Annotated in this window: 94 protein-coding genes and 4 pseudogenes; 52 read left to right on the top strand and 46 right to left on the bottom strand. The window is 73.5% G+C overall.

The window, feature by feature from the left end; translation table 11 throughout:
* The first annotated feature begins 216 nt into the window (after positions 1 to 216).
* Positions 217 to 681, top strand: a complete 465-nt coding sequence (locus ACIA8F_RS21965; RefSeq protein ID WP_399381007.1) for a MarR family winged helix-turn-helix transcriptional regulator — start codon at positions 217 to 219, stop codon at positions 679 to 681.
* Positions 681 to 977, top strand: coding sequence for a YkvA family protein (locus ACIA8F_RS21960; RefSeq protein ID WP_399381005.1), 297 nt, complete (start codon positions 681 to 683; stop codon positions 975 to 977). The genes ACIA8F_RS21965 and ACIA8F_RS21960 overlap by 1 nt, the downstream gene beginning before the upstream one ends.
* A 17-nt stretch (positions 978 to 994) precedes the next feature.
* Here the strand turns inward: ACIA8F_RS21960 and ACIA8F_RS21955 are convergent, their stop codons facing one another.
* Complete coding sequence (locus ACIA8F_RS21955) at positions 995 to 1,621, bottom strand: alpha-ketoglutarate-dependent dioxygenase AlkB (protein ID WP_399381004.1); 627 nt, start codon at positions 1,619 to 1,621, stop codon at positions 995 to 997.
* 237 nt (positions 1,622 to 1,858) lie between these two features.
* Between ACIA8F_RS21955 and ACIA8F_RS21950 the strand changes: the two genes are divergently transcribed.
* The 7 genes and pseudogenes from ACIA8F_RS21950 to ACIA8F_RS21920 all read left to right on the top strand — a co-directional run bounded on the left by ACIA8F_RS21950 (position 1,859) and on the right by ACIA8F_RS21920 (position 6,785).
* A complete protein-coding gene (locus ACIA8F_RS21950) occupies positions 1,859 to 2,191 on the top strand; it encodes a hypothetical protein (protein ID WP_399381002.1) in 333 nt (110 codons plus the stop codon).
* Positions 2,192 to 2,197: 6 nt separating this feature from the next.
* Positions 2,198 to 2,434, top strand: a pseudogene (locus ACIA8F_RS21945) (cation-transporting P-type ATPase); the annotation flags it as partial.
* A 132-nt stretch (positions 2,435 to 2,566) separates the two neighbouring features.
* A pseudogene (locus ACIA8F_RS21940) lies at positions 2,567 to 3,250 on the top strand (HAD-IC family P-type ATPase); the annotation flags it as partial.
* A 325-nt stretch (positions 3,251 to 3,575) separates the two neighbouring features.
* On the top strand, positions 3,576 to 4,742 hold the full coding sequence (locus ACIA8F_RS21935; RefSeq protein WP_399381001.1) for an HAD-IC family P-type ATPase: 1,167 nt from the start codon (positions 3,576 to 3,578) through the stop codon (positions 4,740 to 4,742).
* Between the two features lie 166 nt (positions 4,743 to 4,908).
* Positions 4,909 to 5,145: a hypothetical protein gene (locus ACIA8F_RS21930; protein ID WP_399380999.1), complete on the top strand. Its 237-nt coding sequence runs from the start codon at positions 4,909 to 4,911 to the stop codon at positions 5,143 to 5,145.
* A gap of 30 nt (positions 5,146 to 5,175) precedes the next feature.
* The gene (locus ACIA8F_RS21925) at positions 5,176 to 6,117 is read left to right on the top strand and encodes a sensor histidine kinase (protein WP_399380997.1); all 942 of its coding nucleotides are present in this window, start codon (positions 5,176 to 5,178) and stop codon (positions 6,115 to 6,117) included.
* Positions 6,114 to 6,785, top strand: a complete 672-nt coding sequence (locus tag ACIA8F_RS21920; protein ID WP_399380996.1) for a response regulator — start codon at positions 6,114 to 6,116, stop codon at positions 6,783 to 6,785. Before ACIA8F_RS21925 ends, ACIA8F_RS21920 begins: the two co-directional genes overlap by 4 nt.
* A gap of 13 nt (positions 6,786 to 6,798) precedes the next feature.
* On the opposite strand, the gene ACIA8F_RS21915 is transcribed toward ACIA8F_RS21920, so the two are convergent.
* Positions 6,799 to 9,819: a carbohydrate binding domain-containing protein gene (locus tag ACIA8F_RS21915; protein WP_399380995.1), complete on the bottom strand. Its 3,021-nt coding sequence runs from the start codon at positions 9,817 to 9,819 to the stop codon at positions 6,799 to 6,801.
* A 423-nt stretch (positions 9,820 to 10,242) separates the two neighbouring features.
* Complete coding sequence (locus ACIA8F_RS21910; RefSeq protein WP_399380993.1) at positions 10,243 to 10,644, bottom strand: RNA-binding S4 domain-containing protein; 402 nt, start codon at positions 10,642 to 10,644, stop codon at positions 10,243 to 10,245.
* Between the two features lie 181 nt (positions 10,645 to 10,825).
* Here ACIA8F_RS21910 and ACIA8F_RS21905 point away from each other — a divergent pair, with 181 nt between their 5' ends.
* From ACIA8F_RS21905 to ACIA8F_RS21895, 3 genes are all read left to right on the top strand, one after another.
* On the top strand, positions 10,826 to 11,221 hold the full coding sequence (locus tag ACIA8F_RS21905) for a molybdopterin-binding protein (protein ID WP_274547382.1): 396 nt from the start codon (positions 10,826 to 10,828) through the stop codon (positions 11,219 to 11,221).
* A 211-nt stretch (positions 11,222 to 11,432) separates the two neighbouring features.
* A complete protein-coding gene (gene modA, locus ACIA8F_RS21900) occupies positions 11,433 to 12,248 on the top strand; it encodes a molybdate ABC transporter substrate-binding protein (protein WP_399380991.1) in 816 nt (271 codons plus the stop codon).
* A 152-nt stretch (positions 12,249 to 12,400) separates the two neighbouring features.
* Positions 12,401 to 14,404, top strand: coding sequence for an ABC transporter permease (locus ACIA8F_RS21895; RefSeq protein ID WP_399380989.1), 2,004 nt, complete (start codon positions 12,401 to 12,403; stop codon positions 14,402 to 14,404).
* 31 nt (positions 14,405 to 14,435) lie between these two features.
* Here ACIA8F_RS21895 and ACIA8F_RS21890 read toward each other — a convergent pair whose 3' ends face one another.
* Both ACIA8F_RS21890 and ACIA8F_RS21885 read right to left on the bottom strand, forming a co-directional pair.
* Entirely contained in the window at positions 14,436 to 16,826 is a 2,391-nt protein-coding gene (locus ACIA8F_RS21890; protein WP_399380987.1) for an ATP-binding cassette domain-containing protein, read from the bottom strand.
* A gap of 280 nt (positions 16,827 to 17,106) precedes the next feature.
* Positions 17,107 to 19,941 carry a phosphodiester glycosidase family protein gene (locus tag ACIA8F_RS21885; protein WP_399380986.1) on the bottom strand — a complete coding sequence of 945 codons (2,835 nt, stop codon included), beginning with the start codon at positions 19,939 to 19,941 and terminating at the stop codon, positions 17,107 to 17,109.
* Between the two features lie 435 nt (positions 19,942 to 20,376).
* Here ACIA8F_RS21885 and ACIA8F_RS21880 point away from each other — a divergent pair, with 435 nt between their 5' ends.
* Positions 20,377 to 20,667, top strand: coding sequence for a DUF4328 domain-containing protein (locus tag ACIA8F_RS21880; RefSeq protein ID WP_399381019.1), 291 nt, complete (start codon positions 20,377 to 20,379; stop codon positions 20,665 to 20,667).
* 264 nt (positions 20,668 to 20,931) lie between these two features.
* Here the strand turns inward: ACIA8F_RS21880 and ACIA8F_RS21875 are convergent.
* Positions 20,932 to 22,955 (bottom strand): annotated as a pseudogene (locus ACIA8F_RS21875) (SpoIIE family protein phosphatase); the annotation flags it as partial.
* A gap of 467 nt (positions 22,956 to 23,422) precedes the next feature.
* Between ACIA8F_RS21875 and ACIA8F_RS21870 the strand changes: the two are divergent.
* Positions 23,423 to 24,793: an SPFH domain-containing protein gene (locus ACIA8F_RS21870; RefSeq protein ID WP_399380984.1), complete on the top strand. Its 1,371-nt coding sequence runs from the start codon at positions 23,423 to 23,425 to the stop codon at positions 24,791 to 24,793.
* 29 nt (positions 24,794 to 24,822) lie between these two features.
* Positions 24,823 to 25,761: a C40 family peptidase gene (locus ACIA8F_RS21865; RefSeq protein WP_399380983.1), complete on the top strand. Its 939-nt coding sequence runs from the start codon at positions 24,823 to 24,825 to the stop codon at positions 25,759 to 25,761.
* A 447-nt stretch (positions 25,762 to 26,208) separates the two neighbouring features.
* On the opposite strand, the pseudogene ACIA8F_RS21860 reads toward ACIA8F_RS21865, so the two are convergent.
* Positions 26,209 to 27,624, bottom strand: a pseudogene (locus ACIA8F_RS21860) (DUF6777 domain-containing protein); the annotation flags it as partial.
* A gap of 280 nt (positions 27,625 to 27,904) precedes the next feature.
* On the opposite strand from ACIA8F_RS21860, the gene ACIA8F_RS21855 reads away from it, so the two are divergent.
* Complete coding sequence (locus tag ACIA8F_RS21855; protein ID WP_399380981.1) at positions 27,905 to 29,188, top strand: streptophobe family protein; 1,284 nt, start codon at positions 27,905 to 27,907, stop codon at positions 29,186 to 29,188.
* A gap of 54 nt (positions 29,189 to 29,242) precedes the next feature.
* Positions 29,243 to 29,632 (top strand): hypothetical protein, encoded by a 390-nt coding sequence (locus ACIA8F_RS21850; protein ID WP_399380979.1) that lies wholly within the window; start codon positions 29,243 to 29,245, stop codon positions 29,630 to 29,632.
* Between the two features lie 24 nt (positions 29,633 to 29,656).
* Here the strand turns inward: ACIA8F_RS21850 and ACIA8F_RS21845 are convergent, their stop codons facing one another.
* The 3 genes from ACIA8F_RS21845 to ACIA8F_RS21835 are packed head-to-tail and all read right to left on the bottom strand — an operon-like array spanning position 29,657 to position 33,629.
* On the bottom strand, positions 29,657 to 30,640 hold the full coding sequence (locus ACIA8F_RS21845; protein WP_399380977.1) for a serine/threonine-protein kinase: 984 nt from the start codon (positions 30,638 to 30,640) through the stop codon (positions 29,657 to 29,659).
* On the bottom strand, positions 30,640 to 31,275 hold the full coding sequence (locus ACIA8F_RS21840) for a hypothetical protein (RefSeq protein ID WP_399380975.1): 636 nt from the start codon (positions 31,273 to 31,275) through the stop codon (positions 30,640 to 30,642). Before ACIA8F_RS21840 ends, ACIA8F_RS21845 begins: the two co-directional genes overlap by 1 nt.
* Before the next feature lie 5 nt (positions 31,276 to 31,280).
* The gene (locus ACIA8F_RS21835) at positions 31,281 to 33,629 is read right to left on the bottom strand and encodes an FHA domain-containing protein (RefSeq protein WP_399380973.1); all 2,349 of its coding nucleotides are present in this window, start codon (positions 33,627 to 33,629) and stop codon (positions 31,281 to 31,283) included.
* A gap of 169 nt (positions 33,630 to 33,798) precedes the next feature.
* Here ACIA8F_RS21835 and ACIA8F_RS21830 point away from each other — a divergent pair, with 169 nt between their 5' ends.
* From ACIA8F_RS21830 to ACIA8F_RS21810, 5 genes are all read left to right on the top strand, one after another.
* Positions 33,799 to 34,881, top strand: coding sequence for a cation diffusion facilitator family transporter (locus tag ACIA8F_RS21830; protein WP_399380971.1), 1,083 nt, complete (start codon positions 33,799 to 33,801; stop codon positions 34,879 to 34,881).
* Positions 34,882 to 34,938: 57 nt separating this feature from the next.
* Positions 34,939 to 35,433, top strand: a complete 495-nt coding sequence (locus ACIA8F_RS21825) for an NUDIX domain-containing protein (protein ID WP_399380969.1) — start codon at positions 34,939 to 34,941, stop codon at positions 35,431 to 35,433.
* A gap of 48 nt (positions 35,434 to 35,481) precedes the next feature.
* Positions 35,482 to 36,738, top strand: a complete 1,257-nt coding sequence (locus tag ACIA8F_RS21820; protein WP_399380968.1) for a Tm-1-like ATP-binding domain-containing protein — start codon at positions 35,482 to 35,484, stop codon at positions 36,736 to 36,738.
* 113 nt (positions 36,739 to 36,851) lie between these two features.
* Positions 36,852 to 38,459 carry a serine/threonine-protein kinase gene (locus ACIA8F_RS21815; protein WP_399380966.1) on the top strand — a complete coding sequence of 536 codons (1,608 nt, stop codon included), beginning with the start codon at positions 36,852 to 36,854 and terminating at the stop codon, positions 38,457 to 38,459.
* Positions 38,456 to 39,133 carry a hypothetical protein gene (locus ACIA8F_RS21810; protein ID WP_399380965.1) on the top strand — a complete coding sequence of 226 codons (678 nt, stop codon included), beginning with the start codon at positions 38,456 to 38,458 and terminating at the stop codon, positions 39,131 to 39,133. Before ACIA8F_RS21815 ends, ACIA8F_RS21810 begins: the two co-directional genes overlap by 4 nt.
* A gap of 49 nt (positions 39,134 to 39,182) precedes the next feature.
* On the opposite strand, the gene ACIA8F_RS21805 is transcribed toward ACIA8F_RS21810, so the two are convergent.
* Together ACIA8F_RS21805 and ACIA8F_RS21800 are read right to left on the bottom strand one after the other, a co-directional pair.
* Positions 39,183 to 39,503 (bottom strand): DUF6191 domain-containing protein, encoded by a 321-nt coding sequence (locus ACIA8F_RS21805; RefSeq protein ID WP_399380963.1) that lies wholly within the window; start codon positions 39,501 to 39,503, stop codon positions 39,183 to 39,185.
* A gap of 325 nt (positions 39,504 to 39,828) precedes the next feature.
* Positions 39,829 to 41,118 (bottom strand): ATP-binding protein, encoded by a 1,290-nt coding sequence (locus ACIA8F_RS21800; RefSeq protein ID WP_399380961.1) that lies wholly within the window; start codon positions 41,116 to 41,118, stop codon positions 39,829 to 39,831.
* 183 nt (positions 41,119 to 41,301) lie between these two features.
* On the opposite strand from ACIA8F_RS21800, the gene ACIA8F_RS21795 reads away from it, so the two are divergent.
* Positions 41,302 to 42,807 (top strand): hypothetical protein, encoded by a 1,506-nt coding sequence (locus ACIA8F_RS21795; protein ID WP_399380959.1) that lies wholly within the window; start codon positions 41,302 to 41,304, stop codon positions 42,805 to 42,807.
* Positions 42,808 to 42,857: 50 nt separating this feature from the next.
* Here ACIA8F_RS21795 and ACIA8F_RS21790 read toward each other — a convergent pair whose 3' ends face one another.
* Positions 42,858 to 43,943 (bottom strand): hypothetical protein, encoded by a 1,086-nt coding sequence (locus tag ACIA8F_RS21790; RefSeq protein WP_399380957.1) that lies wholly within the window; start codon positions 43,941 to 43,943, stop codon positions 42,858 to 42,860.
* A 338-nt stretch (positions 43,944 to 44,281) separates the two neighbouring features.
* On the opposite strand from ACIA8F_RS21790, the gene ACIA8F_RS21785 reads away from it, so the two are divergent.
* Complete coding sequence (locus ACIA8F_RS21785) at positions 44,282 to 45,061, top strand: trypsin-like serine peptidase (RefSeq protein ID WP_399380956.1); 780 nt, start codon at positions 44,282 to 44,284, stop codon at positions 45,059 to 45,061.
* Between the two features lie 27 nt (positions 45,062 to 45,088).
* Here the strand turns inward: ACIA8F_RS21785 and ACIA8F_RS21780 are convergent, their stop codons facing one another.
* The 3 genes from ACIA8F_RS21780 to ACIA8F_RS21770 are packed head-to-tail and all read right to left on the bottom strand — an operon-like array spanning position 45,089 to position 47,848.
* The gene (locus ACIA8F_RS21780; protein ID WP_399380954.1) at positions 45,089 to 45,601 is read right to left on the bottom strand and encodes an NUDIX hydrolase; all 513 of its coding nucleotides are present in this window, start codon (positions 45,599 to 45,601) and stop codon (positions 45,089 to 45,091) included.
* 47 nt (positions 45,602 to 45,648) lie between these two features.
* Positions 45,649 to 47,292, bottom strand: a complete 1,644-nt coding sequence (gene lnt / locus ACIA8F_RS21775; protein ID WP_399380952.1) for an apolipoprotein N-acyltransferase — start codon at positions 47,290 to 47,292, stop codon at positions 45,649 to 45,651.
* 40 nt (positions 47,293 to 47,332) lie between these two features.
* Entirely contained in the window at positions 47,333 to 47,848 is a 516-nt protein-coding gene (locus ACIA8F_RS21770; protein ID WP_399380950.1) for a hypothetical protein, read from the bottom strand.
* 263 nt (positions 47,849 to 48,111) lie between these two features.
* Here ACIA8F_RS21770 and ACIA8F_RS21765 point away from each other — a divergent pair, with 263 nt between their 5' ends.
* Positions 48,112 to 49,062 carry an ADP-ribosylglycohydrolase family protein gene (locus tag ACIA8F_RS21765; protein WP_399380948.1) on the top strand — a complete coding sequence of 317 codons (951 nt, stop codon included), beginning with the start codon at positions 48,112 to 48,114 and terminating at the stop codon, positions 49,060 to 49,062.
* Between the two features lie 206 nt (positions 49,063 to 49,268).
* On the opposite strand, the gene ACIA8F_RS21760 is transcribed toward ACIA8F_RS21765, so the two are convergent.
* The 3 genes from ACIA8F_RS21760 to ACIA8F_RS21750 all read right to left on the bottom strand — a co-directional run bounded on the left by ACIA8F_RS21760 (position 49,269) and on the right by ACIA8F_RS21750 (position 50,922).
* Positions 49,269 to 49,832, bottom strand: coding sequence for a hypothetical protein (locus ACIA8F_RS21760; RefSeq protein ID WP_399380946.1), 564 nt, complete (start codon positions 49,830 to 49,832; stop codon positions 49,269 to 49,271).
* Positions 49,829 to 50,161, bottom strand: coding sequence for a hypothetical protein (locus ACIA8F_RS21755; protein WP_399380945.1), 333 nt, complete (start codon positions 50,159 to 50,161; stop codon positions 49,829 to 49,831). The genes ACIA8F_RS21760 and ACIA8F_RS21755 overlap by 4 nt, the downstream gene beginning before the upstream one ends.
* 71 nt (positions 50,162 to 50,232) lie before the next feature.
* The gene (locus tag ACIA8F_RS21750; protein ID WP_399380943.1) at positions 50,233 to 50,922 is read right to left on the bottom strand and encodes a DJ-1/PfpI family protein; all 690 of its coding nucleotides are present in this window, start codon (positions 50,920 to 50,922) and stop codon (positions 50,233 to 50,235) included.
* Between the two features lie 209 nt (positions 50,923 to 51,131).
* On the opposite strand from ACIA8F_RS21750, the gene ACIA8F_RS21745 reads away from it, so the two are divergent.
* Entirely contained in the window at positions 51,132 to 52,070 is a 939-nt protein-coding gene (locus tag ACIA8F_RS21745) for a GlxA family transcriptional regulator (RefSeq protein WP_399380941.1), read from the top strand.
* Positions 52,071 to 52,377: 307 nt separating this feature from the next.
* On the opposite strand, the gene ACIA8F_RS21740 is transcribed toward ACIA8F_RS21745, so the two are convergent.
* A complete protein-coding gene (locus ACIA8F_RS21740) occupies positions 52,378 to 53,196 on the bottom strand; it encodes a glutamate racemase (RefSeq protein ID WP_399380939.1) in 819 nt (272 codons plus the stop codon).
* A 1,355-nt stretch (positions 53,197 to 54,551) separates the two neighbouring features.
* On the opposite strand from ACIA8F_RS21740, the gene ACIA8F_RS21735 reads away from it, so the two are divergent.
* From ACIA8F_RS21735 to ACIA8F_RS21715, 5 genes are all read left to right on the top strand, one after another.
* On the top strand, positions 54,552 to 56,042 hold the full coding sequence (locus tag ACIA8F_RS21735; RefSeq protein WP_399380937.1) for a glycosyltransferase: 1,491 nt from the start codon (positions 54,552 to 54,554) through the stop codon (positions 56,040 to 56,042).
* 257 nt (positions 56,043 to 56,299) lie between these two features.
* Positions 56,300 to 56,896: a DUF6643 family protein gene (locus tag ACIA8F_RS21730; RefSeq protein WP_399380936.1), complete on the top strand. Its 597-nt coding sequence runs from the start codon at positions 56,300 to 56,302 to the stop codon at positions 56,894 to 56,896.
* 72 nt (positions 56,897 to 56,968) lie between these two features.
* Positions 56,969 to 57,793: an MOSC domain-containing protein gene (locus ACIA8F_RS21725; RefSeq protein ID WP_399380934.1), complete on the top strand. Its 825-nt coding sequence runs from the start codon at positions 56,969 to 56,971 to the stop codon at positions 57,791 to 57,793.
* Positions 57,794 to 58,078: 285 nt separating this feature from the next.
* A complete protein-coding gene (locus ACIA8F_RS21720) occupies positions 58,079 to 58,690 on the top strand; it encodes a hypothetical protein (RefSeq protein WP_399380933.1) in 612 nt (203 codons plus the stop codon).
* Positions 58,691 to 58,795: 105 nt separating this feature from the next.
* A complete protein-coding gene (locus ACIA8F_RS21715; protein ID WP_399380931.1) occupies positions 58,796 to 61,267 on the top strand; it encodes a right-handed parallel beta-helix repeat-containing protein in 2,472 nt (823 codons plus the stop codon).
* Positions 61,268 to 61,301: 34 nt separating this feature from the next.
* On the opposite strand, the gene ACIA8F_RS21710 is transcribed toward ACIA8F_RS21715, so the two are convergent.
* The gene (locus ACIA8F_RS21710; protein WP_399380929.1) at positions 61,302 to 61,892 is read right to left on the bottom strand and encodes a GNAT family N-acetyltransferase; all 591 of its coding nucleotides are present in this window, start codon (positions 61,890 to 61,892) and stop codon (positions 61,302 to 61,304) included.
* 136 nt (positions 61,893 to 62,028) lie between these two features.
* Between ACIA8F_RS21710 and ACIA8F_RS21705 the strand changes: the two genes are divergently transcribed.
* Positions 62,029 to 62,520 carry an SRPBCC family protein gene (locus ACIA8F_RS21705; protein WP_399380927.1) on the top strand — a complete coding sequence of 164 codons (492 nt, stop codon included), beginning with the start codon at positions 62,029 to 62,031 and terminating at the stop codon, positions 62,518 to 62,520.
* Positions 62,521 to 62,603: 83 nt separating this feature from the next.
* On the opposite strand, the gene ACIA8F_RS21700 is transcribed toward ACIA8F_RS21705, so the two are convergent.
* Positions 62,604 to 63,287 (bottom strand): hypothetical protein, encoded by a 684-nt coding sequence (locus tag ACIA8F_RS21700; protein WP_399380926.1) that lies wholly within the window; start codon positions 63,285 to 63,287, stop codon positions 62,604 to 62,606.
* 97 nt (positions 63,288 to 63,384) lie between these two features.
* Positions 63,385 to 64,512: a PLP-dependent cysteine synthase family protein gene (locus tag ACIA8F_RS21695; RefSeq protein ID WP_399380924.1), complete on the bottom strand. Its 1,128-nt coding sequence runs from the start codon at positions 64,510 to 64,512 to the stop codon at positions 63,385 to 63,387.
* Between the two features lie 238 nt (positions 64,513 to 64,750).
* On the opposite strand from ACIA8F_RS21695, the gene ACIA8F_RS21690 reads away from it, so the two are divergent.
* Positions 64,751 to 65,428, top strand: a complete 678-nt coding sequence (locus ACIA8F_RS21690) for an ATP-binding protein (protein ID WP_399380923.1) — start codon at positions 64,751 to 64,753, stop codon at positions 65,426 to 65,428.
* Between the two features lie 40 nt (positions 65,429 to 65,468).
* On the opposite strand, the gene ACIA8F_RS21685 is transcribed toward ACIA8F_RS21690, so the two are convergent.
* Positions 65,469 to 66,911, bottom strand: coding sequence for an ROK family protein (locus ACIA8F_RS21685; protein WP_399380921.1), 1,443 nt, complete (start codon positions 66,909 to 66,911; stop codon positions 65,469 to 65,471).
* Between the two features lie 43 nt (positions 66,912 to 66,954).
* Positions 66,955 to 67,704 carry an alpha-ketoglutarate-dependent dioxygenase AlkB family protein gene (locus ACIA8F_RS21680; protein WP_399380919.1) on the bottom strand — a complete coding sequence of 250 codons (750 nt, stop codon included), beginning with the start codon at positions 67,702 to 67,704 and terminating at the stop codon, positions 66,955 to 66,957.
* A 97-nt stretch (positions 67,705 to 67,801) separates the two neighbouring features.
* On the opposite strand from ACIA8F_RS21680, the gene ACIA8F_RS21675 reads away from it, so the two are divergent.
* From ACIA8F_RS21675 to ACIA8F_RS21665, 3 genes are all read left to right on the top strand, one after another.
* Positions 67,802 to 68,566 carry a maleylpyruvate isomerase family mycothiol-dependent enzyme gene (locus ACIA8F_RS21675; protein WP_399380918.1) on the top strand — a complete coding sequence of 255 codons (765 nt, stop codon included), beginning with the start codon at positions 67,802 to 67,804 and terminating at the stop codon, positions 68,564 to 68,566.
* A gap of 61 nt (positions 68,567 to 68,627) precedes the next feature.
* Positions 68,628 to 68,909, top strand: a complete 282-nt coding sequence (locus ACIA8F_RS21670) for a DUF6332 family protein (protein WP_399380916.1) — start codon at positions 68,628 to 68,630, stop codon at positions 68,907 to 68,909.
* 27 nt (positions 68,910 to 68,936) lie between these two features.
* Entirely contained in the window at positions 68,937 to 69,305 is a 369-nt protein-coding gene (locus ACIA8F_RS21665) for a glyoxalase/bleomycin resistance/dioxygenase family protein (protein WP_399380914.1), read from the top strand.
* Here the strand turns inward: ACIA8F_RS21665 and ACIA8F_RS21660 are convergent.
* Positions 69,291 to 70,268, bottom strand: a complete 978-nt coding sequence (locus ACIA8F_RS21660; protein WP_399380912.1) for a spherulation-specific family 4 protein — start codon at positions 70,266 to 70,268, stop codon at positions 69,291 to 69,293. The two genes, ACIA8F_RS21665 and ACIA8F_RS21660, sit on opposite strands and share 15 nt — an antisense overlap.
* A 263-nt stretch (positions 70,269 to 70,531) precedes the next feature.
* Positions 70,532 to 71,230, bottom strand: a complete 699-nt coding sequence (locus tag ACIA8F_RS21655; RefSeq protein WP_399380911.1) for a TetR/AcrR family transcriptional regulator — start codon at positions 71,228 to 71,230, stop codon at positions 70,532 to 70,534.
* Between the two features lie 147 nt (positions 71,231 to 71,377).
* Here ACIA8F_RS21655 and ACIA8F_RS21650 point away from each other — a divergent pair, with 147 nt between their 5' ends.
* Complete coding sequence (locus ACIA8F_RS21650; protein ID WP_399380909.1) at positions 71,378 to 71,836, top strand: nitroreductase/quinone reductase family protein; 459 nt, start codon at positions 71,378 to 71,380, stop codon at positions 71,834 to 71,836.
* A 279-nt stretch (positions 71,837 to 72,115) separates the two neighbouring features.
* On the opposite strand, the gene ACIA8F_RS21645 is transcribed toward ACIA8F_RS21650, so the two are convergent.
* Positions 72,116 to 73,405: a geranylgeranyl reductase family protein gene (locus ACIA8F_RS21645; protein WP_399381017.1), complete on the bottom strand. Its 1,290-nt coding sequence runs from the start codon at positions 73,403 to 73,405 to the stop codon at positions 72,116 to 72,118.
* A 317-nt stretch (positions 73,406 to 73,722) separates the two neighbouring features.
* Here ACIA8F_RS21645 and ACIA8F_RS21640 point away from each other — a divergent pair, with 317 nt between their 5' ends.
* Positions 73,723 to 75,087, top strand: coding sequence for a dipeptidase (locus ACIA8F_RS21640; RefSeq protein ID WP_399380907.1), 1,365 nt, complete (start codon positions 73,723 to 73,725; stop codon positions 75,085 to 75,087).
* Between the two features lie 131 nt (positions 75,088 to 75,218).
* Entirely contained in the window at positions 75,219 to 75,923 is a 705-nt protein-coding gene (locus tag ACIA8F_RS21635; protein ID WP_399380905.1) for an MBL fold metallo-hydrolase, read from the top strand.
* Between the two features lie 43 nt (positions 75,924 to 75,966).
* Here the strand turns inward: ACIA8F_RS21635 and ACIA8F_RS21630 are convergent, their stop codons facing one another.
* Positions 75,967 to 77,007 (bottom strand): NUDIX domain-containing protein, encoded by a 1,041-nt coding sequence (locus ACIA8F_RS21630; protein ID WP_399380903.1) that lies wholly within the window; start codon positions 77,005 to 77,007, stop codon positions 75,967 to 75,969.
* 206 nt (positions 77,008 to 77,213) lie between these two features.
* Here ACIA8F_RS21630 and ACIA8F_RS21625 point away from each other — a divergent pair, with 206 nt between their 5' ends.
* Positions 77,214 to 78,200: a LacI family DNA-binding transcriptional regulator gene (locus tag ACIA8F_RS21625; RefSeq protein WP_399381015.1), complete on the top strand. Its 987-nt coding sequence runs from the start codon at positions 77,214 to 77,216 to the stop codon at positions 78,198 to 78,200.
* A 91-nt stretch (positions 78,201 to 78,291) separates the two neighbouring features.
* On the opposite strand, the gene ACIA8F_RS21620 is transcribed toward ACIA8F_RS21625, so the two are convergent.
* The 5 genes from ACIA8F_RS21620 to ACIA8F_RS21600 all read right to left on the bottom strand — a co-directional run bounded on the left by ACIA8F_RS21620 (position 78,292) and on the right by ACIA8F_RS21600 (position 82,891).
* Positions 78,292 to 79,590 (bottom strand): DUF6986 family protein, encoded by a 1,299-nt coding sequence (locus tag ACIA8F_RS21620; protein WP_250738901.1) that lies wholly within the window; start codon positions 79,588 to 79,590, stop codon positions 78,292 to 78,294.
* Between the two features lie 183 nt (positions 79,591 to 79,773).
* On the bottom strand, positions 79,774 to 80,736 hold the full coding sequence (locus ACIA8F_RS21615; RefSeq protein WP_250738899.1) for an electron transfer flavoprotein subunit alpha/FixB family protein: 963 nt from the start codon (positions 80,734 to 80,736) through the stop codon (positions 79,774 to 79,776).
* A 56-nt stretch (positions 80,737 to 80,792) separates the two neighbouring features.
* Entirely contained in the window at positions 80,793 to 81,587 is a 795-nt protein-coding gene (locus ACIA8F_RS21610; protein ID WP_399380901.1) for an electron transfer flavoprotein subunit beta/FixA family protein, read from the bottom strand.
* Between the two features lie 200 nt (positions 81,588 to 81,787).
* Positions 81,788 to 82,333 (bottom strand): flavin reductase family protein, encoded by a 546-nt coding sequence (locus tag ACIA8F_RS21605; protein ID WP_399380899.1) that lies wholly within the window; start codon positions 82,331 to 82,333, stop codon positions 81,788 to 81,790.
* Positions 82,334 to 82,531: 198 nt separating this feature from the next.
* The gene (locus ACIA8F_RS21600; protein ID WP_399380897.1) at positions 82,532 to 82,891 is read right to left on the bottom strand and encodes a TlpA family protein disulfide reductase; all 360 of its coding nucleotides are present in this window, start codon (positions 82,889 to 82,891) and stop codon (positions 82,532 to 82,534) included.
* Between the two features lie 248 nt (positions 82,892 to 83,139).
* Here ACIA8F_RS21600 and ACIA8F_RS21595 point away from each other — a divergent pair, with 248 nt between their 5' ends.
* Both ACIA8F_RS21595 and ACIA8F_RS21590 read left to right on the top strand, forming a co-directional pair.
* Positions 83,140 to 83,862: a lysophospholipid acyltransferase family protein gene (locus tag ACIA8F_RS21595; RefSeq protein ID WP_382968335.1), complete on the top strand. Its 723-nt coding sequence runs from the start codon at positions 83,140 to 83,142 to the stop codon at positions 83,860 to 83,862.
* A 115-nt stretch (positions 83,863 to 83,977) separates the two neighbouring features.
* Positions 83,978 to 85,234: an MFS transporter gene (locus ACIA8F_RS21590; RefSeq protein ID WP_399380895.1), complete on the top strand. Its 1,257-nt coding sequence runs from the start codon at positions 83,978 to 83,980 to the stop codon at positions 85,232 to 85,234.
* Here ACIA8F_RS21590 and ACIA8F_RS21585 read toward each other — a convergent pair.
* From ACIA8F_RS21585 to ACIA8F_RS21560, 6 genes are all read right to left on the bottom strand, one after another.
* A complete protein-coding gene (locus tag ACIA8F_RS21585) occupies positions 85,170 to 85,769 on the bottom strand; it encodes a transglutaminase family protein (RefSeq protein WP_399380893.1) in 600 nt (199 codons plus the stop codon). The genes ACIA8F_RS21590 and ACIA8F_RS21585 overlap by 65 nt on opposite strands.
* A 64-nt stretch (positions 85,770 to 85,833) precedes the next feature.
* Complete coding sequence (locus ACIA8F_RS21580) at positions 85,834 to 86,910, bottom strand: threonine aldolase family protein (RefSeq protein WP_399381014.1); 1,077 nt, start codon at positions 86,908 to 86,910, stop codon at positions 85,834 to 85,836.
* 38 nt (positions 86,911 to 86,948) lie between these two features.
* Positions 86,949 to 87,710 (bottom strand): SDR family oxidoreductase, encoded by a 762-nt coding sequence (locus ACIA8F_RS21575; protein ID WP_399380892.1) that lies wholly within the window; start codon positions 87,708 to 87,710, stop codon positions 86,949 to 86,951.
* Between the two features lie 26 nt (positions 87,711 to 87,736).
* A complete protein-coding gene (locus ACIA8F_RS21570) occupies positions 87,737 to 89,152 on the bottom strand; it encodes a DUF6421 family protein (RefSeq protein WP_399380890.1) in 1,416 nt (471 codons plus the stop codon).
* Positions 89,153 to 89,233: 81 nt separating this feature from the next.
* Positions 89,234 to 90,307, bottom strand: coding sequence for an alpha/beta hydrolase fold domain-containing protein (locus tag ACIA8F_RS21565; protein WP_399380888.1), 1,074 nt, complete (start codon positions 90,305 to 90,307; stop codon positions 89,234 to 89,236).
* A gap of 10 nt (positions 90,308 to 90,317) precedes the next feature.
* The gene (locus tag ACIA8F_RS21560) at positions 90,318 to 91,445 is read right to left on the bottom strand and encodes an LLM class flavin-dependent oxidoreductase (RefSeq protein ID WP_399380887.1); all 1,128 of its coding nucleotides are present in this window, start codon (positions 91,443 to 91,445) and stop codon (positions 90,318 to 90,320) included.
* 50 nt (positions 91,446 to 91,495) lie between these two features.
* On the opposite strand from ACIA8F_RS21560, the gene ACIA8F_RS21555 reads away from it, so the two are divergent.
* The gene (locus ACIA8F_RS21555; RefSeq protein WP_399380885.1) at positions 91,496 to 92,119 is read left to right on the top strand and encodes a helix-turn-helix transcriptional regulator; all 624 of its coding nucleotides are present in this window, start codon (positions 91,496 to 91,498) and stop codon (positions 92,117 to 92,119) included.
* A gap of 193 nt (positions 92,120 to 92,312) precedes the next feature.
* Positions 92,313 to 93,005: a glycerophosphodiester phosphodiesterase gene (locus ACIA8F_RS21550; RefSeq protein WP_399380883.1), complete on the top strand. Its 693-nt coding sequence runs from the start codon at positions 92,313 to 92,315 to the stop codon at positions 93,003 to 93,005.
* Between the two features lie 63 nt (positions 93,006 to 93,068).
* On the opposite strand, the gene ACIA8F_RS21545 is transcribed toward ACIA8F_RS21550, so the two are convergent.
* Complete coding sequence (locus ACIA8F_RS21545) at positions 93,069 to 93,608, bottom strand: GNAT family N-acetyltransferase (protein WP_399380881.1); 540 nt, start codon at positions 93,606 to 93,608, stop codon at positions 93,069 to 93,071.
* Positions 93,609 to 93,742: 134 nt separating this feature from the next.
* Here ACIA8F_RS21545 and ACIA8F_RS21540 point away from each other — a divergent pair, with 134 nt between their 5' ends.
* Together ACIA8F_RS21540 and ACIA8F_RS21535 are read left to right on the top strand one after the other, a co-directional pair.
* The gene (locus tag ACIA8F_RS21540; protein ID WP_399380880.1) at positions 93,743 to 94,351 is read left to right on the top strand and encodes a DUF5134 domain-containing protein; all 609 of its coding nucleotides are present in this window, start codon (positions 93,743 to 93,745) and stop codon (positions 94,349 to 94,351) included.
* 89 nt (positions 94,352 to 94,440) lie between these two features.
* Positions 94,441 to 95,379, top strand: a complete 939-nt coding sequence (locus ACIA8F_RS21535; RefSeq protein ID WP_399380878.1) for a M56 family metallopeptidase — start codon at positions 94,441 to 94,443, stop codon at positions 95,377 to 95,379.
* A gap of 68 nt (positions 95,380 to 95,447) precedes the next feature.
* Here the strand turns inward: ACIA8F_RS21535 and ACIA8F_RS21530 are convergent, their stop codons facing one another.
* Positions 95,448 to 95,978, bottom strand: coding sequence for a hypothetical protein (locus tag ACIA8F_RS21530; RefSeq protein ID WP_399380877.1), 531 nt, complete (start codon positions 95,976 to 95,978; stop codon positions 95,448 to 95,450).
* A gap of 198 nt (positions 95,979 to 96,176) precedes the next feature.
* Between ACIA8F_RS21530 and ACIA8F_RS21525 the strand changes: the two genes are divergently transcribed.
* On the top strand, positions 96,177 to 96,914 hold the full coding sequence (locus tag ACIA8F_RS21525; RefSeq protein ID WP_399380876.1) for a phosphatase PAP2 family protein: 738 nt from the start codon (positions 96,177 to 96,179) through the stop codon (positions 96,912 to 96,914).
* 37 nt (positions 96,915 to 96,951) lie between these two features.
* Positions 96,952 to 97,590 (top strand): TetR/AcrR family transcriptional regulator, encoded by a 639-nt coding sequence (locus tag ACIA8F_RS21520; protein ID WP_399380874.1) that lies wholly within the window; start codon positions 96,952 to 96,954, stop codon positions 97,588 to 97,590.
* Between the two features lie 54 nt (positions 97,591 to 97,644).
* Here the strand turns inward: ACIA8F_RS21520 and ACIA8F_RS21515 are convergent, their stop codons facing one another.
* Positions 97,645 to 99,126, bottom strand: a complete 1,482-nt coding sequence (locus ACIA8F_RS21515; protein ID WP_399380872.1) for an LVIVD repeat-containing protein — start codon at positions 99,124 to 99,126, stop codon at positions 97,645 to 97,647.
* 85 nt (positions 99,127 to 99,211) lie between these two features.
* On the opposite strand from ACIA8F_RS21515, the gene ACIA8F_RS21510 reads away from it, so the two are divergent.
* Both ACIA8F_RS21510 and ACIA8F_RS21505 read left to right on the top strand, forming a co-directional pair.
* Positions 99,212 to 99,865 (top strand): DUF305 domain-containing protein, encoded by a 654-nt coding sequence (locus tag ACIA8F_RS21510; RefSeq protein WP_399380871.1) that lies wholly within the window; start codon positions 99,212 to 99,214, stop codon positions 99,863 to 99,865.
* 52 nt (positions 99,866 to 99,917) lie between these two features.
* Positions 99,918 to 101,273 carry an FAD-dependent oxidoreductase gene (locus ACIA8F_RS21505; RefSeq protein WP_399380869.1) on the top strand — a complete coding sequence of 452 codons (1,356 nt, stop codon included), beginning with the start codon at positions 99,918 to 99,920 and terminating at the stop codon, positions 101,271 to 101,273.
* Between the two features lie 28 nt (positions 101,274 to 101,301).
* On the opposite strand, the gene ACIA8F_RS21500 is transcribed toward ACIA8F_RS21505, so the two are convergent.
* A complete protein-coding gene (locus ACIA8F_RS21500; RefSeq protein ID WP_399380867.1) occupies positions 101,302 to 101,649 on the bottom strand; it encodes an ArsR/SmtB family transcription factor in 348 nt (115 codons plus the stop codon).
* Between the two features lie 118 nt (positions 101,650 to 101,767).
* Entirely contained in the window at positions 101,768 to 102,868 is a 1,101-nt protein-coding gene (locus ACIA8F_RS21495) for an NADH:flavin oxidoreductase/NADH oxidase (RefSeq protein ID WP_399380866.1), read from the bottom strand.
* Between the two features lie 214 nt (positions 102,869 to 103,082).
* Here ACIA8F_RS21495 and ACIA8F_RS21490 point away from each other — a divergent pair, with 214 nt between their 5' ends.
* On the top strand, positions 103,083 to 104,174 hold the full coding sequence (locus ACIA8F_RS21490; protein WP_399380864.1) for a WD40/YVTN/BNR-like repeat-containing protein: 1,092 nt from the start codon (positions 103,083 to 103,085) through the stop codon (positions 104,172 to 104,174).
* A gap of 40 nt (positions 104,175 to 104,214) precedes the next feature.
* Here the strand turns inward: ACIA8F_RS21490 and ACIA8F_RS21485 are convergent, their stop codons facing one another.
* Positions 104,215 to 105,876, bottom strand: a complete 1,662-nt coding sequence (locus ACIA8F_RS21485) for a von Willebrand factor type A domain-containing protein (RefSeq protein ID WP_399380862.1) — start codon at positions 105,874 to 105,876, stop codon at positions 104,215 to 104,217.
* A gap of 182 nt (positions 105,877 to 106,058) precedes the next feature.
* On the opposite strand from ACIA8F_RS21485, the gene ACIA8F_RS21480 reads away from it, so the two are divergent.
* Positions 106,059 to 106,745, top strand: coding sequence for a uracil-DNA glycosylase (locus ACIA8F_RS21480; protein ID WP_399380861.1), 687 nt, complete (start codon positions 106,059 to 106,061; stop codon positions 106,743 to 106,745).
* Positions 106,746 to 106,913: the final 168 nt, after the last annotated feature.

Genomic DNA, 106,913 nt, shown 5'->3' with positions numbered 1-106,913 from the left:
GATCGACGTGCTCTGGGCGATGCTGCGTGACAAAAGGCTCTTCACCTCCGCCCCACCAGTCACGCAGGCGGCTTGACACGATCATTGAGATTCCTTCCGGTCGGGCGTCCCGAGGGGGCGGGTGGCGCGTGTTGTTCAAATTCGAATTACTCCCCCGGACCCTAGCCCGGCATCCGCCGCTGATTCAAATTGGAACTCTCCGTGTAGCCTGGATCCATGGCTGAAACGAAATGGCTGGACGACCGCGAAATGCGCGCCTGGCAGGGGTTCCTGGCCGCTTCCGCGCTGGTCAACCGCCGCCTCGATCAGCAGCTCAAGGACGACTCCGGACTCTCCCACCCGCAGTACGAGATCCTCGTGCGACTCGCCAGGGCGCCGGAGGGCGAGCTGCGCATGACGGAGCTCGCCAACGGGCTCGTCAACTCCAAGAGCGGCCTGACCTACCAGGTCACACAGATGGAGAAGGCGGGCCTCGTCCGCCGCCGCACCTGCCCCTCCGACGTCCGGGGGGTCTACGCCGTCCTCACCGATGCGGGCCGCGCCCGGCTCGCGGAGGCGGCGCCCGGGCACGTGACCACGGTGCGGGAGGTCCTGGTGGACGTCCTCACCCCCGAGCAGCTCGACATGCTCGCGGACGGGCTCGGCGAGGTCAGCCGCCGCCTGCGGACCCAGGGAGCCTGATGGACTCGACGACCGCGTGGCTCATCGTGGCGGCGGTGGTGGCGGCCGGTCTGGCCGTCACCGCGGCCGTGCTCCTCGTACGGGTCTTCGCGGCTCGCAGACTCCTGCGCGACGCGGGCATCCCGCTGCGCGACAAGGCCCTGTTCTGGGCCGCCGTGATCTACACGGTCTCCCCGGTGGACCTGATCCCGGACCCGGTCTACCTCGACGACATCGGCATCCTCCTGCTGGCCCTGCGCTCCTTGCACGCGGCGGCCTCGGCAGCCCGCCCGCCGAAGGAACTCGACGCGGCCTAGGGAGTGCCCCCGCCGGGTCAGCTGACCCCGCGCGGGCGGAACTGGACGCTGATGCGGGGGCCGACCGGGCGGGCCGTCTTGGGGACGGCGTGTTCCATCGTGCGCTGGCAGGAGCCGCCCATCACCACCAGGTCGCCGTGTCCCAGGGGCAGGCGGAGCAGGGTGGGGCCGCCGCCGCGGGGTCGCAGGACCAGGTCGCGGGGGTCGCCCACCGAGAGGATGGCGACCATCGTGTCCTCGGTGGCGGAGCGGCCGTTGCGGTCGCCGTGCCAGGCGACGCTGTCGCGGCCGTCGCGGTAGAGGCACAGCCCGGCCGTGGTGAAGGGTTCGCCCAGCTCACGGGCGTAGTGGCCGCTCAGTGCGGCCCGGGCCCCGGCGAGGGCGGGGTGCGGCAGCGGGTCGGCCGCGCCGTAGTGGGCCAGCAGGCGCGGCACCGCCACCTCCCGCTCGTACATCCGCCTGCGCTCGGCATGCCACGGGACGTCCGCCACGAGCCGTTCGAACAGCGCGCCGGCGCCCGTCAGCCAGCCCGGCAGGTGATCCACCCAGGCACCGGAGCCCAGCTCGGTGCGCCGGACGCCCGCCAGCGGACCGAGCCGGATCTCGTCGGCCTGGTCGAAGAGCGAGCCCTGGAGTGCGTGCATGAGTCCAGGGTAACGCGACATTCGAACACCTGCACGAGTAGCGCCGCCTCCTTCACTTCCGCTTACGAAATGTCCCGAGACCCCAGGCGCAAAGCCATAAAGATGAGGTCATTCACCGCTCCCATCGATCATTCGATGGTCGTTTCCTGGAAGAGGTCGGAGTGAGACCGGGCACCGACCCCGTGGCGCCGCAGCAACTGCGGCCGAGAAGTCCACCACCGGTCGGAGGAACACGCGATGAGCGCAATCGACGACTTCACCCCCCACACGGCCCCGGAGGCCGTCCACGAGTCCTACGCCTTCACCTGCCTCGACTGCGGGCACGGCTGGGAGACCCAGTACGACGTCCACCACTACATCGACGGCACCGGCGTCCAGCGCACGCTCTGCACGGTGGACGGCGACCGGGTCCCCTCGCCCCTGACCCGCTGCGCGTGCACAGAGTGCGGCAGCTCCGTCATCCGCATCCTGCGGGCCGGCACGGTGTCGCACGCGCACATGGCGATGACGAGCGGCGCCCGCCCGATGGAGATCCCCTCCTTCCTCTCCCTGCTGCACGGAAGCAAGTGACCGGCCGTGAGCACCGAGACCTTCCCCACCGTCCCCGCCACCCCCACTCCCAACGTTCCCGCCACCCCCGCCGCCCTCACCCACGCCGCCGGAGCAGCCGGTACGGCCGCACCCGAGGAGCCCGAGGAGGTCGGCCTCCCGGCCTCCTGGCCGGACGGCCTGACCACCGCCCAGGCACACCGGCTGCTCGCGGAACACGGCCCGAACGAGATCACCGAGGAACACAAGAACCCCCTGCGGGAGTTCCTCGGCTACTTCTGGGCCCCCATCCCCTGGATGATCGAGACCGCCCTGGTCCTCTCGATCGCCGTGCAGCACTGGGTGGACGTGGCCATCATCGGCGTCCTGCTCGTCGTCAACGGCGTGGTCGCCTTCATGGAGGAGCACGAGGCGGCCAACGCCATCGCCGCCCTCAAGCAGCGCCTCGCCACCGAGGCCCGCGTCCTGCGCGACGGGGTCTGGCGCACGGAGGCCGTCCGCGAACTGGTTCCGGGCGACATCGTCCGGGTCCGGCTCGGGGACGTCGTCCCCGCCGATGTGCGGGCGCTCGGCGCCGGCACCCTCGAAGTCGACCAGGCCGCCCTGACCGGCGAGTCCCTGCCCGTCGAGCGCGGCCGCGGCGAAACCCTGTACTCCGGCTCGGTGATCGTGCGCGGCGAGACCGACGCCGTCGTCGAGGGCACCGGCGTCCACAGCTTCTTCGGCAAGACCACCGCCCTGGTGAGCGAGGCCGGTTCGGCCAGCCACCTCCAGCAGGCGGTGCTGAAGATCGGCAACTACCTGATCCTGCTGGCCGTCGCCCTCGTCACCCTCACCATCGTCGTCTCGGTGGCCCGCGGCAATCCGGTGCTCTCCGTCCTGGAGTTCGCGCTCGTCGTCGTCATCGCCTCCGTTCCGGTCGCCCTGCCGGCCGTCATGTCCGTGACCCTCGCCGTCGGCGCCCGCAACCTCGCCAAGCGCGGAGCGGTCGTCTCGAACCTGCCCGCCGTCGAGGAGCTGGGCAGCATCGACATCCTGTGCTCCGACAAGACGGGCACCCTGACCGAGAACCGCCTCGCGATCCTGGACCCCTGGATCCCGGAGGGCGTCGACCAGGACGACCTGCTCGGCTCCGCCGCCCTGGCCTCCCGCGCCGAGAACGGCGACCCGATCGACCGGATCGTCATCTCCACCGCCACCGACCGGCTGGCCGGCTCCGACACCGGCTGGGCGCACGGCCTGCCGGTCACCGACTTCGTCCCCTTCGACCCGGTCAGCAAGCGCACCGAAGCCACCGTCGGCTTCGGCCCCGGTCCCGGCCCCGCGCCGGACTCGTACCACGTGAGCAAGGGAGCCCCCCCAGGTCATCGCCCGGCTCTGCGACGGGGACCCGGCCGCGGCGCAGGTGGCGCGCATCGCCGACGAGTTCGCCGCCCGCGGTTTCCGGTCCCTGGGCGTGGCCCGTACCGACGAGTCGGGCGCCTGGCGCCTGCTCGGCATCCTGCCGCTGGCCGACCCGCCGCGCGAGGACACCGCGGACACCGTGGCCGCCGCGAACGGCCTGGGCGTCTCGGTGAAGATGGTCACCGGCGACCAGGTCGCCATCAGCCGGGAGCTGGCCCGTCAGATCGGGATGGGCGACAACATCCTGAACACCCACGCGCTGGACGACAGCCGTCCGGAGGCGGAGCTCGCCGAACTCGTGGAGATCTCGGACGGCTTCGCGCAGGTCTTCCCGGAGCACAAGTACCGCATCGTCAAGATGCTCCAGGAGCGCGGCCACATCGTCGGCATGACCGGCGACGGGGTCAACGACGCCCCGGCGCTCAAGCAGGCCGACGCCGGCATCGCCGTGGCCGACGCCACGGACGCCGCGCGGGCCGCCGCCGACGTGGTGCTCCTGACGCCCGGACTGTCGGTCATCTCCCACGCGATCAGCCAGGCCCGGGAGATCATCCAGCGGATGGTCAACTACGCCACCTACCGCATCACGGAGACCATCCGGGTGCTCGGCCTGATCACCCTGACGATCGTCGCGTACAACTTCTTCCCGGTCACCGCGATGATGATCGTCCTGCTGGCCCTGCTGAACGACGGGGCGATCCTGACCATCGCCTACGACAAGGTCCGCGGCTCCCACAAGCCCGTGACCTGGGACATGCGCAGCGTCCTGACGGTGGCCACGGTGCTGGGAGTGGTGGGCGTCGCCGAGACCTTCCTGCTCTTCGTCCTCGGCCGGGAGGTCTTCCACCTCGGCGACGGCCTGATCCACTCCCTCGTCTACCTCAGCCTGTCGGTCTCCGGTCAGCTGACCATCTTCGTGACCCGCACCCGGGGCCGGTTCTGGACCTCGCCGGCCCCGGCCAGGCCTCTGGTCGTCGCGGTCGCCGTCGCGCAGGCGATCGCCACCCTCGTCACCGTGTTCGGCGTCGGAATGACCCCGCTCGGCTGGGGCTGGGCGGCCGCCGTATGGGGCTACGCGATCTGCTGCTTCCTCCTGGAGGACCAGCTCAAGCTCGCCGCCCACTGGTTCCTGGACCGCCGCCCCGGCGTCCGGTCCGGCGCCCACTGACCAGGCCGCGACCTCGTGCGCGTCCCGCCCGGACCGGTTCCGGGCGGGACGCGCACCGTGTCGCACGCCGGGCCGGGCTCCCCGCCGATGGCAGGGTGCTCGTACACGCATGCACCCGCGCACCCGCGCACCGGGGTATCAGCAGGTGAGGAGGGAGAGGACCACGATGTGGAACGCGCTCGTCCGGGCGGCGCCGCACCGGCTGGACCCCGCCGGCGGAGGACCTGCCTCCCGGGGACCTGCCTCCTGGGGGCCCGTCGCCTGGGACCGCGCCGCCGCTGCGACCTGCCTGCTGATCACCGTCCCCTTCGAGGTCTACGCCGAGGTCGCGCACCAGTCCTGGGCCAGCCACCCCCTGCTGCGCTGGCTGGGGATCCTCGTGTCCTGCGCCGCACTGCTGTGACGCCGGACCCGTTTCCCGCTCGCCGCCCTCGTGATTCTTGCCGCGACCGCGCTCAGTGCGAAGTTCATCGCCCTCTTCTTCCTCGCCTACGCCGCCGGCCGCCACCAACGCACCTCCTACGCCTACGGGTTCGCGGTTGCCGCCACGGCCGAGCTCATCACGCTCAACGCACTGGGCTCCGGCCCGCCGCTGGTCCACGAGAACTCCCCCTCCAGTCTGGCCCTGCTGGCTTCCGCCGTGGCCCTGACGAGCGTGGTGGGAGTGACCCGGAGCCGGCACCTGGCGGAGCGGGCGCATCTCCAGGAGGTGGCCCGGGAGCGGGCGGCCGAGGCAGTCAACGCCGAACGGCGCAGGCTCGTAAGGGAGTTCCACGATCTGCTCGGCCATGACGTGGCGCTGCTGAACATCCTGGTCGAATCGCTGCGGAATTCCCTGGGCGGCCGGGATCCGGCGGCCGACGGGCTCCTCGACGCCGCGCAGCGGCAGTGCGCGACCGCATCCGACCATCTCCGGGGCATGACCGCCGTGCTGCGGCTGCGCGAGCTGGACACGAAGGCGCCGGACGGTGCCGGACTCGACGCCCTGGGCCGCTCGCTCGACAGCGTCAGGGCGGCGGGGGTCGACGTACGGCTCGCGGACGGGTTCGCCGAGGGGTTCGGGCGGCTGCCCGCGGCCCACCGCGAGGCCGCCCGCCGGGTGGTCACCGAGGGACTGACCAACATCCTGCGGTACGCGCCCGGTTCGGCGGTCCGGCTGTCGCTGCGAGCGGACCCCGCAGGCTGGACGCTCGACGTCCGCAACGGGCCGCCGGGCGCGCCCGTACGGTCGCTCGCTCCGGGCACCCGCCTCGGCCAGGCCGGGCTCCGCGGCCGGCTGGAATCACTGGGCGGCGGACTCGAAGCCGGTCCGGTCACCGACGGCTATCTGCTGCGCGCCCACGCCCCCTACGCACCCGAAGGAGCAGAGCAGTGATCCGCATCGTGATCACCGATGACGAGGACGTCATCCGCGCAGGATTGCGCACCATCCTCGCCGTCCCGGACGAGATCGAGGTGGTGGGCGAGGCGGGCACGGGATCCGAGGCCCTGCGGGCCGTCGCGGAGCACTCCCCCGACGTCGTCGTCCTGGACCTGGCCATGCCCGACGGCCCGGACGGCGCCGAGACCGCCCGGCTGCTCCGCGCGGAGCACCCGGGCCTCGGCATCCTGATCCTGACGACCATCGCGGACGAGGAACAGGTGGCCCGGGTCTGGCGGGCGGGCGCCGACGGGTACCTGCTGAAGACCGCCTCGGCGGCGGAGATGCGCGAGGCGGTGCGCAGCGCGGCCGGACACCGCGCCGTGCTCAGCCCCGACGTGATCTCCACCGTCATGAGCCGCTTCGCCACGCACCACCATCCGGCGCCGACCCCCGAGGTCATGGCCCGCATCCGCAGCCTCTCGCAGGGCGAGCTGCGCTGCGTGGTCGCGCTGGCCGACGGGCTGGGCAACCGGGAGATCGCCGAACGGCTCGGCCTCGCGGAGGGCACGGTCAAGACCCATCTCTCCCGCGCCCTGCACAAGTCCGGCCTTGCGAACCGCACGCAGCTCGCCCTCCTCGCGAACGACCAGCGCGAGCTGCTGGCCGGCCTCCTGCGGTGACCGGCCCGCTCCGCTACTTCAGGTAGGGCCCGGCCGCGCCCACCTTGCCGGGGGCGGCGTTGCCGCCGCCCAGGTCGAGCACGTAGACCCGCAGGTTGCCCTTTCCGGGGGCCGGGACGGACAGGGTGCCTCCGGTGACGGTCCGCACGTCGCCGGTGACCGCGTCCTTGTACGTGCCGTTGGGTACGCCCGTGTACGTGGCGGCCCCGGTGACGGCCACGAGGGCGAAGCTGTCGACCCCGGTGGCGGTGTCGGTGTAGCGGCGCTTGAAGGCCATGCCTCCCGAGACTCCCTCGGTGGAGTACTGGCCCATCTGGAGCGCGGGCACGGCGCGGCGGATCTCGTTCAGCCGCTGGAGGTGCTTGACGAGGGGGGACTCCAGGGTGGCGGCCACGGGTCCGGTGGCCGTGGCGACCTTCGAGAAGCCGGCCGCGGTGACCGATCCCGCGATCTTGTCCCCGTAGTAGGCGCGTCCGGTGCCGGCGAGCGGGCAGGTCGGGCCGCAGTCGATCTGCTTGCCGGCCTGGAACTCGGTCTCGGAGCCGTAGTACAGGGTCGGGATGCCGCGGAAGGTCCACATCAGGGACATGTTCTCGGCCCAGGCGTCGGTGCCCCCGGCGTACCGGGTGGAGGACTTTCCGGGGCCGAAGTCGTGGCTGTCGACGTAGACGACGTTGTAGGTGGCGTCGTTGTAGCTGTCGTCGGAGTCCTTGCCGTTCTGGAAGGCGTTGTTCGCGTCCCCGAAGTTCATGTGCATCCGCATGTCGATGACGTTCATGCCGGAGAACCTGCTGTGGTCGGGGGCGTGGTAGAGGTTGCCGTTGAGGAAGGCGTTGGTGCTGGTCGGCTGCTTCGCCGGGTCGTTGTCGGTCGTGTACTGCTGGACGGCGGCGGTGGCGTCGTCCGCGCTGTACGTCGCCGACTCCTTCCAGGTGTAGTACTGGGCGGACTGGTTGGCCGAGCCGCGGTTCCACTTGTCGTTGACGAAGGAGCCGACCTCGCCGAACACGTAGAAGTCCTGGGCCTTCTGAGCGCCGAACTGCTGGGCCACGCGCTGCTGGATGGCGGGCAGGAAGCGCCGGTTCCAGGTGACGCGGGGGATGTGGACGGCCGTGTCCACGCGGAAGCCGTCCACTCCCATGTCGATGTACTTGTCGTAGGCGCCGATGAGGTAGTTCTGGACGGTCGGGTTCTCGGTGTTGAAGTCGGCGAGGTCCTCGTGGATCCAGCAGGAACGGGCGTCCTCACCCTCCCAGTTGCCGATCCAGCACTGGTGGAACAGGGCCTTGGGGAACATGCCCGAGGTCGGGTTCGGCCACTGGCAGTTGTAGATCGTGTAGCCCTCGGCGCTCTTGTACGGGGTGGCTGCGCCCCAGTTGACGCAGGTGTTCCCGGCCGGTTCGGCGGTCGACCACAAGTCGCCGTTGTAGTACGACTTTCCGCTCTTGGGGTCGACGGTGAGGCCGTCGTACTCGAAGCCGGCCTGCTTCTCGTCGTAGTACCAGGACCACTGCGCGTCGCGCACGCCGTAGACGGTGGGGGTGAACAGGCCCTTGGCCCCCCAGCGGGAGCTGTGGTTGTAGACCACGTCCTGGTAGATCTTGACGCCCTTGGCGTGGGCGGCGTTGATGAGGTCCTGGTAGGAGGCGCCGGCCGATTCGAGGCGGGGGTCGACCTTGTAGAAGTCGTAGCCGTGATAGCCGTGGTACTCGTAGTCGGAGCGGTTCAGGACGACCGGGGTGATCCAGATCGCGGAGAAGCCGAGGGCTTTGACGTAGTCCAGCTTCTCGACCAGCCCCTTGAAGTCCCCGCGGAACATCGGGTCGTCGTTGGCGGCGTTCCCGGACTTCACGTGCTGGCTGCCGCCCCGGTTGTTCGTGGTGTCGCCGTCGTTGAAGCGCGCGGTGAGCACGAAGTAGATCGGGTCCTTGCGCGGGTCTCCGCCCAGCGGCGCCGATCCCGCCGGGGCCGGGGGCCGGGTGCCCGTGGTGGCGACGGCCGGGGCGGAGGCGGCGGAGAGGTTCCCCGCGGCGTCCACCGCCCTGACCGTGTAGGTGTAGGCGGTGCGCTCCTCCAGGGCCGATTCGGTGAGGACCGTGGAGGTGACGGAGGTGACGACGGCGCCCTTGGTGCCGCCCGAGCGGGTGACCTGGTAGCCGGTCACGCCCCGGTCGTCCGTGGCGGGGTCCCAGGTGACGACGGTGGACACGTCTGTGGCGGCGGCGCGCAGGCCGGCGGGCACGGTGGGCGCGGTGGTGTCGGGGACGGCAGCGGCGCACGGGTCGGCGGCGTTCGCGGTGACGGTGGTGTCCTTGACCGTGGACAGGCCCGCGCCGAGGGCGTAGTTCCTGCCGTTGTTGTTGTCCCAGGTGCCGTTGCCGTTGTTGAAGGTGGCGGCGAGTCCGGCGGCCGGGCCGAGCGGGACCGTCTTCTTCACCCAGCCCGTGCAGGCCGGGTCCATGCCGATGCCGGGGATCGTGGTCCAGGAACCGCCGGTCGGGGCCCAGTGCAGGTTGACGGTGGGCCAGCCGACCGTCGTCGTCGCGTAGTAGACGGTGGCGCTCGCACCGGTTCCCGTTCCGGTGCCGGGGTCCGCCGCGCAGGGGTCGCTGTGCGCCACGACCCCGTCCTTGACCGTGATGACCCCGGTGCCCAGGGCGTAGTTCTTGCCCCCGTTGTTGTCCCAGGTCCCCTGGCCGTTGTTGAAGGTCGCCTGGAGGCCGGCTGCCGCGCCGAGGCTGACGGTCTTCTTCACCCAGTCGGTACAGGCGGCTTCCATCCCGGTGCCGGGCACGGTCGTCCAGCTGCCGCCGTCGGGTGCCCAGTGCAGGTTGTAGGCAGCCCAGTTGCGGGTCTTGGTGTAGTAGAAGACCGTCGCCGTGGCATCACCCGACGCCGCCGCGGCGACCGGAGCCGCGGCCGCCTCGGCGGGGGAGGCTCCGGCGGCCGGCAGTGCGGCCGCCAGACATCCCGCGACGGCCAGGGCCAGGGCCGTGGCCCGCCCTCCGGGGTGTGATCGCGTACGTGATCTCAAGGTCTGCTCCTCGAAGCGGGGCCCAACAGCCCTGCGGCTCCGCGGCATTGAAAACTTGCCGCAAGGTTTTGCGGGGAGGTTATCCGTGTGTCACCAGCGCGTGAACCCCTCGTGAAGCGGAAATCTCGGCACCGGGCGCTTACGGTCAGCCCTCGATGGCCCTTTGCGGGGAGAACTGCCGCAATGGCTTGCAGAAATTTTCCCTCCGGGAGCGCGGGCCGGGCCGGAGGGCGGCATGCGGGAGGGGTCGACAAGTCGACACTGGCGATACGCGGGACCACTGCGGCATGACACGCAACGGCACGGCGGCAGGGCGGCAGGGCGCACGGCGGCACCGAGAGTCGCCGAAAAACGGCGGAGTCCCAGGAGGTCTCCCCCTGGGACTCCGCCGCTCCTACCGGGACCCGCCGCCCCCGGCGGCCCCTACCGGCCGCCGCGCAGGTTTTCGATCTCGCGGCGTTCGCGCTTGGTCGGGCGGCCCGCGCCGCGGTCGCGGATGCCGACCACCGCCGCCTCCACCGGGGTCGGCGGCGGCGGGCTGTTGTCGGTCAGGCATTCCGCGGCGGCCGGAGCGCCGACCCGCTTGGACACCGGACGCCGGACCACCACGATGCGCTCGCGCCCCGCATGGAAGAGGCGCACCTCGTCCCCGGCCCGCACCGCCTGCGCCGGCTTGGCCCGCTCTCCGTTGACCCGTACATGCCCCGCCCGGCAGGCCGTGGCGGCGATGGCCCGCGTCTTCGTCAGCCGGACGGACCAGATCCACACGTCGACCCGCGCCGACCCCGACCCCGTCCCCACACCTGCGGTTCCTTCTTCAGCCATGCCCCGACTTTAGCGAGCCGCGCCGGGCCGGGGCGGGCCGAGCGGTCGCACGGAACCGGCTGAGCCGGGCCGGTGGAAACGGAATGGTTTTTGGTGGTTACGACAAGTGCGGTGGTATCTGCCATGGATATCATCCCAATGGAATTGCAAATGCCGCACACGTGCCCCTACCTTGTCGCACATGCAGTCCTACACCATCGGCCAGGCGGCCCGCCTCCTGGGCGTCAGCCCGGACACCGCGCGCCGCTGGGCCGACGCCGGCCGCGTCGCGACCCATCGCGACGAGGGCGGCCGACGGCTGATCGACGGCCGCGCCCTGGCCGCCTTCTCCATCGAGGTGGCACAGGGAGCCCACACCGAGGACGGCGAGACCTACACCTCCGCGCGCAACGCCTTCCCGGGCATCGTCACCGCCGTCAAGCTCGGCGACGTGGCGGCCCAGGTCGAGATCCAGGCCGGTCCCCACCGCCTGGTCTCCCTGCTCACCCGGGAGGCCGTGGACGAGCTCGGACTGCAGGTCGGCATGCGGGCCACCGCCCGCGTGAAGTCGACCAGCGTGCACATCGACCGCGCCTGAACCACCCGGCGCCACGCGGCATCACCCGGTCCAGCAGCGCCCCAGCACCTCCCAGCACCGCTCAGTACCGCTCAGTACAGCCCAGCACCGCCGAGTACCACTCCGTACGACGCGTCCCCACCCCACCCGCTCCGCCCGTCACCGGCGCGGGTCACCACCGCGCGGATCCGGCACCACGCCGGCCGCCGACCCGACCGAGGAGCACCAGCTCATGTCCCGGATCATGCCCATGAACCGCCGCACCGCCGCGCTCACCCTCTCCGCCGCCCTGCTCGTGCCGGCGCTCGCCGCCTGCGGCAGCAGCGACGACAAGAAGGACACGGCCGCCTCCCCGAGCGCCTCGGCGTCCGCCGAGGTCAAGCCCGCGAACCTGACGGTGCTCGCCGCCTCCTCCCTGACCGACGTCTTCAAGACCGCGGGCGCGGCGTACGAGAAGGCACACCCGGGCACCAAGATCACCTTCTCCTTCGCGGGTTCGCAGGAGCTCGCCGCACAGGTCAAGCAGGGCGCCCCGGCCGACGCACTGGTCACCGCCGACACCAAGACCATGACGGGCCTGCTGTCCGAGACCAACGACCCGGCGATCATCGCGAAGAACCGCCTGGTCATCGCGACCGGCAAGGGCAACCCGTTCAAGATCGCCGGCCTCAAGGACCTCGCCGACACCAAGATCAAGGTGGTGCTGGCCGCGCCCGAGGTCCCGGTGGGCCGCTACAGCAAGCAGATCCTCGACGCCCAGAAGATCGAGGTGAAGCCGGTCTCGCAGGAGCCCAACGTCCGCGCCGTGCTGAGCAAGGTCGAGCTGGGCGAGGCCGACGCCGGTCTCGTCTACAAGACCGACACCCTCAAGTCCGGTGACAAGGTCGCCGTCGTGGACATCCCGGACGCCGAGAACGCCGTGGCCACGTACCCGGCCGCCTCGCTCAAGGGCTCCAAGAACGCCGAGGCCTCGGCCGCGTTCGTGGCGTGGCTGACCACCCCGGAGGCCCAGAAGATCCTCCAGGACGCCGGTTTCCAGAAGCCGTAACCGGTTGACGGTCCGCTGACGGAGAGGGACCGCCCGGTCCGGGGGGACGGGCCGTCCCTCTCCGTCCGGCGTCCGCCGCACTACGCTGCCCACGCCGCCCGGGGATCCCGATGCCCCCGGCGGCGTCCCGACGTCTCCGGCCAGGAACCCACATGAGCAGACTCCGTACCCGTCGCGCCCGGCCCCCCGTTGCCCTGGCGCTCCCCGCGCTGCTCGCCGTGGCGTTCCTGCTGATGCCGCTCGTGGGCATCCTCTCCCGCACCCAGTGGCGCGATCTCGGCGCGCACCTCACCAGCCCCGGTGTGGTCGAGGCGCTCCGGCTCTCGCTGGTCGTCTCCCTGTGGGCCCTCGGCCTCTCCCTGCTTCTCGGGGTGCCGCTCGCCTGGCTGCTGGCCCGCGTCGAGTTCCGGGGCAAGGCGCTGGTGCGCTCGCTGGTCCTGCTCCCCATGGTGCTGCCGCCCACGGTCGGCGGTGTGGCCCTGCTGCTCGGATTCGGCCGGCGCGGGCTGCTCGGCCCCTGGCTGGAAGGCACCTTCGGCATCACGCTGCCCTTCCACACCTCCGGCGCGGTCATAGCGGCCACCTTCGTGGCCATGCCCTTCCTCGTGATCAGCCTGGAGGGCGCGCTCGGCGGGCTCAAGCCGAGCTACGAGGAGACCGCCGCCTCCCTGGGTTCCACGCCGCTGCGCGTGTTCTTCACCGTGACGCTGCCGATGGTGGCCCCGGGCCTGGTCGCCGGAGCCGCGCTGACCTGGGCGCGTGCGCTCGGCGAGTTCGGCGCCACCATCACCTTCGCGGGCAACCTGCCGGGCACCACCCAGACCCTGCCGCTCCAGGTCTACCTGCTGCTCCAGGACCAGCCCGAGGCCGCCACCTCCGTATCCCTGCTGCTGCTCGCGATCGCCATGGCGGTGCTGGTCGCCCTGCGCGGCAGGTGGACCGGAACTCCGGTCGCCCGCAAGGACTCCGGTGCTCCGGTGGCCTCCGAGGAGCCCGCCGGGCCCGAGCCCGTGGGACCCGTACCGCCCGGGGCTCCGCTCTCCCCCGGGGCTCCCGTTTCCCCCGGCTCACCGGCCACGAGGCCCGCGCCGCCGTCGCCCGGGGCTCCGGCCGACGGCGGGCACTGGCCGCTGCACGCCACCGTCACCGGTTTCAACGAGCTCACCCTCGACGCCGAACCCGGCACCACCATCGCCGTCGTCGGCGAGAACGGCGCCGGCAAGACCACCCTGCTGCGCGCCCTGCTCGGCCTGACCCCGCGCGCCCACGCCGAGCTCCGGCTCGGCGACGCCGACGTGACCGGCCTGCCCCCGCACCGGCGCCAGGTCGCCTGGGTACCGCAGGACGGGGCGCTGTTCCCGCACCTGAGCGCGCTCGCCAACACCTCCTACGGGCTGCGTGCCCGCCGGGTGCCCCGGGCCGCCGCCCGGGCCGAGGCCCAGGCCTGGCTGGACCGGCTCGGCGTCGGGCACCTGGCCCACCGCAAGCCCGCCCAGCTCTCCGGCGGGCAGGCCCAGCGGGTGGCGCTGGCCCGCGCGCTGGCCGCCCGGCCCCGGCTGCTGCTGCTCGACGAGCCGCTCGCCGCCCTGGACCAGACGACCCGCGCCCATGTCCGGCACACCCTGCGCACCCATCTGGCCGGCTTCGGCGGGGTCTGCCTCATCGTCACGCACGATCCCGTCGAGGCGGTGTCCCTGGCCGACCGGGTCCTCGTACTCGCCGACGGCCGGACCCTGCAGGACGCGCCGCCCTCCGAGGTGACCCGGCAGCCGCGCTCCCCGTGGGTGGCCCGGATGCTCGGGCGCAACGCCTGGCCCGGCACGGCCACCGCCGACGGGCTGGAACTCGCCGCCGGGGGCCGCCTGGTGGTGGCCGAGGCGCTGCCCGAGGGGGCGCAGGCGCTCGCGATCATCGCCCCCGAGGCGGTGTCCGTGCACCGGGACCGCCCGAGCGGCAGTCCTCGTAACGTATGGCCCGGCACGGTACGGGAGATCACCTCGGCCGGCAGCCGGCTGCGCGTGCTCGTCGCCTCGGACCGGGCGCCCGACCTCGTCGCGGAGATCACCCCCGAGGCCGCCGCCGAACTGGGAATCGTCGACGGCGCCGCGGTGTGGACCAGTGTGAAGGCGACCGAGGTCACCCTCGTACGGCTCTGAGGCGGTCCGTGAGGATCCTGCCGGGGCTTCCTCAGGCGCCCACGTAGGTCGCCAGGTGCTCGCCGGTGAGGGTGGCGCGGCCCTCGACCAGGGCCGCGGGGGTGCCCTCGAAGACGATCCGGCCGCCGTCGTGACCGGCGCCGGGGCCGAGGTCGATGATCCAGTCGGCATGGGCCATGACCGCCTGGTGGTGTTCGACCACGATCACCGATTTGCCCGAGTCGACGAGCCGGTCGAGGAGGCCGAGGAGCTGCTCCACGTCCGCCAGGTGCAGCCCGGCGGTCGGCTCGTCGAGGACGTAGACCCCGCCCTTCTCCCCCATGTGCGTCGCCAGCTTGAGCCGCTGCCGCTCGCCCCCGGAGAGCGTGGTGAGCGGCTGTCCGAGGCTGACGTAGCCCAGCCCGACGTCCGCCAGCCGCTCCAGGATCCGGTGCGCGGCCGGGGTGCGGGCCTCCCCGGCGCCGAAGAACTCGGTGGCTTCGGTGACCGGCATCGCGAGGACCTCGCTGATGTCGCGGCCCCCGAGGTGGTGTTCGAGCACCGAGGCATGGAAGCGCTTGCCCTCGCACTCCTCACAGGTGGTGGAGACCCCGGCCATCATCGCCAGGTCGGTGTAGACGACCCCGGCGCCGTTGCACCCCGGGCAGGCGCCCTCGGAGTTGGCGCTGAACAGGGCCGGCTTGACGCCGTTGGCCTTGGCGAAGGCCTTGCGGATCGGGTCGAGCAGGCCCGTGTACGTCGCCGGGTTGCTCCGCCGGGAACCGCGGATCGCACCCTGGTCCACCGAGATCACGCCCTCGCTCGCCGGGATCGAGCCGTGGACGAGCGAGCTCTTGCCGGAGCCGGCGACGCCGGTGACCACGACGAGCACCCCGAGCGGCACGTCGACGTCGACGCCCCGCAGGTTGTGCGTCTTCGCGCCGCGGATCTCCAGCGTCCCGTGGGGCTCGCGCACCTTCTCCTTGAGGCGCGCGCGGTCGCCGAAGTGCCGGCCCGTGATGGTGTCCCCCGCCCGCAGCCCCTCGACGGTGCCCTCGAAGCAGATGGTGCCGCCGCCCTGGCCCGCGCCGGGACCGAGGTCGACGACGTGGTCGGCGATCGCGATCGTCTCCGGCTTGTGCTCCACGACGAGCACCGTGTTGCCCTTGTCGCGCAGGCGCAGCAGGAGGCGGTTCATCTGCTGGATGTCGTGGGGGTGCAGGCCGACGGTGGGCTCGTCGAAGACGTAGGTGACGTCGGTGAGCGAGGAACCGAGGTGGCGGATCATCTTGACGCGCTGGGCCTCCCCGCCCGAGAGGGTGCCCGAGGGGCGGTCCAGGGAGAGGTAGCCGAGCCCGATCTCCACGAACGAGTCGAGGGTCTGGCGGAGCGTGGCCAGCAGCGGGGCCACCGAGGGCTCGTCGAGGTCGCGGACCCACTCGGCCAGGTCGCTGATCTGCATCGCGCAGGCGTCGGCGATGCTGATCTTCTTGATCTTCGAGGACCGGGCGCCCGCGCTGAGCCGGGTGCCCTCGCAGTCGGGACAGACGGTGAAGGTCACCGCACGCTTCACGAACGCCCGGACGTGCGGCTGCAGCGCCTCGACGTCCTTGGACAGCATCGACTTCTGGAGCTTCGGGATGATCCCCTCGTAGGTGAGGTTGATCCCCTCGACCTTGATCTTCGTCGGCTCCTTGTGGAGCAGGTCGCTCAGTTCGCGCTTGGTGTACTTGCGGATCGGCTTGTCCATGTCGAAGAAGCCGGAGCCGCTGAAGATGCGGCCGTACCAGCCGTCCATCGTGTAGCCGGGGATGGTGAGGGCGCCCTCGCCGAGCGACTTGGTGTCGTCGTAGAGCGCGGTGAGGTCGATGTCGTTGACCGAGCCGCGGCCCTCGCAGCGCGGGCACATGCCGCCGGTGATGCTGAAGGTGCGCTTCTCCTGCACGGTCTGGCCGCCGCGCTCCATGGTGACCGCGCCGGCCCCGCTGATCGAGGCCACGTTGAAGGAGAAGGCCTTGGGCGAGCCGATGTGCGGCTTGCCGAGCCGGCTGAAGAGGATGCGCAGCATCGCGTTCGCGTCGGTGGCGGTGCCCACCGTCGAGCGCGGGTCGGAGCCCATCCGCTGCTGGTCGACGGTGATCACGGTGGTCAGCCCGTCGAGGACGTCGACCTCGGGGCGCGCCAGGGTCGGCATGAAGCCCTGGACGAAGGCGCTGTAGGTCTCGTTGATCAGCCGCTGCGACTCAGCGGCGATGGTGTCGAACACCAGGGAGCTCTTGCCCGAACCGGACACCCCGGTGAAGACCGTGAGCCGGCGCTTGGGGATCTCGACGCTGACGTCCTTGAGGTTGTTCACCCGCGCGCCGTGAACGCGGATCAGGTCGTGGACGTCGGCGGCGTGCGGCTCGGGTGACTGCGTGCCCGTCCTCGTGACCTTGCTCATCGTGTCTCCATACTGTGGGTCCGGCGCGCTGCGGCCGCGCTCCTGGGCCGCGGCCGCCTACGCGGTCGCGGCAACGTCCTCCTGTCTACCCGATCGGCGGTGTCTTCCGGGAGCGGCGCCAGGTAGGCGGGTCGGTGGATCTCGGCGCGTGCGGGGCTGGTGGAAGCGGAACGCCGTGTCGTGGTCGTCGACGGCGATGAAGCACCGCGAAAGGTTGATGTCGAGGGGTTTCACGCTACGGGTGGGGGCGCGGCCGGGGCTTCTCCGTTCCTGACCGGCTTCACCGGCCGCCTGCCGGCCGGACCGGCCCGGCCGGCAGTACGGACAGCCAGTCGCCCGCGGCGAAGGCGTCGGCGCCGATCACGGTGCGGCCGGCGCGCGGGGCGGCGACGGTGAGCACGCCCTCGGTGCGGCCGGCCGCGAAGCGGGGGGCGCCGACCGTGAGGACGAGGACCCGCTTGCCGGTGGCCCGGCGGAACTCCGCCAGGAGCCGCAGCCGCAGGGCGGCCTCCTTGCGGTCGACGGCCTGCGGCGCGTACGGCTCTACGACGGCCAGCGCGCCCGTGCCCGGCTCCCGGGCGGCCGTCGCGAGGGCCGCCCGCAGGGCCGTGATCCGCTCCAGCCCGCCGCCGGCGAGGGTGGGGCGCGTGGAGCCGAGCGGCAGGAACCGTACGCCCCGGTGCACGAAGGCCGGCCGCCCGGCGCCGGTCAGCGCGAAGTCGACGGCCGCGGTCCGGCCGGCTCCGGCGGCCGAAGCCGGCCGGGCCCCGGCGGCCTCGACCGCGAACCGCCAGGGCCGGGAGTTCACCCGCCCCTCCGTGGCCACGACCGGATCGCGCCCGTCGCCCGTACGAACCACCCCGGTCGGCGGCGTCCGCGCCACGAGCCCGTCGACCAGCACCCGCCCCACCCCGCTCCCCGCGGGCCCCGGGGCGGCGGCCTGGATGTGGGGCTTGGGTGGGGGCGTGGTGTGGTGCTTGGTGCGGGTGGGGGACGGGGTGGTGGCCGTCAGGCGGGTCACCGTGAACGGGGGGTCCGCCTGGGGTGGGAGGGGGAGGTCGATCCGGCGCCAGCCGGTCCAGTCCACGGCGGGGCCGCGCAGGGTGGCGGTGGTTCCCTCGGCGTCGGTCAGGTCCACGGCGGGCCGGGTGCCCGAGGCGTCGCCGTTCACCCAGAGGCGCAGCGAGCGGGCCAGGTCGGGGACCCGGAGCGGGCGGGGCGGGGCCGCGGTGGCGGTGCCGCCCCCGGCCGGCGGGGTCAGGGCGAGTCCCCGGCCGGGGCGGCCCTCGCCGGGCGCGGCGCCGGTGCCGGTCCAGCGGGCGGCGTCCTCCATGTCCGCGAGCGGGCGGTCCGACAGGCCCACCCCGAGCGCCACTTCGGCCGCGGCCACGGTGGAACCCCGCACCGTGGCCCGGACCCTTCCGGCCGCGCCCGGGACCCGGGCAGTCACCGTGAACCCGCCGCTCCCGTCGTCGGCGACGCTCCACCGGGAGCGGTCGTAGTCGAGTGCGACGTCCCGGGGTTCGATGACGGCGGCGGCCCCCTGCGCGTCGTGGCCGGTCAGTACGAACCGTGCCCTCTCCCCCTCCTCCGCGAGCCCGATCCGGTCCGGAACGGCCCGGACCCGGGTCACCGCGCCGAGGACCTCGACGCGCAGCGCACCGCGCGCCGTTCCTCCCTGGGCCCGGGCCTCCACCGGGCCGGGCGCGGCCGCCCGCAATCCGCCGGCGGAGTCGATCCGGCCGCCGCCCCCGGGGAGGGACCACGACGGGGCCGTCTCCGGCGCGGGTACCGGGCCGAGCAGGGCGTCGTAGGGGGTGGCCCTGAGGGTCCGGGTCAGGCCGGGGAAGGCGCGCGGCGCGCCGCCGACGGGCTCGATCCGGTAGCCCGTGGCGCGGCCGGTGCCGGACGGGGCCGTGAGGACCAGGCCGTTGGGGACCGGGCGTTGGCGGCCGTCCGACGGGGAGTTCTCCACGGTCAGGGCCGCCTCCCCGGTCAGGGCCGCGAGGAGGGTCGAGGAGCCGCCGCCGTCCAGGTTGAGGGCCTCGTGGGCGCCGAGGCGGTGCATCAGCCGGCCGAGCGCCGTCAGGGTCATGCCGCCGCTGTCGGGCTGGCGGCCGTCGACCGTGACCAGGCGGGCCCGCCGGCCGTCGCGGGAGAAGCCGACGGCGGTGCGCGGCGCGGCCGCGTTGTTCGGCTCGCCGTCGTGGTCCTGCGGGACCCCGGCCACGACCAGCGCCTCCCGGCCCCCGACCGCGCTCACCGGGAGCGGCCCGCCCCCGGCCGCCACGGGACGCGCCGCCACGGCGACCGCGTCCCCGGGGCGCAGGGCGGCAAGTTCCGGCGCCGCCGTGCCCGCCGCGATCAGCAGGGTGGTTCCGGGTGCGGGACGGTCCCGGCGCGCGGGCCGGCGTACGGCCGCGCGCACGGCCGCGACCCGGCCGTCGCGCAGTTCCACCGCCGGTCCGGAGACGGGGAGTCCGGCCGCCGGCCAGTCGGCGGTGTAGGCGGCGAAGCCCTCCGCGGGCGGCCGCGCGGTGTTGAAACCGGCGAGCGGGCGGACCGCGCCCCCGGGCAGGGTGACGCTCCCGTCGAGGGCCAGGCGCAGGACCCGGCCCAGCCCGTCGGCGTCGAATCCCACGGCCTGTCCGGCGCCGGACGAGGCCGTGTGCAGCAGCCGTCCGGCGCCGATGCCGGGACCGAGCGGGGCGCCCGTACCGCGGATGTCGAAGAAGTCACCGTTCACGGCGGCGACCACGCGGCGGCCCGGCCCGGCGGGGTGGCGGGCGGCGGAGTCGGCGAGGGCGGCGAGCCCCCGGCCGCCGAGGTACTCCGCACGCACACCTGAGTCGGCACCCGCACCGCCAGCCCCAGCGGCGCCCGCACCCGCCAGCCGTACGTCGAGTTCGTCGATGCGCAGCCACCGGTCGGCTTCGAGCCGGTCGTACGACTCCAGCCGGACCCCGGGTGCGATCTGCCGGGCGGTGCGGGCCGTTTCGATCCCCTCGGCCCCGTCACGCCCGGAGGCGTGGGCCGACGGGGGCGCCGGGGCCACGAGCAGCACGGTGAGCAGGGCCGGCAGCATGACGGGCAAGAGCGGGCGCAGGGGGGACATCCAGGCAGGATCTGCCAGCTCCGGGCATATGAGCAGATGAACACAGCGCGAGTCGGGAGGATCAGCCATTCGCCCGCCCCGGCCGCACGGCCCGAACGGCCCGCACGGCCCGCACGGCCCGAACGGCCCGAACGGCCCGAACGGCCCCGACGGATCCGGCCGGCCCGGGAAGCCGTTGGCCCGGCCAAGCCGTCCCGCGACCCGACCAAGCCGTCCAAAGGTGCGCTCTGACATCTCGGCCCGGCCCAGTCCACTTGTTCCCGTTGTTCCCGGGGGTCCCCCCCCCTTCGCCATGCCGTACGGGATGCGGAGTAAGGCGAAGGGAACGAACCAGCCCTTCATGTCTTTCAGCACGACCGGCTCGCCGCAGCCCGTCGACCCCGACCAGCAGACGCCGCCGCAGGAGTTCGCCCCGGAACCCCTCTCCCTGCTGAGATCTGGGCGGCCGGCCTCCTGCGCGGGCCGGACGGCGCCCGGCGGCCCGTCTCGACGGCGCCCGTCACCACGTGGTGGCTGGTGTGGATCTCCGCGCTGTTCGCCGGCCGCGTCTTCGGCATCCTCCACGACCGCGCCGAGGACGCGGACGGGCTCGCGACGGCCGCCACCGCCGCAGCCGTGTACGGGGCGCTGCTGCTCGCGGCCTCCGTCCTCGCGATCCGCTTCGTGCGCGCACTGACGGCGATGCAGACCGCCCGGGGCGCGCAGGGCCCGTACGCGGCCCGGTAAGTCCGGAAACCCGGGTACCGCGGGCAACCCGCCCCTTCCGGCCCCCGCTCAGCCCCCCGCACCCGGCAGCCCGGCGGGCCCGCGCGCCTGCTCGGTGCCCCCGGGCTCCCCGGACGGACGGGCGGGATCCGGCGGACCGGCCTCCGGGAGAACGGGACCCGCGTGGCCGGCCTGCGGGAGCCCGGTGCCGGGAAGGCCGGCCTCCGGGAGGGCGCCCGGGAGGCCGGCTCCCGAGTGACCGGCTTCCGGGACGCCGGGAGAGTGGACGGCGAACTCGCACCACACGCACTTCCCGCCGCCCCGCGGCTCCACGCCCCAGGCGTCCGCGAGCCGGTCCACCAGCATCAGGCCGCGTCCCGACACCGCCCAGTCGTCGGCCTCCCGGCGCCGGGGCAGCGCGCTGCTGGTGTCCTCCACCTCGATCCGGATCCGGCCCTCCGGGGTCAGCCGCATGCTGACCCCGCCGACGCCGTCCGTGTGGACCAGCGCGTTGGTCATCAGCTCGTCCGCCGCCAGCTCGATCTCGTCCGCCTGGTCCCACGCACCCCATGCCGCCGCGGCGGCCCGGATCAGGTGGCGGGCCATCGCCGGGGCGTCCGGGTCCCCGGGGGTGAGGCGGTGGCTCAGCGGGCCGCCGCCGCGCGGGAGCGGGGTGCCGCGCCGGCGCAGCAGGAGCAGCGCCATGTCGTCCCCGCCGCCCGAGTCCCCGACCAGGTCGCACAGCACGTCGGCGAGTTCCTCCACGTCCGCGGGCCCGTCCCGGACCGCGTCCATGAGCTCGCGCATCCCGGTGTCGGGGTCCCCGCCGGGCCGTTCGGTCAGACCGTCCGTGCACAGCAGCAGGGTGTCCCCGGGATGCAGTTCGAGGCTGGTGACGGGATATCCCGTACCGGCCCCGCCGGAAGCGCCGGACCCGCCCGGGCCGCCCGGACTCTCCGCACCGGGCTCCCCCGGTTCGCGCGCGGGCAGGCCCAGCGGCAGCCCGCCCGCGACCTGCACCCGGTGGCAACTGCCGTCGCCGCGCCGCACCACGGGGTCGATGTGCCCGGCCCGGACCAGCCGGGCCATGCCGCTGGTGAGGTCGATGTCGGCGTACATGCACGTGGCGAAGCGTTCCGTCTCCAGGTCCCGCAGGAAGGCCGAGGCCCGGGCCATGGCCGCGCCGGGCGTGTGGCCCTCGGCGATGTACGCGCGCAGCGCGATCCGCAGCTGGCCCATGACAGCGGCGGCGTCCGTGTCGTGGCCCTCTACGTCGCCGATCATCACGCCGACCCGGCCCCCGCCGAGCGGGACCACGTCGTACCAGTCCCCGCCGATGTCCCGCCCCATCCGGGCGGCCCGGTACCGCACGGCGATCAGCGCCCCCGCCACCTCCGGGATCCGGCGCGGCAGCATGGCCTCTGCAGGCCTTCGGCGAGGTCGTGCTCCTGCTCGAAGAGGATGGCCCGCTGGAGGCTCTGCGCGATGCCGCTGCCCAGCGCCATCAGCACGTTGCGTTCCTCGGCGTCGAAGTCGCCCTCCCGGGTGTAGAGCAGTCCGAGCGCGCCGACGGGCCGGCCCTGGGCGATCAGCGGCAGGTAGACCCCGCTGCGGACGGCCAGCGGCTCGATGTACGGCCACAGCTCCGGGTAGCGGCGCTGGAACTCCTCGCGGGAGCCCAGGTACACCGGCAGCAGCGTCCGTACCGCCTCGCTCATCGGGAGCGGCGCGTCGATCCGCGTGTACTCGGTCTCCGGTACGTACGCGCCGAGCTGCCCCTCCGCGACCAGGTGGATCCGGCCGCCGTCCACCACGCCGAGCATGACGCTGACCGCGCCGAGGTGACCGAGGGCCTCGGGGTCCTTCAGGACGTCGGTGACGTCGTTGACGGTGCGGGCGTGCGCCAGGATCGCCGTGGTCCGCTCGATGACCCCGGTCATCCGGCGACGGCCCTCGTCCCGTTCCCCGGCCGCGCCGGGCTCGCCCGGGTCGTGGACGGCATCGCGGAGGATCCCGATGACACGGTACGGACGCCCGTGCGGGTCCCGCAGGATGCGGCCCTGGACATGGGTCCAGCCGGGGGCCCCGTCCCGGTCGCGGCTGCGCACGTAGGCCCCGTAGTGGGTGCGGCCGGCCTTCAGGGCCTGGGCGACCCGGGCGTCGAGCCGGGCCTCCTCGCCGGGTGCCAGGCGGACCCGCAGTCCGGCGGGCGTGCCCGTGAACTCCCCGGGGCGCAGGTCGAGGACCTCGAGGGCGGTGGTGTCCAGGAACATCCGCCCGCTGTCGAGGTCCCAGTCGAAGGTGCCCATGTGGTTGAGCGCGAGGCTCGTGTCCGTCCGGGCAGGCCACTCGACCTGCGGGGTCACTCCCCTTTCGGCCACACCTTCAGGGTCTCACTCTTCCCCGGCCCGCGCCGGTCCGCGGCGGTCCGCACGGAGCCCCGGGATCTTGCGCGGACGGTACGGGAAAGGGCGCGGGTTCGCGGTGCGCGGAGGGTCGGTCCGGCGTGTCGAACGGGGCCAGCCCCGCCCGTGCGCTAGCGCCGCCCCTCGACACCGCGTTCCGGGACGGAAAAGGACCAAAGTCCCGGCCTGTCGTGACTTTCGCCGTATGGGTGACTTGTACGATTTCGCGAAGATCGATCCGTTCATGATCATCTTTGCTGGCGTCAGGAACCCCCGGGCACGGGGTCGTTGACGCCCACGGCTGTGTGGGGTGTGGCTTGTCGCAAGCGCCGAAGACGACCGGAGAACCGGCCGGCATACCGGGGGGAGGGGTGGACGCAGGCACCGAAGCTGCGCACGAAGGGGCCCGGACCCCCGGACCGGCATCCACCCCGCTCACGGGCTCCGCCGATCCCGACGGCGACACCTCCGAGGCCACGGAGGCCCCCGAGGCCACCGGGGCTCCCGAGGCCACCGGGGCTCCCGAGGCCCCGGCCGACGGATCCGGGGCAGGTACCCGGACCGGGCGCGGGAGTCTGGTCGTCCGTCCGTACCGCGATCCGCTCGTGCTCGGCCCCCTCTTCCGTGACGAGGAGCCGGCCGGCGCCCGCACCCGGGGCGCCACCGGCACTGCGGCTTCCGGCGGCCCCGCCGGAGCCCGCCGGCCCGGTCCCGCACCGGCCGACCCGGACACCCTGCGGCATGCCCCCGTCCACGCGGCGATACCCCGGCCCGCTGCGGCCACCCCACCCACCGCGTCCACCGCGGCGGGCGCGGACCGGCCCCGGGCCCTGCCGGCCGTGCTCGACCCCGAGCTCACCGAACGTCCCGCGCGGACCTGTTCCGGCTGGTGGGCGCTGCTCACCGCCCTGTCGGCCACGGGCGGCGCCGTCCTCCTCGCACGGTTCGAGGAGCTCCGCCCCGCCACCTCCCCCGCCGAGGTCTGGCCCCTGGCCGTCGTCGTGTGCTGCGCGCTCCTCACGCTCGCCGCGCTCGGCGGACTGCGGCGCGGCCGCGCCGGCCAGGCCTGGTCGCTGACCCTCTTCGGCCGCTACCGCGGCACGATCCGCCGTACCGGCCTCATCTGGTCCAGCCCGGTCCCGCGGCACACCCGCGTCGACGTCCGGCTGCGCCACTGGCGCAGCGAACCGCTCAGCGTCGTCGACTCCGAGGGCACCGCGCTGCGGTCCGTCGTCCTGGTCGTCTGGCGGGTCAGGGACACCGCCCGCGCGCTGCTGGCGGTCGACGACTACACCGCCTACCTGCGCGGACAGGTCGAGTCCGCGACCGCCCGGGTGCTCTCCCGGATGCCCGCCGACTCCTTCGGCCCGGAACCGTACGGACGCGACCGACCCCACGGACCGGAAACCCTGCGCGACACCGAGGCCGTCGGCGACGAGCTGACGCGGCTGCTCGCCGCCGAGTGCAAGGCCGTCGGCGTCGAGGTCTTCTCCGCCCGCCCGCTGCACGTCGAGTACGCCCCCGAGGTCGCCGCCGCGATGCAGCGCCGCCGGATCGCCTCGATCGACGCCCGGCACCGGGACTCCGTCCTCACCTCCGTGCTCGACGCCGTCGACGACACCGTTCACCGGATGTCGGACCGCGGGCTCGTGAGCCTGGACGACTACGAACGCAAGGCCCTGGTCAAGGACTTGACCGTGGCCTTCTACACGGCGCGCGGCCCTGCCGCCGACGCGCGTTGACCCCACCCCCGAGGGAAAAGGAATCATGCATGCGCACGCCCGAGTTCACCGAGGAAATACCCGACAGCTGTGACTGCACCGGCTGCGCGCGCGGTACGACGGCCATGACGGCCGCCTCGGCCCGCCGCCGTCGCTGCACCCTGCGCGGCGCCGTGGTCGCGGCCGTCGGTGCCACTGTGATGATGGGCAGCGGCGTGGGCGCCGCGTCCGCCGAGCCGGCGCCGGCGCACGCCGGCTGGGACGGCTCGAAGTACTGGTACAAGGACGCGACCGGCTGGTGGCGCTGGACGCAGCACTACAGCAAGTACGTGGCGAACAGCGGCGGCTCCCCGGCCCCGCACTCTGCTTCCTCGCCCTCGTCGTCGTCCTCGCGCTCCTCCTCCGTACGCACCTCCGAGCCGACGTTCCGCGGCCGCGCGGGCTGGGACGCCGCGGACCGGGTGTACTGGTACAAGGACGGCACCGGCTGGTGGCGCTGGACCCAGCACAAGGACAAGTACGAGCGCTTCGCGGGCGGCTCCGGGGCCGGATCCGGTTCCTCCTCCGGCTCGTCCGGCTCCTCGGGCTCCTCGGGCTCCTCCGGCTCCTCCGGAACGCCCATCCGCCAGGGCACCGAAGGCGCCATCTCCTTCGCCGGCAGTCACCTCGGCGACCCCTACGTCTGGGGCGGCAACGGACCCCACGGCTGGGACTGCTCGGGTCTGGTCCAGGCCGCGTACCGCTCCGCGGGCATCACCCTGCCCCGCGTGGCCTCCGACCAGTACCGGGCCACCACCCCGATCTCCCGTTCCGAGCTGCGCCGCGGCGACCTGGTGTTCTGGACCTCGAACGGCAGTACCTCGGGCATCCACCACGTGGCCGTCTACCTCGGCGACGGCACATACATCGAGGCCCCCCGCCCGGGCAAGCAGGTCCGCGTCTCCAGCTTCAGCGCGTACAACCCGAACCTGTACGGACGCGTCCGCTAGCAGTCGGCTCCGCACGGCGGCGGCGCGACCAGACCTCCCCGAGGGCCATCGGTCCTCGGGGAGGTCTTCGTGTCGGGCCGGACCCTACTAGTTGCCGTTACCGGCCGGACCTCCGTCCGAGTTCTGGTCGGTGCCGTCTCCGGGCCCCTGCGGGGAGGCCGGCGGCGGGGGCACGATCAGCGTGGTGGCCGGAGCCGGCGGAGGCGGCGGGGGCGGGGGCGGCGGGAGTTCGGGCTGCGGCGAAACCAGCGGCGGAGGCGTCGGCTTCGGCGGCTCGGGCCGCACCGGGGTCACCGGGGGCTCGGGCTTCGGCGCCGCCGAGGAGGTCTTCGGCGGGGCCGGGGGCAGGGGCGCCGCCGAGCTCTTCGTCGGCGACGGCGTCACCGCGCTCGTCGAGGGCGACACGGACGGTGCCGGTGTCGGCGACGTCGCCCGCCGCTCCGCGGACGGCGAGGTGGAGGCCGACTCGGACGGGGTCACGGACGGCGACTGCGACGGGGGCTTCGACGGTGACTCCGAGGGCGAGACCGAGGGCGAGACCGACGGGGACTCGGACGGGGATTGCGAGGGCGACTCCGAAGGCGACTGCGACGGCGACACCGTCGGGGACGGCGAAGTCAGCGTCGGCGACGGGGAGGTCACCGACGGGGACGGGGACGTCAGCGTCGGCGACGGAGAGGTGACCGACGGGGACGGCGAAGTGAGCGTCGGCGACGGCGAAGTCACCGTCGGGGAGGGCGACGTGTGCGTGGGCGACGGCGACGTGAACGTCGGCGTGGGCGTGGGGAAGATCGGGGTGTGGATCACCGGCGGCGGGATCGGCCTGTCGTGGCGGCCGTGGTGGTCGCCCCGGTCGCGCTCGAACCAGCGGCGGTCGTGGTAGTCGTAGATCACGAACTTGTTCACGATGGTCACGGACGGGGCGATGACCACGACCTGCGAGGGCTGGTACGAGGTCCAGGGCTGCCCGAACCGCTTCGGGTTGGCCTGCAGCGCCACCGGCGGCCCGAGCGGGTTGCCGCAGGCGCAGCGGACCCGCGGCACCCCGCGGTCGTCCACGAGCACGGCGGTCCCGGCCTGGAGCACGGACTGGTAGGCGGTGGAACGGCCGTCCACGTAGCCGTGGTTGGTGACCCGGGTGTCCACCCGGAGCTGGACCGGGGTCAGGGAGCGCAGGTACCCCGGCACGGAGGCCGGCTGGATGCCGAGCCCGGTGGCGAAGGCGGCGTTCTTGGCGGGCTGCGCCGACAGCACCCGGATCTGCTTCTCGACGTCGCAGGCGGGCGCGGACGGCGTGCCCCCGTACAGCTCGGGCGAGGCGCCGCTGACACTGCGGGTGGCGGTGGGCGGCGCGGTCGAGGGGGCCTTCGACGGGGTGTTCGCCCCGGGCTTCGTCTCCGCCGTCGAGGGCGCCGGGGGAGGTGGTGGCGGCGGGCTCTCGGGCGGCGGCGTGGCCTGCTTCGCGGCGGTGGACTCGGTGAAGGGGTCGGGACCGGAAGCCGCCGCGGGCTGGAGGAAGACCTCGTTGCCCGCGGAGGTGGTGGTGCCCCCGCTGCCACTGGGCCTGGTCAGGACGACGGCCAGGGTCACCGCGGCTGCGAGGGCGACGATCGTGGTGGCCAGCCGGGGTACGGAGCGCCACCACGCCTTGCGCGGGGGCTCGGGGGGCCCGGGAGGCACCCCGCTCCCGGATTCTCCGGGAGGGGCCGGCGGGGGCGGTGGCGGCGGGCCTTCCCGGCCCCCGGAGAGGGGCCCGGAAGGAGGTCCCGTAGGGCGCCCGGACGAAGACGACGGCGGCTGCGAGGGCGGCTGTGACGGCTGTGTCGGCCACGGCGGCTGCTGGCCGGAGGGTTGAGTGGTCACGGGCTCTTCTTCCCAGGCGGAGGGGTTCCGGTCCCCTGTGGACGTTCCGCTGCGGCCCTTGCCCGGCCGTGCCCGGCCCCTACGTGGCCTTGCCCGGCCTTACGCGGCCATGCCCGGCCCGAGGAGACCTTGCACGGCCTTCGTGCGGTGCCCCGCGGTGGTTCCCTTATGGAACTTCTGCGGGGCATCAGCGGAAATCTCCGGATTTCATGCACTCCTGGCGACCATTGTGTGCGCCGTCCGGGTGGTGGCCGCAAGCGGAGCTGCCTACGGTTGCAAGGTGAGCCCTACAACGGCACCGGCCGCGCGAGCCTGGCGCGACGCCTTCGTCGCGGTCCTCGCGGGCTTCGCGGTGATGGTCGTGGTCGCCTCCGCGGGGCTGGCCCTCGCCGGCGCCGGCGATCTGCCGGGCGGCGCCTTCCCGCACGTCGTGGCCGCCGTGGTGCTGATGGCCGCGGGCGGCTCGGTCGACGTCACGGGCGGGGCCGGCTTCCTGGCGGGAGCCGACGCGAGCCTGTCCTTGCTCCCCCTCTCCGTCAGCCTGGCCGGTGCACTGACCACCGGCTGGCTCTTCCTGCGGCCCCTGCACAACCGCGCCGTGGCGGGAGTCCGCGAACTCCTCGCGCGCGCCGCACCCTTGGTGCTCCTCTGGCTGGCCGCGCTGACCGGCACGGCCCTGCTGTCCCGCCAGAACTTCGCGCTCTCCACCGGCGATTCGGTCCTCGGCGACATCGGGGAGGTCCTCGACGCCACGCCGACGGTGGGCTTCGAGGCCGCGGTCCCCGCCAGCCTCGGCTTCGGACTGCTGTGGATCCTGGGCCTGTTGCTGGTCTCGCTGCTGGTGTCCCGGCGCGCACCGCTCCCGGCGGGGCTGGTCCGCTTCCATGCGGCGGTGCGGCCGGCGGCCTTCGCCGTGGTCGCGCTGCTCCTCGCGTACGTCCTCGTCGGGATCGGCGTCGGCCTGGTGGTGGCGGGGACCCGGGGGCACGCGGACCGCACCCTCGCGGTGATCCTGCTGGGCCTGCCCAACCTGGTCTGGCCCGCCCTCACCCTCGGCTTCGGCGGGGCCTGGGAGGGCAAGGCCGAGGGACCGTTCGGGCTGCCGGTGCCGAAGGTCCTGGACGAGGTGCTGCGCGGCACCGGCCAGGGCTCCGCCCCGGACCTGTCCACCATCGACGTGGCCTCGCTCACGGAGCAGGATTCCCGGGCCTGGTGGCTCGTCGTCCTGGCCGTCGTCCTGCTGCTCGCCGCCGGCGCCCTGGCCGCCGCCCGCTCGCCGGCGCACGTCCGCGCCTGGCAGCACGCCCTCCACCTGGCCGTCGCCCTGGCCCTGGCCACCCTGGTGGTCTGCCTGCTGGCCCGGATCCAGGCCCAGTTCGGCCTCTCCCTGCTGGGCATCGGCGACGCGGACCAGCTCGGCGGAGAGGTGGAGCTGCGGCCCCTGCTCTGGCGCACGGTCGGGCTCGCCTTCCTCGCGGGCGCGGTGGCGGGCTTCCTCGGCGCCCTGCTCCCCCGCCGCCGCAGGCCCGGGCCGGCCCGGCCGCCCGTTGCGCCGTTCGGGTGAACAGTCGCAAATCGGCTCATCGGGGGATCGTTTCCGCATGACACGCTGGTCTCCGTGAACATGACCAAAGGCCTGTTCCGGCCGCTTCACGCCGCTGGCCTGATCGCCCTCTCCGCACTGGCCCTGACCCTCTCCACCGCCCTCCCCACCCAGGCGACCGGCCCCGCGGCCCGCCAGCTCTCCGGCGACACCGGCCGCAAGGACGCCTCGGCGCAGGCGGTGTCCGTCAGCAGGGTGTTCTGCCCGCGCGGCACGGCCGTGCAGTCCGGCGGGTACTCCACCAGCCACTGGGACCGCCGCCGCGACGGCACGCTCCGGCACACCGTCCTGGCCTCCTACCCCGTCGTCGGCGCGGACGGCCGCAAGGGCTGGTACGCCTCGGCCGCGCACGCCGAGGTCACGGCCCACGTCGTGTGCGCGCCCGCCGAAAAGGACCGGGGCTGAAACAGCCGGGCTAAAACACCGGGCCTAGAACACCGGCAGCGCCCATCGGGGCGGCGGTGGCGGCGGCCCGGAGTCCGAGCGGGCGGGCGCGCGGACCAAGGCCGCCGCCCCCGGGCTCGCGCCCTCGCCCGCGCCCGCCCGCCGCAGCGCCCCCGTGAACTCCAGGCAGCTCCCCCACCGGTCCTCGGGCGCTTTCGCGAGGGCCCGTGCCAGCACCTCGTCCACCCCGGGCGGGAGGCCCGCGCGCCGCGAGGACACGGCCGGCGGCGGATCGTACTGGTGGGCCCAGAGCAGGGCCATGTCGTCGTCGCGCTGGAACGGCGGGCCGCCGGCCAGGGTTTCGTAGACCACGCACCCGAGGCTGTAGACGTCGCACCGGCCGTCGACCGGTTTCCCGGCGATCTGCTCCGGCGCCACGTAGTCCAGGGTCCCGACGAACTGCCCGACGCTCGTGAATCCGGTCAGCGACAGCGATTTCTTCGTCAGCCCGAAGTCGGTCAGGTAGACGTGCTCGGGGTGCTCGCTGTCGGTACCGCCCGCGACCAGGATGTTGCCGGGCTTCACGTCCCGGTGCACCAGGTCGTGTGCGTGGGCCGCGTCCAGGGCCGAGGCGACCTGGCCGGCGATCCGGGCCGCGGCCTCCACGGGAAGCGGGCCCGTGCGGTCCAGCATGGCCCGCAGGTCCTGGCCGGGCACGAAGCGCATGGCGATGTACAGCAGCCCGTCGGTCTCCCCCGCCTCGAAGACGGGCACGATGTGCGGGTGGTCGATGGCCGCCGCCACCTTCGACTCGTGGGCGAACCGCTGCCGGAAGACGTCGTTGCGCGCCAGCTCGGGCGCGAGGAGCTTGAGCGCGACCGTGCGGTCGAGCCGTACGTCGTGCGCGCGGTAGACGACGGCCATCCCCCCGCGCCCGATCTCGGCCTCCACCACGTACCCGGCGATCCGCCGCCCCCGCAGGTCGGATTCCCGCCCGCGGAACGGCTCCGCGGCCGGACCGGAGCCCATCAGCCCGCCTCCGGCCCGGGCAGGTCCACGATCCTGGTGGGCTCGTGCGGCGCGTCCGGGCCGTGCGGAACGTCTCGTACGTCGCCACCGCCCTCGGTGTCGGCCTCCGCCGGCGGGGTCTGCGGCCCGGGCGGGACACCGGGTCCCGCGACGACCGCGTAGGTGGCCAGGCGGCTCCCGTCCCCGTACATCCACCGTCCCGCCGCCTCGTCGAAGAGCCACACGGACTCCCCGTCGACGACGACGCCGAGGCGCAGTCCCCGCAGGGACCGCCGGAAGGATTCGGGGTCGGTCCGCCCGGCCGCGAGGTCGTTGACGGCCCGCCGGTAGCGTTCCAGGTCCTCGGTGCACCGGGCGAGCAGCGGCTGCGGGTCCTCGACGCGGGTCAGCGGGCGCCCGCCGGTCGGCGGGGGCTGCGGCACGGCCAGGAGCAGGCGTCCGTCCACCCAGGCGGACCATCCGTTGGCGCACAGGATCTCTCCCCATTCGCCGCGCCGGGACAGCAGCCGTACGGGGAGGAAGGCGTCGAGCGGCACGGTCGGCCGGGACGTGTCCGGGGTCTCCCACGCGGGGAGTCCGTCCTGCGGGACGATGTGGGTGGGCCGGAAGTCCGCGGCTTGGCCGGGGCTGGTCATCGCGGCTACTTCCGCATGATGGCCGGTTCGTGGCGCCGCAGCACCCGGCCGACCAGCACGCCGAACAGCACCGCCAGTCCCGCCAGCGCCGCCACCTCCGTGAGCCACAGCCGGGGTTTGTGGTCGAACAGCGGGTCCTGGGTGATCTTGCCGGGGACGATGGCGCCGAGGTCGATGGTGGCCGACATGGCGCCCATGGCCCAGCGGGCCGGCACGAACCAGGCGAACTGTTCGATGACGGGGACCCCGGTGAGTTTCAGCAGGGAACCGCAGAAGACGACCTGCACGATGGTGAGCAGGACCAGCAGCGGCATGGTGACCTCTTCCTTGGATACCAGGGCGGAGATCAGCAGTCCGAGCACCATGGCGGTGACGGACAGCAGGGCGACGACCAGGGTGATCTCGATCAGCGGGGGCAGGAAGAGGCCTTTGCCGCCGGGGGCGTTGGTCTTGACCCCGGCGAGGCCGACGAGGGTGAGGACCACCGCCTGGGCGATGGTGATGGCGCCGAGGACCACCACCTTGGACATCAGGTAGGCCGACCGGGAGAGGCCCACGGCGCGTTCGCGCTGGTAGATGACGCGTTCCTTGACCAGTTCGCGGACGGCGTTGGCGGCTCCGGTCAGGACCCCGCCCACGCACAGGATGAACAGGGCGTTGAGCGCCGTCTCCGCGGTGAGCTCGCTGCCGGCCAGCGCGCGGGCCATGGCTCCCATGACGAACGGCAGGGCGACCATGATGATCAGGAAGGTGCGGTCGGCGCTGAGCACGGCGGAGTACCGGCGGATCAGGGTGGAGAGCTGCGAACCCCAGCTCTGCGCCTTGGGCGGCGGCTTCGGCGGGATGCCCACGGCCCGTTCTCCGGCCCCCGGGAGCGGGACCCGGCCGGCGACCTCCACGTAGCGGCGGTACAGCGGCGAGGACCGGTGTTGCCCGGCCCAGTCGCGCTCGCGCTCGTTCTCGAAGGCCTCGAAGGCCTCGGGCCACTGATCGAAGCCGAAGAAGCCGAGCGCCTCGTCCGGAGGCCCGTAGTAGGCGATGCGGCCGCCGGGCGCGAGGACCAGAAGGCGGTCGCAGACGCTCAGGTTGAGGACGCTGTGGGTGACCACGATGACCGTGCGGCCGTCGTCGGCGAGGCCGCGCAGCATGTTCATCACGGAGCGGTCCATGCCCGGGTCGAGCCCGGAGGTCGGTTCGTCCAGGAAGAGCAGGGAGGGCTTGGTCAGCAGTTCCAGCGCGACGGAGACGCGTTTGCGCTGGCCGCCGGAGAGGCTGTGGATGGGCTGGTCGGCGCGTTGCTGCAGGCCGAGTTCGCCGATCACCTCGTCGACCCGGGCCTCGCGTTCGGCCTTGGCGGTGTCCTGCGGGAAGCGCAGTTCGGCGGCGTAGACGAGGGCGCGGCGCACGGTGAGCTGGGCGTGCAGGATGTCGTCCTGCGGGACGAGGCCGATGCGGCTGCGCAGTTCGGCGTAGTCCCGGTAGAGGTCGCGGCCGTCGTAGAAGACGGTGCCGTGGTCGGCGGGGCGCAGGCCGGTGAGCGCGCCGAGCAGGGTGGATTTCCCGGCGCCGCTGGGGCCCACCACCGCGAGCAGGGTGGTGGCGCCGACGGGGAAGGAGACGTGGTCGAGGAGGGTCTTGCGGCCGTTGTCGACGGCCACACCGAGGTCCTGGACGTCGAGGGAGACCTCGCCGGTGTCCACGTACTCCTGCAGCTGGTCGCCGACCAGACAGAAGGCGGAGTGGCCGATGCCGACGATGTCGCCCTCGCCGACGGCGGTGGCGCCGGTGAGGCGGGCACCGTTGAGGTACGTGCCGTTGTGGCTGCCGAGGTCGGCGATCTCGTATCCGCCGTCGGGGCGGGTGCGCAGTTCGGCGTGGTGGCGGGAGACGACGAGGTCGTCGACGACGAGGTCGTTGTCGGGGGCGCGGCCGATGCGGACGGCCGCCTGGGGGGCCAGCGGGCGGATCGAGGTCGGCTGCCGGAAGGTGCTGGTCATGTCCGGGTGGGAGACCGAGGAGGGGCGGGAGGAGGCGGCGGGTTCGGCGAAGCTGACGCGCGGTCCGTCGGCGGCGCTGCCGAAGCGCAGTTCGCTGCCGACGCCGACCGCCCACTCGCGGACACGGTGGCCGTCGACCCACGTGCCGTTGGTGCTGTCCTCGTCCTCCAGGGTCCAGTGGTCGCCGTCCGGGCGCAGGACCGCGTGGCGCCAGGACACGCGGGCGTCGTCGAGGCAGATCTCGCAGAGGGGGTCCCGGCCGACGTGGTAGGTCCGGCGCGGGCTCATCGCGGTGGTCCCCCTGTCGGTTTCCAGGAGGAGCTCGGGCGCGGTCGGCACACCGGGGCGCTGGACCATGCGCCGATTTTCCCACGATCCGGAGCGCCCGGCATAACCGCAGGTCAGGGCGGCGTTATGGGTAATGACAACGGTCCCCGTTGCAGCCTTTGCCCATCGCGTCGAGGTGCGCTTCACTTCAGGCGGAGCGGAACGCGCGAGCGGTTCGCCACGACCCACGGGGGACACCATGAGCGTGCACGACCACGCGCCGCACGACCACGGCACCGTCGGCCACGAGAGCGAGGGCGGTCACGGCGGTCACGGCGGCCACGAGGAGTCCGGTCACGGTCACGCGGGTCACAGCCACGGGGTCGCCGCCGACGCCGACCGGCGCTGGCTCGGCATCGCCCTCGGGCTGATCGCCGGCTTCATGGCCGTCGAGGTGGTGATCGGCGTCCTGGCGCACTCCCTGGCCCTGATCTCCGACGCCGCGCACATGCTGACGGACGCCGTCTCGATCGTCCTCGCGCTGATCGCGATGCGGCTGGCCGCCCGGCCGGCGCGCGGTGGCTTCACGTACGGCCTCAAGCGCGCGGAGATACTCTCCGCCCAGGCCAACGGCCTCACCCTGCTGCTGCTCGCGGTCTGGCTGGCGTACGAGGCGGTGCGGCGGCTGCTCGATCCGCCGCCCGTGGAGGGCGGGCTGGTGCTGGTGACGGCGCTGGCGGGCATCGTCGTCAACATCGTGGCGGCCTGGTGCATCTCCAAGGCGAACCGCACCTCCCTGGCCGTCGAGGGCGCCTACCAGCACATCCTCAACGACCTGTTCGCCTTCATCGGCACCGCCGTCGCGGGTCTGATCGTGCTCACCACCGGCTTCCGGCAGGCCGACTCGATCGCCTCGCTCGTCGTGGTCGTCCTGATGGTCAAGGCGGGCTACGGGCTGGTCCGCGAGTCCGGCCGGATCCTGCTGGAGGCGGCTCCGGCCCACGTGGACCCGGACACGGTCGGCGACCGCCTGGTCGCGCAGCCTCCGGTCACCGAGGTGCACGACCTGCACATCTGGACGATCACCTCCGGGCAGGCCGCCCTGTCCGCCCACGTGCTGGTGGCCCCGGAGGGGGACTGCCACGCCGTGCGCCGGGATCTGGAGGCGCTGCTGGCGAAGGAGTACGGGATCACGCACACCACCCTCCAGGTGGACCACGTCCAGGACTCCCTCCTCACGGTCGGCCGCCCCGGCGAGGACCGGGCCGGCAACGACCGGACCGACGCGCACTGCGCGGACGCCCACGGGCCGGTGCACCGCCAGGGCCCGCACGACCACTGAGCCGCCACCCGAGGGGCTGCCGCCTGAGGAGCACCCGGACGGGGTAGGGATGGGGCCATGACCGCCAAGCGCAGCGCCGGGCTCCTCCTGTTCAGGCAGCCCGGCACCACGGACGAGGCCCCCGCCCGGCCCGTCGAGATCCTGCTCGGCCACATGGGCGGCCCGCTCTGGGAGCGCCGGGACGCGGCCGCCTGGGCGATCCCCAAGGGCGAGTACGGGCCCGAAGAGGCGCCGCTGGACGCGGCCCGGCGGGAGTTCGAGGAGGAGGTCGGGCTGCCGCCGCCCGAGGGTCCGTACCTGCCGCTGGGCGAGGTGCGGACGACCGGCGGGAAGCTGGTGACCATCTGGGCGGTACGGGCCGACCTGGATCCGGCCCTCGCGGTGCACGGCACCTTCACCATGGAGTGGCCGCCGAAATCGGGGCGGATCGCGGAGTTCCCCGAGCTGGACCGGGTGGAGTGGTTCACTCCCGCGGTGGCCAGAACCAAACTGGTGGTGTCTCAGATCCCGTTCCTGGAGCGGCTGTTGGACATGCTGGCACATGAGGGTTGACCTGACCTTTACTTGCCAACAAACCCCACCTGCATGGACATTGCACGTATGACGAACGTCGTGCTGGTGGGAACCCTGGACACCAAGGGTGTCGAGTACGGCTGGTTGCGCGAGAGGCTGCTGCGCGCCGGCGTCGAAGTGATCACGGTCGACACAGGAATCATGAACGAGCCCCGTGTGCCCGCCGACATACCGCGCGAAGCGGTGGCGCGGGCCGCGGGAACGGAACTGTCCGCACTGCGCACGGCCGCCGACCGGGGTGCGGCCGTGACCACGATGGCCCGGGGCGCCGAAGCGACCCTCTTACGCCTGCACGCCGAAGGCCGGCTGCACGGAGTCCTCGCGATCGGGGGCAGCGGCGGCACCTCCATCGCCACCAGGGCGATGCGCGCCCTGCCGCTCGGCGTTCCGAAGGTGATGGTCTCCTCGATGGCGTCCGGGGACGTGGCCCCGTACGTCGGATCGGCGGACATCACGATGATGTACAGCGTCGTGGACATCGCGGGGATCAACAGCATCTCCGCTCCGGTCCTGGCCAATGCCGTCGCGGCCGTCTCCGGGATGGCCGAGGCCTACGCGCGCTCCGGCCTGGAGCTGCGCCGGCCGGCCCGGCTGGGCTCGGGGCCCCGGCCGCTGGTCGCGGCGAGCATGGCGGGCGTGACCACGATCGGCGTGGACGCGGCCCGGGAACGGCTGACCGAACTGGGCTACGAGGTCCTCGTCTTCCACGTCAGCGGCACCGGCGGCCGGACCCTGGAGACCCTGGCCGGCCAGGGGATCTTCGCCGGCGTCCTCGACCTGACGCTCAGCGAGCTCGCCGACGACCTGTGCGGCGGCATCCTGACCGCGGGCCCCGACCGGCTCAGCGCCGCCGGGCGGGCCGGGATTCCGCAGGTGGTGAGCCTGGGGGCGCTGGACATGGTGAAGTTCGGGCCGATGGAGAGCCTGCCCGAACGGGTCCGGTACCGCCGGGTCCGCGTCCACAACCCCTCGATCACGGTGATCCGTACGACCGCGGCCGAATGCGCCGAACTCGGCCGCCGGGTCGCCGCCAAACTCCGTGCGGCCACCGGGCCCACGGCCGTCTGCGTACCCCTGCTCGGGCTGTCCACGCTCGGCGCCCCCGGCGGGCCCTACCACGACCCCGAGGCCGACGGGGCGCTGTTCTCGGCCCTGCGCGACGGGCTGCGGGGCAGCGCCGCCCGGATCCACGACTACGACACCCACATCAACGATCCGGCGTTCGGCCGGGCGGCGGCCGACCGGCTGCACTCGATGATCGGGGCGCGGGCCGCAGCGGCCTGACGCCCGGCTCCCCGGCCGGGAACCGGCCGTGGCGGAAATGTGTCCCAGGTGGTGGCCGGTCCCTGGAACGACCGGCTCCGGGGCGCGGTCACGCCACGGCAAGGGGGGTGGACATGAACGGCGTGTGGTCGGTTCCCGGTTACCCGGAGGTCCGCGAGCTCGGTTCGGGCGCCAGCGGCCGCGTGGTCCTCGCGGTCCACGAGGGCACCGGCACGGCCGTCGCGGTGAAGTACCTGAACGACCGGATGCGCGAGAACCCGGTCTTCGTCCGGGAGTTCCGGGCGGAGGCCCAGCTCCTCGGCGCCCTGCGCTCCCCCTACGTGGTCGGGCTGTACGAGTACGTCGAGGCGCCCGGCGGCGCCGCGATCGTCATGGAGCTCGTGGACGGCATCCCGCTGAACGCCCTGCTCAAGCAGTGCGGACGGACCGGGCCGGAGGCGGCGCTGGTGCTGCTGAAGGGATCCTTGCTGGGGCTGGCCGACGCCCACCGGGCCGGTGTGGTCCACCGGGACTACAAGCCGGCGAACGTGCTGGTCGCGGCCGACGGAACCTCCAAGCTGGTCGACTTCGGGATCGCCACCCCCCTGGGCACGACGCCCGGGGCGGCGGGCACCCCCGCCTACATGGCCCCGGAGCAGTGGCAGGGCCGTCCCGCCTCGCCCGCGGCCGACGTGTACGCGGCGACGGCGACCTTCTTCGAATGCCTGACCGGCCGCAAGCCGTACGACGGGCAGAACTTCGCGGAGCTCGCGGTCCAGCACATCGAGGCTCCGGTTCCGGAGACCGAGGCGCCCGAGCCGGTGCGCCCGCTGATCCGGCGCGGACTGGCGAAGGCCCCCGAGCAGCGGCCCGAGGACGCCGAGGCGTTCGTCGCGGAACTGGAGGCGGTGGCCCTGGCGGCGTACGGCCCCCAGTGGGAGGAGCGCGGACAGCGCAAGCTGGCCGCGCTGGCGGCGCTGCTGCCGCTGCTGTTCCCCTCCGCGGGCGCCCCGGCGCAGGGCGCCACCGCCCTGGCCACCACGGTCCTGCCGCCGCCTCCGCCGGGCTGGTCCCCGGGCGGGCGCGGGCTGCTCGCGGCGGGCGCGGCGCTGGTGCTCGGGCTGGTGGCCGTACTGGGCTACCAGGCGGTCGGTTCGGAGCCGGGCGGCGCGATGGCGCTCAACGCCTTCGCCACGTCCCGCGCGTCGGCGCCGGGCCCGGCCACGGCGGCGCCCGGACCGAGCGCCGCCGTACCGGCGACGGCGACGCCGACACCCACGCCGTCCGCATCGCCTTCGGCGACCCCGAGCCCGAGCTACACGATGCCGACGCCGACACCGACACCGAGCTGGACGGTGACGAAGCCGCCGACCCCGTCCGCGACGCCCACACCGACCCCCTCCCCGTCCCCGAAGGTCAAGATCTCCGCGGTGAACGTCACCTCCTTCCGGCAGACGGGCCCGGGCACCACCGAGGCCGCCTTCTCCGTCGACAGCGACGGCGCGGGCCCGTACACCCTGGTCGTCGAATGGTTCACCGGTGACGACAAGGGCGCCCTGACCGTCTCCGACGGGAGCCAGAGCATCGAGTTCCCCGCCGGGAGCCCCGGTACGAAGACCCTCGCGCACACCTTCGCCCGGGGCGCCGGCTGCTACTGGAGCGTCCGGGCCACCACCAAGCCGGCCGCGGCCAACCAGAGTTCCGTCCAGAGCATCTACATCCGGGGGTGCAAGCCGGCATGAGCGATCCGCACGCCCCGCAGGGCGACGACGACTACAGCGCCACCGTGCTCGGCAGTCACTGGATCAGCGGACCGCCGCAGGGCACGGAGCGGACCGAGCGGCTCGGCGCCGTGGCCGGGACCGAACGGACCGCCCCGACCGCGCGGTTCGACGTACCGACCGGGGCCGTGCCCGACCGGGTCGAGGGTTCGGTCCTGCGCTTCGGGCCCGGGGTGACGGCCGCACTGCCCGCGCCGTTCCCCCTGTACCCGGCCCCGGCACCGCGCCGGCGCAGCGAGTGGCGGCGCTACACCCTGGCCGCCGTGGTCCTGATCGGGGTCCTCTGCTACCTGGGCTGGCAGCGCTTCGGTCCGGCCCTGGAGGTCCGTGACCTGGCGGTGTCCACCGACGCCGCGGGCGCCGCGGGGCCCGGCTGCGACGGGACCGCCGACGTGGTGGCCGTGGTGGCGACCAACGGGCGGCCGGGGGTCCTCACGTACCGCTGGCTGCGCAGTGACGGCACGCGCTCGGAGAAGCTCAGCGAGCGGGTGCCGAGCGGCCGCAAGGAGGCCCGGCTGCACCTGCTGTGGACCTTCCAGGGCGCGGGCAGCTACCCCGCGAAAGCGGAGCTGGAGCTCGTCTCCCCCGTACGCCGCACGGCCGCGGCGGAGTTCACGTACCGCTGCCGCCCCTAGGAACGGACGTCCAGGGGGGCGGGAAGGTGACGGCGGGACCTAGCGGGACCTAGCGGGAGCCTGCGCCCGGCAGCCGGATCACCGCGAGCCCGCCGTCGAGGTCCACGCGGGAGCGGGGCGGGGCGCCGTCCTCCTCGTCGTCGCGCATGGTCAGCGCGCTCTGCCGCTCCTTGAGCTCGTTCTGCTTGCCGGGCGAGAAGCTCGCGTGCAGCTGCTCGAAGCCGGTCGAGGACATCTGTCCCCTGCGGCCGTTCCAGCGCCAGGGCAGCATCCCGGCGCGGCCCGCGCGTTCCAGCGCGAGGTCCAGGAAGGCGATGGCCGTGAGCAGCAGCGCCAGCCCCGGAATGGTCATGAAGACGACGAAGGCCATGGCCCGACCCTAACCCCGGTCCCCCTTACGGCCAATGGTCCGGCCCCGCGGAGCCGTCCTTACGGCCGGGGCGGTCGTGGCCGTGCGGCCGAGGTGCGCGCACCCCTGCCCCTGGTTGACTCGAACGTGTCGGCAGGGCATCAGGGATTAGGCCCTCCCGGCACCCTTACTGCCACGTTCCAGCCGGCGATACACCCCAACGGAACGTGGCCGTCCCGCACGGATGCCAAGTCCGCGCGGGAGGCCCGCAGCCGCTTTGGGGAGTGGCTGCGGGCCATTTCGCCTGCCCGTCCGTGGCGGGCCGGCGGCTCGTGCCGCCCCTTCGTCAGAAGCGGGCGTGCGCGGTGATGTCCGCCGCGAACTCCCCCGTCATCGCCGGGGTCACCGTCGGCCGGCACTGCGCCACCGCCGCCAGGTAGTCCTCCGTGCTCGCGCCCAGCTGGGCCGCTGCCGCGCCGCGCGCGCCCACCGCCTCCAGGTCCCGCTCGAAGGACACCTGCGCCGCGATCCGCGCCGCGTGCTCGATGTCGGCCGGGGTGAACAGCTCGCTCGCCGCGACCAGGGCCGCCACGTCCACATCGGGACGGCCCGCCGTGTACCGGCCCCAGATCGCGGCGCGGGCGCCCGGGTCCGGGGTGCCGATCGGGATCAGGTAGTCGAAGCGGCCGGGGCGCAGGAAGGCCGGGTCGAGGGAGCGGATGGAGTTGGTCGCGCAGACCAGCAGCCGTTCGTCGCCCTCGCGGAAGCCCGGTATCAGCTTGAGGAGTTCGTTGGTCACCCCGTGGATCCCGCCGGGCTGGGCGGGCTCGGTGCGCACGGGTGCGATCTCCTCGACCTCGTCGATGAAGACGAGGACGCGCTCCAGTTCGGCGATGCGGGCGAAGGCGTCGCGCAGCGCGGCCGCGAGGTTGCCCTCGTCGGCGAGGCGGGAGGGCAGCAGTTCCACGAAGGGCCAGCCGAGGCGGGAGGCGATGGCCCGGGCGAAGGTGGTCTTGCCGGTGCCGGGCGGGCCGAAGAGGGTGATGGCGCGCGGCGGCCGCACCCCGTGCGCGGCGGCCCGTTCGGGCTCGGCGAGCGGCAGGACGACGCGCCGCTCGATGAGGTCCTTCTCCGTCTCCATGCCGGCGACCTTGGCCCACAGGTCGCTCGGCAGGAAGCGGCCGCCGAGGTCGTCCAGGAGGCCGACGGCCGGTCCGTGCAGCGGCTCGGTCTTCTCGAAGTAGGCGACGGCGGGCTGGCGGGTGTAGCCGGCGTTGAGGAGTCCCTCGCCGAGCAGGTCCTCCTCGGGCAGGACGTAGGCGATGCGCCCGACGCGGGCGGCGATGAGCCGACGTTCCAGCTCCACGAGGAGCGCGCTGGCCAGGCCCCGCCCGCGCCAGCCGGCGGCGATGGCGATGCGCATGACCCAGGCGCGTTCGCCGGTGACGCAGGCGAGGGCGGCGCCGATGGGCACGCCCTGGTGGACGGCGACCACGCAGGGCTGCCGGTCGGTGAGGGCGCTGATGCATTCGGCGAGCGAGAAGACCGACTCCTGGCCGAGTTCGGCCGTGGTGTCGATCAGATGGACAACGGCCGCGAGATCGCTCTCGCGGTAGTCGTGGATCAGCCAGTTCACCGGGTACCGCCCCTCGTTCGTGCTGCTGCGTGCCTCCTGTGCACCTTGCTGCCGCGAGGCTAGGGGCGGGCGGGCCGCTTGATCACGCTCCGTCGTGCACAACAGCCGGTCACTGAACCCTCCGTATCGTCCATAGACTGGTGCTTTCCGCCCGAACAGCCGCCCGAGGATCCGTACGCCTTCATGACTTCGCACATATCCCCCGGCATCCGATGCTCCGGCGTCCGGCGGTGGCCGTCCCCCGTCTGGCTGGTACCGGTCCTCTGGACCCTGGCGCTCGGCCTGTGGGGGCTCTCCCGGCAGAACAGCGTGTGGCGGGACGAGGCGGCGACCTGGCAGGTGGCGGAGCGCTCCCCCGGCGAGATCTGGCACCTGCTCGGCAACGTGGACGCGGTCCACGGCCTGTACTACCTGCTGATGCACGTCCTCTTCGAGGTGTTCGGGGCGAGCACGGCCACGCTGCGCCTGCCCTCGGTGCTCGGGGTGGCGGTAGCCGCCGGCTGTGTGGCGCAGATCGGGCGGCGGCTGGCGGGTCCGTGGGCGGGGCTGGGCGGCGGGCTGGCCCTCGGGCTGCTGCCGGCCGTGCAGTTCCAGCTCCAGGAGGGCCGGTCGTACGCGCTGATCGCGGGCGGGGCCGGACTGTCGACCCTGCTCCTGGTGTCGCTGATCGCGACCGCCGGAGCGGGTCCCGGGCGGTGGAGGTGGCCGCGCTGGACGGCGTACGGGGCCCTCGTGCTGGTCTGCGCCCTGCTGAACTGGCTGTCCCTGCTGATCCTGCCCGCCCATGCGGTGACCCTGGGGTGGGCGCGGGCCCGGCGCGGCGTCGTGGCGCCCTGGCTGGTGGCCTCCGCCGCGGCCGTGGCGGGGGCGCTGCCGCTGATCCTGTTCAGCCGGACCCAGTCCGGGCAGGTCTCCTGGATCCCGCCCACGACCTGGCACATGATGATCGGCCCGGCCGTCCTGCTGGCGGTGGGCGCGCTCGGCGCCTGGGCCGACCTGCGGAGCGGGCCGCGCACCGGTGTCCAGGGCCGGCTGACGGCGGCTTCCGTCGGACTGCCGCTGCTGGCGGTGCCGCTGCTGGGGCTGGCCGCCGCCTCCCTGGTCCAGCCGCTGTTCCTGGACCGGTACGTGCTGTTCTCCATGCTCGGCCTGGCCCTGCTGATCGGTGCGGCTCTGGGCGCGGCCGTACGGGCCCTCGCGCCGCGGTACCCGAGGGCGTCGGGCGCGCTCGTGCCGGCCGTGGTCGCGGTGGCGGCTGCGGCGCTGCTGCCCGTCGCCCTGGCCGACCGCTCGCCGGCCAGCCGGGTGGACGACGTGCTGGCGGTGGCCGGGGAGGTGTCCGCGCTGAAGCGGGACGGAGACGCGGTGCTCTTCGTCCCGGCGGCCCGGCGGGACACCGCACTGGTCTCGCCCGGGGCGTTCGCCGGCCTGCAGGACGTCGCGCTGGCCCGCGGGCCCGTGGAGTCGGGGACCCTGAAGGGCGAGGAGGCCGCCCCGGCCCGGATCTCGGCGGCCCTGCGGGAGCAGCGGCGGGTCCTCCTGGTGACGGACTCGGGGAAGGCCGCGGCCAGGCCCTCGGGCTCCGCGGCGGACCGGGCGAAGGCGGCCGTGCTGCGGGCGGAGTTCACCGTGGTGGAGGACCGGCAGGTCAGGGGCCGCCGGGTGACGGTGTACGAGCGGCGCGGCTGAGGCTCCGCCCGGCTGGTGCTGTGGCCCGGTGAACCTTTCCGGTCACAGCACTAGACGGCCGGTTTGCGGTCGATTGGGGTGGGGACCTCGATGGGGCCGCCGCCCCGGCGGCGCGGGCCGGACCACGGTGCGGGGACCGCGTCGATGCGGTAGGCCAGGGCGTAGGCGACCGCCTCGTAGTTGACGCGCCAGCCGCGGAAGTGCGGCCAGGCCTGCTCCGGGTCGCGCGCCATGGTCACCCCGCGCTCGCGCATCCGCACGACCCCGTCGAGGAACTCCTCGTAGGTCAGCTCGATGGGGTCCTCGGGCAGCGGGTCGGGGTCGTAGGCGATGCCCTCCTCGTGGGCCAGGTCGCGCAGGCAGTTGAAGCCCGCGCGCAGGGTCACGCGCATCTGGGTCTGCGGGGCGGTGGGGTTGAAGGCCAGGTGGAGCGCGGCGGCGTCCAGTACGGCGAGGAGGCTGATCAGCCAGTTCCGATCCCAGCTCGGCGAGCGGAAGTGGATCAGCCCGGGGTGGTTGGTGTGGCTCTCGCTGACTTCGGCGGACCAGCGCTCCCAGTCCCGGAACAGGTCGGGCAGGGTGTCCACCAGGTCGACCTGGGCGTGGCGGGCCAGCAGCTGCGGGCCCCAGGACGGTACGCCGCCGCGGATGCGCAGCAGGCTGACCTCGGCCTCCCGGCGTGCGTAGGCGGCGTAGAGGGTCGGGAGGTAGCCGATCTGGAGGCCGATGACGATGGGTCCGGTGGCCGCGGCGCAGAAGTCCACGGCGGTCAGCTGGCCGCGGTCGACGCTGGCGAAGCCGAGGGTCAGGACGGAGGAGCCGGCCTCGCGCAGGGCGACGCCGAACGGCATGTCGGAGACTCCGTGTTCCAGGAGCCCGTAGCCGAGGAGGAACAGCAGCAGCCAGATCACCAGCAGGAACAGCATCGCGACCGGTGCGGCCGGGGCGAGGACGCGGTCCTTGAGCCGCTCGGTGCGCATCCGGTCGGCGACGAACTGGTAGGGGGCGCGGATCACGACGCGCACCATCCGCGGCAGCTTCGAGCGCATGGCCCGGGGCGTCACCAGGGCCTGGGTGACCGAGACGAAGGTGCCGAGGACCACGAGGAACCCGACGGCCGAGCTGAGTACCCGCACGCTGCGCCCTCCTCCTCGGGGGGACCGGCCGGCCCCGGCCGCTCCGCCTCCCGGACCGCCGCACGTCCCGGACCGCCTCGCCTCCCGGGCTGCCCCACCTCCCCGACTACCTCACATCCCCGCGCCCGCGGCCAACGGACGGCGCCCATCCGGTCGGCGGACCCCCCGGCCCGCCGGCGCGGAGCCGCCCCGATCCGGCGGCCGCGCGCCCGCGGTCCGCCCGCGACGGCACCAGGCTGCGGCGGGACCCGGCCTCGGCGGGACCCGGCCACCGATTCACAGGGGATTCACATGGATTCCCCTGTCCGTGTCACAGGTTCCCCGGGAAGGCTCGGAGCATGATCCAGTGCCTCTCCTCACGACCGGACCGCCGCTCCCGCGCCCGTGCCCGTGGCCGGCGCGGTGCACGGATCCTGCTCGCCCTGGCCGGCATGACAGCCCTGCTGAGCGTCGACGTCCCCGACGCGCTGGCGGACCCGCCGCTCGGCGTCACGGTCCCGGCCGCGGCCGACGGGACGGCCGGGCGGGTCGGCGCGCTCTTCGCGGGCGGCCTCGACGGCGGCCACTTCTGCACGGCCTCCGTGGTGCGCAGCCAGGACCGGGACGTGGTCGTCACCGCCGCGCACTGCCTGGGCAGCCTCGGCACCACCTTCTTCGCCCCCGGCTACCGCGACGGCGAGGCCCCGTACGGCCTGTGGAAGCTGACCGGCATGTACGTGGCTCCGGGCTGGACGGAGGGCGAGGACCCCGACGAGGACATCGCCTTCGCGACGGTGGCCCCGCTGGACGGGCGGCGGATCGAGGACGTGGTCGGGGGCTTCCCGGTCGCGGCGCAGCAGCCGGCCGACGCGAAGGTGTCCATCGTGGGCTACCCGAGCCGCGAGGACTCCCCGCTGTACTGCGCCAACACGACGACCCTGTTCTCCGGGACCCAGCGCCGCATCGAATGCCCCGACCTCAGCGGCGGCACGAGCGGCAGCCCGTGGCTCGTCGACGGCGCCCTGGCGGGCGTCCTCGGGGGCTACGAGGGCGGCGGGACCGTACCGGAGGTCTCGTACAGCGCGGTCATGGGCGACCAGGCGGTGGAGCTGTACCGCGAGGCCTCCGACAACGGCTGATCCGGGGCCCGCGGCGGGCCCGGGCCGTCAGCGGCCGGGGCCGGGGGTGGCGGGGGTGGCGGGGGTGGCGGGGTCGGCGAACCAGGTCGGCTCGTCCCGCAGGGCCTGGCGGATCCGGTCCACCGCGAAGGACTCCAGCGGCTCCGGCAGCGCGTCCGGCTCGAACCAGGCCACCTCCAGCGACTCGTTGTCGTTGACCCGCGCCTCCCCGCCCGTGGCCCGGCAGCGGAAGGTGATGTCCTGGAACTGGCAGACGTCCCCGTTCGGGTAGGTGATCGGCGGCAGCATCTGCACCAGCACCACCCGGTCCGGTACGCACCGCACCGCCGTCTCCTCGTACACCTCGCGCACCGCCGTGTCGGCCGGCTGCTCCCCCGGCTCGGCGATCCCGCCGATCACCGACCAGCGTCCGGTGTCGGCGCGCCGTCCCAGCAGGATCCGCCCTCGGTCGTCGACGACGACGGCGGTCACCCCGGGCAGCAGCAGCAACTGGTGGCCGGCGGCGGCGCGCAGGGTGCGGATGAAGTCAGGTGTGGTCATTCCCCGACCTTACGAGGCCCTGCGCCCTCGACGAGGCCCTGCACCCCCTACGGGGCCCTGCGCACCCGGCGTGCGAAGGCCCAGCCGAGGCCGCCGACGGCCACGGCCAGCAGGAGATACTCGGCGAGCGGACCGAAGCGGGTGGCCGGGGTCTGGGTGGAGCGCAGCGGGATCTCCGCCACGAGGGCGTCGGCGGTGAACATCCTGGTCTGCTGGACGATCCTGCCGTCGGGGCGGATCACCGCGCTGACCCCGCTGGTGACGGGCACCAGGACGGTCCGGCTGTGCTCCACGGCCCGCACCCGGTCCATCGCGAGCTGCTGGTAGGTCATCTCGGTGCGGCCGAAGGTGGCGTTGTTGCTGGGCACGGCGATGACCTGGGCCCCGGCCCGGACGGTGGAGCGCACGGCGTCGTCGAAGGCGGCCTCGTAGCAGGTGACCATGCCGACCCCGCTGCCCGCCATGTCGAAGACCCCGGGCTCCTTGCCGGGGCCGAAGTCGCGCCGCACCCGGTCCACGTCGGAGCTGAAGAGCCGGACGAAGGAACGCATCGGGATGCGCTCGCCGAAGGGCTGGATCTTGCGCTTGTCGTAGGTGTCGACGGGGCCCTTGACCGGGTCCCACAGGATCATCGTGTTGCGCAGCGGGCCGGTCTCCGGTGCCAGTACGGAACCGATGGCGACGGGCACTCCGATGGTCTTGACCGCGTTGTCGATGACGGCGTAGGCGTCGGGCTCGGCGTACGGGTCGATGTCGGAGGAGTTCTCCGGCCAGACGACGAAGTCGGGCTTCGCGACCTTCCCGAGCTTGATGTCCTGGGCGAGCTGGAGGGTGCGGTTGGCGTGGTTGTCCAGGACCTGGCGGCGCTGGGCGTTGAAGTCGAACCCGGCGCGCGGAACGTTGCCCTGGATGACCGCGGCCACCACCGTGCCGTCCTCGGCGGCGTCGGAAACCAGCGGCCGGGCGGCCAGCGCCCCGGCGAGCGGGGCGGCCACGGCGGTGGCGGCGAGCAGCGCGGCGGTGGCCCGGCGGGTGCCGGCGCCGACGCGCACCACCTCGTACAGCCCGAATCCGCACAGGGCCACGGCGAAGGAGAGCAGCGGGGTGCCGCCGAGCGCGGCGAGCGGCAGGAAGATCCCGTCGGGCTGGCCGAAGGCGAGCTTGCCCCAGGAGAACCCGCCGAAGGGGGCCCGGGCCCGCAGGGCCTCGCCGGCGATCCAGACGGCCGCGCCCCACAGCGGCCAGCCGGGGAGCCGGCTGACGAGGGCGATGCCGAGGGCGGTGAGCCCGATCAGCAGGGATTCCAGGGCGACCAGGGCCAGCCACGGCACCGGGCCGACGCCCTCGCCGGTCCAGACGAGCAGCGGCAGCAGGAAACCGAGGCCGTGCAGCACGCCGAGGCCGAACCCGGCCCGCGCGCGGCGCCCGTACAGGCACCAGCCCAGCAGGGCGAGCGCGAGGGGGGCCAGCCACCACAAGGGGCGGGGCGGGAAGCTGAGGTAGAGGAGCACTCCGGAGAGGACGGCGGCCGCGGGCCGCGCGAGCCGGCCGGCCCAGCGCCGTGCGGGCGAACCCGCCGCGGCCTGCGGCACCGGCCCCGTCCCTCGGTCGTTCCCGGCATCGGCCACGGCTTCGTTCCCCGCATCGTTCCCGGCTTCGTTCCCGGCCGCGCGGGTCGCACTGCTGCTCATCTGGCGGAGTGTACGTCCCCCGGCTGTGCCGGTGGCGGAGTCAGTGGGCCAGGGCACGCAGATGGGCGCGGATCACGAGGACCGCGGCCTGCGCGTCGTCGACCGTGACGGTGAAGAGCTTGCCGTCGCCGAGCCGCAGCTCCAGTCCCTCGCCGCGCCGGACGATGACGGCGGTGCCGCGCTCCGGACGCCAGCGGTAGCCCCAGCCGCCCCATTGCTGCGGGCTGATCCGGGGCACGTACTCGGCGGCCTCCACGTCCGTGAGCCGGATCCTGCGGCGCGGCAGCCCGACGTGTCCGCAGCGCACCTCGACGGCCTCGGCGTCGACGGTGACGGCCGCGTACACGAAGGCGAGGGTGCCGAAGAGGATGAGCAGGCCCGCGGCGAGGCAGCCGACCACCGCCATGAGCAGCGCGACGATACCTGAGTCCCAGGCGTGGTCGACGGCGATCTCGATCCCGAGCGCCAGAAAGGCCGCGCCGGCTCCGGCGAGCAGCCACTGCACACGATTGGATGCCCGGCCCGTCCAGAGCGGCCCCGCAGGGTGACCCGTCATGTGTAGCAGCGTACTCACGTTCCGCAGGGACGCCACCGTCCCTGCTGGGCCGGATGGCGGAGAGGGCGGCGGGACCGGCCCCGGGCCGCCGCACGGTCGGACCTGCACGGCGTCCGGGACGGGCGACCGGGCGGCCGCGGGGGGAGGGCGGAGGGGGAGGGAGGAGGGGGCCGCTGGACCCGATCGCGACGACGTGCTGAACTCCGTACCCCGGAACCCGGACCGCACCCGGAACCCGGACCACAGGAGCACGAGGAGGCCGCATGACCGTCGTCCCGACCCGGATCGACCGTGCCGTCGGGGCCGTCGTCGGCTCGGCGGCCGGGGACGCGCTCGGCGCACCCTACGAGTTCGGGCCCGCGGGGCAGTTGAGCGCCCGCGGCGAGGAGATGCGCGGGGGCGGCGGGTGGGACCCGGGCGAGGCGACCGACGACACGCAGATGGCGGTGCTGGTCGGCACGTCCCTGCTGGAGCGCGGCGGCCTGGAACTCCCCGACGTCTTCGACCGCTTCCGGCGCTGGGCGGCCGGGGACCCCAAGGACATCGGGCTGCAGACGGAGATCGTGCTGACCAGCGGCGATCCGTGGGACCTGGCCGCCGCACTGCACTTCCAGACCAACGCGCGGGCGGCGGGCAACGGTTCCCTGATGCGCGCCTCGACCTCCGCGGTGTACTTCGCCCCCGCCGGGCGGGACGCGACCATGGACGCCGCCCGGCGGATCGCCGCGCTCACCCACGGGGACCGGGCCGCCTGGGAGGGCACGGCCGTCCTGCACGAGCTCGTACGCGTGGCCCTGGACGGGGGCGACCCCCTCGCCGCGCTGCCCGCGACGCTGGAGCGGGTGCACCCGGACCACCGCGAGCGGTACGCGCGGGTCCTGGCCCCGGACTGGCATCCGGACCTGGCCACCGAGTTCAACGGGGCGGTGTGGCCCTGCCTGGGCTCGGCGGTGTGGGCGCTGCGCACCACGGCGGGGTTCGCGCAGGCCGCACGGGCCGCCGTGGACCTGGGCGGCGACACCGACACGGTGGCGGCGGTGACCGGCACCCTGGCCGGGGCCCGGTACGGCGCGGGGGCGGTCCCGGAGTCCTGGACGGCCCCGTTGCACGTACCCCTGCCCGGCCACGGGGACCAGGTGCTGGACGCCGCCGGGCTACGGGACCTGGCCCGGCGCCTCGCGACGGCGGGGGCCGCCGCCGCCCGGGAGGCCTAGGCCGTCTCTTTCGGATCTTGTCGGCCGAGCCCGCGGCGTCCGGTACCGTGCCCGGGCGTGCTGCCGGGGCGTTCGCGTACTGGGCGTACGTGGTCGCCCCGGCAGTGCGGCCGGGCGCGGTGCCGGGCGTCGCGGGCCCGGCAAGATCCGAAAGAGACGGCCTAGGGGGTGTCCGCAAGGTGGCGGTGCCGTGCGGTACGGCCCCGTCAGGCTCCTGTGGTGGAGCCCGGGCGGATGACCATCAGGACGGTCACGGTGGCCCACAGCAGGTTGAAGATCCCGGTGAGCATCGCGAGGCGGGCGGCCGAGCGGGCACCGGCGTCCGGGCCGGGTCCGGGGTCCTGGTCCTGCAGCGCGGCCAGGGCGGCGTCCTGGGCCGGGAGGATCAGCAGGGCGAGGACACCGGCCGCCGCGGTGGTCAGCACGATCGAGACGATCAGCCATCCGCTGCCGAGGACGCCGAGGCTGCTGGCCGTGGCGAACCCGAGGACGGGAACCGCGGTGCCGACGGCCGCGTAGACACGGCAGACGCGGTGCAGCATCCGCAGGTCGGCGAGGGCGTCGCGGTCGCCTGGCTCGCCTGGGGCACTCACATCACCCGGGACACTCAAATCACTCGGGGCACCGGCCTTCCCGGTCCCGGGGATACGGGCGACCGTTGCCGCGGTGGCCCGGCGCAGGGCGGCGGGGAACATGCTCGCGGCGACGGTGACCGGACCGATGGCCAGCACGGCGGCGAGGACGTGCAGGGAGAGGAAGAACTTCGTCACGGGCGCGGCTCCGCGTCCGTCCGGACGCCGGCGGGGCGGCGCCGGCCGGTGACCTTGGACGCGGGGAGGCGCCCGGCCCGGGAGGTCCCGGTCAGGGAGTCGCCGGTGACCGTCACGGCGAAGGCCAGGTTCAGGCGCATGGGCTTGGTGACGGCCTGCTTCCAGGTGAGCAGGTCCCCGTCGAGGGCGAGGTCGCCGAGCGGGACCGCCTCTCCCGCCCCGTGGGCGGTCCCGGTCAGAACGCCGTGCGGGCGCAGGAGTTCGACTACGGCGTGGATCCGGCCGATGGGCGTGGAGACGGTCAGGTCCCAGGTTCCTTCAACGGACATGCTGTGGTTCTTTCCTCGATGTGTGCGGAGTGTGCGGGGGGGGTGTGTCGGCAGCGGGCGCGGTACGTCCGTCAGAAGCCGACGGGGGCCGGGCCCTGCTCGCGCCAGACGGTGCCGCGGCGTTCGTGGGCGAAGAGCTCCTCCACGGCCTGCGCGATCCTCGGACCGACCTCGCGTTCCAGCAGGTAGAGGCCCAGGTCCAGTCCGGAGGTGACTCCGGCGCCGGTGACGAGGTCGCCGTCGTCGACGAGTCGGGCGCGCACGGCGTGGACCCCGGTGGCGTCGAGCATGTCCAGGCCCAGATGGTGGGTGGTGGCGTGGCGGCCCTCCAGCAGGCCGGCCATGGCCAGGACGAGCGAGCCGCCGCACACCGCGGCGACGGTCGTCCGCGGGTTGGCCATCGCCGCTGCGAGCAGCGCGGGCAGTTCGGTGGTCAGGGTGCGGCCGATCAGGACGGGGATGAACTCGTCCTGCCGCCAAGGCCCTTCGCCCGCGTCGAGGTCCGGGACCTCACCGGGTTCTCCGACCCGGCCCGAGGCGCCGGGTACGAGGACCACGCCCGCCCGGCCGGGGTCCAGGGCTCCCGTGGCGCGCAGCACCAGGCCCCCGGTGCCGCTGACCACCTCGCGCGGCCCTTCGGCGGAGACCAGCTCCACGCTCACCGCACCGCCTGACGCGGCGCCCCCGGCGTGGAGGACCTCGTAGGGGGCGATGACGTCGAGCGGATCGAAGCCGTCGAACAGGACGATCTGGGCGTGCATGAAGGGTTCCTCCGCGTGCGGCGGCCCGGTCCGTACCGGGTTCGCCCTCGACGCTAGGCGTCCGGCGCACTCCACCCCAGTGGCATTAATGACACCTTCCAACGGAATAACGCCAGTGGGCTTGCTCCGGGCCACTGAACTGCACCAACAGGCAATCCAGATACTCCACGGAGCCATCAGGCGACTCGGCGACCGGGTAGGTTCTGGTCATGCACACCGTCGCCGTCCTCGCCCTGGACCGGGTGATCCCCTTCGATCTGTCCACCCCGATCGAGGTCTTCACCCGTACGCGGCTGCCGGACGGCCGCCCCGGCTACCAGATCCGGGTGTGCGCGGAGCAGCCGGAGGTCGACGCGGGGTCCTTCAGCCTGCGCGCACCGTGGGGACTGGAGGGGCTCCACGGCGCGGACACGATCATCGTGCCCGGTACGGACGTCCCCACGGCCCCGCTCTCCCCCGCCGTCCGCGCCGCGCTGCTGGCGGCGGCCGCGCAGGGCACGCGCATCGCCTCCATCTGCTCGGGCACGTTCCCGCTGGCCGCCACCGGTCTCCTCGACGGCCTGCGGGCGACGACCCATTGGATGGCTGCCGATCTGCTCGCCGCCACCTACCCGGACATCGAGGTCGACCCGGACGTCCTGTACGTCGACAACGGCCGGATCCTCACCTCGGCCGGCGCCGCCGCGGGCCTGGACCTGTGCCTGCACATGATCCGCAGGGACTACGGCTCGGCGGTCGCCGCCGACGCCGCCCGGCTGTCCGTCATGCCCCTGGAACGGGAGGGCGGGCAGGCGCAGTTCATCGTGCACGACCACGCGCCCACGCCCCGGGGTTCGGTGCTGGAACCCCTGCTCGGCTGGCTGCAGGAGAACCTGGCCTCCGACCTCACGCTCGCCGACATCGCCGCCCGCGCCGGAACCAGCACGCGGACCCTGATCCGCCACTTCCGCGAACAGACCGGGACCACCCCGCTCCAGTGGCTCCACCGCGCCCGCATCCGCCAGGCGCAGCACCTCCTGGAGACCACGCAGCACTCCGTCGAACGCATCGGCACCCAGGTCGGCTTCGGATCACCCACCGCCTTCCGCGACCGCTTCAAGCGCACCACCGGAGTCAGCCCCCACGCCTACCGCCGCGCCTTCAGCTGACCGCCGCCGGACCCTCCGGTACGGGGGTACGTGTTCCCGGGCAGGAAGGCTCCGCCCGCCCCGCGGGCGGACCGGCGGGAGCGGCACCGGGGTACGGGGGTACGTGTCCCGTGCGGGAACGCTCCGTCCGGGGCGCTCCGGAACGGACGTGGGCGCCGCCGGTGCAGGGGTACGCGTTCCCGCTCAGGAACGCTCCGCCGGGCGCGGGCCCGAACCGACGCGGGCGCCTCCGGCACAGGGTGCGTGTTCCCGCGCGGAAGGCTCTGTCCGTCTCGGGCGCGGGCGCGACGAGGGCGTGCCCTCGGGGTCAGCCCGAGACCGAGCCCGCGACGGTTTCGCCCACGCCGGCGCTCCGCCCGGTCAGCAGGCGGCCTTCGGCGTACCCGAGGGCGGCCGCGGGGAGCGTGCCGGGGCGGCCGCTGAGCAGGACGGTCAGGCCGCCGGTGTACGGCAGGCCGGGCTCCGGGCGGGCGCCGAGCCGGCGCAGCGCCTGGACGGCGACGGGCTCGGCGGAGCCGTGGAAGACGTACGCGCCGCCGCCGGTGCGCCGGTCGAGGGCGGCCCGGATGGGGGCTTCCACCAGCTCGTAGTGGGTGCAGCCGAGCACCACGTCGGTGACGTCGGCCGGGGTCAGCGCGGCGGCCGCGGCGACGGCCCGTACGACGGCGTCCTCGTCACCGGCCTCGACGGCGTCGGCGAGCCCCGGGCAGGGCACCTCGGTGACGCGCGCCCCGTCGGCGAAGTCGCGGATCAGGCCGCGCTGGTAGGGGCTGCCGGTGGTGGCGGGGGTGGCCCAGATGGCCACGCGCCCTCCGGCGGCCGCGGCGGGCTTGATCGCAGGCACGGTCCCGATAACCGGGATCGACGGCTCCAGCTCGGCGCGCAGGGCGGGCAGGGCGTGCACGGATGCGGTGTTGCAGGCGACGATCAGCGCGTCCGGCCGGTGCGTGGCGGCGGCCCGCGCGACGGTGAGCGCCCGCCCGGTGAGGTCCTGCGGGGTCCTCGGCCCCCAGGGCATCCCGTCGGGGTCGCTGGACAGCACCAGCTCCGCGTCCGGCCGCAGCCGCCGCAGCGCGGCGGCCGCCGCGAGGAGGCCGATACCGGAGTCCATGAGGGCGATCTTCACTTGGTCACCTTAATCGATCCCCCCACCCCACCCGGGGCAACAGCACCGCCACCTCCGGGGGCTCCCCGTCCCCACCACACCTGGCCGCGCACCCACCACGCCACACGTCACTGCCCGTCCCCACCACGCCACCATTCCCGACCCTGCAGCCCGAGCCGCCCCCACCGTGCCACCGCCCCCAGCCCCGGCGTCCTTCCCGGACCCGGCCCCGCCGTCCTTCCCGGCCCTACCGCGCTAGCCACCTGTACCGGCCACGCCTCCGCGCCGAGCCACGCCCACCAGCCATCCCCGCCGCCATTCCCGGCCCGGCGCCGGCACCGCCTCCCCCCACCGTGCCACCGCGCCCAGCCCCGCCATCCGTCCCTGCGCGACCGCCCTACGGCCCTACCGCCCTACCGCCCTAGCCACCTGTACCGGCCACGCCTCCGCGCCGAGCCACGCCCACCAGCCACCCCCGCCGCCATTCCCGGCCCGGCGCCGCCTTCCCCCACCGTGCCACCACACCCAGCCCCGCCATCCGTCCCTGCGCGACCGCCCTACCGCCCTACCGCCCTAGCCACCTATACCAGCCACACCACAGCGCCCACCCCCGCTCACCAGCCACCCCGCCGCCATTCCCGACCCGGCACCGGCACCGCCTTCCCCCACCGTGCCACCGCGCCCAACCCGGCCGCCCTACCGCCCGAGCCACCTGTACCGGCCCTGCCACCACCCCCGCCACCACCTCCCGGCGTGCCGCGACGCCCAGCCTCACCACGCCGCCATGCCCGACCCCACCACCCCACGGCCCGAGCCCCCTGCCCCCGACGCACCACCGCGCCGCCGCGTGCAACCCCGCCCAGCACCTCCGATCACGCCGCGACGCCCAGCCCGACCCCGCCGCCATTCCCCGCCCGGCATCCGCTGCCACCCGAGCCGCCCGTCCCCACCGCGCCGACCAGCCCCGTCCGCCACCTCCCGTCACGCCGCGACGCCCAACCCCGCCCCGCCGTCATTCCCGGCCCGGCCACCGCTGCCGCCCAAGCAGCCTGTCCCCTCCGCGCCACAGCCCACCACCTCCCGTCGCGCCGTGATGCCCCGCCCCGCCGTCATTCCCGGCCCGGCCACCGCTGCCGCCCCTCCACCCCGACGGCGCAGCAGGGCCCACACGGACGGTGCATCAGGGCCCGGCCCGGCTCCTCCCGGCCGCCCTGCACCACGAGGCAGCCAAGCGGCGATCGCCCCGGGGGCGATCCCGGACCCGCCCTCGCCCTCCCGCCGGGCGGGCGGGGCACGGAGGGGCCCCGGCCCAAGCCGGGGCGTCGAACGCCGGTGTCCCGCGGCCCGCGCGGTGCCGGTCGCGGCAGACTGCCGGGATGGGTTATCTCCTCGTCGCCGCGTGCGCCTCGCTCGCCGTCTGGCTCTGGCTCACCCTCGGCCAGGGCATGTTCTGGCGGACCGATACGCGCCTGCCCGCCCGGCACGCCCCCGCCCGTTGGCCGTCCGTCGCGATCGTGGTCCCGGCCAGGGACGAGGCCGAGGTGCTGCCGCTGAGCCTGCCCTCGCTCCTCGCGCAGGACTATCCCGGCGAGGCCCGGATCATCCTGGTCGACGACGGCAGTACCGACGGCACCGGCGCCCTCGCCCGGCGCCTCGCCGACGCGCACCCCGGGCTACCGCTGACGGTCCTCTCCCCCGGCGAGCCCGGCCCGGGCTGGACCGGCAAACTCTGGGCCCTGCGACACGGCATCGGCCACGCCCGCTCCGGCGGCGGTTCCGGTGCCCATGCCGGCGCCCGCTCGGGCCACGACTCCGCGACGGAGTCCGAGCCGCAGCCCGCCCCTGGTTCCGGCCCTCACCCCGGCCCGCATTCCCGCCCGGGCCCGCACTCGCCTTCCGACCCGGGCTCCGTCCCCGCCTCCTGCCCGGACTCCTCCCCAGCCCCCCTCCGCCTCGGCGGTTCCACCCCACACCCCGCCCCCGGCTCCGCCCCGGATTCCGCCCCAGGCTTCAAGCCGGGTCCCAGCCCGGCCCCCGCCCCCGGCTCCGCCCCGGATTCCACCCCAGGTTCCAGGCCGGTTTCCAGCCCGGTCCCCGCCCCCGACTACCTCCTCCTGACCGACGCCGACATCGCCCACGAGCCCGACAGCCTGCGCGAGCTGGTCTGCGCCGCCACGGCGGCCGATCTCGACCTGGTCTCCCAGATGGCCCGGCTGCGTGCCGTCAGCGGATGGGAGCGGCTGATCGTGCCGGCCTTCGTGTACTTCTTCGCGCAGCTCTACCCCTTCCGCTGGATCAACCGTCCCGGCGCCCGTACCGCGGCCGCCGCGGGCGGGTGCGTCCTGCTGCGCACCGAGGCGGCCGTGCGGGCCGGGATCCCGGAGTCGATCCGGCAGGCCGTCATCGACGACGTCTCCCTCGCCCGGGCCGTCCAGCGCACCGGCGGGCGGATCTGGCTCGGCCTCGCGGAGCGGGTCGACAGCGTGCGCCCGTACACCTCCCTCGCGGACTTGTGGCGGATGGTGTCCCGCAGTGCCTACGCCCAACTGCGCCACCAGCCCCCGCTCCTGGCCGGGACGGTGGCGGGGCTGGTCCTGGTCTACCTCGTGCCGCCGGCCGCGCTCCTCGCGGGACTCGGCGCCGGGCGGCCCGCCGTCGCCTGGGCCGGCGGCCTGGCCTGGCTGCTGATGGCCGGCACGTACCTGCCGATGCTGCGCTACTACCGCCAGCCGGCGGGCCTCGCACCGCTGCTCCCGCTCACCGCGCTGCTCTACCTCCTGATGACCGTCGACTCGGCCGTGCAGCACTACCGCGGACGCGGGGCGGCATGGAAGGGCCGTACCTATGCCCGCCCCGGAGACGCCTAAAACCGGACTCCCTCCTTCGACTTCACGTCGTCCGAGGTCACGGGGTTGTGACGCCCCGTCAGCGCCACCGCGGCAGCTCATCCGCGCAACACCCAACCGGTGAGTACGAGTAGGAGCAAGACGGGTCGGAAGTGGCCAAATCGTGCACGTGAACGTGAAGTGAAAGCTGTGGCCCTGACCTGCGAATATGCAGGTCAGGGCGGTGTTGACGGCACCTCGCTATGGACCCGGTGAAGTCGTGGGCTTAACTTAGGTCCATGACCTCCCCCCGCTCCACTTATGGCGGCGGTTACTACTCCGCGCCCTCCTTCCCGGACACCCCTATCTACGACTCCCTCGTCGCCGAACGCGGGACCCCGCAGATCGCCCCGATCCGCGTCCCCGCCGCCTACGACTCCCCGAGCACCGGCTACTCGAGCGGCGGGTACCTCCCGGCCCTCGCGTCCGCGCTCCCCGCCCTCCCGGCGGCGCTGCCGCCCGCCCGCCCGCAGCAACAGCAGCAGGCCCCGGCGTACGGGTACCCCTACCAGCAGCAGGCCGCGCCCCAGCAGATGCCGCACGTGCAACAGATGCAGCAGATGCCCCCGATGCCGCAGCCCATGCCGATGCCGATGCCGCTCCAGCAGGCGCCGGCGCCGTATGTTCCGCAGCAGCCGCAGCCGTTCGCGGCCCGCACGGGCTACGTTCCGCAGCCCCAGCCGCAGCAGCCCCGTCCGGTCGCCACGGGCACCGGGTACGAGGCGATGCGCCCGGCCGCACCGCGTCCGATGCAGGCGCAGCCCGCGCCCGTCCCGGCCGCCTCGTTCGAGGACCCGTACGGGCGTCCGTACCAGCCCCAGGGGCGCGGTTACTGACCACCGCGGCCGGCCGGCTCCCCCGGACGAGGTCGCCGCGGAGTCCGTGAGGGCGGCTGGCAGTATTTCCCCATGGTGAAACTGCGTGTCCAGGAGCTCCACGTCCATCCCGTCAAATCGGTGGCGGGGACGGCACCCGACGAGGTGGCCGTGGAGCCCTGGGGCCTGTCCGGTGACCGCCGGTGGGCCGTGGTGGACGGGGAGGGCACGGTCATCACCCAACGCCAGCAGCCGAGGCTGGCCTTGGCGCGGGCCCGGCCGCTGGGGGGCGGCGGGTTCGAGGTCTCGGCGCCGGGCATGGCGGATCTGGCGGTGGAGGTCCCGGGGCGGGGTCCGCTGGAGCCGGTGGTGCTCTTCGGCAAGAAGATCGAGACCGTGGCGGCGGCGCAGGCCGCCGCCGACTGGTTCACCGCGTACCTGGGGGTACCGGCTCACCTGGTGCACTTGGACGACCCGGCGGTCCGCCGGCCGGTCGATCCCCAGTACGCACTGCCCGGCGAGACCGTGAGCCTCGCCGACGGCTATCCGCTGCTGATCACTACCCTCGCCTCGCTGGACGCGCTCAATGTGCTGATTTCCCAGGGCGGCCACCCGCACGAGGGTCCCCTTCCGATGGACCGGTTCCGCCCGAACGTGGTGGTGTCCGGGGCGGAGGCGTGGGCCGAGGACGGCTGGGAGCGCGTCGCGATCGGCGACGCCGTCTTCCGCGGGGCGCGCGAATGCGGGCGCTGCATCGTGACGACCACCGACCAGACCACGGCGCTCCGCGGCAAGGAGCCGCTCCAGACCCTGGCCAGGCACCGCCGGATCGGGAAGTCGCTGGCCTTCGGGCGGCTGCTGGTCCCGGTGCGACTGGGGACGGTGCGGGTCGGCGACGAGGTGCGCGTCCTGGCGTGAGCACCCCGTGACGCGAGCGCCCGCACTACAGCCGCGCTACAGCCGCACCACAGCCGTGCCAGGGCCGGAGGGACCACCCGGAATGACACCTTCGAGGGGCTCTCGCGTCACCCTGGAACCAACCGCCACCGCCTGCCCGTTGGAGCATGCGGGACGTGAGCACCGGATCGGGTGACACACGTCTCGTGCGTCCCGGAATGCGGGTGGCCGGGGCATGCGGGAGGCTGGGACGGCAGGCAGGCGCAGACTGGCACAAGTACTGGCACAAGTAGGGGGAGCCGGACCGTGCGGACAGCGATGGGAGTGTGGCGTTGGCGGCGCAATCCGCTGCGCCGCCGGACGGATCTATTCGAGGCGTGGGTGGCCTTCGCGGCGCTGCTGTGCGTCCTTCTGGTGGCTCCGGCCGTCGGCTGGGCCGCCGGCGTGCGGGTGGACGGCACCTTGCAGCGGGCCGCGCGCGAACAGCGGCAGGAGCGCCATCTCGTACCGGCGGTCGTGGTCCGGCCGACACCGGATCCGCTCCTCGGCGCGGCCACCGAGCCCGCGGCGCAGCGCCAGAGCCCGCAGCGTACGCAGATCGTCGCGTCGTGGACAGCGCCCGACGGCAGCAATCACCAGGGCACGGTGCCGGCCGCGGAGGAACCGCCGCATCCCGGGGACCGGTTCCGCATATGGACCGATACGCACGGCCGGCTCGTCGGACAGCCCCTCGACCCCTCCTCGGCCAGTTTCCACGCGAGCACGGCGGGGCTCGCGGCGGCCCTGGGCATCGCCGCGCTCGTGGAGACGCTTCGCCGTCTGGTCGTACGAAGGCTCATGCATCGGCGGTACATCCGGCTGGACCGCGCATGGGCCGCGGCCGGGCCGGACTGGGGCCGGGCGGATGCGGGCAGCTGACCTGGCAACTCACCGGCCCCGCGCGCGCTACGGTGGAGCGCCGGAGCCGCTGCTCCGACCAACGGGCGGACTTACGGAACACGAGGGTGGGGGCACGACAGCACCATGGCTCAGGGCACGGTCCAGGTGACGCACGGCGGTTCCTCGCGGTGGCGTCGCCGCTCCGGTGATTATCCGACGCTGACCGCCGCGCTGGCCGTGGCCGGTGACGGCGACGTCCTGTCCATCGCGCCGGGCACCTACCGGGAGAATCTGGTGCTGCACCACGCCGTGACCCTGCGCGGTCCGGAGGGCTCGCTGGGTTCGGTGCGGATCGCACCGCTCGACGGGGTCGCGCTGACCGTCCGCGCCTCGGCCGTCATCCAGGACCTCCACCTGGAGGGCCAGGACCCCACGGCGCCCGCGCTCCTCATCGAGGACGGCTCTCCCGAGCTCAGCGACCTGCGGGTGAGCACCCGCTCGGCAGCCGGCATCGAGGTCCGCGGGAGCGGCGCGCGGCCGCTGGTCCGGCGCTGCACGGTGGAGAATCCGGCCGGCATCGGGATCGCCGTACTGGACGGCGGCGGCGGGGTGTTCGCCGACTGCGAGGTGGTGGCCGCCGGGCAGACCGGGGTCTCCGTGCGCGGCGGTGGCCGCCCCCGGCTGGAGCGCTGCCGGATCCACCACGCCACGGGCGCCGGGATCGCCGTGACCGGCGACGGCTCGGGCCTGGAGGCTCTGGGCTGCGAGGTCTACGAGATCAAGGGCGCCGGCGTGCAGATCGCCGCCCGGGCCACGGCCGTGCTCACCGACTCCGCGGTCCACCGCACCTCGGCCGACGGGGTCACCCTCGACACGGACGCCGTCCTCACGCTCGCCGGCTGCGACATCCACGACATCCCGGAGAACGCGGTGGACCTGCGCTCGCGCTCCGTGCTCACCCTCAGCCGCACCACGGTCCGCCGGTTCGGCCGCAACGGCCTGTCGGTGTGGGATCCGGGCACCCGCGTCGTCGCCGACTCCTGCGAGATCCACGACAGCACAGGCGACTACCCCGCCGTCTGGATCAGCGACGGAGCCGCGGTGTCGCTGGACTCCTGCCGGGTGCACGACGTGCCGGACGCACTGTTCGTCCTGGACCGGGGCTCCCGCGTGGACGTCGTGGACAGCGACATCTCCCAAGTGCGCAACACCGCCGTTTCGGTGAGCGACGGGGCGACGGCCCAGCTGGACGACTGCCGGATCCGGGAGGCCGCCACCGGCGCCTGGTTCCGCGACCACGGCAGCGGCGGCACCCTCGCCAACTGCACCATCGACTCCGTCCAGACGGGCGTGATCGTCACGAAGGGCGCGGATCCCGCGCTGGAGCGGTGCACCGTCAGCTCCCCCGCCGAGGCCGGTTTCTACGTGTCCGCGGGCGGCCGGGGCACCTTCACCGCGTGCCGGGTCACGGGCAGCGCGGGCTTCGGTTTCCACGTCATCGACGGCTGCCGCACCTCCCTGCACCGCTGCCACACCGAGCGCTGCGCGCGCGGGGGCTACGAGTTCGCGGAGGACGGCCCGGTCGCCGAGGACTGCACGAGCGACGAGTCCGGACCGCGCCTCGCCGCGCGGTCCGCCTCCGGCGCGGGCGCCGTTGCGGGCGCGGGCCTCACCGCGGCCGGGGAGCGTACGGGGATCCGTACGGTGTCGGCGCTGCCGGACCCCGTGGCGGTGGGCACCGCCGAGCGGGTGCCCGCCCAGCGGCCGGCCGACGAGGCGGACACCGCAGGGTCCGGGCAGCCCGCGGCCCGCGGTTCCGTCGAGGTGCTCGGGCACCTCGACGCACTCGTGGGACTGGACAGCGTCAAACGCGAGGTCCGCGCGCTCACCGACATGATCGAGGTGGGCCGGCGCCGCCAACAGGCGGGGCTCAAGGCCGCCTCAGTCCGCCGCCACCTCGTCTTCACCGGCTCCCCCGGTACGGGAAAGACCACCGTGGCCCGGTTGTACGGGGAGATCCTGGCCTCCCTCGGGGTGCTGGAGCGGGGCCACCTCGTGGAGGCGTCCCGGGTCGACCTGGTCGGCGAGCACATCGGGTCCACCGCGATCCGCACGCAGGAAGCCTTCGACCGGGCGCGCGGCGGGGTGCTCTTCATCGACGAGGCGTACGCGCTGGCGCCCGAGGACTCGGGCCGTGACTTTGGGCGCGAGGCGATCGACACGCTGGTGAAGCTGATGGAGGACCACCGGGACGCGGTGGTGGTGATCGTCGCCGGGTACACGGCGGAGATGGACCGCTTCCTCACCGTGAACCCGGGCGTGGCCTCCCGTTTCTCCCGGACCATCACCTTCGGGGACTACGGGCCCACGGAGCTGCTGCGGATCGTGGAGCAGCAGGCCGAGGAGCACGAGTACCTGCTCGGTGAGAAGACCTCCGAGGCACTGCTCACGTACTTCACCGATCTGCCCAAGGGGCCCGCCTTCGGCAACGGCCGCACCGCCCGCCAGACCTTCGAATCGATGGTCGAGCGGCACGCGGGGCGGGTCGCGCAGCTGTCGGAGCCGAGCAAGGACGATCTCACCCTGCTCTACCCGGCGGACCTCCCGGACCTCTGACGGCCCGGGGCTCCCGCATTCGGACGGGCGTTCCTCACAGGTCCCGGCGCATGCACACCCGGGGCCAGCGGTCGAGCCCGTGCACGGCCTCCCGGTCCCGGATGTCGCGCAGGCCGGGCCCGAGTCCGCTCTCGTCCAGGGTCCGGAATCCGCACCGGGCGTAGTACGGGGCGTTCCACGGCACGTCGTTGAAGGTGGTGAGGGTCAGCGCCGGGGCGCCCTCCGCCCGGGCCCGCTCCGCGAGGTGTTCCAGCAGGGACCGGCCGATGCGGCGGCGGGCGCGGTCCGGATGCACGGACACCTGCTCGACGTGGAGGTTCCCGTCGACCCGGTCGGCGAGGAGATAGCCGACCGGGATGCCCGCGCCCCTGCCTTCCTCCGGGCCCGACCCCGTCCGCGTCCCCGTCCCCGTCCCCGTCCGCGCCCCTGCCCCCGTCCGTGGGTCCGGTTCCTCGGCCGCGACCCAGGCCAGCCCGGCCCGCCGGTAGCCGAGGAGCTCCTCCAGCGGAAGCGGCTCGTCGTCGGCGATCTCCGGCATGCCGATGGTCCGGAAGCATTCCCCGGAGGCCCGCTCGATGTCCTGCAGGAGGGACAGCTCGTCGATGTGCGCTGCTCTGATAAGCATGGACGGCATTGTCCCGGCCCGGGCCCGGTCGGCGAAACGGGTTGGCCACCCCGTGGCGGACAACTGACGGGCCGACAGCTAGGGTGACAGCCCGCCGGATGCCACCGTCCGTCCGCCGAACCGAGGGAGTGCCGCCATGGCCCGCCGACTCCGCCCCGTAGGACTGGACTTCATCGAGGTCGCCCCCACCCGCCTGGTCTTCGCCGGCCGGACCACGGCGGCTCCCGAGGACGTGTACCGGGCGCTGGCCGAGGAGGTCGAGGGCTGGCCGAGCTGGTTCCGTGCCGTCACCCTGGCCCGGCCCACGCACGGCGGCGCCGGGCGCGAGATCAAACTGGCGGGCGGGGTCCGGTTCCAGGAGACGATCATGGCTGCGGATCCCGAACGGCGCTACGCGTACCGGGTCGACGAGACCAACGCCCCCGGCATACGCGCCCTCCTGGAGGAATGGCGCCTCACCCCCTCCGGCTCCGGCACCCACGTCCAGTGGACCTTCGCCGCGGACGGCCCGGCCGCCGTGCGCTTCGCCCTCGCCGCGGCCCGGCCGGGCCTGGGGCACTCCTTCCGCTCGGCGGTCCGTGCGCTGGACCTGCGGCTGGCGGGGCGCCGGCGCGGGGCGGATCAGTAAGGGCGCCCGTCAGGCGGTGCCGTCGGGAGGTCCCGTCCGGTGTCGCCGTGCCTACGGGATTCCCGCTCCGGCCACGTCACCGTTCAGACCGCGGGATGCCGCACCGCCAGGTCCCCGTAGCCTCCCGCGGACCAGACCCGGGTCCGGAACTCCTGCAGGGTCAGGGCCCGTTCGCCCTCGAAGTGGATCGTGCCGCAACGGCCGCAGTACCAGCCGGCCGACCAGACGCGGTCGGCGGCCACCCTGCCCGGTTCGGTCCGGCGGCGCCAGGCCCGTACGGCCCGGCCCGAGAGGGCGAGGAGGACCACGCCCGCGAGCAGCAGGGCCGCACCGATCCAGGCCAGATACGTCGCGGGCTGGTCGACCGCGAAGGGACCGGCGCCGTCGGTCCCGTAGAGCCGTGGGCTCGCGCCGTCCTCGAACCACTTCCCCTCGATCGCACCCCAGACGAAGGCGCCGGCCGCGGCGAGGAGGGACAGCACCCCGACGCAGCCGGCGGTGCCGTTGTCCGGCTCCTCGGGGGCGAGGGCCAGGGCCTTGGCCAGCGCCGAGTTCTCCTCGCGGTGCGTGACGCTGTCGTCCTCGCCGCCCCCGCGTTCGACCCGCATCTTGGCCTTGGCCGTGAGGTACGCGGCGGACACGCCGAGCACCCGGTCCTCCCGGCCGCACCGGGGACAGGCCAACGGCCCTGCCCCGCCCGGGCCTTCACCGCGCGCACCGGTGCCGATCCCGGAACTCGCCCCCGTGCCGCCTGCGTTCTCAGCCATCGCTCCCCGCCCCGCCGGTCCGGCGCCCGTCCCGGGCCCGAAGTCAGCACAGCGTAGCCAGCGGTCCCGGTAGCGGGTACCGGCCGGGGCAAACGATTCAGCCGACGGGCTCGCTCCACACCCCGGTCGCCAGCATGGTGTCGAGGGTCCGCGCGTACGGGGTGATGTCGAGCCCCTGCTCCGCGAGCCACGCGTCGGAGTAGTACTTGTCGAGATAGCGCTCGCCGCCGTCGCAGAGCAGGGTCACGACGCTGCCCGTGCGGCCCTCGGCCACCATCTCCGAGATGATCTTCAGGGCGCTCCACACCCCGGTCCCGGTGGAACCGCCCGCCTTGCGGCCGATCACCCGCTCCACCGCGCGGCACGCGGCGACGCTCGCGGCGTCCGGGACCCGCATCATCCGGTCGATGGCACCGGGGACGAAGCTCGGCTCCATCCGGGGCCGGCCGATGCCCTCGATGCGCGAGCCGCAGTCGCTGGTCGCGTGCGGGTCGTGACGGGTCCAGCCGTCGAAGAAGCAGGAGTTCTCCGGGTCCGGGACGCAGATGCGGGTGTCGTGCTGCATGTAGTGCACGTAGCGGGCGATGGTCGCGGAGGTGCCGCCGGTACCCGCCGTGGCCACGATCCAGGCGGGCTCGGGGTAACGCTCCAACCGCAGCTGCTGGTACATCGATTCGGCGATGTTGTTGTTGCCGCGCCAGTCCGTCGCCCGCTCCGCGTACGTGAACTGGTCCATGTAGTGCCCGCCGGTGCGGGCGGCCAGCTCGGCGGACTCCTCGTACATCTTCATCGAGTCGTCGACGAAGTGGCATTCGCCGCCGTGGAACTCGATCAGCCGGCACTTCTCGGGGCTCGTCGTGCGCGGCATGACGGCGATGAACGGGACGCCGATCAGCTTGGCGAAGTACGCCTCCGAGACGGCGGTGGAGCCGGACGAGGCCTCGATGACGGGGCGGCCGGGGCGGATCCAGCCGTTGCAGAGGGCGTAGAGGAACAGGGAGCGCGCGAGGCGGTGCTTGAGGGAGCCCGTCGGGTGGGTGGACTCGTCCTTGAGGTAGAGGTCGATGCCCCAGGCCTCGGGGAGCGGGAAGCGCAGGAGGTGGGTGTCGGCCGAGCGGTTCGCGTCCGCCTGCACCTTGCGGACGGCCTCCTTCAGCCACGCGCGGTAGTCCGCGTCACTGCGGTCGACGTCGATGGTCGTGGCGGTCGTACCGGTGGTGCTCATGCGCCGTGCTCCTTCGTACTTCCCGATGTCCCGAGGATTCCGCGGGCCCGGCGCCTCTTCGCCCGGCGCCGCCCGCTTTCGCAATGTACCCCCCTCACCTGCACAAACGGTCACTTTGGGTATCCATGCGAATGCCTTTCGATCGCGTTCGGTTGCACACCGGGCCACAGTGGGTGACCCTGGGGAAGTGTCACCGAGGGTGCAGCACCCGTAACACTGATGTCGGGGAGTCGCAGCCGTGATCAGTCATTCCCGCAGGCACTGCGTCGTTGAACTGCAGGCCCTGCCCTTGCGGATCGGACAGATCCGCCGAATCGTTTCGGCGCAACTGCGCCACTGGCAGCTCGACCCGCTCATAGACCGGGCTGCGCTCGGCGTGACGGAGCTGCTCAGCAACGTCCACCGTCATGCGCAGCCGGACAAGACCTGCACGGTCGAGATCGAGCTGCGCCTCGGCCGGCTGACCGTCTCCGTCTACGACAGCGATCCCCGGCTCCCGATGCTCCGGCACTCCGGGGACCGCGCGGCCGCAGCGGACCCGGCGACCGCCGGGGCCACCTGCCCCGCGAGCGGTTCTCCGGTCGACGCCCTGGAGACCTCGGGGCGCGGGCTCGCGCTCGTGGAGGCCCTCAGCGAGGCGTGGGGAGCCCGGGAGCAGGAGGACTGCCCGGGCAAGGTGGTGTGGTTCTCCCTGCGCGCCGCCCCCGGCCCGGCCGCACCGGAACACCACCCGGCGCACCTGCCCGAGCGGCCGGTGCACCTGTCCGAGCGGCCGGTGCACCTGACGGAGAAGCCCCGGAAGCCCGAGAAGAAGGCCGTACGGGACCCCGCGCCGGCCCTGCCCGTCGCCGCACCCGCCGAGCCGGTCTCCGCCGGCCTGTCGGTGACCGCCTCGGTCGGCGCCCGGCCCGGGTAGCCTCCGGCCGCCGCAGCCACCCGCGGCGGCCGCCGGCGGCTCAGGCCGCCGCGCCCAGGGTCCCGAGCGGATCGTCCAGTACCGGCTGCCACGCCAGCTCGGCGGCGCCGACCAGGCTGTTGTGGTCGAGCGTGCACGGCAGGATCGGCACGCCGCCGCTGCGCCCCCACAGGCTGCGGTCCGCGACCACCGCGCGCAGCCGCTCGGGGTCCGCGTAGAGCAGCTCGCGGTGGAGTCCGCCCAGGATGATGCGGTCCGGATTCAGGATGTTGACCAGGCCCGCGAGGCCCAGGCCGAGCCGGTCGATGAGCTCCTCGGTGGCCGCCCGCACCCCGGGGTCCGCGGATTCTTCGCGCAGCAGGTCACGGGCCTGCTGGAGCAGGGACACCTCCGGGCCGGGGGTGCGCCCGGCCGCGGTGAGGAAGGCCAGCGGGTCGGCCTCCACGTCGAGGCAGCCGCGGCTGCCGCAGTGGCAGGCGCGCCCCTCGGGGTTCACGGTGAGGTGGCCGACCTCCAGGGCCAGGCCCGAACTGCCGCTGTGCAGACGGCCGTCCAGGACGAGCGCCCCGCCGACCCCGCGGTGCCCGGTGGCCACGCACAGCAGGTGCTGCGCGCTGCGGCCGGCGCCGTGCCGGTGCTCGGCGAGCGCCGCGAGGTTCACGTCGTTGCCGGTCAGCGCCGGGCCGTCGATGCCGGCCTCCTTCACGCAGTCGGCGAAGATGGCCCGGACGGGGGAACCGGCGGGCCAGGCCAGGTGCAGCGGGTTCAGCGCCGTGCCCTCGGGCTCCGCGACCGCCGAGGGCACCGCGAGACCGGCGCCGATGCAGCGCCGGCCGGTCTGCGCGAGCAGCGCGGCCCCGGCTTCGACGACCGCGCCGAGCACCTGCGCGGGGTCGGCCGACACCGGGACCCTTCCGGGAGCCGTGGCGACGATCCGGCCGCCGAGGCCGACCAGAGCGGCCCGGAACCCGTCCGAGTGCACCTGCGCGGCCAGGGCCACCGGGCCGTTCTCGTCGACGGAGAGCCGGTGCGAGGGACGGCCCTGGGTGCCGCCGGCCCCGCCGGGGCGGGAGTCGACGCGGATCAGGCCCAGCGCCTCCAGTTCGGCGGCGACGGCGCCCGCGGTGGCGCGCGTGACACCGAGCTCGGCCGTCAGGACCGCGCGGGTCGGGGCCCGGCCGGTGTGGACGAGCTCCAGCGCCGGGCCGAGGGCGCCGCGGCCGCGTTCGAGCTTGGTCCGCGCGGAGCCGGCTGCCGGGGACGGCGTTACCGGGGCCGGGGGCGTTGCCTGGGGGGCCGTTGCCGATGCGCGGTCGGATCCCTCGGCCGAACCCGGCCCGTCGGTCCTGCCGGCCCCGTCGGTCCCGACGGTCTTGCCGGCCTCGTCGGCCCCGTCCGTGCCGTCCGTCCCGTCCGTACCGCCCGTCCCAGCGGACACCGTGGTCACATCCCCCACCTGCCGCGGGGCCCCGTCGCCGTTCATGACAGCGATCCTCGCATGATCGGAGGGTCCAGGACGCCGCCCGCTAGCCGAGCCCGCCGACCCGGAGCGTGATGTTCAGCCGCCCGGTCAGCCCGAGGCCCGGCGGAGCGGTCACGGGCAGGACTTTCGGCACCCCGTGAAAGGCCCGTCGGACGGGCCCGCCGAAGACGAACAGATCCCCGCTGCGCAGCTCAAGGTCCCGATACGGGCGCCCGCGCGAGGCGGTGTTGCCGAAGCGGAAGAGGCAGGAATCACCCAGGCTCAGCGAGACCACCGGGGCTTCCGAGCGCTCCTCGGCGTCCCGGTGCATGCCCATGCGGGAGTCGCCCTCGTAGAAGTTGACCAGGGCGATGTCGTAGGCGACGCCCGGATCCGGAACCTGCCCGTACGCCGCGGCCACGGCACTGCGTCCCAGCCGTGCGAGCCAGTCGGGCATCGCCTTGACCGGCGCCCCGTCCCCGTCGACGGCGGTGGGCGCGTACCCGTAGGGGTACCAGTGCAGCCCCAGGCACACCTGCCGGGCGGTCATGGTGCCCCCGCCCGGCGTGCGCACCGTGCGCAGCCCGGCGGGCGGGCGGGCCCACTCACGGCAGGCCTCCAGCAACTCCCGCTGCCGCCCGGCCCCCAGCCAGTCGGGCACGTGCACGGCCCCGGGCACGATCTCGGCGCGCTCGCGCGGGAAGAGCTCGCCGCCCGGGTGCTCCGTGTCCGGGTGCTCCGTGTCCGGGTTTCCGCTCTCCGGGTGCCTGCCCTCCAGGTTTCCGCTCTCCGGGTGCTCCATGGCCTCCGTCACCTGCTCCGCCGCCTTCTCCGTGGCTCCTCGGCCGCCGCCTCCGTGACCTCCATCATCCTTCGTTGTGCGCCCTGCGGGCGGCTGCCAGACTCCCGGCATGGAGATCATCAGCTATGTGAAGACCGTGGCCCGCGAGGGCGAGCAGCTCGCCGCAATCGCCGAACGGGCCGGTACGGACGCCCTGGTGCCCACCTGTCCGCAGTGGCGGGTCGCCGATCTGCTCCGCCACACCGGCTCCGTGCACCGCTGGGCCACCGGGTACGTGGCACGGGGTCTGACCGAGCGGGCGCCGTTCCCCCAGGCGCCGGAGCTGGTAGGAGAAGAACTGCTGGCCTGGTTCCGCGAGGGCCACGCCACGCTGGTGCGGACCCTGACCGGCACCTCGGCCGATGCACAGAGCTGGACCTTCCTGCCGACCTCGCCGCCCTCGCCGCTGGCCTTCTGGGCGCGGCGCCAGGCGCACGAGACCACCGTGCACCGGATGGACGCGGAGGCGGCACTGGGCGTGCCCTTCGGGGCCGTGGACCCGGGCTTCGCGGAGGACGGCGTGGACGAGCTGCTGACCGGCTTCCACGGGCGGCCGCAGAGCCGGGTCCGGACGGCGCAGCCGCGGGTGCTGCGGGTACGGGCCTCCGACACGGGTGCGGTGTGGACCGTGCACCTGTCGGCGGAGCCGGCGCGCACGGTACGCGCAGACGCCCACGGCACGGACGGCGCGGACGGCACGGATCCCGACTGCACGCTGACGGGCGAGGCCTCCTGGCTCTACTCGGCGCTGTGGAACCGGCAGCCGCTCACCGGACCGGGCGTCACCGGCGACGCCGAACTGGCCCGGCTCTGGGTGGACACGGCCGGAATCTGACCCCCGGACCGCTCCGGGTACTCCCTTGTCGCGGTGCGGTCCGGGCGGCGAGACTGCGCGTATGGAACGACGCAGCCAGGCCGACCGGGACGCGGTCACCATCGAGATCGTGTTCGCCTTCGTCAGCGGCGTGTTCGCGGCCGGACTCGCCTTCGCGGTCCTGTACGTGCCCGTCCTGGCCTTCGACCTCTCCCCCACGGCCGACCGGACCCTGGCGATGGCGGGCGGCGCCCTGGCCGCGACCGTATTCCTCCTCCGGGTCGCCCAGGTCCTGTGGCGCTTCGCCCACCGCCCGGAGCACCAGGGCCTCGAGGAGGGCTACGAGGACCTCAGCCACTCGTAGACCGCACGGGTTCGTAGGCTGGGCCGCATGGACTCGACACCCCGGCTCTCGCTCCTCGTTCTGTACACACCGCAGCTGGAGGACTGCCGCCGGTTCTACGCGGACCTGGGCCTGGCGTTCACCGCGGAGCGCCACGGCCGCGGGCCGGAGCACTACGCGGCGGTCCTGCCCGACGGCATGGTCCTCGAGCTCTACCCCGCCACCGACGAGCGTCTCACCGGCTCCCTGCGTCTCGGGCTGGCCGTCGACGCAGCCGCGGTGCGGCCGCCGCTCGCCCCGGGACGCCACCGGCTCGTGGACCCCGACGGCCGGACCGTCGAGGTCAGTGCCGTCGAGGTCACTGCCGTCGAGGTCACCGCGGTCGGGCGGACGGAGGGTGGCTCAGCCCAGGGTTGAGGCGTACGAGGTCTGGGCTCGGTACTTCCAAGTGGGCTGGGCGTTCCAGGGGTTGGGCATCTGCGCGCTGGTGGCGTACGCGTAGCCCGCGCCGCGTTCGAAGGCCGTGCGGAGCGTCGTACGCATCGCGGGGGCGTCGGGGACGTCGTGCACGAGGTGCCAGAACGCGGTGCCGCTCGGGTCGAGTTCGGCTCCGGAGCGGTAGCCGGTGAGGGCGTTGAAGACGTTGCCGCCGAGCCAGCCGGCGCCCGCGTAGGCCGCGTACGTGTCCTCGAAGGTGACGAAGACGTCGGCGGTGCGGCGGCCGGGCTCCAGGTAGCAGTCGGCGATGGCCGTACCGGGGTTGTTGACGACCAGGTCCGGCGCCCCGGGGGCCAGGGCCTCCATGGTGTCCTGCACGTAGCGCCGGAGCTCCGTGTAGTGGTCGCGGGTGGCGTTGTCCGGGCCGCAGTCGCGGCTGACCACGTCGAAGAAGATGCCGTCCACGTGGAGGCGGCCGTCGGGAGTCTTGAGGTAGTTGTCCACGGAGGCCTTCACGGCGGCGATGTCGCGGTTGCCGTGGTCGGTGTGGACGTAGCCGAGCACCTTGGTCTTCTCGCCGGTGGCGGTGGTTCCGGTGCGCAGCACGTCGGCGCGAGCCCGCCAGGGGCCGTCGAACGGGGAGTCGCCGTTGCCCGGGTTGACGACCACCACGGAAGCGGCCGGGCTGGTGGCGGTGAGATCGACGAGCATGGCGTCATTGGCCCAGACGTAGGCCGGGACGGCTATCTCCAGGCCCCGTACGCCGGCCGGTCTGGGTGTCGGTCTGACCTCGGGGGTCGGCGCCGGGGCGAGGGCCGGGGTGCGGTCCCGGGCTTGGGCGCGGCCCTGATCCGAACTCGCCGACGCGGTGACGGCCGGCGCCGGCGCGGCCAGTAAGAGGGTGGCCAGGACGGCGTAAACGGCCTTCGCGGCGCGGGTCATGACTGCTCCTCGGGGCGACGGCAGAGCGACGGCGGGGGCGGCGCCGGGACGAGGGCCGGGCGCCGGGAACAGCAGCCGGGACAGGCGGACGGGCCTACAGGCGGACAGGCGGACAGGACCGGTCCCGGTCCGAGGAACACTAGACGGGCCGCCGGGCGCAGCAGGGCCGATTCCCCCGCTTCAGTACGAGGAACTGACAAGCGAACCGTCCCCTCGCCGTCCGGTACGGGCCGACCGCCCCGCCGGTTCGGCCCGGCCCGGCCCTATACGGCGGGCAGGCCGACCCCGTGCGCCAGCTGCCCGGCGGCGTGCGCGAAGAAGGCGTCGCGGTCCTCGACGACCCGGTTGAACTGGCCGAACAGCTCGAAGGAGATCAGCCCGACGAGCTGCGCCCAGGCGGCGACCAGGGCCGCCGCGGCCTCGGGGGGCAGTCCTTCGGCGAAGTCCGCGGCCATCCGGGCGGCTTCGGGGCGCAGCTCGGCGGGGAGCGGCGGGAGGGCGATGCCGCGGCCCTCGTAGGCGGCGCGGACGATGGAGATGAGGGCGTTGCCCACGCGGGAGGCGGGGCCGACGGTGTCGAGCGGGGCAGTGTAGCCGGGGACGGGCGAGCCGTAGATTAGGGCGTACTCATGCGGGTGTTCCAGCGCCCAGGCGCGGACGGCCGCGCAGACCTCGGCCCAGCGGGCGCGGGGGGTGGCACCGGCGGCGAGCGAGCGGGTGTCGGCGGCCTCGGCGGCGGCGCCGACGCTGTTGTACGCGTCGACGATGAGGGCGGTGAGGAGCTCGTCGCGGCTGGGGAAGTAGCGGTAGAGGGCGGAGGAGACCATGCCCAGCTCGCGGGCGACGGCGCGCAGCGAGAGCTTGGCCGCGCCCTCCGCCGCGAGTGCGCGGCGCGCTTCGTCCTTGATGGCGGCGGTGACTTCGATGCGGGCTCGTTCCCTCGCCCCTCGCACGGTGCTCATGGGGCCAGTCTGCCACGCGTCCAGAGCACTGCCCACCATCAAGAGCATCGCTCCATTCCGAGAGCACCGCTCTTGCTTTGGATCGCCGATCCGTGCACACTGATCTCAAGCGAGAGCAGTGCTCTCCCCATCGCCCCGGAGGACACCATGAACGCGCCCCAGCCGTACTACGTCCAGGCCGGCCCCCTCGGCATCCGCTTCAACGCCCTCATCGGCAAGCTCGCCCGCATGGGCATGAGCCTGGCCGGAACGGCGGAACTGTCGGTGCGCGGCCGCACCTCCGGCACGATGCAGCGGATCCCGGTGAACCCGTACCACCAGGACGGCGCCCAGTACCTGGTCTCCGCCCGAGGCCACTCCCAATGGGTCCGCAACATGCGCGCCGCGGGCGGCGGCGAGCTCCGCCTGGGCCGCACCGTGCACGCCTTCACCGTCACCGAGATCACCGACCCCGCCGAGCAGGCCGTCGTACTGCGCGGCTACCTGAAGAAGTGGGGCTGGGAGGTCAACCGTTTCTTCAACGGCGTCACCGCGAAGTCCCCCGAACCCACCCTCCTGGCCGCCGCCCCCGACCACCCGATCTTCCGCATCACCCTCACCCCCTGACCCACCCTCCCGAGCACCCCACCGCCCGCACCCCGCAGCCCGCACCCCGATGCTTCAGCCCCAGCCCCAGAAACGCGGAGGCGGCCTCACCGGTGACCGGTGAGGCCGCCTCGCTCCGTACCTCGGGGGGCGCCGTTGCCCCTACGGGGCGGCGACTTCGAGCCCGGGATCAGGACCGGGGCGATTCCCGGCCTCAGTCCTCGTCCCCACCCTGGGCCCTACCCAGGCCCGCACCCCTTGGGCCCGTGGCGGGCCCCGCCGCGCGCCCCGCCCCGGGCCTCAGCCCTTGGCCCCGCCCTGGGTGCCCTCCTGCTCCGCAGGTCCGGGCTCGGGATGGGTCCCGGCCGCGGAGGTCGCCTCGGCGGCGGCGCCGGTACCGGCCAGGTCCCGGTTCCGGGACTGCCGGGCGTCCAGGACGTGCAGCGCCTTGCGCGCCAGCGGGTACGTCCGCACCATCTCGGCGAGCGTCAGCGAGCCCCGCGCGATCCGGGCGAAGGCCAGCCAGGCCGGACGGAAGCCCGTGATCGCCGCGTGCAGCAGGCCCGGCTTGGCCTCGAAGAGTTCGAGCATCCGCTTGCCGACGCCCATCTCCACGCCCAGCCCCGCCTTGACGGCGAAGGCGTAGTTGAGGGCCTGGCGGCGCGCGTCCACCGCGTCCTGGGCCTCGGAGATCTTCACCGCCCACTCCCCCGCGAGCCGCCCCGAGCGCAGCGCGAAGGAGATGCCCTCCCGGGTCCACGGCTCCAGCAGGCCGGCCGCGTCGCCCGCGACCAGTACCCGCCCGCGCGAAAGCGGCGATCCGGGCTTCCGGCAGCGGGTCAAGTGCCCGGAGGAGATGGCCGGTTCGAAGCCGGACAGCCCCAGCCGGGCGATGAAGTCGTCCAGGTACCGCTTCGTCGCGGCGCCCTCGCCCTTCGCCGAGATGACCCCGACCGTGAGGGTGTCGCCCTTGGGGAAGACCCAGCCGTAGCTGCCGGGCAGCGGCCCCCAGTCGATGAGGACCCGGCCCTTCCAGTCCGCGGCGACGGTCTCCGGGACGGGGATCTCCGCCTCCAGGCCGAGGTCGACCTGGTCCATCTCGACGCCGACGTGCGCGCCGATCCGGCTCGCGCTGCCGTCCGCGCCGACCACGGCCCGGGCCAGCACGGTCTCGCCGTCGGCGAGGACCACCGCGACGGTCCGCCGGTCGGGCACAGACGCCCCGTGCTGTTCCACGCGCGCGACGGCCGTGCCCGTACGGACCGTGGCGCCGGCCTTCTCCGCCTCGGCGACCAGCGCCGCGTCGAACTCGGGCCGGTTGATCAGCCCGAACAACATCTGCTTCGAGCGCCGGGTCCGGGCGAACTTCCCGTCCAGCGAGAAGGTGACCGCGTGCACGCGGTCCTTGAAGGGCAGCACGAAACCAGGCGGGAGCGCATCGCGCGAGGGGCCGATGATGCCTCCGCCACAGGTCTTGTACCGGGGCAGTTCCGCCTTCTCCAACAGCAGAACGCGCCGTCCCGCGGTGCCGGCCGCGTGCGCGGCCGAGGACCCGGCCGGCCCGGCCCCGACCACGACCACGTCCCACACCTCGCCCACCTCGCCGGTGTCCCCGGCCGTCTGCGCGTCCGCCCCCTGAGCGGTCTGTCCTGCCGCCGCGTCGCGTACGTCGCCGCTGTCGCTCTCGTCGCTGCTCACGATGTGCTGCTGCTCCTGATCATGCGGTTCATGCCGTTGCTCCGATGCCGGGGGAAATCCTACGGCGCGAGATCGACTGCCCCGTTGTGCGAGGATCGGAAGAGTCTTTTGCCGTAGCCCGCATACGCACATCCCGCGCATGCGGGAGGCGTACGCACAACCCGTACACGTACACCTACACCAACGTCGCACCCAAGAGGAGCGTGCCCATGCCGTCTCATCCGATCGCCGATACCGTCGCCTCGCTGATGCCCCGCGCCAAGCAGGAGCTGTCCGAGCTGGTGGCTTTCCAGTCGGTGGCGGACTGGGCCCAGTTCCCCCAGAGCGAGAGCCGGGCCGCCGCGAAGTGGGTGGCCGACGCGCTGCGCACCGAGGGCTTCCAGGACGTGGCGCTGCTCGACACCCCCGACGGCACCCAGTCGGTGTACGGGTTCCTGCCCGGCCCGGCGGACGCGCCGACGGTCCTGCTGTACGCGCACTACGACGTGCAGCCCCCGCTGGACGACGCGGCCTGGGTCTCCCCCGCCTTCGAGCTGACCGAGCGGAACGGCCGCTGGTACGGCCGCGGTACGGCGGACTGCAAGGGCGGATTCATCCTGCACCTGCTCGCGCTGCGCGCCCTGAAGGCCAACGGCGGCGTTCCGGTGAACGTGAAGGTGATCGTCGAGGGCTCGGAGGAGCAGGGCACCGGCGGGCTCCAGCAGTACGCGACGGCCCACCCCGAACTGCTGGCCGCCGACGCCGTCGTGATCGGTGACGCGGGCAACTTCCGTACGGGCCTGCCGACGGTCACCGCGACCCTGCGCGGCATGTGCCTGCTGAAGGTCAAGATCGACACCCTGGGCGGCAACCTGCACTCCGGCATGTTCGGCGGGGCCGCCCCCGACGCGATGGCCGCCCTGATCCAGCTGCTGGCCTCGCTGCGCGCGCCGGACGGTTCCACCACGGTGGACGGGCTGGCCTCGGACGCGGTGTGGGAGGGGCTCCAGTACCCGGAGGCCGAGTTCCGTTCCGACGCGAAGGTGCTCGACGGGGTCGAGCTGATCGGCGAGGGCACGATCGCGGACCGGCTGTGGTCGCGGCCGGCCGTCACGGTGCTGGCCATCGACTCCCCGCCGCTGGTCGGCGCCACCCCCTCGGTGCACGCGAGCGCGGGCGCGCTGGTGAGCCTGCGGGTGCCGCCGGGCCAGGACACGGCGGAGGCGATCAAGCTGCTGGAGGCGCACCTGGTGGCGCACACCCCGTGGAAGGCGCGCCTGGAGATCGAAGTCGTGGGCCAGGGACAGCCGTTCCAGGCGGACACGGCCAGCCCGGCGTACGCCTCGATGGCGCAGGCCATGCAGGCGGCCTACCCGGGTCAGGAGATGCAGATCAGCGGCATGGGCGGCTCCATTCCCCTGTGCAACACGCTGACCGAACTGTACCCGGACGCGGAGATGCTGCTCATCGGGCTGAGCGAGCCGGAGGCGCAGATCCACGCGGTGAACGAAAGCGTCTCCCCGGAGGAGCTGGAGCGCCTGTCGGTCACGGAGGCGCTGTTCCTCCTCAACTACGCGGAGTCCAAGCGCGCCTGACGGCCTGCCGGCCTCGTAGCCGGCGCTCCGGTCCCCGGCGGCGACGTCCCTACGGCGGCTACGCCAGGAGCGGACCACGCTGACGGCGCAACCCGCGCCGTCGGCGCGGTCCGTCCCCGTACGTTCGGGTGATGGACCTCGTAGAAGTCATCCCCGACCGCCTGCACATGCTCCGCTTCCCCATCGGCCAGGCTTACCTCTGGCGCGACGGCGGGGCCCTGACCCTGATCGACGCCGGTCAGGCCGGTTCGGCGGACGCGATCGAAGGGGCGATACGTTCCATCGGGCTGCTCCCGGAGCGGCTGGAGCGGATCGTCCTGACCCACTGCCACCGCGATCACGTCGGTGCGGCGGGCGAACTCGCCGCCCGCTGGGGCGCGGAGGTACTGGCGCACGCGCTCGACGCGCCGGTGATCCGCGGGGAGCAGCCGGTCCCGGAGCCGGTCCTGCTGGACTGGGAACTCCCCCTCTACGCACATGGCCTGACGGCCCCTCAGGCTCCGCCGACCCGGGTGGACCGGGAGGTGAAGGACGGCGAGGTGCTCCCCTTCGGCGAGGGCGCGGTCGTCGTCCATGCTCCGGGCCACACCCCGGGCAGCATCGGCATCCACCTCCCGGCGCACGGGGTGCTGTTCACGGGTGACTGCGTCGCGGGCGTCGGCCACGTGATGCTCGGCGTCTTCAACGTGGACCGCGCCCTGGCCGTCGAGTCGATGCTGCGCCTCGCCGGCCTGGCCCCGTCGGTGGCCTGCTTCGGCCACGGCGGCCCCCTGACGTCCGGCGCCGCGGCCACCCTCCTCGCGGCAGCACGGGCGGCGGCGGCTCCGGCATCCTGATACGCACGGGGGCCCGGCCGGGCGCAGCCATCGGAGCACCCGGTTACGGAACCGCCCGGCCCGCCTCCAGGTACACCGCCCGGCCCCGTTCGCGGGCCCGCAGGGCCCACCGGAGCCGCTCGTAGCGCACCGCGGGCAGCAGGTCCGCCGCCTCCTCCTCCGTCACGAACCGCCAGGCCCGCAGCTCCGGTCCGGGCAGCCGCAGCCGCCCGGTCTGCTCCGGCGACAGCCGGCCCCCGTCGAAGAGCAGCCGCAGGCCGCCGTAGCCCGCCGGAGGGCACGGCTGCTCCCAGTCGACGACCAGCAGCTCCGGGAGGCGTTCCAGTACGAGCCCGAGTTCCTCCTCGACCTCCCGTACCCCCGCGCACGCCGGGGCCTCCCCCGCTTCTACGACCCCGCCGGGGAACTCCCAGCCCGGCTTGTACGTCGGATCCACCAGCAGCACCCGGTCCGCGTCGTCGAAGAGCAGCACCCCGGCCGCGACCGTCTCGCGCGTCGGCTGCGGGGTCTGCACGATGTCGCAGACCCGGGCCGTGCCGGTGCGTACGGCCTCGGCGATCCGCTCGGCCGTCTCCCGTACGGTCAGGGCGCCGTTGTCGATGACGTGCGCGTCGGCCGCCAGCCAGCCCAGTGCGTGCTGGTAGGCCGGGATGTGGTCGTAGGCCCACTGCCGCACCCGCAGGTCCACGTCCTGCGCCGCCCCGGGCTCCTCCCGGGTGGCGATCCGCTTCCGCAGGATCGTTTCCTCCGGGGCGAGCAACACGTGCCGCACCGCGATCCTGCGCGCCGCGAGCCCCCCGAAGATCTCGTCCCGGTACTCCTGCCGCAGCAGCGTCATGGGGACCACCAGCACCCCGCCCAGCTCCGCCAGCATCGCGGCCGCCGTGTCCACGACGAGCCGGCGCCAACTCGGCAGGTCCTGGTAGTCGGACACCTCCGCGAGGCGTTTGCGCGGCAGCAGCACGCGCAGCGCGTCACCGATGAACTCCGGGTCGAACAAGGTGCTCTCCGGCAGGAGGCCGGTCAGCTCGCGCGCTGTGCTGCTCTTCCCGGCGCCGAAGGTGCCGTTGATCCAGACAATCACGTCTACCCCTCTCCCGATGCCCCCAGTGGCTTGCCCGCACCACCCTGCCACGGAAACCCCGGTGCTCCGCCGAGTGCTTATCCTCAAGGTCAGGGGCCCGTCCGCAGCGCCGGGCCCGCACCGACGCAGCGCCGCCCTTCCGGAGGTCCGACACCGTGCCGCACTCCCGCCGCCCGCCCGAGCCCCGCTACGGCAACCGGCCGACCATGAAGGACGTGGCGGCCCGGGCCGGCGTGGGCCTCAAAACGGTGTCGCGCGTGGTCAACGGCGAGCCGGGCGTCACTCCGGACACCGAGCAGCGGGTCCAGGAGGCCATCGCGGCCCTCGGTTTCCGCCGCAACGACAGTGCGCGCGTGCTGCGCAAAGGGCGCACCGCGACCGTCGGGCTGGTCCTGGAGGACCTCTCCGACCCCTTCTACGGGCCGCTCAACCGGGCCGTGGAGGAGGTGGCGCGCGCCCACGGCGCCCTGCTCATCAACGGCTCCAGCGACGAGGACCCCGAGCGCGAGCGGGAGTTGGCGCTCGCGCTGTGCGCGCGCCGGGTGGACGGGCTCGTGGTGATCCCGGCCGGGGACGACCACCGCTACCTGGAGCCGGAGATCCGGGCCGGGGTGGCCACGGTGTTCGTGGACCGCCCGGCGGGGCGGATCGAGGCGGACGTGGTGCTGTCCGACAGTTTCGGGGGCGCCCGCAACGGGGTGGCCCACCTGATCGCGGGCGGGCACCACCGGATCGGCTTCATCGGCGACCAGCCGCACATCCACACGGCGACCGAGCGTCTGCGGGGCTACCGCGCGGCCATGGCGGACGCCGGCCTGCCCGTCGCCGAATCCTGGATCTCCCTCGGCACGACGGCCCCGGAGCGCGTTTCGGCCGCCGCCCGGGCGATGCTGTCCGGCCCGGAGCCGGTCACGGCCCTCTTCGCCGGCAACAACCGCGTGACGGTCACGGCCGTACGCGTCCTCGCGCCGCTCCCCCGACCTGTGGCCCTGGTCGGCTTCGACGACTTCGAACTCGCCGACCTGCTGAACCCCGGCATCACGGTCATCGCCCAGGACGCCGCGGCCCTGGGCCGGGTGGCCACGGACCGCCTCTTCCAGCGCCTGGCGGGCGCCGACCTCCCCCCGGCCCGCATCGAACTCCCCACCCGCCTGATCCCCCGCGGCTCGGGCGAGCTCCGGCCGGCCGGCTGAGCGAGGGGCGGATAGCGGAGAGCGGGGAGCGGGAACGCCGAAGGCCCGGCCGGGGGCAGACCGGCCGGGCCTCGTACGGGGGCTACGCGCCTCAGGCGGTGGCCGTCAGGGTCGCCGAGCGGCGCGGGATGGCGAAGGCGTCGAGCTCCGCGCGGGTCAGGCCGGTCAGGGCGGTGACCTCGTCGGCGCCGACGGCGCCGCAGTCCAGGCCGCGGACCAGGTAGCCGGCCAGGGCCTTCGCGGTGGCGGGCTCGTCCATGACGTCGCCCTCGATCTTGGCGACGTACGCCTTCAGGCGCGCGGCGGCGGTTTCGAGGCCCTCGCGGTAGAAGACGAAGACGGCCGCGTAGCGGGTCGGCAGGTGCGCCGGGTGCATGTCCCAGCCCTGGTAGTAGGCGCGGGCCAGGGCGCGGCGGGTGAGGCCGTAGTGGAGCTTCCAGGCCTCGTGGACGTGCTCGGTGGTGCCGATGGGCAGGACGTTGGTCGAGCCGTCGGAGACGCGCACGCCGGTGCCGGCGGCCGCGACCTGCATGATCGCCTTGGCGTGGTCGGCGGCGGGGTGGTCGCTCGACTGGTACGCGGCCGAGACGCCGACGCAGGCGCTGTAGTCGAAGGTGCCGTAGTGCAGGCCGGTGGCGCGGCCCTTGGAGGCCTCGATCATCCGGGCGACCGCGGCGGTGCCGTCGGAGGCCAGGATGGACTGGCTGGTCTCGATCTGGATCTCGAAGCCGATCCGGCCCGGGCGCAGGCCGCGGGCGGTCTCGAAGGCCTCCAGCAGCTGCACGAAGGCCGTGACCTGCTCGGGGTAGGTGACCTTGGGCAGGGTCAGGACCAGGCCCTCGGGCAGTCCGCCGTGCGCGAGCAGGCCGGAGAGGAAGATGTCGGTGGTCCGGATGCCGCGGTCGCGGACGTTGGACTCCATGCACTTCATCCGGATGCCCATGTACGGGGCGTTCGTGCCGTTGGAGAAGGCCTCGGCGACGAGGCGGGCGGCGCGGGCCGCGGCCTGGTCCTCCTCCTCGTCGGAACGGACGCCGAAGCCGTCCTCGAAGTCGACGCGCAGGTCCTCGATGGGCTCGGAGGCCAGCTTGGCGCGGACGCGGTCGTAGACCGGTACCGCCAGCTCGTCGGAGATGCCGAGTACCTTGGCGAAGGTGGCCGCGTCCGGGGCGTGCTCGTCGAGGGCCGCGAGGGCCTGGTCGCCCCAGGTGCGGATGGTGTCGGCCGCGAAGACGTCACCGGGCACGTAGACCGTGTGGATGGGCTGACGGGTGCCGGGGTCGCCCGGGTAGTGGCGCGCGAGTTCCGCGTCCACCGGCTTGAGGGAAGCGCTGATGCCCTCGCTGACCGCGCCTGCGAGGCTCGTCGCCACCTTCTCCTGCTGACCCATCGTGCACTCTCCTCTTTTCCGCTTCACGGAATCTTAGATCCGCATTACAGAATTTAGTCACGGGGTTCCGCTCAGTCAATGGTCCCTCCGCCGTCCTGGGCAAACGACTCGGGGCCGTGCGGTGAGAAACACCACACGGCCCCGGAGACCACTTACCCGCAGGTCAAAGCCTGCGGCAGGGTTTTAGCCCTTGCGCGCCTTGATCTCGTCGGTCAGCTGGGGGACGACCGCGAACAGGTCGCCGACCACGCCGTAGTCGACGAGGTCGAAGATCGGGGCCTCGGCGTCCTTGTTGATCGCGACGATCGTCTTGGACGTCTGCATGCCCGCCCGGTGCTGGATCGCGCCCGAGATGCCGGAGGCGATGTACAGCTGCGGGGAGACCGACTTGCCGGTCTGGCCGACCTGGTTGGAGTGCGGGTACCAGCCGGCGTCCACGGCGGCGCGCGAGGCGCCGACGGCCGCACCGAGGGAGTCCGCGAGGGCCTCGATGATGTGGAAGTTCTCGGCGCCGTTGACGCCGCGGCCGCCGGAGACCACGATCGCGGCCTCGGTCAGCTCGGGGCGGCCGGTCGACTCGCGCGGGGTGCGGGAGGTGACCTTGGTGCCGGTGGCCAGCGCGCCGAAGGTGACGGCGAGCGCCTCGACGGTGCCGGCGGCCGGAGCGGCCTCGACCGGGGCCGAGTTGGGCTTCACGGTGATGACCGGGGTGCCCTTGGAGACGCGGGACTTGGTGCTGAAGGACGCGGCGAACGCGGCCTGCGTCGCGACCGGGCCCTCGTCACCCGCCTCCAGGTCGGTGGCATCGGTGATGATGCCGGAGCCGATGCGGACGGCCAGGCGGGCGCCGATCTCCTTGTTCTCCGCGGAGGAGGGGAGCAGGACGGCCGCCGGGGACACGGCGGCGTACGCGGCCTGGAGCGCGTCCACCTTCGGTACGACGAGGTAGTCGGAGAACTCCGGGGCGTCGGCGGTGAGGACCTTGACGGCACCGTGCTCGGCGAGCACGGCGGCGGTGGCCTCGGCACCGGCGCCGAGGGCGACGGCGACGGGCTCGCCGATGCGGCGGGCCAGCGTCAGCAGTTCGAGGGTGGGCTTGCGGACGGCGCCGTCGACGTGGTCGACGTAGACGAGGACTTCAGCCATGGGGATGCTCCTGCGAATGCGAAGTAGTCAGGGGGTATCGAGAGGTGACCGAAGCTCTAGATGAACTTCTGGCCGGCCAGGAACTCGGCCAGCGACTTGCCGCCCTCGCCCTCGTCCTTGACGATCGTGCCGGCGGTGCGGGCCGGACGCTGGGTCGCGGAGTCGACCGCGGTCCAGGAGCCTTCGAGACCGACCTCGTCGGACTCGATGTCCAGCTCCTCCAGGTCCCAGGACTCCACCGGCTTCTTCTTGGCCGCCATGATGCCCTTGAAGGACGGGTAGCGGGCCTCGCCCGACTGGTCCGTCACCGAGACGAGCGCCGGGAGGGAGGCCTCCAGCTGCTCGCTCGCGGTGTCGCCGTCGCGGCGGCCGGTCACGGTACCGTTGGGGCCCCCCTCGACCTTGACCTCGGAGAGCAGGGTGACCTGCGGGACGCCCAGGCGCTCGGCCAGGATCGCCGGGAGGACGCCCATGGTGCCGTCCGTCGAGGCCATGCCCGTGATGACCAGGTCGTACCCGGCCTTCTCGATCGCCTTGGCCAGCACCAGCGAGGTCGCCATGACGTCGCTGCCGTGCAGGTCGTCGTCCTCGACGTGGATGGCCTTGTCGGCACCCATCGACAGCGCCTTGCGCAGCGCGTCCTTCGCGTCCTCGGGGCCCACCGTCAGGACGGTGATCTCCGCGTCGTCGGCCTCGTCGGCGATCTGCAGCGCCTGCTCGACGGCGTACTCGTCGAGCTCCGACAGCAGGCCGTCGACGTCGTCACGGTTGACGGTCAGGTCTTCGGTGAACTGCCGGTCGCCAGTGGCGTCGGGCACGTACTTCACACAGACAACGATCCTCAGGCTCACGCCGGCTCTCCTACCGCATCGACATTTCTGGTACCGCCTTGTGCAGGCAGCATAGGCGCCATCTCGGGCCGTTCCCGACGGGGCGGCCCGCGCTCCGTCAGGAATGTTACTCGTCAGTACACAGCGGGTCCCGCCAGGTTGCAAGGGCGGTGAACTGTGATCTGGCCAACGCCGGTGGAACCTGCCCCAGCAGGGACGATTCAGTCCCTCAACGCGTTGAAGCGCCCCTGGTGGTACAGCAGCGGACGCCCCTCGCCGGCCGGGTCCCCCACGGGATCCCCCGCCGGGTCCCCGGCGACCGCCTCCGCGATGATCACCCGGTGCTCGCCGGCCGGAACCCGCGCCACGACCCGGCACACCAGCCAGGCCAGCACGCCGCCCAGCACCGGAACCCCGTGCGGGCCCGGCGCCCAGTCGGTCGCCGGCCCGAAGCGGTCGGCACCGTTGCGGGCGAACAGCCCGGCCAGCTCCGCCTGGTGCTCGCCGAGTATGTGGACCCCGAGGTACTCGCAGTCGCGTATCGCGGGCCAGCTGGAGGACCCGGTGCCGATGGTGAACGACAGCAGCGGGGGGTCGGCGGAGACGGAGTTGAGCGAGGTCGCGGTGAAACCCGCCGGCCGGCCGCCGCTCTCGGCGGTGATCACGGCGACGCCCGCGGCGTGCCGGCGGAACACCGAGCGCAACAGCGCGGGCGAGCCGGGCAGGCCGGCGCCGGTCCGTGGGGACGGAGCCGTCGGAGCCGTCATCAGGAGGTGCCCCGTCCGTAAAGCAGGAGTTCATACCGCATGTCGCAAGCGTGGCGATCTCCCGTGTACACAGTCAAGCCTGATCGGGCAGATGTAGGGCGCGTCACGCTGCGTGCGGGCGCATGTACCGGCTCACCGGACGCCCGCGCCGGCCGCAGCGGTCCCGGCCCGCCGCCGGTCGCCGCGTTCCGCCCCGGGTCACACGGCGGCGCCCAGGGCGGCGATCACGTCCGCCTTGCGCGGCATTCCGGCGGCCCGCCGCACGATCCGGCCGGCCGCGTCGAGGACCAGTACGGTCGGGGTCTTCTCGATGCCGAGGGCCCGTACGAGGTCCAGGTTCTTCTCGGCGTCGATCTCGATGTGGCGGACGCCCGCGACCATGGCCGCGACCTCGTCCAGGATCCGCCGGGTGGCCCGGCAGGGCTGGCAGAAGGCGCTGGAGAACTGCACGAGCGTGGCCCGCTCCCCCGGTTCGGCGCCCAGTTCGGCGATGCCCAGCCGGCCCTCGCCCCGACGCTCGCCCCGGCCCGCACCCTCGTCCCGCTCGCCTGCGCGCACCCGCGCCCCCGTCTCCGCCGTCACCTTGCCCGTACCGGCACTCGTCCATCATCCCGGTACGGCCGTACGCTGATCGGAGCGCCCCACGGACGCGCCGCATTCCCTGCGTGACGAGAATCTCGCCGGGCACGAGCGTCTGGGCTGGCCTGCGGCTCTCGTATGGGGCACGATCCCCCATGGCCGCGTACCTACGCTGCCGTAACTTCCGGCCGGGAGCACCTCCAGGCAGAAAGCGGGGTCTCCCCACCATGGCTGAGCTCGTCTACCCCCCGGTTATCGGTGCCGCGCACACCCTCTTCCGTGCGCTCGACGTCCGCATCGACATGAAGGGCACCGAGAACATCCCGCGCAAGGGCGGGGCCGTTCTGGTGTCGAACCACATCGGCTACCTCGACTTCATCTTCGCCGGGCTGACCGCGCGCCCGCAGAAGCGGCTCGTCCGCTTCATGGCGAAGGAGTCGGTGTTCCGGCACAAGGTGTCCGGCCCGCTGATGCGCGCCATGAAGCACATCCCGGTGGACCGCGCCCAGGGCGAGACGGCCTACCAGCACGCGCTCGACTCGCTGCGCTCCGGCGAGATCATCGGCGTGTTCCCGGAGGCGACGATCTCCCAGTCCTTCACGCTCAAGAGCTTCAAGTCCGGTGCGGCGCGCATGGCCCAGGAGGCCGGCGTCCCGCTGATCCCCGTGGCGCTGTGGGGGACGCAGCGGATGTGGACCAAGGGCCGTCCCAAGGACCTCAAGCGCAGCCACATCCCGGTGACGATGCGGGTGGGCGAGCCGCTGGAGGCTCCCTCCGACCAGTACGCCGGGGCCATCACCCGCCGGCTGCGCGAGCGGGTGCAGGAGCTGCTCGACGCCGCGCAGGCCGCCTACCCGGCCAAGCCCAAGGGCACCGAGGACTCCTGGTGGCTGCCGGCCCACCTCGGCGGCACCGCGCCGACCCCGGCGCAGGTCAAGGAAGCCGGCTGAGCCGTTCGCGCGGATCGCGGCCCCGCCCGTCCCCGAAAACCGCGATCCTTTCGCCCTACACCGGTATGGCGTAGCCTCGCAGCCTCTGCCACGTCCTCTGGCGAAAGGGGCCGGAATGCCGGGGCTCGGACGGTACTTGGCCGCGGCGCTGGCGGCCCGCTTCGCCTCCGAGGGCATGGGCATGGCCGTCGTACTGCTCGCCCTCCAGCGGACCGGGAGCGCGGCCCACGGCGCGTTCGTCCTGACCGCCTGGCTGGCCCCGCACGTGCTCGCGGCCCCGCTCGCGGGCGCCGCCGCGGCCAGGTCGCGCCGGCCCCGCCTCTTCCACGTGGGCGCCCTGGCGGGCTTCACCACGGCCGTGGCGGCGCTGGCGCTCCTGCTCGGCCGCGCCCCGACACCGGTGGTGCTCGCGGTGGCCGTACTCGGCGGCTCCTGCGGGCCGATGGTGACGGGCGGGCTCTCCAGCCTGGTGGCGGGACTGATCCCGCCCGGTCCCGCGCGGGACCGGGCCTACGGCTGGGACGCCTCGACGTACAACGGCGCGGCCGTGACCGCCCCGGCAGCGGTGAGCCTGGTCGCGGCCTTCGGTTCGGCCGGGCCCGCGATGGGACTGCTGGCCGCGTCCGGCGCACTGGCAGCGGCACTGGCGGCGACGCTCCCCTACGCGGAACCCGGCCGCGGGGCCACCCCCGGCGCACCCCGGGCCGGGATGGGCGCCGGGCTGGCCGCCCTGTGGCGGGTCCCGCAGCTGCGGGCCATCACCTCGGCCACGACCCTGGCCTTCCTGGGCCTCGGGGCGCTCACCGTCACCTCGGTCCTGCTGGCGACCTCGCTCGGCAGCCCGGGCGGCGGCGGCGTGCTGATGACCGCATTCGCCCTGGGCGCCCTGACCGGCTCGCTGACGCTGGGCAGGATCACGACCGTGCCTCCGGGCCGGCTCGCCCGCTGGGCCATGGCGGCGACCGGGGTGGCGCTGACCGTGGCCGCGTTCACCCCGTCCCTCCCGCTCGCGGCCGTGGCGTTCGCCGCGGCCGGGGTGTGCGACGGGCCGCTGCTGACGGCCACCCTGCGGATCCGCTCGGAGTTCGCGCCCGACGGGACGCGGACCCAGGTGTTCACCCTCGGCGCCGGACTGAAGGTGACGGCCGCCTCGACGGGCGCCGCCCTCGTGGGGCTCGCCGCCGATGTCCGGCCCTGGATCCTGGTGCTCGCGATCGCGGTCCTGCAGCTGGCCGCCGCCCTGCTGCACACCGTGGTGACGGCGCGCAGCCGCGTACGGGACACGACGGGCGCCGCCGCCCCGGCGGCTACAGCGCCGTCGGCAGGTTCCGCCACAACTGCGGCCGGTCCGCGGACTCCTGGAGCACCTTGAGCGTGGCCGGGTGCGCGGCCGCGTACAGCCCGGGGTAGTCGATCTCGCCGAGCTCCGGGCGTACGGGGAAGGCGAGTTGTTCGCGGTCGAGGACGAACTGGGCGTCCACACCCGGCTTGTTGCCCCGGGGGTCCACCCGGGACCACGTCCCGCTGCCGGGCAGGCGCAGCGCGACGAGGCCGTGGATGACGAGGTTCGCTCCCTGGTCGTCGCCCAGCAGCTGGTAGCAGAGGCCGGCCGGGATGCCCCGGGCGCGCAGCAGCGCGGTCAGCGCGTGGGACTTGGCGTAGCAGATCCCGTTGCGCGTACGGAGGACGTCGGAGGCGCGCCAGGCGACGCGGTCGTCCCCGGAGTCGGCGGAGTGCGGGATGGTGTCACGGACGAACTCGAAGGCCGCTTTGGCGTATGAATATGCATCGCCGGTGGCGGTCCACAAGGCGTCGGCCGTCTCCTGGACCAGCGGATGGCCGTGGTCCACCACGTCATCGGCGGCCAGGTAGGCGGCAAGGTCAGTATGCTCCTGGATCAATTCCATGATCCAGGAGCATACTCATGCATGGTTCTGCATGCCTATAGATTAATGGTGATGGCTGGACTGCCTAGCGGGCCAGCTCTTCCTTGAGGGCCTGGAGGAAGCCGTCCACGTCCTCTTCCTGGGTGTCGTAGCTGCACATCCACCGGACGTCGCCCGCGATCTCGTCCCAGAAGTAGAAGCGGTAGCGCTCCTGCAGCCGCCTCGAGACCTCGTGCGGGAGCCGCGCGAACACCGCGTTCGCCTGCACGGGGTAGAGGATCTCCACTCCGTCGGTCTCGCGCACCCCGGCCGCCAGCCGCTGCGCCATCGCGTTGGCGTGGCGGGCGTTGCGCAGCCACAGGTCCTTCGCGAGGAGCGCTTCGAGCTGCACCGACACGAAGCGCATCTTCGAGGCGAGCTGCATCGACATCTTGCGGATGTGCTTCATCTGCCGGACGGAGTCCGGGTTCAGCACGACGACGGCCTCGCCGGCCATCATCCCGTTCTTGGTGCCGCCGTAGGACAGCACGTCCACGCCGACCGCGTTGGTGAAGCTGCGCATCGGCACGTCGAGGGAGGCCGCGGCGTTGGCTATCCGGGCGCCGTCGAGGTGGACCTTCATCCCCTTGGCGTGCGCGTGCTCGCAGATCGCACGGATCTCGTCCACGGTGTAGACCGTACCGAGCTCGGTGTTCTGGGTGATCGAGACGACCTGCGGCATCGCCCGGTGCTCGTCCTCCCAGCCCCAGGCCTGCCGGTCGATGAGCTCGGGGGTGAGCTTGCCGTCCGGCGTGGGGACGGTGAGCAGCTTGAGGCCCGCCATCCGCTCGGGCGCACCGCCCTCGTCGACGTTGATGTGCGCCGACTCGGCGCAGACCACCGCGCCCCAGCGGTCGGTGAGCGCCTGCAGGGCGGTCACGTTGGCGCCGGTGCCGTTGAAGACCGGGTAGGCCTCGGCGTGCGGGCCGAAGTGGCCGCGGAAGACCTGCTGGAGGTTTTCGGTGTACTCGTCGTCTCCGTAGGAGACCTGGTGACCGCCGTTGGCGAGCGCGATGGCCGCGAGGATCTCCGGGTGGATCCCGGCGTAGTTGTCGCTCGCGAAACCGCGCACCGCCGGGTCGTGGTGCCGGCGGGCGTCGGTCCGCGCGGCGGACTTGCGTATCGCGGTCTTCACGGCACCGGCCTTCGCGGCACCGGTCTTCACGGTTGGGGGGTGAGCCACAGGCGCTGTCCGTTCACATCGGTGGCGGGCCGCTCCCAGACGCCGGCGATGGCCTCGGCCAGCTCCTTGACGTCGGTGAAGCCCGCGAACTTCGCAGTGGGACGCTCGGCGCGCATCGCGTCGTGTACCAATGCCTTGATCACAAGGATCGCAGCAGCGGCGCCCGGACCGTCCTCGCCGCCCGATTTGCGGAAGGAATCCGCCATCGCGAGGGTCCAGGCCTCGGCCGCCGCCTTGCCCGCGTTGTACGCGGCGTTGTTGGCGACCGGCTTGTGCGCACCGGACTGGCTGACCAGGACGTAGCGTCCGCGGTCGCTGCGCAGCAGCCCGTCGTGGAAGGCGAGGGTGGTGTGCTGGACCGTGCGGATGAGGAGCTTCTCCAGGAAGGCCCAGTCCGCGAGGTCGACGTCGGTGAAGGTCTTGCTGCCGCGCCAGCCGCCGACGAGGTGGACCAGGCCGTCGATGCGGCCGAACTCCTTCTCGGTCTGCTCGGCCCAGGCCTTGGTGGCGTCCAGGTCGAGCAGGTCGACGGTGTCACCGGTGATGGTGGCGCCGCCGTGGGCGTAGCGCGCGGCGTCCACGGCCTCCGCGAGGCGGCCCGCGTCGGCGTCGGAGGCGACGACCACGGCTCCCGCCTCGGCGAGGCGGAGCAGGGTGGCGCGGCCGGCGGGCCCGCCGGCCCCCGACACCGCCACTACCGCCCCGTGGAGCTTCCCGTTCCCGTTACCGGAGCCGTTCATCTGTGCAGCCTCCTGTGGGCGAGCGCTCACGCGGCGACCCGCGCGGCGGTCTCGCGTTCCGCGGCGTTCCCTGCCGTGATGCCCTTGGTCGAGGCGATCACGCCCTTGAGCTTCTTGGCCAGGGCCTCATAGAACATGCTCAGCGGAAACTCGTCCGGAAGCACGTCGTCCACGAGTTTGCGGGGCGGCTGCGTCAGGTCCAGGGCGTCGGGGCCCTTGGCCCACTTGGAGCCCGGGTGGGGGGCGAGGTACTCGGCGACCAGGTCGTACGCCTTGAACCAGTGGACGAGCTTCGGGCGGTCGATGCCGGCCCGGTAGAGGTCCTCGATCTCGGCGCAGAGCTGGTTGGTGACCTGCGGGGCGCGCATCCAGTCGATCTTCAGCTTGTTGTCCGTCCAGCGCACGACGTCGTGCTTGTGGAGGTACGCGAAGAGGAGCTGTCCGCCGAGGCCGTCGTAGTTGCGGGTGCGGTCGCCGGACACCGGGAAGCGGAACATCCGGTCGAAGAGGACGGCGTACTGCACGTCGCGGCCGTGCTCGTTGCCCTCGGACTCCAGCTTCACGGCCTCCTTGAAGGCGGTGAGGTCGCAGCGCAGCTCCTCCAGGCCGTACATCCAGAACGGCTGGCGCTGCTTGATCATGAAGGGGTCGAACGGCAGGTCGCCGTGGCTGTGGGTGCGGTCGTGGACCATGTCCCACAGGACGAAGGCCTTCTCGCAGCGCTCCTGGTCCTCGACCATCCGGGCGATGTCCTCGGGCAGCTCGATGCCCAGGATGTCCACGGCGGCCTCGGTGACCTTGCGGTACCGGGCGGCCTCGCGGTCGCAGAAGATGCCGCCCCAGGTGAAGCGCTCGGGGGCCTCGCGCACGGCGATGGTCTCCGGGAAGAGCACGGCGGAGTGGGTGTCGTAGCCCGGGGTGAAGTCCTCGAAGGTGATGCCGAGGAAGAGCGGGTTGTCGTACCGGGTGCGCTCCAGCTCGGAGAGCCACTCGGGCCACACCATCTTCAGTACGACGGCTTCGAGGTTGCGGTCCGGGTTGCCGTTCTGCGTGTACATGGGGAAGACCACGAGGTGCTGGAGCCCGTCGGCGCGCTGGGCGGCCGGGGCGAAGGCCAGCAGGGAGTCGAGGAAGTCCGGCACGCCGAAGCCGCCGTCGGCCCACTTGCGCAGGTCGCCGATGAGGGCACGGTGGTACGCCGCCGCGTGCGGGAGCAGCGGCGACAGGGCCCCGATGCCCTCGATCACGCGCTCGACCGCGGACTGGACGGTGCCGCGGGCGTGCTCGCCCTCGGCCTCGAAGTCGATGGAGCCGTCGGCCGACTGCCAGGGCCGGATCTCCTCCACGGCGGCCTTGAGCCCGGGCCACGCCGGGTGGTCGACCACCCGTACACCAGCGGTTATCACGGCACCGCCGGTACCCGGCACAAGAGTTTCCGTCATGTCACTTCCTCCACAGGAGAACCTCACGTCGGCACAGCGTAAGCGCGTGAGGCTCTTCCGCTCAAGAGGAGATCCGGGAAATTATCCTGCATCACCCCCGGTTCCACCGGAAGTCTTCCCGTTCTTATGGGTGGAGTCGATGACTTCGCCCAGTCGCACCAAGGTCTGACGGGCCTCTGGGAGTACGCCGGCCAGGGCGAGGAACCCGTGGAACATCCCGGGGCGGGAGTCGAGGGCCGAACGGACCCCGGCCCCGAGCAGCCGGTGGTGGTACGCCTCGCCCTCGTCCCGCAGCGGATCGCAGCCGGCGACCACCACGTACGCGGGCGGCAGCCCCCGCGGATCCCCGGCGAGCGGGGAGGCCAGCGGATGGCCGCCGTCGCCGTCGGGGCCGAGGTACTGCTCCCAGAACCAGCGCAGGTGCGCCGCGGTCAGGAAGTACCCCTCGGCGTTGCTCCGGTAGGACCCGGTGTCCTGGCCGGCGTCCAGGCACGGGTAGATCAGTACCTGGAGCGCGACGGCGGGGCCCCCGCGCTCGCGCGCCAGCAGGCAGGAGGCGGCCGCGAGGTTCCCGCCCGCGCTGTCACCCGCCACGACCAGCGCGTCCGGATCCCCGCCGAGCTCGTCGAGGTGTGCGCCGGCCCAGCACAGGGCGGCGTACGCGTCGTGGACGGCGGCGGGGAAGCGGGCCTCGGGCGCCCGCCGGTAGTCCACCGAGACCAGGACGGCGCCGGAGGCCCGGCACAGCGCCCGCGCGGTGGCGTCGTAGCCGTCGAGGTCGCCCAGGACCCAGCCGCCGCCGTGGCAGAACACCACGGTGGGCCGGGGACCGGGCCACCGCTCCGGGTCCGGGTAATAGACGCGTACGGGGACCGCCGGCGCCCCGGCCGGCCCGGGGACCTCCCGGTCCTCCACGGCCCCCACCACGGCCGGCCGGGCCGTCGCGGGCACGGCGGCGAGGATCCGGCGGGCCTCGTCGGCCTCGGTGACGCGGCCCCCGAGGTCGGGGAAGAGGGAGGCCAGCGCGTCGGCGTAGGGCCGGGCGGCGGGATCGAGCCGGTCGGCCGGGGCGGTTCCGGGCGTTTCGCCGCCCACGACCTCGTCGTCCACGGCCTCGTCGTCCACGGTTTCTTCGTCCACGGTTTCTTCGTCCACGGCGGCGGTCCTACGCCTGCTGGTTCGCGAAATGCGGGATGACCTTCTCGCCCCACTGCCGCAGGGTCTCCAGGCAGGCCTCCTGCGGCACGGTGCCCATCTGGATGAGGCACATGATCTCGTCGGCCCCCGCCTCCCGCAGCCGCTCCACGTACGCGATCGCCTCGTCCGCACTCCCGTAGGCGTGGTCCGCGTTGAAGGTGGCCGTGGCGGTGGGCCGGACCGGGATGTCCTGCTCGTGCAGCCGGGCCACCACCTGCTCGGCCGCCCTGCGCATCTCGGCCCCCTCGTCGGCGCCCGCGACCACCGCCTCGTCCGGCACTCCCGCCCCGCCGTACCAGTGGCCGATGGACTGCGCGAAGAACCGCTGCCCCCGGATCCCGATCCGGCGGGCCTCCTCGGGGTCGTCGAGCACGATGGTCGGGCAGAGCACCGAGAAGTGGTCGTTGACGGCAGTCGAGACGAAGCGGCCGCCGTCGCGGCCGGCGATCGCCGCGTCGTAGACGGAGCGCATCCCGGCGATGGACTCGGGCCCTGCGAATCCCATCACCAGCGCCCCCACGCCCAGTTCCGCGGCCTGCACCAGGGTCTCGGCCCGGCTGCACGCGAGGAACAGCGGCGGATGGGGCCGCTGGCTCGGCCGCGGCAGGATGGGGTGCGGATCGATGTCGATGAGCTCCCCGTGGTACTCCAGCTGCTCCTCCTGCCAGGCCTTCCCGATGATCCGCAGCGCCTCCTCCACCTCCGCCGTGGTGCGCTCCCTGTCCACCCCGCACAGCGAGGTCTCCTGTACTGTGCCGCCCCGCCCGGCCCCGAGGTCGACCCGCCCGCCAGAGAGCAGGTCGAGCATCGCGGCGCGCTCGGCGACCCGGACGGGGTGGTTGAAGGCGAAGGGCATGCACACGACGCCGTGGCCGATGCGTATGGTGTTCGTCCGTGCCGCGACGAAACTCAGAAAGATTTCCGGGGCGGACATGTGGGCGTACCACTTCAGGGAGTGGTGCTCGACGGCCCAGATCCGGTCGAATCCCATCTGTTCGGCGAGTACCGCCTGCTCCACGCAGTCACGGATGACCTGGTGCTCGCGCTCCACGGTCGGGTCGGCCAACTGCGCTTCGAAGATGACGGAGAACTTCACTTATGCCTCCAGGGTCGCGTCCCGTGCCCGGTCTCACTTCTATTCGAAATATGACTAGTAGTCAGGCGACGAAGAAGCAAGAGCTTCCACCGACCGCGTGGGCGGTTCTCGGTCTCCTCTCCTTCCCCGGGGAGCGGACCGGCTACGAGCTGAAGAAGTGGGCCGACTCCTCGCTGCGCTTCTTCTACTGGTCCCCGGCCATCAGCCAGATCTACGCCGAACTGCGCCGCCTCGAGGAGCTGGGCTACGCGGCCTCCGTGCGCTCGGGGCCCGAAGAGGCGCGGGCCAAGCGCCGCTACGGCATCACCTCCGCGGGGCGCGAGGCGCTGGCCGGGTGGGCCTCCGACGTGGCCGAGGCGGGGCCCCCGGTGCTCAAGCACGGGCTGCTGCTGCGGGTATGGCTCGGGCATCTGGCCGAGCCGGAGCGGCTGCGTGCCATGGTGACGGAGCATCTGGAGCGCACCACCGAGGAGTTGGCCTCCGTACGGGAGGCCATGGCGCACGCGGCCGCCGAGCCGGACTGGGCCTTCCCGGTGCTCGCCCTGCGCTGGAGCGAACGCCAGCACCTGGCCGAACTGGAGCTGACGCGGGCGCTGCTCGCGGACCTGGAGGGGCTGGAGGACCTGCTCGGGCAGGAACGTCAAGCCGGCGGGGACGCGCCCACCCCCGGGTGACCACGCGGATGGTGCCGGGAGTTCCCCCGGTTCCCGGCGGGCCCGTCGGGAAGCGGCCGGAGGGCGTTGCGGAGGCCCCCCAAAGGCGGTTTCATCGCTCGCGGGGCGCACTAGCATGCGCCTCACATCGCGCGCGGCCGGCCGGGACACCGCCGCCGCGCGGGGAGCCGCCGTCGACGGAAGGATGAGAACCTTGACTTTCCTCACCATCGGGCACCGCGGGGTCATGGGTGTCGAACCGGAGAACACGCTGCGCTCGTTCGTCCGCGCGGAACGTTCCGGCATGGACGTCGTCGCGCTGGACGTGCGGCTCAGCAAGGACGGCGCCCTCGTCGTCCTGCACGACGCCGAGGTGGACCGGACCACCGACGGCTCGGGAGCCGTGGCCGACCTGACCCTGGCCGAACTGCGGGAGCTGGACGCCGGGGACGGCGAGCACGTGCCCGTCCTGGACGAGGTCGTCGACGCGGTCCGCGCCCCGCTCCGGGTCCAGGTCCACGACCTCGCCGCCGTCGGGACCTTCGCGGAGCTGCTGCGTCGCCGCGATCTCACCGGCCGGGTCGAAGTGGCGTCCTTCCACGACGAGGTGATCGAGGAGGCGGCCCGGCTGGTGCCGGGCCTACGGACCGTGCTCTACGCGAACCAGACCCCGGCGGATGCCGGGGAGGTCGTCGCCCGGGCTGCCCTGGCGGGTGCGGAGACGGTGGCCCTCAACATCGGCCACCTCACCCTGCACACCGTGGAGTCGGCGCACGAGGCCGGACTGCGCGTGACGGGGTGGACCGTCAACACCCTGGAGCAGCTGCGGCTGGCGCGGGCCCTCGAACTCGACGGCGTGCTCACCGACTTCCCCGAGATCCGCTCCACGGGCCGCTTCACCGCCTGAGGACCGCGCACGGAGGGGCGGCGGCGGGACGCGGGCACCGCCCCTCCCCCGCCGCCCCGGCCGCTACAGCGTCTTGACCAGCAGCTCGAAGGCCAGGTCCTCGCGGAGCGGGACGCCGAACCGCTCGTCCCCGTAGGGGAAGGGGCTCATCTCGCCGGTGCGCTCGTAGCCGCGTCGCACGTAGAAGGCGATGAGCTCCTCCCGGACGTTGATCACGGTCATCCGCATCTCCTTGGCCGCCCACTGCTCGCGGGCGCGCCGCTCCGCCTCCTGCATGACCTCCTTACCCAGCCCGCCGCCCTGCTGACCGGGGCGGACCGCGAACATGCCGAAGTAGACGTGGTCTCCGCGGTGTTCGAGGTGGCAGCAGGAGACGATCCCGCCGTCGCGCTCCGCCACCAGGAGCATGCCCTCGGGGTGCGCGACGATCCGGGCCACGTCCTCGGCGTCGGTGCGCTGCCCGTCCAGGAAGTCCGCCTCGGTGGTCCAGCCGCCGCGGCTCGCGTCCCCCCGGTACGCCGATTCCACGAGCGCCACGAGCGCCGGGATGTCCGCCTCCACGGCGCTGCGGTAGGTCAGGGCGTGGGGGGCGGCGCTCGGCATCGAGGGCTCCGTTCTGCGCGAGGTGTGCGAGGTGCGTCGTGCGGTGGTCGCACAGAGCCTAACCTCGCCCGGCGTGATGGCCGCGTGAAGGGGGCATCTCTTCCGGTGAAGCCGACGAACCGGGAGGTTCCGCCGTGCACGGTCCCGCCACGTCCCTCTCCACCTCCGTCTCCGCCTGGCTCCTCGTCCTGCTCTGTGGGGTGAGCGGGGCCTACTGTCTGCGGCGCGCGGGAAGAGCCGGCGACGGAGCCGCGGCCGGGGAGGCGGCGATGGGGTTCGGCATGGCCGTGATGGCGGTGCCGCTGCGGCTGGGCGGCGGCTGGCAGGCGCCCGTGCTGGGCGCGGTCTTCTGCGGGGCGGCCCTGCACGCACTGTGGCTGCTGCGCGGCGGCCCGCACCACGCGCACCATCTGGTGGGCTCGCTGACCATGCTCTACATGGTGCTGGCCGCCGGGCCGGGCGCGGCATCGGGCTCCTCCGGACACACCCACGGGCCGGGCGCCGGACTGCCGCTGCTCACCGGCCTGCTGCTCCTCTACTACGCCGGGTACGTGGTGCTGGGCGGCGCCCGGCTGGTCACCGTCGGCGGCACGGGCTCGGCGGGTTCAGCGGGCTCGGCGGGCTCCGCGGACGGCACGGATCACACGGACGGCACGGGAGCCGCCGCCGGGCCGGCGGAGATGATCCGGGCCTGCCGACTGGCCATGGGAATCGGGATGTTGGCGATGCTGCTCACGATGTGAGGCCGCCGGCGGGGCGGGCAAACGTGTCCTGCGTCACCCTTCGCCCGGACCGTACCCGCAGGTAGTCGCACGCTCCTAGGCTGGGGCCCATGATGGTCCCCGCCGTTCTCCTGCTGCTCGGCGCCCTGACCGCGGTGCTCGCACCCCGCCTGCTGGCCCGGGCCCGATGGCCCGAGCGCGAACCCGTCGTGGCCCTGTGGGTATGGCAGTGCGTGGTCGGCGCCGTGCTCCTGTGCTTCGCCCTGTCGATGCTGCTCAGCGCGGCCGCCGCCTGGCATGCCGTGCGGGGCCGGCTGTTCGCCCCGGCGCCGCACGGCGTGGTCGACGCCTACGCGCTGGACGCGGCCGGCGGGCTCTGGGCCGCGGGCACAGCCGTCGCCCTGGCGGGCTGCGGGCTGTGGACCGGAGCGATGCTGGCCCGGGAGATCCTGCGCGCCCGCGCCCGGCGGCGCGCGCAGGGCGCCGAACTGCTGCTGCGGGCCCCGCTGCTGCCCGGGGAACAGGCCGCCGGGGCGCGGCTCGTGGTCCTGGAGGGACGGCGGCCCGACAGCTGGTGGCTGCCGGGTGCGGTCCCGCAGCTGGTGGTGACGACGGCGGCGCTGGGCCGGCTCAAGGGGAGTCAGCTGGACGCCGTACTGGCCCACGAGCAGGGGCACGCGGCGGCCCGGCACGACTGGCTGCTGCACTGCTCGCGCGCGCTGTCCGGCGGGTTCCCGCAGGTCCCGGTCTTCGCCGCGTTCGAGGCGCAGATGCACCGGCTGGTGGAGCTGGCCGCCGACGACGTGGCCTCGCGGCGGTACGGACGGCTGACCACCGCCCTGGCCCTGATCGGGCTGAACGAGGACCGCGGGGTCTTCGGCCCGGCCCCCGCGACGCACGCGCACGTCCCCGACCGGGTCCGGCGGCTGCTGGCGGCCGCCCCCCGGCTGTCGGCCGTGCGCCGGATGCGGCTGACGGCCCTGGCGCTGCTGGCTCCAGCCGTTCCGGTACTGGTGGCCCTCGGACCGGGACTCGGCGCCCTGACCTGAGCACCGGCCGCCTGAGGAGTGCCTGACTGATCCCCAATGACCGCGGTCAAGGGTCGAGTCGAGGATGCCTACTGGGTGGCTGCTGTCATGCCGATGGCACGGCGGAACCTTGCCCACAGAGAGGTCGCCACGAGGACGCCAGGGACGTCGTCAGGAGAGCCGGGGTCCTGCGATGCCGCGATCCGCCCTGCTCGGTAATCGTGAGCGTCCCCGCGGAATGCGACGGCGTCCTCCCCGATCCCAATTACTGCCAGCAGGGTGTCCAGGGCCTTGTCGGCTTGCTCGTGCGGCTGGGTGAGCCAGACACACGAGATGGCGGGCTGAATGCCGTCGTGCTTGCTGATCGCGAAGCTGAATCCGTCCAGCCGGAACAGAACCACGTCGAGCTCGTCCAGCCCGTCCCATGACCGCTCCACGTGCAGGCGTAGCCGCTGGGCCACGGCCTGAACCGGCAGCTCCAGCCCTCCGAGCATCTGGAAGAGCGGGACGGAGTGCTCCCAGACGCTGTACTGGTAGGCGGGGTTCCTACCGGTGTAGTACGGCGGCTGCGTGGCCGGCTGCCAGTCGGGCTCAGGTCCCGGGACCTCGGTCTCTGTCACAGCTGCTCCTCCCCAGGGCCTTCAGCAAGCTGGTGATCAACCTACCTCCACCAGGTCGCCTGCTTTGTGCGGCGCCGGTCAGGCCTGGTCGCGGTGGCTGGGCTGTCCATTGGCGTTGGTAAGGAGCGCCGTCCGCCGGGGATCGCGGGGGTGCCGTGCTTGCGGGGCTCCGGCGTCCGTGGGTGCGAGGATCGGCGGATGCGGAGCGATCACGTACGGTTGCGGACTCCTCTGGTGTGCGCGCTGGTCGCCGCCTTGCTGGGCTCGGTCGCACTGACGGTCCTGGTGGCCGTCGGGTGGGGTCCGCTCCTGTCTTTCGACGGCAGGATCGCGCGGGGGCTGCACTCCCACGCCGTCTCCCACCCCGGGGGCACCCGGGTGATGCGGGTGCTCACCGACTGGGTGTGGGATCCGTGGACCATGCGGGCCCTGGCCGGCGCGGCCTGTCTGTGGCTGTGGTGGCGGGGCGGGGGCCGGTGCGCGCTGCGGATCGCCCTGGTCGTCCTCGCGGCCGCGGTGGTCAGTCAGGGGCTGAAGTTTCTGGTGGGCCGGGAGCGGCCGGTATGGCCGGATCCCGTCGACTCCGCGGACTACGCCTCCTACCCGTCGGGCCACGCGCTGACGGCGACGGTGGTGTGCGGCCTGCTCGTGTGGCTGTTCGCACGAGGCTCGGCGCGGGCGGACGCAGTGGCGTTCCCGCGCCCGCTCGCGCGGTCCCGTCCGGCCCTGTCGGCGGCGCTGTTCCTGGCCGCGGTCTCGGTGCTCGGGGTCGGCTTCACCCGGATCTACCTGGGCGTCCACTGGTTCTCAGACGTCCTGGCGGGCTGGTTGCTGGGCGCGGTGCTCGTGATGTTCACGGTCGCGGTTCCGGTCTCGGACGGTGCCTGCTCTGGGCGATCCCCCGTGTCGCCCAGAGCAGGCGGTCCGGTGCGCTGAGTATACTGGCCGCGAGCCAGTCAACGCAGGAGCAAGCATGTCCCCGCGCAGCGCATCGGTCAATGAAGAATTGCGCAGGCGTTCCCGGGAACGACTGCTGCAAGCCACGGTCGAGCTCGTCGCGGAGCGCGGCTTCGAAGCCACCACCCTCGGCGACATCGCCGACCGGGCAGGAGCCGCCCGTGGTCTGGTGTCCTACTACTTCCCGGGCAAGCGCCAGCTCCTCCAGTCCGCCGTGCACCGGCTGATGCACCTCACGCTGGCGGCGGCCCTGGAGCGGGAGCCCCGGCCCGAGGGGCCCGATGCGGGGCGGGAGCGCATGGCCCGGGCGATCGACGCGATCCTCGGGCTGGCCATGGACCAGCCCCGGCTGATGCGGACCCACATGGCGGGGATCCTGCAGGCGGAGGGTTTCGTCCAGTGCGCCGAGCAGCAGCGGCTCGCGGAGCTGCTGCGGGACACCGTCGTACGGTACGGATCGGCGGAGGCGGACACCGACTACCCGCTGCTGCGGGCACTGCTGATGGGCGCGGTGGTGGCGGTGCTGCTGCCCGGGGCGCCGATGCCGGCCGCCCGGCTGCGGGCCGAGCTGTTCCAGCGGTACGGGCTGGACTGGGAGCTGGGTGTTCCGCCGGACGGTGGACCGCCCGGCGGAACGTTCCCCTCGCCCCGCTAGCGCTTCGGAACCGTCGGGTCGGTGCGTCGACGGCAGTAGGGCCGGGTCGGCGGGCTAGTGATAGTCGGGCTGGGTCTGCACGTTGAGCCGGTCCAGCCGCACCCACTTGGCGCTGTCCGTGCGCCAGTCGTCGAGCCGCAGGACGTCGAGGCCCTTGACGATGTCGTTCGAGTAGATGTGCCCGTTGTAGTAGTACGCGGACCAGGAGCCGCCGAGGCCGAGCTTGTCGGTGGTCAGCGGGCCCCGCTCGAAGTAGGCGATCTCCTTCGGGCTGGTGGAATCGGTGAACTCCCAGACGGAGATGCCGCCCTGGTACCAGGCCTGGACCATGATGTCGCGGCCGCCGCCGACCGGGATCAGCGAGCCGTTGTGGGCCACGCAGTTCTCGGTGTCGGACTGCGGGCGCGGCATCTTGAAGTAGCTCTTGAAGACGAGCTTGCGCTGGTCGCCGCGGCCGGTGATCTCGTAGATGCCGTCGGCTCCCCGGTCGGGTCCGGTGGCCTCGTTGCAGGTGGCGCCGCCACCGCCGCCCAGCTCGTCGGTGAACACCACCTTGTTCGCGCGCTCGTTGAAGGTGGCCGAGTGCCAGAAGGAGAAGTTCACGTTGTCCTGCACCCGGTCGATGACGCGCGGCGCCTCGGGCCTGCTGATGTCGAAGAGGATGCCGTCGCCCATGCAGGCGCCCGCGGCGAGGTCCTTGGAGGGCAGCACGGTGATGTCGTGGCAGCCCGTGGTCTTGGAGACGCCCGGGTTGGTGGGGGCGCCCGGGTTGCCGCCGTCCGGGAAGAGGACCGGGAAGGCCACGACCGCGGCCTGCGTCGGCTTCTTCTTGGGCACCTTCACGATGGAGATGCCGTCGTGGGGCGGCTGGCAGTCCGGGAACGCCTCGCTCGGGTTGTAGGAGGAGACGTAGAGGTAGTCCTCACGGCCGCCCGGCACGAGCGTGTGGGTGTGGGAACCGCACGGGGTCTCCACGGACTTGACGTACTTGGGGTTCTTCTTGTCCTTGATGTCGAAGATCCTGATGCCCTCCCACGAGGACTTCTCCGTCGCCGGCTGCGAGACGCTGTTGCAGGAGTCGTCGCTGCGCGAGGAGTCGGTGGACAGGAAGAGCAGGTCTCCGTCGACCGATATGTCGTTCTGCCCGCCGGGGCAGAGCACTTCGGTGACCTTCTTCGGGGCCTTCGGGTTGCCGATGTCATAGATGACGAAGCCGTTGTAGTTGCCCGCATAGGCGTACTTGCCCTGGAACGCCATGTCGGAGTTGATCTGGTTCGGGTCGGAACCGGGGATGTTGGCCAGGGGTTTGATGTTGCGGCTGTGGACGATCTCGTCCTGGCCGGGGATCTCCCCGGGGGCTAACTCCCGTCCGGCGCCGGGCGCGGTGGCGGCGCTCCGCGGCGCCCCCGCGCCCGGGAGCAGGTCCCCCGGGTCGGGGGTGGCGGCCGCGGGTCCGGCCGCCAGTAACGAGGTGAGGAGTCCGGCCGCTGCTGCGGCCACTCCCAGGGATGTGCGCCGCGCTCTGCTGGTGTGCATCGAGGTCACTGTGCCCTCCCATGGGTCCGGTCGGTTCCGCCCGTGGTGGGAACGGAACGCGGACCCCGGCAGTATGGTCCTTTGCATGGACATGGCGAAAGTCTCACTCGGGCGAATCGTCGCAGCGGCCCTGGCACTCGGGCTCCTGCTCCCCCTCGCCGGCTGCAGCGACGGCGGCGGTACGGACAGCAGGGCAGAGGGCGGGCCGGGGGTGATCGCTCCCGGCAAACCCGGCGAGAAGGCCCGCACCCTCTCCCCCGGACAGGCGGCGAAGGAGCTGCCCGACGACTCCCCCAACGCGGCGGACCGGGCGTACGTGCGCAACATGATCGAACACCACGGGCAGGCCCTGACCATGAGCGCACTGGCCCCGGACCGGGCCTCGGCCGACGGGGTCAAGCGGCTCGCCGAGCGGATCGCGGCCGCGCAGAAGCCCGAGATCGGCGCGATGCAGGGATGGGCGGCCCGCAACCCGGCCCCCACCGCCGCCCCGGGGGGCCACGACCACGCGGCCATGCCCGGCATGGCCACCGAGCAGCAGCTGGCGGAGCTGACCGCGGCCAGGGGGCCGGAGTTCGACCGGCTCTTCCTCACCCTGATGACCGCCCACCACGAAGGCGCCCTGAAGATGACCGGCGAGGTCCTGGCCGCCGGCAACAACGCCGCCGTGGAGGAGATGGCCAACGAGGTGGCCGCCACCCAGAGCGCCGAGATCCACCGGATGCGCGCGATGGGCTGACGGCCCCGGCACCCGGTGTCATGCTGGGAACACCTGCGGGAGGAGCTCCGCCGTGCTTCGTATCGCCGTCGTCGGATCGGGCCCCAGCGGGGTGTACGCCGCCCAGACACTCGTACAGCAGCGCGAAGTACCGGGGATCCGGGTCGACGTCCTCGACCGGCTGCCGGCTCCGTACGGGCTCGTGCGCTACGGGGTGGCCCCCGACCACGAGAAGATCAAGTCCCTCCAGGGCAGCCTGCGCACCGTGCTGGAGGACGAGCGGATCCGCTTCCTCGGGAACATCGAGGTCGGCGGCCACGCCCTGCCCACCGCCCGGCTCCTGGAGCTGTACCACGCGGTGGTCTACTGCGTCGGCGCGGCCCGGGACCGGATGCTCGGCATCCCCGGCGAGGAGCTCGCCGGGGTGCACTCCGCGACGGCCTTCGTGTCCTGGTACAGCGGCCATCCGGACGCCGCGGCCGAGGCCTTCGGGCTGCCCGGGGTGGATTCCGCGATCGTGGTCGGCGCCGGGAACGTGGCGGTCGACGTGACGCGGATCCTGGCCCGGGGCGTACCGGAGCTGGCCCCCACCGACATGCCGCAGCCCGCCCTGCGGGCGCTCGGCGCCAGCGGGGTGCGCACGGTCCACATGGTGGCCCGGCGCGGGCCCTCGCAGGGCAAGTTCACCACCAAGGAGCTGCGCGAGCTGGGCACACTGCCGGGCGTGGACGCCCTGGCCGACCCGGCGGAGCTGGCCCTCGACCCGGCGTACGCGGACCCGGGCGCGGCCCTGCCCGCGGTGAACCGGCGCAACGTGGAGGTGCTGCGCGGCTGGGCGGCGGCCCCGGCGGGCGGCGGGGACCGGCGGATCGCGCTGCGGTTCTTCCTGCGGCCGGTGGAGGTGCTCGGCGGCCCGGACGGCCGGGTCACCGGGATGCGGTTCGAGCGGACGGCCCCCGACGGCCTGGGCGGCGTCACCGGCACGGGGGTCCACGAGGACGTCCCGGCGCAGTTGGTGCTGCGCTCGGTGGGGTACCAGGGCGTCCCACTGGACGGGCTGCCCTTCGACGAGCGGCGCGGTACGGTCCCGCACGCGGCGGGCCGGGTGCTCCGGGAGGGCCGGGCCTCCGTCGGCGAGTACGTGGCGGGCTGGATCAAGCGCGGCCCGACCGGGGTCATCGGCACGAACCGGCCCTGCGCGAAGGAGACGGCCTCCTCCCTGCTCCAGGACGCGGGGGCGCTGGCCCGGCGCGACCGCGAGCGGGACCCGCTGGAGGCCCTGCGGGCGGCCGGGCTGCGTCCCGTCCGGTGGCCCGGATGGCTGGCCATCGAGACGGCGGAGGCGGAGCTGGGGCGGTCCCTGGGCCGGCGCTCCGTGAAGATCCCGGACTGGGCGGGCCTGCTGGCGGCGGCGGGCGGCACGGATTGACCCCCGCGGCCGGGTCGGGCCGCCCGCCTCAGTTCCCGTCGCGCGCCTGCTCCGCGGCGGCCGCCGCCAGGACCCCGTCGAGGAGCCCGGGGAACAGCTCCGCCAGCTCGGCGCGGCGCAGCCCGTTCAGTTTGGCCGTGCCGCGGTAGCACTGGCGCACCACACCGCTTTCGCGCAGGACTCGGAAGTGGTGCGTGGTCGTGGACTTGGTGACCGGGAGCTCGAAGTACGAGCAGGCCAACTCGGCCTCCGTGGCCGCGAGATCACGGACGATGGACAGCCGGACCGGGTCGGAGAGGGCGTGCAGGACCCCTTCGAGCCGGATTTCGGCGGCCTCCGGGTGGGCGAGGACACGGGTCGCGTCACGTTCCGTCATGTCCGTACTCCACTCGCTGGGCGATCCCTGGTCTTCGCCTCCATCGTACGAGAACCGTCGTAGGAGCGGAGCCGAACGGCGGGTGCGGTGCGGGACCCCCGTCCCGCACCGCACCGCTTCACCAGGACCGGTGGTACTGGTCGGGCGTACGGATCTCCGCGCCGAGCTCGGCGGCCGCGCGGCGGGCCCAGAACGGGTCGCGCAGCAGCTCGCGGCCCAGCAGGACCGCGTCCGCCTCGCCGTTGGCCAGGATCTTCTCGGCCTGCTCCGGCTCGGTGATCAGACCCACGGCGGCGACGGGGAGGGTGGTCTCGGCCTTGACCCGGGCCGCGAAGGGCACCTGGTAGCCGGGACCGACCGGGATCGTCACGCCGGGGGCGAGGCCGCCGGTGGAGACGTCGAGGAGGTCCACGCCGTGCTGTTCGAGCAGCCCGGCCAGCCGTACGGTCTCGTCCGCGGTCCAGCCGTCCTCCTCCAGCCAGTCGGTGGCGGAGATCCGGAAGAACAGCGGCAGCTCCTCGGGCCACACCGCCCGTACGGCGTCGGTGACTTCGAGGGCGAGGCGGATGCGGTTCTCGAAGGAGCCGCCGTAGGCGTCGGTGCGCCGGTTGCTGTGCGGGGAGAGGAACTCGCCGAGCAGGTATCCGTGGGCGCCGTGGATCTCGACGACCCGGTAGCCGGCCGCGAGCGAGCGCCGGGCGGCGGCCGCGAACTGCTCGACCACGTCCTGGATCTCACTGATCGTCAGCTCGTGCGGGACCTGGTGGTCCGCGGAGAAGGGCACGGGGCTCGGGGCGCTGGGCAGCCACCCGTGCGCCTCGGGCCCGACGGGCTGCCCGCCCTTCCAGGGGCGGTCGGTGGAGGCCTTGCGCCCTGCATGAGCGAGCTGGATGCCGGGGACCGCGCCCCGGGCCGTGACGAAGGAGGTGATCCGGCGCAGCGCCTCGACCTGGGTGTCGTTCCAGATGCCGAGGTCGTACGGGGAGATCCGCCCCTCGGGGGAGACGGCCGTGGCCTCCTGGACGATCAGGCCGGTGCCGCCCGTGGCGCGGGCCGCGTAGTGCGCGAAGTGCCAGCCGTTGGCCGTGCCCGCGTCCGGGCCGGAGGGCTCGGCACTGTACTGGCACATCGCGGCCATCCACACCCGGTTCGGGATGGTGACCGAGCGGATGGTCCACGGCTGGAACAGCGCGGCGAAGGATGCGGGGGCAGCACTCATGAGGGCTCTCCGGAGGCGGCTGGAAGCGGACCGGGGAACCGGTCGCCAAGTACGAGATTCACCGTACTACGAAATCTCTCGTAGTACGAGACCTCTCGTATGACCGGGCCGGCGTGCGGCGGGCCTGCGCGCGGCGGCCCGCCGCTGTCAGTGGCCGGGTGCAGACTGGCCGGGAAGGTGCCGTGCAGGACAAAGACGTCCGGAGGTGTCGGCCATGACCGACGTGGTATTGCTCGCGGGGACCCGCAAGGGACTGTTCATCGGCCGCCGGGATTCCGGCGGCACCTGGGAATTCGGCGAACCTCAGTTCAATGCCCAGGCGGTCTCCGCCGTCGCCATCGACCGGCGCGGCGGCGCGCCCCGACTCCTGGCCGCCGGGGACAGCAGCCACTGGGGCCCGTCCGTCTTCAGCTCCGACGACCTGGGCGCGACCTGGCACGAGCCCGCCGCGGCCGCCGTGAAGTTCCCCGAGGACACCGGAGCCTCCCTTGAGCGGGTCTGGCAGCTCCATCCGGCCGGCCCCGAGGCCCCCGGGGTGGTCTACGCGGGCACCGAGCCGGCCGCCCTGTTCCGTTCGGCCGACCGGGGCGAGTCCTTCGAGCTGGTCCGCCCCCTGTGGGAGCACCCGACCCGGGACAAGTGGGTCCCCGGCGGCGGTGGCGAGGGCCTGCACACGGTGATCACCGACCCGGGCGACCCGGACCTGGTCACCGTGGCGGTCTCCACGGCCGGGGTGTTCCGGACCACGGACGGCGGGGCGAGCTGGGCCCCGTCCAACCACGGGGTCTCGGCGGTGTTCCTGCCCGATCCGGACCCCGAGTTCGGCCAGTGCGTGCACAAGATCGCCCAGGACGCGGGCGACAACGGCCGGCTGTACCTGCAGAACCACTGGGGCGTCTACCGCAGCGACGACGCCGGGACCCGCTGGACGGACATCGGCTCCGGCCTGCCCTCCGACTTCGGCTTCGCGGTGGCCGCCCACCCGCACCGGCCCGGCACCGCCTACGTCTTCCCGCTCAACGCCGACTCCGACCGCGTCCCGGCGGAACACCGCTGCCGGGTCTTCCGCACCCAGGACGCGGGCACGACCTGGGAGCCCCTGACGAAGGGGCTCCCGGCCGGGGACCACTACGGCACGGTGCTGCGCGACGCGCTCTGCACCGACGACGCGGACCCGGCCGGGATCTACTTCGGCAACCGCAACGGCGAGCTGTACGCCAGCCACGACGACGGGGACAGCTGGCAGCTGCTGGCCGAGCACCTCCCCGACGTCCTGTGCGTACGGGCCGCCGTGCTGAGCGGCTAGGCCACGGCGGCCCGTAGCCGCGTCACCCGGTTCCCGTCCCTCAGCCGGTGAGCCCGCGGGCCTGGTGCACCGCCTGCGCGAGGTCCCGTACGGCCGGGTCCTCGGTGCTCCCGGCCAGCCGGTCCGCGTGCCCGGCCAGGGTCCCCAGCGGGAGGGCGCCCGGCACCCGCTCCCAGCCGCCGTCGCGCTCGCGCAGGGCGGAGGCGAAGTAGGCGGCCAGGGCGGTGACCTGGAAGCGCGGGGACGCGCCGGTCCACACCTCGCCGGACAAGGCGGCCGCCTCGATCCGGCCGGACTCCTCGTGCGGAGCCCGGGTGCGCGGGTCCAGCCAGCGCACGGTCGCCGTCGCCAGGTGGCCGGTGGCTCCGGGCCGCAGCCGGACCGCGTACAGGGCGGTCACGGAGTGGCCGGAGCCGACCTCTCCCCCGTCGACGGCGTCGTTGCGGAAGTCGTCGTCGGCGACGCGGCGGTCGTCGTAGCCGATGAGCCGGAACCGTTCGACGGTCTGCGGATCGAAGGCGACCTGTGCCTTCGCGTCGCGTGCCCGGAGCTGAACCTGCGCCGGGAGGTCCTCGCAGAACACCTTGCGGGCGCCCTCCTTGTCGGAGACGTAGGTGGTGTGCCCGTCGCCCCGGTCGGCGAGCTGCTCCATGAAGGCGTCGTTGTACTCGCTGCCCACGCCCACGCCGAAGAGGGTGATCCCGTGCCGGGTGCGGGCTTCGCCGATGCGGTTGAGGATGGTGGTGGCGGAGGTGGCCCCGGTGTTGGCCAGGGCGTCGGAGAGCAGGACGACCCGGTTGGTGGCCCCGGGCCGCAGGGACGCGACCGCGACCTCGTACCCGCGGGTGACCCCGGCCTCCACGTTCGTCGAATTGGCGGTGCGCAGTGCGGAGATCACCTCGTGGATCCGGTCCCGGTGGCCTTCGAGGCGGGTCATCGGGAGCACGGTCCGGGCCTTGTCGCTGAAGGTGACGACGGCGACCGAATCGTCTTCGCGGAGCCGGTCGGTCATCAGGCCCATGGAGCTGCGGACCAGGTCGAGGCGGCCCGGTTCGGCCATGGAACCGGAGACGTCCACGACGAAGGTGAGCGCCGCGGGCGGCCGGGCCTCGGCGCCGTCCGCACCGCCGTTGCCGACGCGGGTGGCGAGCCCGACGCGGACCAGCGACCAGTTCGCCTCGGTGGTGCGGGCTCCGTCCACGGTGACGGAGAACCCGTCTCCGTCGGGCTCCTCGTAGTCCTGCCGGAAGCTGTTGACGAACTCCTCGGGGCGCACGGTGGCCGGGTCGGGGAGCTTTCCGTCCGCGAGCGTGCGGCGGGCGTAGCCGTAGCTCGCGGTGTCCACGTCGAGCGCGAAGGTGGAGAGGTAGTCGGCGGGCGGTCCGGTCGGGAGCCGCCCGTCGTTCTCCCCTTCCGTGGCTTCCGGGCCGGGGCGGCCGGCGGACGGCCGCGGCCTGGAGTCGCCCCCCTTCCACTCCCCGTCGGCGCTGCGGTTCGGGCCGCCGCTTCCGCAGCCGGCCAGCAGGAGGCCGCCGGCGAGGAGCGCGGCGGCCAGTCTGCCGTGGGTTCTCCACCGGGCCGGGCGGTCCCTGCGGGACGCGCCGGAGGTGCCGGGCGTGCGGGCCGTACCGGGCGTTCGCGGTGCGTGCGGTGCGCCGGATGTGGCGGATGTGCCGGGTGTGCGGTCCTCGTGGGGCTCCATGCGGTCTCTCCCTCGAACGTCGTCGGTGCTGAATGGGACGTCCGGGACGGGGAGTTGGAGCAATCGAACCAGTTGCGAACAGGTATCGAAGCGACAACGGCCGGCCGAGGGGGCGCCGCGGGCCCGGTGGGGAAGCGAGGGGTGGCACCGGGCGCCGGACTGGGCCAGTAGAGTGATCGACCGTGGCAGCACGACCGTTGAACGAGATCATGGAGCCGGGCTGGGCCCGGGCTCTGGAGCCGGTGGCGGCGCAGATCGCCGCGATGGGCGACTTCCTGCGCGCGGAGATCGCGGCGGGCAGGACCTACGTACCCGCGGGGGCGAACGTGCTGCGCGCGTTCCAACAGCCCTTCGACGAGGTGAAGGTGCTGATCGTCGGGCAGGATCCGTACCCGACGCCGGGGCACGCGATCGGCCTCTCCTTCTCCGTGGCCCCCGAAGTCAGCCCGTGGCCCCCGAGCCTCGACAACATCTTCCGCGAACTGCACGCCGATCTCGGCACGGGCAAGCCCCGCAACGGCGATCTGACCCCGTGGACCCGGCAGGGCGTGCTCCTGCTGAACCGCTCGCTCACCACCGCCCCGCGCAAGCCCAACGCCCACCGCGGCAAGGGCTGGGAGGCGGTGACCGAGCAGGCCATCCGCGCGCTCGCGGCCCGCGGCAAGCCCCTGGTGTCGGTGTTGTGGGGGCGCGAGGCCCGCAACCTCCGGCCGCTGCTGGGCGATCTGCCGGCCGTGGAGTCGGTGCACCCCTCCCCGATGTCCGCGGACAACGGGTTCTTCGGCTCCAGGCCGTTCAGCAGGACCAATGACCTGCTGGTCCGTCAGGGTGCGCAGCCCGTGGACTGGCGGCTCCCCTCCGCCGGGTGACCACGAGGGCGGTGGCGGGGTGAGCTGAGCGAGCGATGTGACCGAGTGAGCCGAGTGAGCTGAGTGACCGACCGGTGACAGAAAAGCGGTTCGGTATCTGACATTCCTCGGATAAATACGGACAGATGCCGCCGGAGAAGGCCCTGCCCGAACACCCGGTTTCGATAA

Origin of the sequence: Streptomyces sp. NPDC051563 (assembly GCF_044454225.1) — a bacterium.
Taxonomy (GTDB): domain Bacteria; phylum Actinomycetota; class Actinomycetes; order Streptomycetales; family Streptomycetaceae; genus Streptomyces.
Note: the sequence above shows the minus strand (reverse complement) of the source record. Positions and strands in the feature narration are given on the sequence as shown.

Bases quoted from the DNA above. Each gene is read 5' to 3' on its own strand.
- ACIA8F_RS21965 (WP_399381007.1), top strand. From the start codon at position 217: ATGGCTGAAACGAAATGGCTGGACGACCGCGAAATGCGCGCCTGGCAG.
- ACIA8F_RS21960 (WP_399381005.1), top strand. From the start codon at position 681: ATGGACTCGACGACCGCGTGGCTCATCGTGGCGGCGGTGGTGGCGGCC.
- ACIA8F_RS21955 (WP_399381004.1), bottom strand. From the start codon at position 1,621: ATGCACGCACTCCAGGGCTCGCTCTTCGACCAGGCCGACGAGATCCGG.
- ACIA8F_RS21950 (WP_399381002.1), top strand. From the start codon at position 1,859: ATGAGCGCAATCGACGACTTCACCCCCCACACGGCCCCGGAGGCCGTC.
- ACIA8F_RS21930 (WP_399380999.1), top strand. From the start codon at position 4,909: ATGTGGAACGCGCTCGTCCGGGCGGCGCCGCACCGGCTGGACCCCGCC.
- ACIA8F_RS21910 (WP_399380993.1), bottom strand. From the start codon at position 10,644: ATGGCTGAAGAAGGAACCGCAGGTGTGGGGACGGGGTCGGGGTCGGCG.
- ACIA8F_RS21905 (WP_274547382.1), top strand. From the start codon at position 10,826: ATGCAGTCCTACACCATCGGCCAGGCGGCCCGCCTCCTGGGCGTCAGC.
- modA (WP_399380991.1), top strand. From the start codon at position 11,433: ATGTCCCGGATCATGCCCATGAACCGCCGCACCGCCGCGCTCACCCTC.
- ACIA8F_RS21895 (WP_399380989.1), top strand. From the start codon at position 12,401: ATGAGCAGACTCCGTACCCGTCGCGCCCGGCCCCCCGTTGCCCTGGCG.
- ACIA8F_RS21890 (WP_399380987.1), bottom strand. From the start codon at position 16,826: ATGAGCAAGGTCACGAGGACGGGCACGCAGTCACCCGAGCCGCACGCC.
- ACIA8F_RS21885 (WP_399380986.1), bottom strand. From the start codon at position 19,941: ATGTCCCCCCTGCGCCCGCTCTTGCCCGTCATGCTGCCGGCCCTGCTC.
- ACIA8F_RS21865 (WP_399380983.1), top strand. From the start codon at position 24,823: ATGCGCACGCCCGAGTTCACCGAGGAAATACCCGACAGCTGTGACTGC.
- ACIA8F_RS21845 (WP_399380977.1), bottom strand. From the start codon at position 30,640: ATGGGCTCCGGTCCGGCCGCGGAGCCGTTCCGCGGGCGGGAATCCGAC.
- ACIA8F_RS21840 (WP_399380975.1), bottom strand. From the start codon at position 31,275: ATGACCAGCCCCGGCCAAGCCGCGGACTTCCGGCCCACCCACATCGTC.
- ACIA8F_RS21835 (WP_399380973.1), bottom strand. From the start codon at position 33,629: ATGGTCCAGCGCCCCGGTGTGCCGACCGCGCCCGAGCTCCTCCTGGAA.
- ACIA8F_RS21830 (WP_399380971.1), top strand. From the start codon at position 33,799: ATGAGCGTGCACGACCACGCGCCGCACGACCACGGCACCGTCGGCCAC.
- ACIA8F_RS21825 (WP_399380969.1), top strand. From the start codon at position 34,939: ATGACCGCCAAGCGCAGCGCCGGGCTCCTCCTGTTCAGGCAGCCCGGC.
- ACIA8F_RS21820 (WP_399380968.1), top strand. From the start codon at position 35,482: ATGACGAACGTCGTGCTGGTGGGAACCCTGGACACCAAGGGTGTCGAG.
- ACIA8F_RS21815 (WP_399380966.1), top strand. From the start codon at position 36,852: ATGAACGGCGTGTGGTCGGTTCCCGGTTACCCGGAGGTCCGCGAGCTC.
- ACIA8F_RS21810 (WP_399380965.1), top strand. From the start codon at position 38,456: ATGAGCGATCCGCACGCCCCGCAGGGCGACGACGACTACAGCGCCACC.
- ACIA8F_RS21805 (WP_399380963.1), bottom strand. From the start codon at position 39,503: ATGGCCTTCGTCGTCTTCATGACCATTCCGGGGCTGGCGCTGCTGCTC.
- ACIA8F_RS21795 (WP_399380959.1), top strand. From the start codon at position 41,302: ATGACTTCGCACATATCCCCCGGCATCCGATGCTCCGGCGTCCGGCGG.
- ACIA8F_RS21785 (WP_399380956.1), top strand. From the start codon at position 44,282: ATGATCCAGTGCCTCTCCTCACGACCGGACCGCCGCTCCCGCGCCCGT.
- ACIA8F_RS21780 (WP_399380954.1), bottom strand. From the start codon at position 45,601: ATGACCACACCTGACTTCATCCGCACCCTGCGCGCCGCCGCCGGCCAC.
- lnt (WP_399380952.1), bottom strand. From the start codon at position 47,292: ATGAGCAGCAGTGCGACCCGCGCGGCCGGGAACGAAGCCGGGAACGAT.
- ACIA8F_RS21770 (WP_399380950.1), bottom strand. From the start codon at position 47,848: ATGACGGGTCACCCTGCGGGGCCGCTCTGGACGGGCCGGGCATCCAAT.
- ACIA8F_RS21765 (WP_399380948.1), top strand. From the start codon at position 48,112: ATGACCGTCGTCCCGACCCGGATCGACCGTGCCGTCGGGGCCGTCGTC.
- ACIA8F_RS21755 (WP_399380945.1), bottom strand. From the start codon at position 50,161: ATGTCCGTTGAAGGAACCTGGGACCTGACCGTCTCCACGCCCATCGGC.
- ACIA8F_RS21750 (WP_399380943.1), bottom strand. From the start codon at position 50,922: ATGCACGCCCAGATCGTCCTGTTCGACGGCTTCGATCCGCTCGACGTC.
- ACIA8F_RS21745 (WP_399380941.1), top strand. From the start codon at position 51,132: ATGCACACCGTCGCCGTCCTCGCCCTGGACCGGGTGATCCCCTTCGAT.
- ACIA8F_RS21735 (WP_399380937.1), top strand. From the start codon at position 54,552: ATGGGTTATCTCCTCGTCGCCGCGTGCGCCTCGCTCGCCGTCTGGCTC.
- ACIA8F_RS21730 (WP_399380936.1), top strand. From the start codon at position 56,300: ATGACCTCCCCCCGCTCCACTTATGGCGGCGGTTACTACTCCGCGCCC.
- ACIA8F_RS21725 (WP_399380934.1), top strand. From the start codon at position 56,969: ATGGTGAAACTGCGTGTCCAGGAGCTCCACGTCCATCCCGTCAAATCG.
- ACIA8F_RS21715 (WP_399380931.1), top strand. From the start codon at position 58,796: ATGGCTCAGGGCACGGTCCAGGTGACGCACGGCGGTTCCTCGCGGTGG.
- ACIA8F_RS21710 (WP_399380929.1), bottom strand. From the start codon at position 61,892: ATGCTTATCAGAGCAGCGCACATCGACGAGCTGTCCCTCCTGCAGGAC.
- ACIA8F_RS21705 (WP_399380927.1), top strand. From the start codon at position 62,029: ATGGCCCGCCGACTCCGCCCCGTAGGACTGGACTTCATCGAGGTCGCC.
- ACIA8F_RS21700 (WP_399380926.1), bottom strand. From the start codon at position 63,287: ATGGCTGAGAACGCAGGCGGCACGGGGGCGAGTTCCGGGATCGGCACC.
- ACIA8F_RS21695 (WP_399380924.1), bottom strand. From the start codon at position 64,512: ATGAGCACCACCGGTACGACCGCCACGACCATCGACGTCGACCGCAGT.
- ACIA8F_RS21685 (WP_399380921.1), bottom strand. From the start codon at position 66,911: ATGAACGGCGACGGGGCCCCGCGGCAGGTGGGGGATGTGACCACGGTG.
- ACIA8F_RS21675 (WP_399380918.1), top strand. From the start codon at position 67,802: ATGGAGATCATCAGCTATGTGAAGACCGTGGCCCGCGAGGGCGAGCAG.
- ACIA8F_RS21670 (WP_399380916.1), top strand. From the start codon at position 68,628: ATGGAACGACGCAGCCAGGCCGACCGGGACGCGGTCACCATCGAGATC.
- ACIA8F_RS21665 (WP_399380914.1), top strand. From the start codon at position 68,937: ATGGACTCGACACCCCGGCTCTCGCTCCTCGTTCTGTACACACCGCAG.
- ACIA8F_RS21660 (WP_399380912.1), bottom strand. From the start codon at position 70,268: ATGACCCGCGCCGCGAAGGCCGTTTACGCCGTCCTGGCCACCCTCTTA.
- ACIA8F_RS21655 (WP_399380911.1), bottom strand. From the start codon at position 71,230: ATGAGCACCGTGCGAGGGGCGAGGGAACGAGCCCGCATCGAAGTCACC.
- ACIA8F_RS21650 (WP_399380909.1), top strand. From the start codon at position 71,378: ATGAACGCGCCCCAGCCGTACTACGTCCAGGCCGGCCCCCTCGGCATC.
- ACIA8F_RS21640 (WP_399380907.1), top strand. From the start codon at position 73,723: ATGCCGTCTCATCCGATCGCCGATACCGTCGCCTCGCTGATGCCCCGC.
- ACIA8F_RS21635 (WP_399380905.1), top strand. From the start codon at position 75,219: ATGGACCTCGTAGAAGTCATCCCCGACCGCCTGCACATGCTCCGCTTC.
- ACIA8F_RS21625 (WP_399381015.1), top strand. From the start codon at position 77,214: ATGAAGGACGTGGCGGCCCGGGCCGGCGTGGGCCTCAAAACGGTGTCG.
- ACIA8F_RS21620 (WP_250738901.1), bottom strand. From the start codon at position 79,590: ATGGGTCAGCAGGAGAAGGTGGCGACGAGCCTCGCAGGCGCGGTCAGC.
- ACIA8F_RS21615 (WP_250738899.1), bottom strand. From the start codon at position 80,736: ATGGCTGAAGTCCTCGTCTACGTCGACCACGTCGACGGCGCCGTCCGC.
- ACIA8F_RS21605 (WP_399380899.1), bottom strand. From the start codon at position 82,333: ATGACGGCTCCGACGGCTCCGTCCCCACGGACCGGCGCCGGCCTGCCC.
- ACIA8F_RS21595 (WP_382968335.1), top strand. From the start codon at position 83,140: ATGGCTGAGCTCGTCTACCCCCCGGTTATCGGTGCCGCGCACACCCTC.
- ACIA8F_RS21590 (WP_399380895.1), top strand. From the start codon at position 83,978: ATGCCGGGGCTCGGACGGTACTTGGCCGCGGCGCTGGCGGCCCGCTTC.
- ACIA8F_RS21585 (WP_399380893.1), bottom strand. From the start codon at position 85,769: ATGGAATTGATCCAGGAGCATACTGACCTTGCCGCCTACCTGGCCGCC.
- ACIA8F_RS21575 (WP_399380892.1), bottom strand. From the start codon at position 87,710: ATGAACGGCTCCGGTAACGGGAACGGGAAGCTCCACGGGGCGGTAGTG.
- ACIA8F_RS21570 (WP_399380890.1), bottom strand. From the start codon at position 89,152: ATGACGGAAACTCTTGTGCCGGGTACCGGCGGTGCCGTGATAACCGCT.
- ACIA8F_RS21555 (WP_399380885.1), top strand. From the start codon at position 91,496: ATGACTAGTAGTCAGGCGACGAAGAAGCAAGAGCTTCCACCGACCGCG.
- ACIA8F_RS21545 (WP_399380881.1), bottom strand. From the start codon at position 93,608: ATGCCGAGCGCCGCCCCCCACGCCCTGACCTACCGCAGCGCCGTGGAG.
- ACIA8F_RS21535 (WP_399380878.1), top strand. From the start codon at position 94,441: ATGATGGTCCCCGCCGTTCTCCTGCTGCTCGGCGCCCTGACCGCGGTG.
- ACIA8F_RS21525 (WP_399380876.1), top strand. From the start codon at position 96,177: ATGCGGAGCGATCACGTACGGTTGCGGACTCCTCTGGTGTGCGCGCTG.
- ACIA8F_RS21520 (WP_399380874.1), top strand. From the start codon at position 96,952: ATGTCCCCGCGCAGCGCATCGGTCAATGAAGAATTGCGCAGGCGTTCC.
- ACIA8F_RS21515 (WP_399380872.1), bottom strand. From the start codon at position 99,126: ATGCACACCAGCAGAGCGCGGCGCACATCCCTGGGAGTGGCCGCAGCA.
- ACIA8F_RS21510 (WP_399380871.1), top strand. From the start codon at position 99,212: ATGGACATGGCGAAAGTCTCACTCGGGCGAATCGTCGCAGCGGCCCTG.
- ACIA8F_RS21500 (WP_399380867.1), bottom strand. From the start codon at position 101,649: ATGACGGAACGTGACGCGACCCGTGTCCTCGCCCACCCGGAGGCCGCC.
- ACIA8F_RS21495 (WP_399380866.1), bottom strand. From the start codon at position 102,868: ATGAGTGCTGCCCCCGCATCCTTCGCCGCGCTGTTCCAGCCGTGGACC.
- ACIA8F_RS21490 (WP_399380864.1), top strand. From the start codon at position 103,083: ATGACCGACGTGGTATTGCTCGCGGGGACCCGCAAGGGACTGTTCATC.
- ACIA8F_RS21485 (WP_399380862.1), bottom strand. From the start codon at position 105,876: ATGGAGCCCCACGAGGACCGCACACCCGGCACATCCGCCACATCCGGC.